Genomic DNA, 106,608 nt, shown 5'->3' on the forward strand with positions numbered 1-106,608 from the left:
GAGCACCGTCATGTTCTCGACCAGCATGAAATGCTGGTGCACCATGCCTATACCCAGGTTGATGGCTTCCTGGCTGTTGCGGATATGCTGTTCTGCGCCATTGATGAGCAGCTTGCCGCTGTCGGCGCGGTAATAGCCATACAGTATGCTCATCAGCGTGGACTTGCCTGCGCCGTTTTCACCAATCACGCCATGGATGGAACCCGGCGCAATGGAAAAGCTCACATCACGGTTGGCCTGTACCGCGCCAAAACGTTTGGAGATCTGCTGAAATTCGACTGCTGGCTGCATACTTGAGTGTTTCTTTAAATGGCGGTGTGCAAGGGCTTAAACATCAATCAGGGCGCATCGTATCCATGTCAGACACTTGCGCCCTGGATAAAAAAAATCCAAAACAAATCTGGTCAATGACTACCCGGCATCAGACCGGGCACTTGTTGCCTTCGCGGAAATCAACAACCTTGACCTTGCCGCTGATGATGTCTTGCTTGGCTGCGTTGACGCGTTTTTCCATGTCAGCGCTGACGACAGCGCGGTTATCCTTGTCCAGTGCCCAATCGACGCCGCCTTCTTTCAGGCCCTTGTATTGGGTGCCGCCTTTCCAGTTGCCATTTTTTAACTGCATGAAGCTGTCATAAATGGCCTGGTCTACGCGCTTGACCATGGAAGTCAGCATGCTGCCTGGGTGCATATAGTTCTGGTTGGAATCAACACCTATGCCCAGCTTGCCTTTTTCCTTGACGGCTTGCAAAGTGCCCATCCCGCTACCACCGGCTGCTGCAAAAATCACATCAACGCCGCGTTCAAACTGGGCGCGTGCCAGCTCGCCACCTTTGGCTGGGTCATTCCAGGCCGCAGTGGTGGTGCCGACCATGTTTTGTACGACATCAATCTTGGCTTCGGTGGCTTTGGCACCTTGCGTATAACCGCAGGCAAAGTTGCGTATCAGCGGGATATCCATGCCGCCTACAAAACCGACTTTTTTGGATTTGCTGGCAATCGCTGCTGCCACGCCCACCAGGTAAGAACCTTCCTGTTCCTTGAACAGGACAGAGCTGACGTTGTCGCCAGTAGCAATACCGTCGATCAGGACGAACTTGGTTTTTGGGAATTCCTTGGCAATATTCTGTACTGCCTGCGCCTGGGCAAAGCCTATGGCGGCGATCAGGTCTACATTCTTGCGGGCCAGATTACGCAAGACTTGCTCAGTCTGGGTGTCGCTGGCGACCTGCACTTCGATGTAGTTGAGTTTGGTTTCTTTCTTGAAACGCTCTGCGCCTTCGGATGCTGACTGGTTGAAGGACTTGTCAAACTTGCCGCCTGCGTCATAGATTACTGCAAATTTAAGGTCTGCAGCATAAGCACTGGCCGCGCCGCCGACAGCCATCAGGGTCGCCAGGGACAGGCAGATTTGCTTGAGTTTCATGAAATTTCCTTCATCAGATGTCGTTGTGCTGTTGTGCTCACAAAGAGCATGCAGCGCCCAAATAAAAAACCATGTTTCTTTTGCTGCCACAGCCTGACCCGGATACAAATCAAAGCCAGACTTGAAAGCCTGTGCAAGCCTAACATGGTGCAGACATTTCGTTTCAGCCACGCGGGCGAAATTTTATCAAAAACAGTGTTCGTGCTGGTGGCCGGGCATGATTTGCTGCCTGCGCCCAATTTTGGTGCCATTTTTGACGGCACCTGGTCGTAATTCGTATTTTTTTAGCCTCTTAGCTTATCAAGCGGCCTTCCTGACCGCCATGAAGTCCAGCACTTGCTGGCGCTGCGGTATGGATGTCTGTGCACCCAGTTTGGTGACAGTCAGCGCTGCCGTGTATTGCGCTTCACGGCTGGCATCGATCACGCTCAGGCCATTTGCCAGACCAACCGCAAAAGCGCCTACAAAGGTGTCGCCTGCAGCGGTGGTGTCTACCACATCAACCTTGACTGCCGGGATGAACTGGCTGCCAGTGCTCTCAGTGATCAGGGCACCATGCTCACCCATGGTCAGCAAGACTGTGCCTGTGCCGCGTTGCAAGATTTGTTCCGATGCGGTTTTGGCACTGGCCTGGTCTGTCACAGTGATGCCACTCAGTTGTGAAGCTTCAGTTTCATTCAAAATAAGGTAATCGACCTGGGCCAGCAAGGCATCTGTCAGGTCTTGTGCCGGGGCCGGGTTCAAAATCACTTTGACACCCTGGGCGCGGGCGATTTCTATTGCGCGGGTGACCGTGGCCAGTGGGGTTTCAAGCTGGCAAACCAGCAATTGTGCGCCAGCGATGACGGCGGTAGCAGCTTCGACCTGCGCTGCCGTCAGTGTGGCATTGGCACCTGCTGCCAGGACGATGCTATTGTCGCCGCCATCTTCTACCAGAATGCCAGCCACGCCTGTAGCAACGCCAGCTACGCGTGCCAGGTGGGTCAGGTCCATGCCCTCGGCAGCCAGGCAATCATGCGAAAAACTGCCAAAACCATCATCGCCCACCGCACCGATAAAGCTGACCTGCGCACCCTGGCGGGCAGCGGCGACGGCCTGATTGGCCCCTTTGCCACCGGGAATCTGACAAAATTCATGACCATGCAGGGTCTCACCCACAGCCGGCATGCGCGGCGTGCGAAAAACCAGATCCATATTGACGCTGCCGACTACAGTAATGCGTGGCTTCATGATGCTTATTCTCGGTAAAAAGTTGTCGCGCAATCGTTTGCGCAATCGATTTCGTATTTAACTATGGAGCCTGTTTAACGTCAAGCGCAATCTGATTTTTTGGTCAAAATTTGTGCAAAATCGCGGCGGGCAGGCAACCATAGTATGAATATTGTTTTAAGTCTGTTTTATTGGCATCTTCAGAGTGAGAATTTGCTGCATTGCACCAGATTGACCAATCATTAAAAATTGTCATGCTGGCTATAAATGGCACGCAAACGGGACACAAATAAGGCGCAAATATGCTAAAGCGCGCTGATTGTGGGGCTGTCCCTTGGGCTTGTCAAATGAAGCATGAGATTCAGGGATGCCTGAATTGCTGGAGTACTATCCAAAGCCAGGGGTTTTGCTCACTGGATACCCAGGCACCCATACTGAATGCGAGCTCAAGGGTAGTCGGGCATGATGTCCGTATCCGTCCTATATTGAGCCGGAAACAGCAGTGTTTGCCACATCCACCAATGATTAAATACCGACTTCACTATAAATGAAGGAGGTAAAATATGTCCCAGGTGCTGTTGGTGATCGATGTGCAGGAATCATTTCGTCATACCCTCAACTGGTCAGAGGATGAGCTGCCCTTTTATCTGCAGGCGCAAAATCGCCTGATTGCGGGGGCGCGCCTCGCTGGTGTGCCGGTCATACGCATTTTTCATGTGGAAGGTGATGCCCATTTTTCACTGGCCTCTGGCCTGGTGCGCTGCATGGAGGGGAGTGATCCTTATGCAGACCTGACGATAGAGAAGCATGTCAACAGCGCGCTGATGGAACCAGCATTGCGCGAATGGCTGGCAGAGCAGGGTATCCGTCGCCTGATCATCTCAGGCATGCGCATGGAACGCTGCTGTGAAACCACGGCCCGGCATGGTTGCGATCTGGGTTTTGAAATTGATTTCGTCACCGAGGCCAGCTATACCACGGCACACCGGCATACTGGTGGCAGGCTGTATTCCGCCAGTGAAATCAGGGAAAGGACTGAGCTGGTACTACATCAGCGCTTTGCCCGCATACGCACAGTTGATGAAGTGCTGGCAGGTTTTGAAGCGGCGCAGCTTGCATCAAGCTGATGAGATGATAGTCAATTGGCATGGAACATACATAAACCTTAAAGATGTCTGCCGCATGAACAAAACAGCTACTACCTCCATCCCCGTCTACTTCCTGCTTTTGCCCGGCTTTGTACTGATGGAATTTGCCGGGCCAGCCGAAGCCTTGCGGCTGGCGAATCGCTTCCGTCTCAGTTTTGATCTGCACTTCGTCGGCCCTGAATCCGCGCCCTGCAATTCCCTGGGCATGTCCACGCCTGGCCTGGCTGCATTGCCCGCTGAATTGCCAGACGGTGCATGGCTTGTGATACCAGGCTTGTCTGATGCGGACAGGAACCTGCAAACCCCGGCAGCCGTTGCCGCCATGCGCTGGTTGCGCGAGGTGCTGCATCCCGGAGTCATGCTGGTGACTATCTGCTCAGCCGCCTTGCTGGCCGGGCGTGCCGGTTTGTTTGATGGCCGGACATGCACAACGCATCACAGCCTGGTAGCGGGTCTGTGCTCAGTTGCACCTGCAGCCATCGTCGCAGAGAACCGGGTTTTCGTCATTGATGGCAATGTCGCCAGTTCTGCCGGTGTCACCACGGGTGTAGACCTGGTGCTGGAATTGGTCAGCCAGAGTGCCGGCCCCAGGCTGGCGCTGGATGTAGCGCGTGAAATGGTGGTATGGATGCGCCGTGACGCCGCCTCGCCTCAATTGTCACCTTATCTGTCGCACCGCAATCATTTGCATCCTGCCATACACCGCGTGCAGGACGCCATTGCTGCAGACCCGGCGCAAGCCTGGCCCATGCAGGAACTGGCGCGCATTGCCTGCCTCAGCGAACGTCATCTGGCCCGCTTGTTTAAAAACCATGTCGGCATCAGCCCGCTGGATTACAGGCAGCAAATGCAATTGTCACAGGTCGAACCACTGCTGGCGCAAGCTAATCGCTCCATGGAACAGATCGCCGACATCGCCGGTTTTGGTTCCGCCCGCGACATGCGCCGCGTCTGGCTAAAGCACAAGGGAACGGCTTTGCGGGCATGAAAGAAAGCATCTGTCCAGGCTTGCAAAAACCTGGTTCCGGCACTATGTGATTCATGATCAACACAGGAGACATCAGCATGAGCTTGCACATAGGAATAGTCGGTTGCTCCGCCGCCGGGGCGGCGCTTTGTTACCGTACCATCTGTGAAGAAGGGGCTGCCTTGATGGGGCCGCACGCCCATCCAGAAGTCAGCATGCATACGCCCTCGCTGGCTTTGTATGTGGATTGTCTTGAACGTGGCAACAGGCAAGGTGTGGCCGAGCTCATGCTGGCTTCAGCACGCAAACTGGCGGGGGCGGGGGCAGATTTTTTGATATGTCCTGACAACACCATTCACCTGGCCTTTGATCTGGTGCAGGCTGCTTCACCTTTGCCCTGGTTACACATCGCCGAAGAAGTCGCGGCCACAGCGGTGCACCGTGGTTATCGCCGTGTGGGTATCACAGGCACAAACTGGCTCATGGGCAGTGAGGTTTATCCAGCCGTTTTGCGTGACAAGGGCCTGGATTTTGCATTGCCAAATGCAAAAGACCGGGTGCGTTTGAACAGCATCATCATGGATGAACTGGTGTGCGGCATCATCAAGCCAGAGAGTGTGCGCGAATTTCTCGCCATCATAGACAGGCTCAAAGACGATGGCTGCGATGCAGTGATACTAGGTTGCACAGAGCTACCCTTGATCGTCAATGACGACAATTCCAGTCTGCCGACACTGGACTCTACCCGCTTGCTGGCGCGGGCAGCGTTGCGAAAGGCAATTGCCAGATAGCGGGAAGCAAGACGGCGCTTGCCCAGCAAGCACGCAAGCTCTCAACTGCCGTTTGCCTGGCACTGTTAGAATCGCAGTCCCACGACTTGCATCAACAAATTCATGAGCAACGATACAGGTAATAAATTTCTATCTTTATGCCGGGCAGCCTATAAGCGCCAAGGCATGCGCATACTCTGCGCCGCTGCCATGATCGCGGCGGCTGCCTCTTACCGCAGCAAGCAGTTTGATGTGGATATCATGTTCAAATTGCTGGCGGTCACTGTGGGCTTTTTTCTGGTGGCAGTAGCGATTGAATGGCAGCGCGCTCGTGTCGCAGAAAAAAAAGAATAAGCAGAGCAGGGCGATTGATGAATTCTACCAGCGTAACTGTGGCATATGTATGCCAGGCAAGATACCAAATGCAGACAGTACAATCACGATCAGCAAGACGATGAACAACACGCGCACTACTTGTGCCACCGGAGCAGGCAAGGGCAGAAAACCTACCAGCCACCACACCAGGCCGAACACGACAAGGTAGATAATAAGATTGATGAGCTGAACCATGATTTACCTTTAAAAAAGACGATGAGGTGGCAAACATGTGTTCATCAATGCCATAGCAAAGACGAGCACATGCTTGCCTGCGGATTTACTTCTGTGGCAAGACGACGATAGTGTCGCCTGGTTTGCCGGGTTCGCCCGTTTTACCTTTTTGGCCGTCATAGCCTGGCGCACCTTTTTCACCCGTTGCGCCTTGCATGCCATCAGCACCTGCGGGGCCAGTGGCACCTACAGAAGCAGGCGTGCCTGTTGCGCCAGTGGCACCAGTAGCGCCAGTGGCACCGGGTGCACCAGCAGGGCCAGGGACAGCGACCGGTACTGGAACTGCAACCGGCACAGCAACTTGCGCAGGTTGACGGTCACAGGCACTTGTTGCCATTACGCCAGCGAGTGTCAAAATGAGTATGGAAAATTTCATGGGGTGCCTTAGGTGATTAAAAAAAATGATTAACATTCGGAAATTACAATAGCTTCAGGAGCGATGCTGACACCCACCTACATGCAGGCAGCGCCAGCACAGATATCGCAATGCAGACACAGCATGCGCGCAATAAAGCGGTGCATCCGTACGCTGACGAACATACGGAGCAGTTTATTTGACCTATATTGGCGATACCGGTAATACAAAGTGAAGTACAAATCTCAGAATGCCTGCACTGTCAAAGCAAGCTGGTGTGGCTGGCGGGGTTGAAATAGATCAAAGCGAAATAGATCAAGAAAGAAAAAACCGCAGACCTTTAAAGTCTGCGGTTTTTTTGTTGGTAACTACTGTTGGCTTAATCAGCTTGCCTGGTTTTTACTTGGTTTTGGTCTTCAACAAAGTTTTTGGCAAAGGATTCAGATCAGGCCAGATATGACTAACGGTGACAGTATTGCTCTTGTGGCAGCTAAAGCAATTGGTACCGCCTGCCCAGTTGATGTTGGAGCCCTGATGCACGGTTTCCATAGTGGTATTGGCCAGCCTGCTGGTGCCCACCTGGTTGATTGCCGTGGCTGGTGGTTTGTCTGAATCCGGGGCGCGCCCACCGGTGGTCCAGGTTGAGCCTATCATCAGGTAATTCTTGCGTACATCACCAGCTGCCAGTTGTGAAATGACGCTACTGTTGATGGATAACAGGTCAGTGTTGGATTCAGGCGGGGTGATAACCGGGCCAGCGTGCGTAGGGTCAGCTTGGCGCGGGTTCTGGTCAGCGGCAGCTCCCCAGGGTTTCCAGCGTATGGTGTCATTGGGTTTGACAACGCAAGGTTTCACGCTTGTGTCGTTGCAGGTGATGGTATTGCCGGATGCCTTGTACAGGGCCTGGTTGAAAGGACCGCTTGCGCCGTCCTGGCTGAATAGCCATTTGCCCTTGGTGTTTTGCGGCACCAGTTTTTCTGCGCCATTGACATCGATGTATTTGTATTCGGCATTGGGCGTATTGTCCATGTGCTCAAAGCTCGCCCAGATCAACTCTGGATTACCCTTTGCGCTACCGACCACATGTACGCCAACCAGCGCCAGTTTGGTTTTTTTGTTTTTGACTGTTCCCTGTTTCAGCGACGCTGGCTGGTTGATGCTGATGTCAGGTACTTCCGCATCAATGATGATGAATTTCTTTTTGGTCGCTTCGTCAAAACCCGTGGTTTCTATCCATGCCAGCTTGACTTCAACTGCCAGTGCTTCTGGTGCAGCCAGGTCGCGCAGGCCCATTTTCTTCGCATAGGCAACCACGTCGGCCAATTCTTGTGCGGTAGTCGGATACTTCAGGTCTGCTGGTGCATTTGGTTTTCTTTGCGTCAGGAAGTAGGCAAACAAATCATTGGCTGCAATCGAGTAATACACCAGCGAGCCGTTTTGTGCGACCAGCACATTGCTGCCACCCGCCTGGCCTATGGTCATGTCGACCTGGTTACCAGCTGCGTCCAGGAAAATCAGGCCGCCCTTGGCACCGTTCTTGAAGCTTTGCACGATATTGCCGTCTGTACTTGCCGCAGTCAGCAGGGCAGTTTGCTTTTTTGGCAGGCGTGCCCGCAGGTTTGCTACCAGATCAGTCTCAATCTGCTTGCCAGCCTTGGTCAGCAGATTGACCTTGCCAGCCGCACCAACCTCAACATGATCTACTTCTACTGTTTTGCCAGCCTTGTTGAGCGTGGTGGCCTTGCCATTGGGGGCCAGTTTGGGTGGCAGGACTTCAAACAGTTTGCCTGATTTATCAAATGCCACAGGCAAATTATTCGGCCCCAATTGCTGCAACAAAGGGCTGAAATTCATCGCCTGTTTAGTCAGTTGCGGTATGAAGCTTCGCGTTTTGCCGACCAATGGCGATACACCGTAGAAAGCCGAAGAAGAGAAGATATAGTCGCCACCGGAAAGCCCCTTGGGTGTGGGTGAGGTCAGCCATAAAAACATCTGTTCCGACCATTGGTAAAAGCTGCACGCCGATGCATCAGGGAAATTCACACTATCAGCAGCCTTGACCAGACCATTAAGCTGCACGCCGGCTGGTTCAAACCATTGCGCGAATGGTGTCGGCGCTGGTCCTCCGGGGCTGGCGGGGGTAGCGGTAGTACAGGTTGGTTTGGCATCAGACGGCAGGATTTGCGCCTGTGCCAGCGGGCCAAGGCAAGCCGTAGCTAGCAAAGAAATGCAGGTAGTCAGTTTCACTGCGTGGGCAGGCTTGCGCTGCTTGCGATCATACGTGTTCATGGTTTCCCTCTCGTTGGATTTTGTTTTGATGTGCGAGTGCTAAAAGCTGATGATTTATTTCAATAATGCATTGCGGGGTTTGCAGAGGTACTCGCACAGCAACAAGTATCTGCATCTGCGAGGTTATCATTTTTTTATCTAAAATTATAAAAAGATTATATTTAATGTTAATTATTGTTATTTTATTGATACTTTCCAGCCCAGGTGATCTCAGACGGATGCAAACAGTTGTTGACTTGAAATGTACAATTGTTTATTGTTGAGAACAATTGTTTGTAATCTTTTTGATTTGCATTTCACCTTTATGTCTATTGCACTGAGTAAAAAAGAGCAGCTCTACCAGCTCATCGCAGCCCAGCCTTTTATCTCCCAGCAAGAACTGGCTGACCAGTTGGGTCTGTCACGTTCTGCCGTGGCCGGGCATATTGCGGCCCTGATACGCGAAAAACGTCTGCTGGGCCGTGCCTATGTCTTGCCTGACCAGCGTCCTGTTGTATGCATAGGCGGGGCGAATATAGACCGCAAATTGCGTACCCTGGGGCCGGTGCAGATGGGTACCTCGAATCCCGTCAGCCAGCATGAGGCCTTTGGTGGTGTTGCCCGCAATATTGCCGAGAATCTGGCACGCCTGGGCATGCCAACACGCCTGTTGTGCGCAGTCGGTGACGACGCTGCCGGGCGCAGCATGCTCGACCATGCGCAATCCGTCGGCATTGATGTCAAAGCCAGCCTGCAGGCAACGGGCATGCACAGCGGCAGCTATACTGCCTTGCTCAATGATGAGGGGGATATGGTGCTGGCATTGGCGCATATGGAATGCTGTGATGCCCTGACGCCAGATTACCTGCACAGCCGCCAGACCCAGCGCGGCCATGCTGCGTTTACCATCATCGACTTGAATTTACCGACAGATAGCATAGGCTTATTATTGCAAGAAGCGCATCAACAGGCGATGCCCCTGATGGCGGTGGCCGTGTCTGAACCCAAGATGGCGCGCCTGCCGCAGGATTTGCATGGCTTGCGCCTGCTGTTATTGAACCAGGGCGAACTCGCAGCCGCAGTTGGACGCAGCATACAAAACCAGGCAGAACTGGACGCTGCTTGCAAACAACTACAGCAGCGTGGCGTGCAGGACATTATCGTCACCAAGGGAATGGCAGGCGTGACTTTTACCACCAGCGCTGCGGAACATGGCATGCAGCATATGCCCGCGCCAGCAACCAGCGTGCGCGATGCCACAGGTGCAGGTGATGCCTTTGCCGCTGGTGTAGCATGGTCTTTATGCCGCCAGCCAGATGATCTGGGCCTGGCCTGTGAATATGGCTTGAAGCTGGCCAAACTGACGCTGGAAAGCGATGCGACAGTGGCAGCAACGATCAGCCCGACTATTTTTGAAGAAGCTTAGTACGTGACAAATATGGACTCATTCCATATTCAAAAAAAAGGAAACATCATGCAATCTTACCTGGTCTTATCCGATGAAGTCCGCGCTGCCCGCCTGGCGGCCAAGCCCGTGGTGGCGCTGGAATCCACCATCATCTCACACGGCATGCCTTATCCGCAAAACGTGCAGACTGCGCGTGAGCTCGAACAAATCATCCGTGATGGTGGTGCTGTGCCTGCCACCATCGCCATCATGAATGGCAAAATCCATATAGGCCTGAATGACGAAGAACTGGAACTGCTGGGCAACTCGCCCGACGCCATGAAAGTCAGCCGTCGTGACCTGGCCTTTGCACTGACCAATAACAAACTCGGTGCAACCACTGTTGCCGCCACCATGATCTGCGCTGCACTGGCAGGCATAGAAGTGTTTGTCACCGGCGGCATAGGTGGTGTGCACCGTGGTGCTGAAACCAGCTTCGACATTTCTGCCGACTTGCAAGAGCTGGCACGCACCTCGGTTGCCGTGGTCTGTGCCGGTGCCAAATCCATACTCGACATCGGCCTGACGCTGGAATATCTTGAGACCCATGGCGTACCCGTCGTCAGCGTAGGCCAGCCATCCTTCCCGGCTTTCTTTACCGCTGACAGCGGCTACAAGGCAGATTTCCAGCTCGACACGGCAGAACAACAGGCCGAGTTTATCCATGCCAAATGGAACCTGGGATTAAACGGCGGCATCGTCATTGCCAACCCGGTGCCGGTTGAATCTGCCATGCCCAAAGAAGAAATCGAAAGCATCACCCGGCAGGCGCTGAAGCTGGCTGATGAGATGGACATTACAGGCAAAGCCATCACGCCTTTCTTGCTGAACCGTATCAAGCAAATGACAGAAGGCCGCAGCCTGGAAACCAATATCGCGCTGGTCAAGAACAATGCGGTCGTCGGCACACAACTGGCACTGGCCCTGCATCATTTGCGCAAGCGTACGGTGTAAGATTTATCCCTGCCACTGCAAATGGGGCAGGGATATTTAAGCATCATCAAATTGCGGATAGCTGGCACCTTCCAGCATGTCTGGCACTGAGCAATTCACACCCGGTAAATTTTCCCAGCTTGGATCAGCCTCCGTGGTTTGCATCATGTTGGCCCAATGCAGGGTCGGGTTGCCAGATGATGTTGTCATCTGCATCTGGAATACCCATTGCCCTTCGAGTTTGCTCATATGACCAAAACCGGTAACGGTTTCCTGCAAGCGGTTATTGCCGATAAAACTGATTTGCACCTGTCCATTCGCGGTTACTGTACCCACCAGGCTGCGCTGTTGCGGTGCCCCCGTCCTGCCGCTTGATTCCGGGTCAAACATCAGGGCCGACGATACACCCCAAAAATAACCGTTCTTGTAGCCTGAGATATGCCAGACGGTCTGGTCACCCGTCCAGCTCAATACATTGTCGTCCGCTGAGAACTGCAAAGCTGGCAGATCAGGGTAAGTCACATACCAATATGTATCAGCCAGAAAATCCCAGGTAGTGCGATTGCTTGCAGACATGTGTGACTCCTTTGCGAGTGTGAAGAAGCATCATCTGTTTATTCAAATTATTCAAACAATCAATCAATTTACTCCTGCGGCAATTCGTGGATCACCAGCCCCGCATGCGGTGGCAACGGTTTTTGCCATGACTTGTGGCGCAATGCGCGTTTGCAATCGTGGATGCCGGCGGCCCAGCGGGCTTCCACGGTGGCCATGCTGAAATCTACATCCTTGAAATAATTGTCGTCAGGCAGCGCCTTCATGATGAGGTGGACGACATTGATGGTGTGATCACACCCCATGGCCATCAGCGGTTTCAATTCTTCTTTTTTACGCTCTGCTGCAGGCAGGTGTTCGGTCAGTGTGCGTATGGCACGCTGCAGGTCTTGTATGCGCTGGTAGATCAATAACTGTTCTGCCGAGCGGCTAGCATACTGTATGCTTTTATAGCGCGTCATGGCCGCAGAGATTGACTCTGGCCGGGTCTCTGACGGGTCCCACAGATCAATCATGAAGCACAGGGCATCTTCTTTTCTCTCTTCATCCAGGAAGACATCGAGCGGTGTATTGGAATACACGCCACCGTCCCAATAGGCACGCTCGCCTATCTTTACCGGTGCAAAACCGGGTGGCAGGGCACCGCTGGCCATGATGTGTTCTGGCCCCAGACGCCCGCGCTTGCTGTCAAACACCACGCCCTGGCCGCTGTCGATATCGACGGCGCAAATGCTGACGCGTATCGGGCCATCGTTGAGGTAATCAAAGTCCACATATTTTTCCAGCGTGGCCTTGAGGGGAGATGTGTCGTAAAAACCGGCTTCTTCTATCGGTACCCTGGCATTGATATCCCAGGCGGCACCAAAACGTGGTTTGAAAAAACCATTCACGCCCTGGGTAATGGCATTGAGGGTATTAAGGTTATTGGTGAGATTCATCCATGGCGAGAAGGTCGGCCAGAAACTGCCACGGCTGACAGCATCGGGTGCCAGGCTATCCCAGAAGGCACGCAATTGGGCGATGCGCGTCTCCGGTGGATTGCCCGCAATCAGTGCGCTGTTGATGGCACCGATGGATGTGCCTATGATCCAGTCCAGTGGCGTTTGTGCTTCATGCAATTGCTGGTACACACCCGCCTGATAGGCACCCAGGGCGCCGCCGCCCTGCAAAATCAATACGGTATCCTGATGGCTCATGCGCGGCTTCAGATGAATCCGCCGAGTTGTACCAGTTTGTGCTCTTCCCCGTCATGGGTGACAGAGATCAGGTCGACTTGATATGCGGCATTCAGTTCATGGCGCAAATGCGCACCCTGGCTGACTGCGGCCATAAAATCATCACCTGCTTCGGTGGATTTGACGATTTCTTTTTGTTCATTGCGGCTGATCAGACGATAGTGCATAAGTTCCTCGTGGAAAGAGTATTGTGTGGTGTTTTGATATCTTTTAACTCATTCTAGCATGTGCATTTTGTATGCATATTACATAGTGTAAAAAGCGAAAAATCATCTTTGTAGCTAAACGTAAGTATGTATTGCCTGCAATATAAACGATGTCATAATGCTTCGCTTTATGATGCCGGAAATGCTGAACCAGGTTTACGATTCCGGCTGGCGACATTTTCCGGAGCATGGCTATGCAGGGCATGATTAAATTGGTGAAGCTGGTGCGCATGCAGCCCACAGAGCGGCATTGCGAAATCGAGTTGTCTGAGGCGCCTCAGAGTGAAGGGTCAGTCCCTTTATACCTGGTTAATGTGCGTGAAGGCCATCCCGATGCCGAATGGCAGGAAAGCACCAGGACACCTTTCCCTGTCACCCTGGGGCAGGCAGAAACTCTGTATGCACAGGTGCTGGCCAGCAAACTGGAACAGGGCTTTGCAGATATGTCTGCACCACCAGCTATTCCAATTACATCAGCCACTCCAGCAACGCCAGCAACGCAGGATGAAGCCAAAGGCGATGCCATGCAATGGGGCCATTCTTCGCAAACCCTGGTGCAAAAAATCAGCAAGCCAGCGTCGGTATCTGGACAAGAAAAAATCCTGCTTGATCGTTTGCAAGCACGTGCCTGGTCTGGCATGTCGCGGGCAGAGCGCACGCGTACCGTCTGGCGCATAGCCGAGCGTCGCCTGCCTGCTGCCGTGCCACGCCTGGTCGAATTATTGGGCAGTGCCGATGCCATGCTCGATTACTGCATCGCCTATGCCATAGGCCGTTGCGGTGATGCCGGTGCCAAACAGGCCATGCTTGAGCTGAGCCAGCGCTCCAAAGATGCGCATGTCAAGCACATGGCGCGGCAAGCCTGGCTGGCATTGGCAACAACAGAAGAAGCGCAGCAATATGCGCAGGGTTTGCTCGTGCAGTGGCCAACTGATTTGCAAACTGCCTGGCAAAAAGCGCAGCAGGCGGCAGACTTGCAAAAAGGCATGGATGAAGTCTTGCTGGCCTTGCTGTCAGCCAAAGCCTGGAAGGACTGGCGTCATGATGACTGGCTGGAGCAACTGGACATGATAGGCCAGGCCAGTATCTCGCCATTGGCGCGGCCTTTGCTGTTGCAACAGTTGCGCAACCTGCCTGTGAATTTGCTGGTATTCCGCGCCTTCCGCCATCTGTACAAGACTGCAGAATTCAGGGCTGACGCTGAGATGTTTGGCATTCTGCACCAGCGCTTTGAAAAAGCCTGGCCGCTGTTTTTGCTCAGTTCCAATACCAGCTATGTGTATCTGGAAAGGCGTTACGTCAGCTATGCCGATGAAGTCAAAAAACCGAATACCAGGGTCGCCTATTCCAGCCTGACCCGCGATTACCTGCGCCGTCGTACCTGGCGCACACTGCGCCGTCTGGGTGAGCTGGAAAGTGCCGATTTCACCAGCATGGCAACCGGTGTATTGCTCGCCTGCGATGATACGCATGCAGAAAAGGCGCACATGCAAAGATTGGTTAACTGGAATTACCAGAGCCGTTCTTACACGACAGAACTGCGTTACCTCTCTCCCTATGCCAGCTGGATGGTATTCAACCAGCTTGTGCACCAGCATGATAGCGAAGTCAAGACCAGCCGCACTGCACTCAAGTGGTGGATACCAGCGACGACAGATAATCTCGATTACCCGCCTCGCACAAAACGGCAGGAAGCCTTCCCTGAACTATGGGATGCCGCACCAGAAAAATTGCTCTACCTGATGCAGCACAGCCAGTGCCACGGCGTGCATGTGTTTGCCGCACGCGCGCTGGTGGATAACCAGGCGTACTGCCAGCAGCTAAGCCTGGAACAATTGCAAGGCTTGCTGCAAAGCGCTTACCTGCCGACCAGGGAATTTGCTTTCAGCGTCGTCAAACAACGCTTTGCCGAACAAGTGCCAAGCCTTGACTGGTTGATGATCTTGCTGGCAACAGACTATGCGCCTGCTGCTGAATTTGCGCTTGGCTTTATCAGTAAAACCCCAGACCTGTATGCGCAAGAAGCAGGCTTGATCGTGGCGATGATCACCAGTCCGTCACAACGCGTGCGTGAAACCTGCCGCTTGCTGGCACATGGTACGACTGCTGCTACACGCCAGGTCGTCCTGAGTCGTTTGTCCATCTGGGCCAGACAGACTACCATGGCCGCAAGCCAGGTCGATGCCCTGCGCGATGACTTGCAATGGCTGATCCAGAATGTGCTGGCCGGGCAGGTCGCACAATTGCCGGACCAGGATATTGCTGTCTGGTGTGATTTGCTGCAGGCGACCAACTTCTGGCAGCAGGCACTCGCGACAGATATCTTGTTGGCCCATCCGGCAGGCATCGCCCATGTCTCACCGCTGACACTAAGGGATTTATTGCAGGATGCAGACCCCGGCAGGCAAAGCCTGGGCAGCCGTTTGTTTGCTGCCTTGCCCGCCGATGTATTGCGCCAGCAACCTGATCTCGTCGCCACGCTGGCAACAGCATTGGATGCGCGTGTGCGGGCAGCCATGACGCCGGTGATTACGCAACTCGCTAATGACACCGTCTTTGCCGAAAAGCTGTTGGCACACTTTATCGACGTCATTTTCCGTAGTGATAATGCCGATGGTGAAGAGAGTGTGCATGCTGACATCATCAACTGGTGCAGTGGCCCTTTGCAGGCGGCGACACTGGCCCAGCCTGTGGATATGCAATGGCGTCTGTTGCAGGCACGCAGCAAGGGGGCGCAGGAACTGGGTGCCATGTTGCTGATACAGGTGAATGGTGCATTGGCTACCAGTCTGTCAGTTTTGCAATGGGCTCTGCTGGGCAGGCACACCATCTTGCAAGTGCGGCTGCGTGCCCAACATTACTTCAGCCAGCATGTGCCTGAGGTGCGTGCAAACCTCAATGATGCACTGCGCATACTTGATACCCGCTGGCCAGAAACCCGTTCTTTTGCGGCAGATTATTTTGCCCGCCATATCAGTGCTGAGGAATGGTCGCTGAGTCAGTTGCTGGCCTTGTGCGACCATCAGCAAGCTGCGATACAAAGACTGGGCAGGCAATTGATCACCCGTCACTTCCGCGTGGAAGATGCCGCCGAATATGTATTGAGCCTCGCCCAGCATCCATCAGCCAACATGCAGTTATTTGTCAGCCAGTGGCTGGAACAAGGTGTGCAGACATATGCTGATATACAGGCAGCACTTCAGCATCTTCAACAACTGCGTCCTTACTTCCTCAGTGTGCTGTCGCATGTGAACAAGGCGCGCACGGTCAAGAACCGCGTGATCCGCTTCTTGCAGGACCAGGGTTTGCTGTCCGCAGACCATGCGCAATTTGTTGCCCAGATTTTCACGCGTCAGGTATTGACCGTGGCGATACAGGACAAGGCGCAATACATCCTGGGTTTGACGCAATTGCAGGCTGCATATCCGGCACTGGCTGAATCAAATGACTGGCCCATGCAACTTGTTGCCCCACGCTTGCACAAGGATGCAGCCACTATTTCTGCGGAGTCTGTATGAAGTTTGAATACCGCTATTTTGGCAATAGCCAGGTGAATGACAGCGCTACTGCCACCAATATGCAGTTTGCGCCGGATACTTTGCGTACACCCACGTATTTTGCGGCCACCCTGCAACCCACGCTGGCGCTGGCTTACCGCGAAGCCATCAGTGCCATGCATGATGTGGTGGTGTCTGACCTGCGCACCCAGCCCAAGGACAGGACAGCCTACTTCGCCTGGCTGGCAGAAAATGAAGCCAGCTTGCTGGCAGATTTCATGGCGCAAGAAAAAGAACTGCGTGAAAAAATCACGCCCTTGCGTGCAGAACTCACCAAGGTGCAGAATCAAAAGTATAGTCTCATGCAGCCTTTCTACAAGGCGCAGCGAGAATACTTTGATTACCTGTACAAAGAAAACCGCGACATGTGGATAGTGCTTGACCCTGTCATCACCGTGCATCCCGATAAGGTTTTCTTTGAATGCTTCAGCCGTGATGAATCGACTTATGCCAGCCTGAGTTGCCGCCACAATGTCTTCAAGCATCTGGGTGAATTTGCCTGCGGTACTACGAATATCGATTATTCGTCAGCCCTGTATGATGAATTCCAGAAGATACGCGCCTATAAAGAAACCCGCTTTGAAATCCAGTCAGATGGTTTCAAAGTGCAGACCGGCCATGATGAGCAATACCATGAAGCCAAGATAGATTTGCCTGACAGCTGGATGCGCGGCTTCTTGCAAGTCAGCACTGCCATGTCCATGCCTGCCCACAAGCTGGAGCTGCACCCCATGGATGTGCACAGCATCTGCCACATCCTGCGCCGCAAGACTGAGCGGGTAGGGCCACGCTCGATACGTTTCATCCTTGAGCCAGGCCAGCCCATCACCATGCTGTTTGAGCCCTGGGGCATCAAGCTAGTGTGCCAGCGTTCTGTCTTCACCGGCAAAGAAGCAGCCGAGGTCAGGATATGGGGGCGTCGCCGCTTGCTGACGCTGGAACGCCTGATTGCTGTTGCCGACAAGTTCAGCGTCATGCTCATGGGCACAGGTTTGCCCAGCTTCTGGATCGCCCATCTGCCTGACATGGATTACACACTCGGATTATCCGGCTGGACAGCCAATGACTGGTCACGTGCCGGGCAATTTGATTTGCTGGCACCGCGTCTTGATGTTGATGACACGACGGCACAAGCCGTGGCACATGCCTTGTCGTCTCAATGGTCAGCCAGCACCGCCAGCCTGGCACAGCAATTACAGCTCGACAGCAAGCTCGTGGCATCTGCCCTGACCGGCCTCATGCAGGCAGGCCGCGTGGTGTATGACGCCGTTGATCAGGTAGCCCGCTGGCGCGATCTGGTGCGCGAACCCATCAATGTCGCCAGCCTGCGCTTCGCCAGCGAACGTGAAGCTCTGGCCGCGCAGCTCGTACACAAAAACCTCTTGCTCGATTTGCAGTCTGCCCGTGTAGCCGGTGGTGGCATCGAATGGAAAGCCAGCGTCAGCGCCAGTATCACGAACACCAAGAAACTCAGCAAGACCATGATCAGGCTGGACAATGATGACAGACTGGTGGACGGCAATTGCAGTTGCGATTACTACGTGCGCAACCGCATGTTCCGCGGGCCTTGTGAGCATATGCTGGCGATCAGGCAAGTGGCCAATAGCAAGTGAGTTGTTGATTACAAGTTTTTACATCGTAGTTATTTACAGGAGGTGAGCAGGACATTAGAATAAGTGCAGGCAGGAAGGCTCTTGCAATCCGGATGGTGTATCGCCATCCATGTTTTTTGCTTAGCTATGCATCACTGAGTTTCTCTTCACTGTGCCGGAAACGACTACCGGCGTGATGACGATGTGGATTCCGTGAACCCCATCACGCCGGTAGTCGTTTCCGGCGTCGAGTGGAGCCTCTCAGTCTGAAGGCTCTTCGATGAGCTTCCTGCCGCTTTCCCTTCTTTTGTCTGGCTCACCGTTTTTGGTTTATTTGGAAAACGTGAATTCTTTTTGTACTTGCTGATATTTTGTTGATATCAGCGGGCAAAAAGAAAACAGAGACCAGCGTCATGACACAACAACAGCAACCGTCTGCACAGAGCGCATCTGACAAACCCTTGTCACAGATGACGCGCGATGAATTGTATGCCCACCTGCGCACGACCACCAAAGATGCCGTGGTCTTGCAAGAGATGCGCCGTCTTGGCTTCTGGCCTGCCGACAGTGGCAAGCCATCTGTGACCGACGAACTCATCACGCGTGAAGCAGAGCTCAGTAAAGAGTTGAATGACTTGACGGCCCAGTTACGCCGTGTCCAGGACCCCAAGGCTGCCCTGCGCGACATGCGCAAGCAACGCATGGCGGCAGCCAAAGAAAAACGCGAACTGACCAAACAAAAGCATGCACAATTGCGGCACGCCAGGGCACTGGCCTGGCAAGAAAAACGCAAGAACGATATTGGCTATCTGGGTGAAGGCGTTTCCACGGGCTTGAACTACACCAGCACGAACACGGACAAGCTGGCCCGTTATCAATTACCTGCACTGCAAAAGTCCCTGGACCTGGCAACCGCGATCGGCATACCGCTGGCGGAATTACGCTTCATGAGTTTCCAGCGCAAGGTCAGCCAGGTCAGCCACTATCAACGCTTCGCGATTCCCAAAAAGACCGGCGGCCAGCGTTTTATCTCTGCCCCCATGCCGCGCCTCAAGCGTTGCCAGTATTGGGTGCTGGATCATATCCTTGCCAAGGTGCCTTGCCATCCTGCTGCACATGGTTTCTTGCCGCAACATTCCATCCTCAGCAATGCCTTGCCGCATGTGGGGCAAGCCGTGGTCATCAATCTGGATTTGAAAGATTTTTTTCCCAGCATAGAATATCCACGCGTCAAAGGCGTGTTCAAATCCCTGGGTTATGGCGACCAGATTGCGACCCTGCTGGGTTTGCTGTGTACTGAACAGGCGACAGAAGAAGTACGGGTAGACAAGCAAAAATATTTTGTCGCGGGTAAAAAACGCAGCCTGCCACAAGGCGCGCCATCCAGCCCCATGATCACGAATATCTTGTGCCACACCCTCGATAAACGCCTGCATGCCGCAGCGACCAAGCTGGGTTTTGTGTACACCCGTTATGCCGATGACCTGACGTTTTCCAGCAAGCAAAAAGAACGCCCACCTGTTGGCAAACTCCTGTGGCGCGTCAAGCAAATCATCGCTGATGAAGGTTTCACCCTGCATCCCGACAAGCAGCACATCATGCGGCACAGTCAAAAGCAGGAGGTCACCGGCATCGTCGTCAATCATAGCCCGACTATCGATGCCAAGACCCTGCACCGCTTCCGCGCCACCTTGCACCAGGTAGAAAAGAATGGCCCGGCTGGTTACCACTGGAACGGCAATACCGATGTGCTGGGTGCGCTGGAAGGTTATGCCCGCTATGTCTGCATGGTCAACCCGATAAAAGGCAAGCCATGGCTGCAACGCATCAAGACATTGCGTGCGCAACACGCAGCACAAGCATCTTCACCTGCACGCACCGCAAGACCAACGCTACGCCAGCAAGTTGCCAGCGGCAAGACGCCGCAAAGAGCAAACGGCCTCGACTGGTGGCAGGTGCAGGAAGCCGCCGCACCTGTTCTGGAGCAAACGGCACAGCAAGTGGCGGAAGAGAAGAAGGCTGTCAAGCAAGCCGCGAAAGAAGAAAAGAAAGCTGCTGCATCTGGCGCTAAAGAGGCCAGAGAGCAAAAAGCCGCCAGCAATGAAGACGCAAACAACTACACCATCGCAGAGCAAAGTAAAGTCAACGGTCGCCGTTACGGCAAAATATTCAGCGCAGCCTTCCAGCTCTTTTTATGCGCCATATTCTCAGCCAATCTGCACAGTGTTTATCCACTGGCCTTTGGCGTTGCACTGATCGCACTCAGCCTCATCACAGGCCGCAGCAGGCTGGTGTGGGTCATGCTGATGCTGGCTGTCAGTGTAATTTTATTGAGGTGAGTAGTCTGGCAGGTTGCGCCGTGCGAGCGGTTTTTGATAAACAGCAATCGTATTTTTAAAAATGGTGCGCACGGCGTACCTGACACCCATCATTTGCGACCAGCAAAAGCGCTGTTGAGGCGCTTGACCAGGTCGCGGTTCATGGCTTTGGTATCGCTGTTCCAGTGTCTCATGTTTTGCTGGATTTCTGCGTATTGCGCATCGGCGATACCTTGCTCACCTGCCTGCAAGGCCCAGACTGCATATTCAACACGGGTGTCCATGCTGCCAAAGCGGGCTACGGCGTCGGCAAAGGTAGCGCCAGCTTCTTGCTGGCGGCTGGCGCTGGCATAGGCTTTGCCCAGCAACAGCGCTTGCTGTTCTGGCCTGTGATTGGGCTGGTCTTTGCGTACTGCCTCGAGCAAAGTGATGGCCTCATCAGCTTGTCCATGCAGGATCTTTGCTTCTGCGGCATTCATACGGATGACGGCGTCACTGGCAAAAGGCCCTTGCAGGCAGATGTCATATTGTTGCACTGCCTTGGCAGTATCACCGGCATCCAGATAGGCATTTGCCAGACGCATCTGGTTTTGTGCTGTCGGCACCAGATCAAAGGCTTGCTGCGCTTCACGCAGTTCGCGGCCAGGATTCAAGCTTTTAGCGGCAGCGATCACGGTCTTGCGCATGCCGCGCTCCAGACGTGACTCCGGCAGATAGATCGCAAAGAAATACACTACGCTGCCCAGCAAGGGGAACATGAATAAAATCATCAGCCAGTACATCTCGCGTCTGTTACGCATTGCGTGTACTGCAAAAAACAGGGCGATGAGAAAATGAAAACCTGCTCCGATATATGGCATAAAAATAAATGGTAAAAAAATTGAGGGTAAATATGTCCCGTAAATCTGGACTGGATATACGCAGTCAAAGCGCGTGCAGATCAGGATGGAACAGAGAGGTAAAAGAACACAAACAATCGGGCCGTGGCTTGGCCGGGCCATATTTTACCATCACACAGCGAAGGGGATTTGATTGCTGCGACTGGTCGCGCCGCAAAATATCACGACCAGTCTGGCAGCAGGAAGCTTGGTAATACAAACACGACGCAAATGCAAAACAGAACAAAAGCAGAACATCGGCAAGATAAAAACGGTGCTGCTGTCTTTTATTTATAGATGCCGCAGGCAAAATAAATCTCGTCTACCCGTTCTACATAGGTACTTTTTTGTTCCAGCGCCTTGGTCACAGGATTTGGCCATTTGTAGTCAACCCAGCCTTTGCCTTCTTTGCTACCCGCCACTTCATTGATTTTCTTGACGAAGAAAACGCCATCGCCATCACGCAATTCACCCAGGGGTTTGCCCAGCAATTTAGAGTTGCCGCCATGGGCCAGGGTCACGCCGCCGGGTTTGACCGTGCCGGCAAACACATACAAATCCTTGTAGATGAATTGCCCTTTTGGGTCGTTGACTGCGGCATAGGTTTTTTCAGGGCCATTGGCTTTATAGTAGGCGATGACTTTTTTGATCATGTCAGTCGCTTCTTGTGCTGTGGCATGTTCAGCAGCGAACGCTGCGCCCTGAGCTAGCAGGGACAAGGATAAAGCCAGGAAGATGCTTTTGAAAAAGTGTCTCATGATGTCTCCGGTAGGTGTTTTTATGCGTGACCAGGCGTTTTGATCAAATTTTTGACCAAGTGTTTGATCAAATTTTTGACATTAGGCAACAACGAATCCAGAGTAGGCTTTGCAGGCAGGTTTTGCAATGCAAAGACCACACTTTTTCCATCAGCACTCAGCCACGAGGAAAACAATACCAGATTTCCGTGCGGAAATGTTGATGATTTTTTCAGCAGCTTTGTGAATCAATGTGACAGCTGTCAGGCAGGTTTTTGTTCTGCACTAAACAGCTTGATATCGCTCAATAATCCCGCCACGGCAGTATCGATGATCTGCTGCCCCAGCTCTATCGTCGCCAGACTGGAGTCGGCACCAATGCGGCCATCCGGGAAACGGGCGCGGTAATCGAGGGCATCAAGGATAGGGCCAGTCGGCGGGATTTTTGGTGTCAGCTCTACCTGGCGTACCTGATCCGGGTAAGCCGCATAGGTGACGGCAATTTCTGATGGCGTCGCATGCGAGCCATGGCCCACCGGGAACATCTGGTTGCACAGCGTGATGACGCCGGGCAAGTCCCACCAGTTTTTCAGTTTCAGTGTCAGTGGGCAGGTTTTGTTGTTGTACGAGTAGTGCGAATAAATTTGCGAGAAAGCCGCTTCGATGGTGGCGATATTGCCGCCGTGGCCGTTCAAAAAATAAATGTGGTCGAAACCATGGCGCGCCAGCGACAAGACCCAGTCCTCAATCGCTGCCATGAAGGTCGAAGGCCGCAGCGAAATCGTACCGGCAAACCCCAGGTGATGCTGCGCCATGCCGATGTTGAAGGTCGGTGCCAGCATCATGGCCTGGCCGTTTTGCCGGGCGACTTTTTCGGCAGCGGTGGCGATGATCTCAGGACACATCCAGTCTGTACCAAGCAAGCCCATGGGGCCGTGCTGCTCATTCGAGCCTATGGGAATGATGACGGTCTTGGAGTCAGCCAGAAATGCCGTGATTTCGGGCCAGGTGGAGTAGGCGAGACGCATGGGGTTTCTTTCAAATCGGGGTGGGCTGTGTGGTGTTGATTCGCCCGCGGTGGGTTTGGTACAGACGACAAAATTCGCAAGGCATCATCTTGCCGCAAATTTTGAAAATCGCCAAATTTTTTTATCTCACGCATCATCGCATGGGTTGCGACGGGATAGAGGGTTAAGGGAATCAGGAATCAAGTTAAGGGAATCAGGAATCAGGTTAAGGGAATCAGGAATCAGGTTAAGGGAATCAGCCGGGCCAGTTCTATGCCAGGTCAGTGCTGGTACAGTATTGGCACCAGTTTTGCACCAGACTGATCTGATGCTTGAACGGGATTAACAGGATATTTGCGCAGGGCAAGTCCGGTAAAAAATGCAGATCGTCTGATGTCAAAAAAACTTAACATCGGTCGAAAACTTTGGACTAGAATTCAGCCACAGCGACAAATGCCGCTGCGCATTTTGTAGCTGTGGATAGCCCAGGAATCCATCAGCTCCATACTCTCAACAACCCTCGCCAGACCAGGAGTTTTGCCATGAAATACATCGATGGATTTGTACTCGCTGTCCCCAATGCCAACCGTGAAGCCTACCGTCTGTATTCGGAAAAAACTTCACCGGTTTTCAAGGAATACGGCGTGCTCAGCATCGTCGAATGCTGGGGCGACGATGTGCCACCCGGCAAGCTGACTTCTTTCCCACTGGCCGTGCAATGCAAGGAAGATGAAACCGTAGTCTTTTCCTGGATGACCTGGCCATCGAAAGAAGCGCGCAATACCGGATGGGAAAAAGCCATGGCGGACCCACGCCTAAGCCAGGAAGCCAACCCCATGCCCTGCGACGGCAAGCGCATGATTTATGGCGGCTTTGAGGTGATGGTGGAGTTGTGATTTGTTGAGTTGATGCCGGGTTCAGAATATGTTCGGTATAGGGCATGTAGGTTGAACGCGTAGGTTGAGCCGCGCTTGGTAGGTTGGGCTACGGGTTATCAGCCCAACACTCGGCCTCAACCAACGTATACGTCTTTTAAATGCACAGTGTTGGGCTGATGAAACGTATCCCAACTTGCGGTGCTGAATCCTGCTTTTAAATACCTGTAAGCAGTATTTAGGATTGCAGGCCGGTGGTAGACCAGCGGCTACTTCCTTTTCTTGGCGAGACAAGAAAAGTGAGTAGCTGTCGGGCTACCCCCGACCTATAATCTCAAATGCTGTTTGCAGGCAATTCAGAACAGATCCCAAAAATCATCTTTTCACTTTTAAGAATATGCGAATTGAAGGTCTGAAATCTGCATTATCGTTATGCTTGCAAAACCCCAAACTTCTCCTCATACAAACCCACCAACCAGTCCACAAACACCCGCACACGTGGCGATAACTGGCGGCGGTAGGGATAGAGCGCAGTAATTGGCATGGGCGGGCTGTGCCAGTCGGCCAGCACTTCTACCAGACGGCCATCGTGCATGGCGTCGGCGATATGGAAGCGGGGTAGTTGTATCAGGCCGCAGCCGCTTTCAGCGCAGGTGACATAGTTCTCGGCATCGTTGACTGTCATCCAGCCGCTGACATCAAATTCTTTTACCTGACCATCGATATTCAGCACGATGGGATAGTCTATCGCAGTCGTGCTGGAAAAGAACCTGACGGCCTGGTGCAGCATTAAATCATCCGGATGATGCGGTGTGCCAAACTTGGCCAGGTAAGCCGGGCTGGCGCAAATCACTTGCGGCATCATCGCCAGACGGCGCGCTACCAAAGTTGAATCACGTGGGTTGCCGCCGCGTATCACACAATCCACACCTTCGCGCACCAGATCGACGAGGCGGTCACCACTGCTGACGACCAGCTCTATGCCGGGATAACGGTCGCGAAACTCATGTATCCGTGGCAGCACCACTTGTGTCGCATGGGTGCCGTGCATATCCATTCGCAAGACCCCACGCGGATTGGCGGCCACATGCCGCATCGATGCTTCGGCATCATCAAGTTCACTGATGATATGCACGCAGCGCTCATAAAAAGCCTGACCGTCGAGGGTAGTGCGCACCTGGCGCGTGGTGCGTTCCAGCAGGCGCGTGCCCAGGCGGGTTTCCAGTTGCTTGATGGCATGAGTGGCACTGGCCCGTGGCACGTCCAGCATATCCGCCGCCCGGCTGAAACTGCCGGTTTCAACGATACGGGTGAATAGCTGCAGGGTGTCCAGTTTGTCCATGATTGTTGAGCTGGGTTGAATTATGTTCTGAGTGTATCAGTATTTATCTTGTTGGGTTGAATGGTTAAAGTGTGTTCCAGACAGGCGAGCTAGCCTGGACTAACTGGATCAAGGAGAGAATCATGAACAAAGAAATAAATAAGGAAGCAACCAAGGGAGCAACCAAGACAGCCATCGTCACCGGTGGTTCACGCGGCATAGGCCAGGCCATATCCCTGCGTCTGGCAGCGGATGGTTTTGCTATCGTCGTCAATTACGCTGGCAATGCTGCCAAGGCGCAAGAAACCGTCAGCGCCATACAGGCAGCCGGGGGCAAGGCGATAGCGGTGCAGGGCGATATCAGCCAGCCCGAAGACGTGACGCAATTGTTTGCCAGGGCGAAAGAAGTATTTGGGCGCGTAGACGTGGTCGTCAACAGTGCTGGCAGTATGACCATGACTACCATCAATGGCAGCAACCTGGATGCGTTTGACAAAGTCATCGCCACTAATTTGCGCGGCGCGTTTTTAGTGCTGGCGCAGGCGGCACAGCACGTAGAAAAAGGCGGCCGTATCATCGCTTTGTCCACCAGCGTGATTGCCAAATCCTTTCCTGCCTATGGCCCGTATATCGCCAGCAAGGCAGGTGTCGAAGGTCTGGTACATGTACTGGCCAATGAATTGCGCGGGCGTGACATTACCGTTAACGCAGTGGCTCCTGGCCCGGTCGGCACGGAATTGTTCTTCAATGGCAAGACCGAAGAGCAGGTCAGCAACATCGCCAAGATGGCACCGATGGAACGCATAGGCACCCCAGCCGAAATTGCCTCTGCCATCGCCTTTCTGGCCGGGCCCGATGGTGCCTGGGTAAATTCACAAGTATTGCGTGTTAACGGCGGCTTCGCTTAAACAATAGTCACTTATTTTTAAAGGAAAAAATCATGCCATTTGCTAATTTTAAATTCCCTGAAGGCATCATCGATGCCAGCCGCAAAGAAGAAATCATCCACCGCACCACCGCCATGTTTGTCGAGTATTTCGGCGAAGGGGTACGGCCTTACTCCATGGTGTTGGTGGAAGAGGTGACCGATGGTGGCTGGGGCCGGGCCGACGAGACTTTGACACTGGAAAAGATGGGGATGAAGGGGAAGTGAAGGGGGAACTGTAGGTTGGGCTACGCTTCATCAGCCCAACACTCGGCCTCAACCAAGGTATACATCATTTAAGCGCCCAGTGCTGGGCTGGTAAAGCGTAGCACAGCCTACAACGCATAGCCTAAGGAGGCCCGGCCCAACCTGCGAAATTTCTCTCATCCCGACGCATCAATATGACACAGCGCATTTTGAATTTACTAAATTCAAGACTATATTGTTTATTGGACTTACACTAACTTGTCCATACAGGTGTCCACAGCGCAAGTATCAGGTGGCGCTAAAATGGGAGCTGCACCAGCAGGAACAATGTAAGCAAGGTCATATTGAGGAGCCAGCATGAAAACCGCCCTGATCATCCACCATGTCGCTTTTGAAGATGCAGGCAGTTTTCTTGCCCTGCTGAAAGAGCAGGATTTTGCCATCCAGGAAGTCAATGCCTGCACCCAGGGCTGGGCTGCGCTGGATCCGCTGGCGGCCGATGTTTGCATCGTGTTGGGCGGCCCCATCGGAGCCTATGAAGATGACAATTACCCTTTCTTGCTGCAAGAGGTGTATTTCTTGCAGCAACGCCTGCATGCAGACTTGCCCACGCTGGGTATTTGTCTGGGGGCGCAAATCATGGCGCGTGCGCTCGGTGCCAGTGTCTATCCTGCGGCTGACAAAGAGATAGGCTGGTTGCCGCTCAAGATGACGAACGAGGGCAAGGACACACCAGTGCGGCATTTTGATGCAAGGCATTGCAATATGTTCCACTGGCATGGCGATACCTTTGATTTGCCGCAGGGCGCGCAATTGCTGGCATCGAGTGAGGCTTGCCAGAACCAGGCATATAGTTGGGGCAAGCATGGGCTGGCATTTCAATGCCACCCTGAAGTCACGGCATCAGGGCTGGAGGCCTGGTATGTTGGTCATGCCTATGAAATGGCACATGAGAATTTATCGGTAACACAGATGCGCCAGCAGGCCGCTGCCCATGCGCTGGACCTGGCACATCAGGCACGCTTGTTTTTTACCGAATGGCTGAGGGTGTGCGGGGTGTGATGCTGATTTAAGAAACGTCATAGCGCAAGTCTTTGTCGTTCAGTTACTCACCACGGTTGGCTGGAAAATTCCTCCACCAAAAAATCCAGCAAGGCACGCACAGCAGGCGACAAGTGGCGGCGTGATGGGAAGAGGGCGTAGATGGTCATGGGCGGTGCCGTCCATTCCGGTAAGATGATTTGCAAATCACCCTTGTCCAGATGATCACCCATGAGATAAGTCGGCAACAGGGTAATGCCTGAGCCGGCCAGCACAGCCTGCAATAACACGGTTGCGTCGTTAGCACTGAAGTGGCTGGCGATATCGATTTGCACTCTCTCATCCCCACGCTCATTCCCACGCACAAAGCGCCAGGTATTGCGGCCATAATTGGCATGGCTTAAACAGCGGTGCGTGGGCAAGTCTTGTGGATGCTGCGGCAAACCCGCCTGCCGCACATAGGCAGGCGCCGCCACCAATACCGAATCGCAGATAGCCAGTGGCCGCGCGATCAAGAGCGGGTCAGGTTCGCTGCTGATGCGTATCGCCAGGTCTATGCGCGCTTCGACCAGGTTGACGGTGCCATCACCGACATGCAAATCTATCTTCAGCAATGGGTGCAATGCCAGGAACTTGCTGATGACACGCGCCAGGTGACCAAAGGCAAACGAGGTACTGCAAGTCAGGCGTAATTGCCCGCGCAATTCTGCGTCATCGCTGCGGGTTTCTTCTTCAATATTCTCCATCAGCGCCAGCATTTGTTGGCTGCGGCGCAGGCATTGTTCACCCGCATCAGTCAGCGTCACGCTGCGTGTGGTTCTTTGTAGCAGGCGGGCACTGAGCCAGCTTTCCAGCTCACTGACATAGCGCGTCACCATGGCACGCGACATGTCCAGCTTGTCTGCCGTGGCACTAAAGCTGCCACTGGTCGCCACCTCGCAAAACACTCGCATTGCTGTCAGTCTGTCCATGATTTATATGCCATTTGCCCGAATATTGAAACAGTTATGTGCATTTTAGCTGGTTTATCTGACTAAAAAATGAAATTACACTGCAAGCACTGAATCAATACAGATTCAAAACCCCTTAAAATCTGGAGCCCACCATGCTGCGCACTACCATCCTGGCCACTACCCTCGCTGTCACTTTCGCCTCTGCCGAGGCAGCAACGCCCTTGCAAGTCAAAGTCTATAACGCTGACGGCAACAGCTTTAACGTTAATTCCACCCTGGTTTACGGCGAAAAAGAAGCCATGGTCATCGATGCCGGTTTCACCCGCGCCGATGCCTTGCGTATTGCCGCCAATGTGCTCGATAGCGGCAAGCAACTCAAAACCATACTCGTCAGCCAGGCTGACCCTGATTATTACTTCGGTGTAGAAACCCTCAAAGAAATCTTCCCGCAAGCCGATGTTGTCGCCACTCCAGCCGTGCTGGAAAAACTGACAGCCAAAGTCGCAGGCAAAGTCGCCTTCTGGGGCCCAAAAATGGGTGCGAATGCACCACGCACACCGGTCTTGCCGAAGGCTCTGAGCGGCAATAGCTTGACCGTTGATGGTCAAGTGGTCGAATTACGCGGCAACCAGGGCCTGCTGGCACACCGCCCTTATTTCTGGATACCCTCCATCAAAGCCATCGTCGGTAACATAGGCGTATTTGGTAACCTGCATGTGTGGACAGCAGACACCCAAACCGCAGCAGAACGCAGCGCCTGGGTAGCGCAACTCGATGAGATGGCGGCCCTGCAACCTAAAATCGTCGTGCCTGGTCATATGAAGTCTGGTACTGCGGTTGATATCAGCGCAATCACTTATACCAAGGCTTATCTGCTGTCGTTTGAGAAAAATGCAGCGGCCACCAAGACAGGTGCAGAGCTGATTGATGCCATGAAAAAAGCCTATCCTGATGCGCCACCTGGCTTGTCCCTGGATATCGGTGCCAAGGTAAATAAGGGCGAGATGAAGTGGTGAGTTTGTTTATTTAATTCACTAGACAGTCTCTAAGCATGGCGAACGATGGTTCGCCATGTTGCTACCTGCGAAGCGTAAAAAAATATGAGTAACCTCGATATCATCAAAAGCACATACGAAGGCAAGAGCTCGGAAGAAAACGGCAAGAACCTCCAGCACTATCTGGCTGCGGACGCCCGTTGGACAGAAGCAAAAGGCTTCCCCTATGCGGGAACTTACACAGGCTTTGCCGACATAGAAAAAAATGTCTTCTACCGTCTCGCCTCAGAATGGCTAGACTACAAATTCACAGTAGAAGATTATGTCGCCAGCGGTGACAAGGTCGTGGCCTATGGTACGTACAGCGGCATGCACAAGGCGAGCCAGAAATCCTTCACAGCCAGAGTCGCCCATCTATGGCAATTAAAGGATGACAAGATCATCCGCTTTGAGCAGTTTGTTGATAGTCTCACCGTTGTCGCGGCAATGACTTCGCAGCAATGACTTAGCACGCACTACACTCCACGCTTTGCGCTCAATGCCTGCATAATCTCATTCGCCAGACACTCCGCCGCAGGCGAATTATTTTTTCGCCCCTTGATGAGTACAATATCCAGCGGCGCTATGGGTTTCAGACCTTCCGCCTTGCCCAGTCGCACCAGATGCGCGGGCACGCTGCATTCAGCCAGGGCCGCAATCGCCAGGCCTGCTTCCACCATCGCCAGTATGCCCAGCAGGCTGGGACTGCTATAGGTTGAGTAATAGGGGCGGGTGCTTTTTTCCAGCGCGGCCAGGGTATGTTCGCGGGCGACGCAACCTTTTTCATATAAGGCTACCGGTAGCGGATTTTTCTTCCATGCGGCATGTTTTTCTGCAGCCACCCAGACCATGGATTCACGGCGTATGAAGGCCCCATCCAGATCTTCATCGCGGGTGACAAAAGCCAGGTCGATCACACCTTTCTTCAACAAGGGTTTCAGCAAGACACTCTGCAGGCACACCAGTTCTATTTCAACACCGGTGAACCTTTTTGAAAACCTCTCCAGCACGGCTGGCAGTAACGAGGACACATAATCATCAGGGGAACCCAGCACCACCTTGCCCACTACTTCTTGCGTGCGCAAGGCGCTTAGTGCGGCCTGTTCTGTCTGCAATAGCTGGCGCGCATAGGGCAGCAGGGTTTCACCTGCCAGCGTCAGGACTATGCGCCGGGTATGCCGTTCAAACAGGGGCTGGCCCAGGCTGGCTTCAAGTTTGCTGATCTGCATGCTGACTGCCGCCTGTGATCTGTGCACAGCTTCTGCCGCGCTGACAAAGCTCAGGCGTTCTGCCGCCAGCACAAAGGTGCGCAATTGGCTAAGGTTTAATTCAGGGAAGCTCATGATTCATATTTTCGAAAGTATGACTTCAATTTAATCAGCTTGTCTGATGTATGGATAAAATCCATGATAGCGCAATAATCAACCAGAGAGCAAAACATGCTTGCATCACCAGTCACCGTTCCATATAGCCGCAGCGCCACACTGGCTTATATTGCCGCCATGCTGATGCTGGCGACGCTGGGTATTTTTATTCATGAAGCCGGTCTGGATGCGGTGACCACGGTGTTCTTCCGTTGCCTGTTTGCCGCCGTCGCGCTGGCACTGTATTGCGCTTATAAAGGCATGTTTGTCGCTGCCAATTTCTCGCGCAAGAATCTGGCGCTGGCAGTGCTTGGTGGCTTGCTCATGGTCTTGAACTGGGTCACTTTTTTTGCGGCGATACAGCGCATAGGCATTTCTGTTACCACCATCGTTTTTCATGTACAGCCGTTTATCGTTTTGTTGTTGGGGGCAGTGTTGTTCCGTGAAAAAATCGTTGCCAATAAACTGGCCTGGATATGCCTGGGCTTTGCGGGGTTGGTGCTGGCCTGCGGTTTGCAAGTGAGCGGAGTGAATATGAGTGGGCAATACCTGACAGGTTTGCTGCTGACACTGACAGGCGCATGCGCGTATGCAGGCGTCACCCTGACCACCCGCGCCATGCTCAGTATGCCGCCACATCTGATCGCATTCATCCATTGCCTGGTCGGTTTGCTCTTGCTGGCGGCCTTCATCACCTTGCCTGCCAATGGCATACAGATGCAGCAGTGGGCCTGGCTGGCCGGTTTGGGTTTGCTGCCCACGGCGCTGGCCTATGTATTGATCTACGGCGCACTACCAAAAATGCCAACCAGCGCCATTGCCGTACTGACCTTTATCTATCCGGCAACGGCGGTAGGTGTGGATTACCTGGTCTATGGGCAGCGTATCAGCCCGGTACAAATGGCTGGGCTGATGCTGATCGTGCTGGCCAGCCTGGGTGTTAATTTGAACTGGTCGTGGCGTTCTGCCAGGCACAGAGCAACACAAATATGAAACCTTCAGGAGTGACGATGTCAGAATCTAAACCAATACCAATACCTATACCCGCAACCATACCCACACCTATGCACATCTACGCGTCCAGGAGAGCCAGGCTGGCAGAACACATGCGGACACAAGGTGGCGGTATCGCCATCATTGCCAATGCACCAGAAGTCATGCGCAACCGTGATGTTGAATATCCTTATCGTCACGACAGTTATTTTTATTACCTGTCTGGTTTTTGTGAGCCGGATGCCGTGATCGTTATTGTCGCTGGCGCTGGCGAGCAGACCGAAGCCATCCTGTTTTGCCGCGACAAAGACCCTGAACATGCCATCTGGCATGGCTTTCGTCACGGTCCAGAAGGGGCACGTGAACATCTGGGATTTGATGCTGCTTTTTCTTTGCAGACACTCGATCAGCAGATGCCCAGACTGCTGGCAAATGCGCCAGTTCTGTATCATGCCCAAGGTAGTAATGCCACGCTTGATGTGCGACTGCAAACATGGATGCAGTCGCTACGTCAGCACGCACGCAATGGTGTTTGCACACCTGCTGTCACCCATGATGTGCATGCCATATTGAATGAGATGCGTGTCATCAAGGACGACATTGAAATTGCGCTCATGCGCAAGGCAGTCAGCATATCAGCGGATGCGCACTGCCGTGCCATGCAATTTACGCGGCCCGGCCAGACTGAATACCAGTTGGAGGCAGAGTTGCTGCATGAATTTCGTCGCCAGGGTGCAGCCGCACCAGCTTATCCGGCCATCGTCGCTACCGGCGCGAATGCTTGCGTGCTGCATCACAATCCTGATCATGCAGTCATTAAATGTGGTGAATTGGTGCTCATCGACGCAGGCTGTGAATATCAGGGCTATGCTTCTGATATTACCCGTACTTATCCGGCAAGCGGCAAGTTCAGTGCTGCACAAAGGACGCTCTATGAAATAGTACTGGCGGCGCAACTGGCTGCCATTGCCACCGTGCGACCAGGGGCGAGATTCATGGACCCACATCAGGCAGCAGTCAGGGTATTGGCGCAAGGCATGCTCGACACTGGCCTGCTCAAGCGCTCGCTATGTGGCAGCGTAGATGAGGTTATTGCCAATGGTGATTACCTGCAGTTCTTTATGTGTAAAACCAGTCACTGGCTGGGCATGGATGTGCACGACGTAGGTGATTATCATGAAGCAGAAAATCCTGGCGCTAATCCATGGCGCATCCTGCAGCCAGGCATGTGCCTGACCATAGAACCCGGCATTTATATACTCCCCGCGCCCGGTGTGCCAGAGCAATACTGGAACATAGGCATACGCATAGAAGACGATGTACTTGTCACCGGGGAGGGCTATGAAGTGTTAAGCCATGCTGTACCCAAGACAATATCGGAGATAGAAAGCTTGATAGCGAATGAAAATCACTGAAGGTATCAACAATGAGCTCAATTTGCCATATTCATTCTGCAAAATACATACGCATGAACCAGAAGCTGAGCAATAAATTGAATAAAAGTATTGTAACAACTCCCGGAACGAATAACTTGACTTCAACTGCCAAATCTTTGGACGTAATATAAGCAATGTAACCAGAAATTAACGGAACAATAGTGTTCAAGATATTTGCTGCGGGAAGACTTGCACTGGCACCCATAAAACATCCAATAGTGGAGCCAAAAGATGCACCCATCAAAAACAATGCGATTCTGCGAGCAATACCTATTTTCTTTTTTGTGTTTGTCACTGGATCCAGATAGGCTTCTGTGCCATAGGCACAAGAAAAAATAATTGAAGTCGAAAAAATGACGATAATTATAGGCAGTAAAAGACTAAGCGCTGCACCAATCGACTGCCATGCTTTCGCGTCCATATATCTTCCTTACGCAGGTTGTAATTCTTTTCGGTGCCGCCTCTCTTTTTCTTTCTGTGCTTCATTTGTTACCCAGGCAGTCAATTCTTTATATTTGGCTAAATACGTAAAATATTCATCCATCAACTCGCCATTTACTCCGGCAGCTTCCAGGGCGGCTACTATGCTTTGATGCCTGACTATGTAGTCGTCTTTTGTGATGAGTCGTTGCGCGAGCATCTGCTCTAAAGAAGAATCGATTCTTTTTACGGCAAGAACATAACGATTGATTTTTTTGTTATAACCCTCTAGCACGCCACTACGATATGCCTCAAGATCACCACGACATCTTTCAAGATTTGAAAGTCGATTTGTATCAGGAATCAAGCATGTTGGTAATGCAGTTTTAAGGTCATCAGTCTTTGGTGGAATTGGAAGCGGACTTAGAGAATCAAGACTCATTCCGAGAGAGATTAAAGGAAAGCACAAAAAACTCAAGACAAGTAATGTTGGAATTAAAGTGTTTGGATTCATTTTCTTTAATATGAAATTAACTTGCATGCTGGTAATTTAGTCGCTAATTAAAACATTTATTCTTAATTTACTCGCTTGACTCATTTTCCTTCTTTTCAAACATACAGTCCGATTGCCAAACTTATTTAATAACTCATTTGAAAGATACATTCATGTGAGCTTTTTATCTAGCAATTTCGCAAAGTATAAGCAATTTGTGCAATTTTTCCCGTCGGGAAATTTTTTTGTTTTTTCACTTCAAAAATCTAAGGACAAGTGATTTACCAGGTGGGGGTCATTGCTCACTTCATACTGTTTCAAATATTGTTTCTGGTATTGATTAGTATCGTGTAGAAGACGACTTGTGCCGTGTTGTCAGGTCTCAGATAGAGTGTGAAATTATCCCTTGATTTGTGGCTCGCTTGCGTTCAATGAGATCACTATCTGTAGTATTTTCTCTCTATTACTTCAAGATTCAGCGCCGGTGCAATGTCGCCCAAGGCACTTCATGATCATGTTTGCCAGCGACAACGACATTGCCCTCGATATCCGTCACCCCGCATAAACCCACGCCATGGGCTGTGAAGCCCAGGCGTTCCTGGTGCTTGCTGTAATCAATGCGGTCGTGATGATGGCCGTGAAAAGTGCGGCCCACGCGCATGCTGCGTGCCAGTTCATCAATGGCGATGAAGCCATGCGGATGGGCACTGGGGGCCTCATGCGTGACCAGGATATCGGCACGCTGGCTGGCGAGATAATTATAGTCAGTCGGGAAGATGGAGCTGTAATGTTTGCGCGGCAAACCTTCGCGCCAGCGGTTCTCTTTGCCAGCCTTGAGCGTGTATTCCCTTTGTGTCTGAAACTTCCTGGCACCCGGTGGCATCCAGATATGGCCACGGAACACGCCACCCAGACCGGCGACTCGGTAACCGGCAATCTCTGCTACCCGCCCATGCAGATTGCGGCTGGCCAGGGCTGAGCCAAACAGATGGTCATAATCGGCATCAGTATCGGTGTCATGGTTGCCGTGGATGTACCACACTTCAGTCAGGTCAACGATGGCGGCCAGTTCCACTTCCAGCGGCTTGCGGGCTTGCAAATCACCCAAAAAAACAATGGCGGCAGGGCGCTTTTCCAGCACGGCGTCAATGACATGCTGGAAATTGCCGTGGGTGTCACCGCAAAAATAAATGGCTTGCATCATGGTGCATTAAAAATAGGCGCGCATGGAAGATGACGCCGCGTGAGTTCAGATGCAAAGAATATACCTGAGAAACAAATTCAAATAAGATGTAAGCCTTAAATATTTTTTGAAATATTCAACTTATAGAAAAAGGCATTTATGTTTTCATGGAAATGGCTGTTCGCAGCAATCATCCTGATCTTTGCTGTTCAACACTGGCGCAACCGGCCTTTGCCGGTGCCGCCGGGCAGTATTGCGCCCAATGATCCAGTTCAGACCACGTCCGGCTCAGGCAAGACTTACGATCAAAACAATTACCAGCTGACCGCGCTGGCAGACTTTACGGTAGAAGCGCGGGTATTGTCCAAACAGACGTATTCATCCGACCGCGAAGCTGAACTTGCCCCCGTTGACCTGGCCCTGGGCTGGGGTTCCATGTCAGATACGGCCGTGCTGAATCAGTTATCGATAGGGCAGAGCAACCGTTTCTATTTCTACCGCTGGGAAAAAGAACCGCCACGGCCACCGGCAGAAATTGCTACCCACAGTGCCAACATGCATCTGATTCCCACTACACCGGCGCTGGAAAAAATCATGAAAGACGTGCGCGTCGGCCAGGTCGTCAGGATACGCGGCCAGTTGGTTGAGGCCAAGGCCGCCGACGGCTGGCGCTGGCGCTCATCCCTGACCCGCGAAGATACCGGGGCAGGTGCCTGTGAATTGATCCGGGTAGAGGCAATCGAGGTAAAGTGAGGTGGTTATGTGTTGATAATGAGTAATAAATTGGCAAATTAGTACTGTCATGTAGCGCCTTGAGGATGATATTTCAGTACTTTGTCCAAAAATATGGCACCAATCACCAAAAGTGACGACACTTTGAAATACTGTTTTGCTTGCCCGTCCCTTCCTTGTTCAGTATCAAGGTTATATGGGATGGCAAGCATAGCCTGATGGGCAGGGGGTAACTTTATTCCTGCCCAGCAGAATAATAATTCAAGGAAATGCTCATTATGCCTGCTGCTTCTACGCTCGTTTTTACTTTTACTCCCACAAGATATATCGCTGCGCTGGCAATCATGCTGGCATCAGTAACCACGTTTTCTGGTCAGGCGCACGCCCAGACTCAGACAAATGCGCCAGCCAGCTCATCTGCAAATTCATCAGCAAGCTCACCTGCAAGTGCGTCCGCCAGCGCATCGGCAAGTGCTGCCGAAGAGCTGCAAAGTGTAGAAGTCAAAGCCATCCGGGACCCCGCCATCATGCCGTATAAAGTGGCGTATGAACTGATGTCCAAAGTGCGTACAGCAAGCAAGGACAAGGTACAGATATTGATACGCATCACCTCGGCCAAAACCCATGCACCGGTACCCAACCTGAATATCTACCTTGACGGCAAAAACACCCATCAGCAACTGGAAATATCCGCAACCGGTTTCGTCAACGTACCACTGGATCAGGCCGCCTATGCCGATGGCGCAGAGTTCGTCACCAATCAGAAAAAAGGCTCGATGGAAGTCAATATCCTGCTCTTGCCCAAGCTGCCGCAAGATGTCTTTAAATATGCCGACATCAGCGAGAGCATCGAAGCCGCGCAAATGGCCATCAAAGAACTCGTGCCCTGGTACTTGCGCCTGTTCATGCCATCGGTGAATGGCATAGGGATTTGTTATGCAGAGCAAAACCAGACTGTACTGGTGAAAGGCAATGAAGAACAACAACTGCCAGCAAATAGCGACGCTACTGATCCTCTTAAAAACAAAGTCCATTGCGCCAGATTTGCTGCCAAGGATGCCGCCAAAGAAAAAGGTAACCTGATCATGCCGGCGACTGGCTGGCAGGCGATTTATATGTAAAGTCTGGCAGTGCTGGAGTTACATGCTTTTTAGATAATTGCATGATGATTCGTGTAATATACCGCTGGTCATTCATTTAGCCTTTCGGGATTACAGATGAAAATATCCTCAGCCTTGCTCGCAGTTTGTGGCCTCCTCGTGCTGGGGCCAGTAGTTGCCGCAGAAGATGTCACTTCATCAGTACAAAAGACCGCCAGCGCCCGCGTCAGCAGTGGTGCTATTCCTGGCCTGGTGGTGGCAACCATCAACGGACAATCGCAAAAAGTGCAGGGCTTTGGCCTGGTCTCGAATGGTAAATCGCCAGCGCATCTGCCAGATGCCAATACCGTCTTTGAAATTGGTTCAATCAGCAAAACCTTTACCGCGTTACTGCTGGCAGACATGCAAGTGCGTGGCCAGGTCAAGCTTGATGATGCTGTGGCAACGCTGCTGCCGACATACACAATTCCGCAATACCAGGGCCATGCCATTAGCTTGCTGGACCTGGCCAGCCAGACCTCAGCCTTGCCGCGTCTGCCCGCCAATTTCGCCCCCAGGCAAGCTGATAATCCCTATGCCGATTACACAGAAAACAATCTGCGCGACTTCTTGCGCAGCTATCAACTGACACGCGCACCTGGCGCAAAATATGAGTATTCAAACCTGGGGTATGGCTTGCTCGGCCAGGCCTTGTCCATACGTGCAGGCAAGTCTTATGCAGAACTGGTACAGGAGCGCATCGCCAAACCGCTAGGTATGGCCGACACCAGCATCGCCCTGACTGCCACCATGCAAAGCAATCTGGCGGCAGGTCACGATGCGCAAGGAAAACCAGCCTCCAACTGGGACATGCCCACCCTGGCCGGTGCAGGTGCACTGCGTTCCAGCACACAGGACATGCTGCGCTATCTGCAGGCACACATGCGTAGTGCAGACGTGAAAACGCCCGCAGGTTTGCAACTGGTACAACAGCCACAACGTCCCACTGGCATGCCGGGTTTGCAGATAGGCCTGGCCTGGCATGTACAAAGCGTGCGCGGCCAAACCGTGGTCTGGCATAACGGCATGACGGGCGGTTATGCATCCTTCATCGGCTTTACTGCTGATGGCCAGCGTGGTGTCGTGGTACTGGCAAATGCCAGTGTCAGCGTTGACGACATAGGCATGACAGCTTTGCTGCCAGCCGCATCAGCCACATCAGAGAGCGACACCAGCAAAGCCAAAGACATGCGCCTGACCAGCAAGGAAATGGCAGAATACACAGGCCGTTATCAACTCGCACCCGGTGCCATCCTCAGCATCAGCGCAGGGCCAGATGGTTTGCTGGCACAATTGACAGGGCAGTCACAGGCCGCAATTTTCTCGCGCAAGAAAGATGAATTCTTTTACAAAGTAGTCGATGCCAGCCTGCAATTTGAACGCGACGCCAATGGCAAGATCAAGTCATTGACACTGCATCAAAACGGCCACGCCTCACCCGCCCCACGCATAAGCGACACCGCACCCGAGGCCGCCAAACGTACAGAAATACAAATCCCGGCTGAACAACTCAAACAATATGCAGGCAGCTACACTCTGGCACCCGGCTTCAAACTCATCATCAGCGAACAGGCTGGACAACTGTATGCCCAGGCCACAGGCCAGGGCAGCAACCCTGTCTTTGCCGAGGCAAAAGATAAATTCTTTTTAAAAGTCGTCGATGCCCAACTGAGTTTCCAGCGCCAGGCAGATGGCAAGATCTGCGGCCTGGTTCTGCATCAAAATGGCCGCGACATGCCGGGGCCGCGTGATGCAGATTGATTCTGATTTACCTCATGCCTATTTTTGAATTGACATTTTTTGGAAATTTGAAGTGTGAGCAATCCTCAGGAACTGGCACTTCACACCCAGCGCATACACACTTCACATTGCAAGGCTAAGCTGGTGCATCTTCACTAGCTGCCATTTGGCCACGTTCACCGATGTCTTCTTTGCTGGCCCATGTTGCCGCTGGCCTGACGCTGTATTTTTGCCGCAAGGGTCAGCCGTCACGGCTGCATGTCAGCATGGCTTTGCCAGTCTTGCTGGCGATTGCACCTGACTTTGATTATTTTGGTATCTGGTTTTTTCATTTGCGCTATGAACAGCGTTTCACGCATTCGCTGCTGTTTTGCCTGATGACAAGCGGTATGGCTTATTACCTTGTACGTCGCATGGGGTGGCAATCCTCTGCTGTGCCAGGTTTCTGGATATTGCTGCTGGCTGCATGCTCGCATCTCTTGCTTGATATGCTGGTGGGGCGGTCTTTGCCTTTGTTGTGGCCCTTCATGCCTGTCGAACTTTCTCTACGTCTGGTGTTGTTGCCAGGGGCATCGCACACCGGGCTGATCAGTTACGCGTTCTGGCGCAACCTGATCGTGGAAGCATGCCTGCTCTTGCCCATGCTGGCGGCCATGGTGATGCTGGTGCGACGCCTGCCTGTACGGGCGCATATGCCAGAAATTATGCTGGTGCTGGCTATGTGGTCCGGGCTGGCTTTTGCTGGTGGCAAGCTGATCTGCAATTGATCGGCATCAGTTTCTTTAATGATTGATGAAGCTACGAATATGCCATTGATGTTTTTAAAACGTTGCACTTTCATATTGATCGCTTTGTTTTTGATCATGGGTCTTGTATGGCGCTACATCTGTATTCCGGACGAGTGCGGTCAGACCGATATCATGCGCGATGGTGTGGCGACCGGCCTGTTGAGAGCTGACGGTTCTCGCTTGCCTGGTGATGTCTTGCATAAAACTGGCTCGTCGCGCGAGAGTTACCGTATCTATAACCATACCCAGTTCCTTGATTGCAAGGGCGAGACTGATCTTAGCCTTGTCAGACGATACCTGTATATTGAATATAGAGACCCACGCCTGAGTAATGACCTGGGCAGCGCAAGTCGCCATGACAGTGCTAATGTGCGGGCGTATGAAGCTGCGGGATTTCGCTTTGATCCTGTCACCAGCGGTTTTCAATGTGGCCAGGTACACCATGCCAGATGTTCAGGCTGGTATTTTTTCTATGGCTGGAAACCTGAGGATGTGCTGATCAATGCACCTGCATGGCTGCCCAGGCCAGCACTGAATGCGGCATCATTTGCAGGGTTTTATGGCGAGGGGACGCTATTCAGGGGTAGTGAGCCTGATCAGTTTTATTGGGTGAGTTTTTAAAACCTGTGTTTTCTACAGTCAGTATGCTGCGAATCTGCTGTGTCGGATAGACCCCTTTAATGCGATGGCTGCCACACCAGTCATTTACTCATCAAGGCTAAAAGTTTTTGATCAAAACCCTGCTGTCAGTAATAGTACCACTTTGGTCAATTGTAATAATTGGTATTGTTATGGTATTTAAATTTTGATGCCTGTTTTATCATCACGCCCCTCAGTTTTTCCTTTCCAAAGCTCAACTTTCGCAATTGGACTCTTCTTTTGTAACAATATTTTCTTTCCAAAAAAACCACTTGACCGCCTGATATTTAAGCAACATCTTTGTCGAAGGTTTCTACTCAGAATGAAGCCTAAATCACGAAAATGACCCCGAACAATTGGGGCATTCGTTTATTCACACCTCAGGGGGAATAGGATGAGACAAAGAACTGGAAATCGCGTTAACCATCTAATGCTAGGTCTGGTCGGCAGTATGCTGGCGGCTTGCGGCGGTGGAAGTAGTACCAGCAATCTGACAGACACACCCAAGACTGGCGCGCACATGGCAATGCCGCCGGCACAGATGGCTGATAGCAGTTGTGCTGCATGGAGTAACACGCAAGTTTATACACAAGGTAATTGCGTCACCTATCAGGGCACAACATACAAGGCCAAGTGGTGGACACAGGGGAATGTGCCAGGGGCAGAACAGTGGGGCCCTTGGGAAGTGAGCGCGGTCACGCCAACTCCAACACCTACACCAACTCCGACACCAACCCCCACACCAACGCCGACTCCTACCCCAACACCAACGCCCACTCCTACGCCAGCTTGCGCTCCTTATGTTGCCGGTACCAGCTATCTGGCAGGCAGTGTCGTCAGTAATGCGGGTGGCGTTTATCGTTGCGATGTAGCGGGCTGGTGTTCGACAGGCGCATCTGCCTATGAACCTGGTGTAGGTTGGGCTTGGAGCACAGCATGGACTGCGGTAACGTCCAGTTCCTGCACAACGCCAACGCCGACACCAACGCCGACACCAACGCCGACACCAACGCCGACACCAACGCCGACACCAACGCCGACACCAACACCAACGCCAACGCCTACTCCGACACCAACACCAACACCAACACCAACACCAACACCAACACCAACGCCTGTCGGTGGCCGCGAAGTTGGTTCGTATTTTGCACAGTGGGGCGTTTACGGTCGTGGCTATGAAGTAGCAGATATCCACACTACGCAGACGCCGGTGAATGGCGTGCAGACCAGCATCGCTGATCAACTGACCTTCATTAACTATGCCTTTGGCAATGTGTATGCCAAAAACGGCGGCTATGAGTGCGATATGGTCACCAAGGCAGAGACAGGCAATAACAACCCACCTCCAGCCGATGCCGGTACCGGTGGTGATGCCTTTGCCGATTACCAGCGTCAGCCCGCCCGCACCGTGGATGGAAAAACCATACCATGGGACGCCAAGCTCACCGGTAATTTTGCGCAACTGAAATTGCTCAAGGCGGCACATCCTAACCTGAAAGTCTTCATTTCACTTGGTGGCTGGACATGGTCCAGGTATTTCTCTGCGGCGGCGAAAACCGATGCCCTGCGCAAGCAACTGGCGAGGTCTTGCGTCAAGCAATTTATCGCGGGTGATTTGCCGGTGCAGGATGGACGTGGTGGGCCAGGAGCAGCCAAAGGCGTGTTTGATGGCATCGACATCGACTGGGAATATCCAGGTGGTGGCGGGCAGTTATACAATACCTTTGATACTGTCAATGACAAGCATAACTTCACCTTGCTGATGGCAGAGTTCCGCGCACAACTTGATGCACAAGGGGCTTTGGATAACAAGCGTTATGCCTTGACTGCGGCAATTGGTGCGGGTACTGAAAAGATCGCTCAGACTGAGCCTTCTCTGTATAGCCAGTACATGGATTGGGTGAATGTCATGACTTATGACTTCCATGGCGGTTGGGAAAACACCACCAACTTCCATTCACCGCTGTACCATGACAGTGCAGACCCATCCACGGGTGTGCTTGCCAAGTACAATAGTGATGACGCCATCCAGGCACTGGTCACAGCCGGTATGCCACGCAACAAGATCTTGCTGGGTATCCCGTTCTATGGGCGTGGCTGGAAGAGCGTCAGTGCCGGGCCAAATGGAAACGGCTTGTATCAGGCAACGGGTGGGCCAGCACCGGCCACTTATGAAGCAGGGATAGAAGACTACAAGGTCTTGAAGAACAAGACCGGTACGCGCACCCTGCATCCTGTGACCAAGCAGTTGATGTTGATGACCAATAATGGCGAATGGTGGAGTTATGACGATCCGGCTGTCATTGCCATTAAAATGAAGTATGTGCGTGACCAGAACTTGCGTGGCGCATTTACCTGGGAGCTTGATGGCGATGCCAGCGGTGCCCTGGGTAGCGAAGTCTGGAAAGGGCGATAAGCCTGATTAGTGAAATGGTATAGTTCACTAATAGTGTAGGGCTGCGGATGTGATGAGTACACGAAATCACATCCGCAGTTTTTTCAGCGAGAGGAAAGCAAATGAATGCACAACTTGGTTTGCATGCACAAGTAAAGCAAGCAACTCAGTCCATGAGCGATGACTGGCGTCGCTGGATCGCAGAAAATCTGCTACTCGGCGCACATCCGGCAACCCTGGAAAATGTATTGCAAAAAAATTCCTTCAGCCTGCATACAGCCAGGCTGGAAATCAGTGCAGCTTTATCCAGCCCCTATTTTCAAGGGGTGCAAAGACTCAAGAACCGGCTCGACAAGCGTGACTGGGTATTGGCCATCACTGCCAAACTCGATCAGATAGAACCGCTTGCACTGGAACGTCAACATCAATTATCCGGCGAACAGTTTTTGCATGACTATTACCAGCAAAACCGTCCCGTCATCATTACCGGCGTGCTGGATGATTGCCCGGCGCGCAGCCGCTGGAATCTGGCCTGGTTCCGTGAGCATTTTTCTGAACGTCAGGTAGAAGTGCAATTTGGCCGCAATAGCGACGCCAATTATGAAATGAACAGCATCGCCCACAAGCGCCAGATGCGCTTTGGTGACTATGTCGATCTGGTGGAAAAAAGCGGCCATAGCAATGACATGTACATGACTGCCAATAATGATTCCAGCAACCGCAAAGCACTCAATGAATTGTGGGAAGATGTGCCTTCATTGCCCGAGTACCTGAAGACAGATCAGGGCAAGCAAGGCTTTTTCTGGTTTGGTCCGGCGGGGACGATTACGCCTTTCCACCATGACCTGACCAATAATTTCATGATGCAGATCATGGGGCGCAAGCGCGTCAAGCTCATCGCGCCATGCCACCTCGCCAAGCTGCAAAATGAGCGTCATTGCTTTACGCCGGTAGATGGGCGTAACATCGACCTGACACGCTTCCCTCTGATGCGGGATGTGCCTGTGCTGGAATGTATATTGGAGCCGGGTGAGATATTGTTCCTGCCTGTGGGCTGGTGGCATTTTGTAGAATCACTGGATATTTCTGTCACCATCGCTGCGACAAATTTCCGTTGGGATAATGACTTCTTCAGCAATTACCCGGCTAATCACGACTTCTGATCAACAGTCTTTCATAAAAAGAAAACTGCGCTTCCAGCGTATGCCGGAGCGCAGTTTTTTTGTATCAGCTATCCATGCGTTGCCTGTCATCTGACAGACAACGCATTTCAACATTAAGGCAAGGTTTTCAAGACAGCCTTGGTCGGTGCCGAGAAGTTATAACCATCATGTTTATCCCAGTTGATAGACCAGGTCATGACTCCTCTGAAGCCAGGGTAAGCCTGTTTGGGGACGATGGTGCCGCAGTTCAGCAGCTTGGTCAAACAGTTCAGCGCATTGCTGACATCTGCCGAAGTGGTAAAGCCTGAATTGGCTGAACTGCGCCCGGATGGCACACCAAAAGCAACCTGGTCAGGACGCAAACCGGCAAAAGTGTTACCTCCATACGTAAAGCCCTCAATCAGCATTTTTGCCGTACCCACCAGCTGGTCTGCCGACCCAGCCCTGAGTGGTGCAGACTGATAAGGTGTATAGATATCACCATTGTTGTAATACTGTGGATGCAGGATAGTCAGCTCATCACGCAGCGCGTTGATGATAGGAATATACGCACCCCAGATCGAGCCGTATGAGGTAAAGCCACCTTCCACATAGACCCATTCCGGTGCCATCGACAGGTAGAAACTGGAACCGACTTTGGTCTTCAGTTTTTTGACGGCAATAGGCAGATAAGTCTGGATAGATGCGCCCTGTGCCACACCGTTTTCAAGATCAAGGTCGATGCCGTCAAAACCGTATTTGCTGATGATGCCGTACAGGCTGTTGGCAAAGTTGGTCGCCTCTGCATCAGAGCCCACCGAGACTGAACCATTCTGGCCACCTAGTGACAACACCACTTTTTTGCCCTGTGCCTGCTTGGCTTTGATATCTGCAATGAATTGCGCCTCGCTACCTGCACCTGGGTCCAGCGTAAAACTCACGTTGCCCCCACCAGCATTATCGCCAAACGAGACGACGATGACATCCCAGTCATTGCTGACCTGCGCGATAGGATAAGTATTACCGCTAGGGTTGGTAAAGTTATGCCAGTAACCGACCAGCGCATGCTTGGCCAGGCCAGGGACTGGCGTAGGAGTCGGCGTTGGCGTAGGAGTCGGGGTTGGTGTTGGTGTTGGTGTTGGAGTAGGTGTGGGGGTAGGCGTCGGCGTTGGTGTCGGAGTGGGCGTTGGGGTAGGTGTCGGCGTTGGGCAGGCACTTGATGTGACTGATGTCCACGCACTTGTCCAGGCCCAGCCTACACCAGGTTCATAAGCCGATGCACCGGTTGAGCACCAGCCCGCCACATCGCAACGATAAAAGCCACCCGCATTGCTGACTACTCTTCCAGCGGCATATTGAGTGCCGGCGACATAGGCAGAGCAGCTAGGTGTTGGCGTCGGAGTCGGTGTAGGTGTGGGTGTTGGGGTAGGTGTTGGCGTCGGAGTAGGCGTCGGCGTTGGTGTGGGCGTTGGAGTAGGAGTGGGCGTTGGCGTGGCATCACAAGCTCCTTTGCCTGTCCAGGGTTTGCCACTTCCAGATGCGCCGCTATTGGTCGCAGGGTTTTCATTTTGCGTCCACCAGTTCGCCACATAGTTATTGCCCCCTGTACTGACCAAGGCACCGCCGTTGTAGGCTGTTGCTGCATCCCATGCCGCATAGCAGGCTGTAGAAGCCACTGCTGGCGGGGCTTGTGGTGGTGTGTTTGCCTGGCCTGTGCTCGCGCTGCTACCACCGCCGCATGCCACCAGCAAACTGCCACTGGTCGCACACACCAGCATGTTTTGAATCAGATTTCTTAAAGTTGTATTTTCCACTGCTGTCTCCCCCATGATTTTGTGAATTCAGAAAATGTGTTTATTCCCCCAGATACATTCTTGATACGCTTGCCCTTGCTGCAAACAAGCGCTCAGGAATCAAGCATGTAGGCCTTGAATTTGGACGTCAACTGGTTTTGTTTTTATCTTGCCACTTAAATACCACTTAATTGACAGGCAACAAGATGCAATGGAAATAAGAATCAGGTAAACAGCACATCCCCTGCTTTTGCCGGGCAATGATCAGACCAGCCATGGCGATTTGCGACAGTGGTATTAGGGTTTTTGTAATGCGCAGGAATGATGGTGGGTCAGATGATGGCGCATGCGGGTGCAGACCTGCGCGCGATGGGGAGCAGAGTTAGCCAGCTTATTCAGGCTGGCCCAGACATAGCCTCACTCCTGGTACTTTTCAAATAATTTTGCCAGCGTACCCTGGCGCTCAAGCAAGACGATTGCAGCTCTCAGTTTCTTTGCATCTTCAACTGCCAGGGTTTTTGACAGCACCATGTAAAGCTCATCTTTAAGCATTACCTTGGGCAGCAGTTTGATCTGGCCTTCCAGCCCTGCCTGCCGTATTTCTGCAGCGATGCCAGGCGAGCGGTGACAATAAAAGCGGCCCCTGCGCGCAAGCAGTTTGTTCAGATTGGATTTGGACGACACCGCACTGGCATCTACCAGCAAGCCGCCCTGGTCCCTCAAGCGATCATTGATGGCATAGTTGTGCATGGACAAGATGATGCCGTCCTTGCCCAGCTTGCGTATGTCATCCCAGCTTGTCACCTGTACATCGTCGTCAGCGCGCACTGCCAGCAGATAATTGACCGAGAAGATGGGGGTATCGATATAGTCATAGAGCAGGGCGCGCTCTTTGGTATGCAGCACGCCACAAATGGCATCCATGGGGCCAGAAGTGATACGGACCAGTGGCAGCCAGTTTTGATCGCCAACAAACTTGATGCCGGGCTCCACCGCTTCTATGGCCCGCATGATGTCAATACATATACCGCCAACAGCAGGTTTGCCATCTTGTACTATAGCGATGAATTTTGGGGCAGACGCTTCTTGCGCCGCTGTCCTGATCAGGCTCTGTGCACTGGCTGTCCCGGCAAAAAATAACAAGGAGGCCGCGAGCAGAAGAAGGTATCTTGCGCTTTTGATATTCAATACGAAACAAGTCACGTATTGCCCCCGTTTTTATATTTTTTAGCGCAACATCCTGGTTCGATTTTAGCCAGAGACAAGCTTGCGAGCGCTTTTCATGATTGTACGCCAGCGTATACGCGTTGTCTCTGCCATTCAAGAGAACAGAAGCCCAGTACAAGCTACCTACGACGGAACTTGCTGGCAATTGTCCATCTGCTTGCGAGCATATGCTGCGAATTCAGGGCGAACCTTTATCAAGAGTATGATAGCTGGTTTCAGTTGCAATTTACTGGCAATATTGGAATGCTGATACCTGGCAGATTTTTACAAATGACTGTCAAGTTTTACGCAAATACTCAACACCTGAAAAATCCTTACGGAAAATAACATGATATTGAACGACTCTGTGCCGCCCCCAGGAATGAGCAACAAAATTTCGTCTCCGCGCTCAGATGTGCAGGCAGATAACGCAGCGGATATGGTTTTTGAGATATTGAATGAGTACTCTGTAAACCTGAATACGCAAAGTTATCCAGCCAGCCTGTATGCAGAATCGTTGCTGTACATGATTTATTGGTTCCATCGCCTGCGTGATCCCGTTCGAAAGAATAGCATTGAGGATTGTGTAGCCAGATACTTGGACGTAACCAGCCAATCAGCAGTAGTGAAAGCCTTATTGTCGGATCAGACGCTGAAAGCACAGGCAAAGCAGCGCATTGACCAGGGTGTCATGGTTCGCAAGACGGTTGATGTGCTTGTGATGCGCGATGGGCAGAATGGTAGGGAATTTCTGGCTCTGGACAGAACAGTATTTCCTGAGGGCATCGCTCTGCCGGGTGGCTTGCTGCAAGATGAAGATGAACAAAACGAAATTGGAATTCCAGCCAATATTTTTGCTGCACTCCGGGTAACCGGTAGCAAAGTGTTCGGATCTGCAGCGCCAGAATATGGGATTGCAGAAGCAGGCGGACGCAAATACTATTTTGTGCGGAGCAAGGCAGAAAGCAAAGCCAAAAACGAAGCCCGCATCTACATGGACAGAACCGTTACTCACGGATACCGCGACCATCTCAAAGAAATTGCCGTCCCATCAGACCCGCGTCACATCGTCGATACGATAGGATTTCTCGTAGAAATTTCCGACACCGAAGACGTTCATGGCAGGTGGCTGCCTGAGAGCGTGATGATGACACCGTATGCGAAAGAAGGCTCTTTTGCTTTTGGTCATCACAAACAAATTGCCGCTGCGCTGCTTGCGAAAAATTTTACAAAAACACAGGGTATTTCCCATCACGAATGGATACGGGAATGGGTCAGGAACCCGGTGGACTTATATCGTGAATTGCGCTCGCGATTTGAGTTCAATGACAATAATCTGGATACCGCAGTGCTGGAATTGCTGCCAGTGGTCGAGTATTTCCGCAGCCAGATGATGCTCCCGGCGATGGACGATAAGTGCCGCGATAATGCAGCACTTTCCTTTATGCGTGATCAACTGCTGCATAAATTTCATCATGTCACCATACAGAACGGTGCGATGTGCCCGTATGCGCCAACCTTGCGTATTCTGTTTGAGGCTGTCGGCTTCTTTGATGTGGCATGCCGTACCGACAAAAACCTGAGTACCCATTTTCAAAAGAAATATTGGTACCGTTATGAAGAGCTGATGCGCCGGATTCCTGAAGTCATCATCATCCCGACTTTCGATAATATTTCTGCGACTGACCTCATGAAGATAAGGGGCACGCCAGTCTATTTTATCGGGGTATCAACAGAGCCTGTGTATGTGGATGAATTCTGGCAGTCTCCACTCGAATTTCTCATTCACGACCTGAACCATGCCTGGAAGATGATGGACATGGACGACCGGTTTTTCCAGCACAGGCCAGAGATCAGCAGGGATGAACTGATCGACAAATCCAATACCTTCATCCGCGATTACTTCCCGACTATCGCGATTCAAAAGACGGATACGGAAGAACAGAAGGAAATGAAGAAGCTCAAGAAGATACTCTTGTTTGAAGTTGGTCACGAAGACGCGAGGCCCCTGCTGCCAAACATCGTCAGCGAAGCACTTCTGGAAGATGAGGGATATGAATTCCCGGATATTGTCGTGCGTTATGATGAGGAGGGAAAACAAGCCTATCTGGAACAGCGCACCATTCCTGGTATCACCGCTCTTTCTTATGTCAGGCACAAACTGCAGCATGGCTTCTTTGATCAGACCGATTCGCAAAACATCCAGATCGTTTCGCCAAAGTATCGCTCTGTAGAATGGATAGTCAGGGCCACTGAAGAATTATTGAGCGAAATGCAGGCGACTATTCCACCCGCTGTGTTAGCCGAAGGTTTGACGGAATACCTGACCCGGCAGGCATGTTCCAGAGGCCCTTCGATACTGCATGCGCCGGAAAATCTGGACCCTGCAGTAGAAGAATACGGAGATGGAACGGTGTCAAAAAAATAGATGTCCTGTCCACCATGAGTGCCAGTGCTCAGGCTGGCACTCATGGTGTCCCTCAAAAATCAATGACTGACAAAGCCGATTTTATTGCCCCTTGATCACAATGAGCGCCGCTTCCCAGCCTGGATAACCTGCACCACTACCACCGACCGTACCAGAAATTCCAAATGTGCCAGTGGCGGCTGGGTGCTGCTCATAAATACGCGAAGTGATGTAGGTACCCGCCGCCGGGCTGACAAGTTGCCAGGTTCCGTCCGGGCTGAATGGAATGGCATTGCCTATACCCAGATCAACCAGTGCAAGCACGAGATCATTCGCTCTCGTGCTCGTCTGCGTTTGTGAAGACAGAGCCGTAGATGCAAAGCGTGGGCCTGAGCTGGTTGTTAAAGGAGCGTCCAGCAAATTCACCGCGTCTGCATTCTGGATTTCCACGATGTGTATGCTGCCCTGGTTGGGAATGCCTACGGTCAATGCGTATGTACCAGATGTCGTGGCCTTTGCCGCATACAGATCAGTACCCATTCCGTCTACATAGATGCGTCCCAGAGAGGTGAAAGAACTGATATCGGCATGCCCCTGATTGTCAGATAATGTGCCTGACACGCCAAGCGCATTATTGTTCACGCCTACGGTCACCAGTATCCAGTTGCCTGCCGATACAGCGCTGGACAATTGATGCCTGCTCGTTCCCGCTGTAATGACACCAGAGTATTGCTGGCGCACACTGGGCGGGGTGGATGGGTCAGGATTGCTAGCGAGGTTCGCGCTGCAGCTTGCCGTTGTTCCGCCATTGCTGCCAGCACAGCTCCATGCCCAAGTGTTGCCGGTAAATGACACCAATGACGCAATACCGGATGAGCAAAGCTGGCTGCTCGGTGCTGTGCTGAACGACTGACCGCTGGCACTGCCACACATGCCATTGACAGGTGTGGGAATGGGCACGGTGGCACCGCTTAACTCAAAAGCGCCGATGTCCTTGCTTGTGCCTTGTGGGCGCGAGACGTTGACCATGTCGTCATTGACACTAAAAAGCCCTGGCTGGGTAGCCGCATCAACCGCCGGGCTGGTCGCCAGCAAAGTGTAATCTCCCGTTGATGCATTCCTGAACTGAGGGCTACCTGAGATTGCCAGGTTGTCGCCCAGCGTCCCTGGCGATGGTGCAGTTTGACCATTGCTGAAGTACAGGTTCTGTTTGAAGTCGTAGCTGGTGGTCGTTGATGGTGTACTGTAATCAATCAACCATGTGGTGCCAGATTGTGTGTCAGGGCCAAACGCAAAAATATTATTGTAGAACTTGTTGCGTATGCCTGCACCACTGCCAAAGCCTTCATCCATGATGTAGGCTTTATTTCCGGCTGGCCCGGTCATGGCGTTATACACGGTATTGTAGGCAAACCACATGTTTTGTGTGGTGGCGGTTGAGTTGATGCGTATCGGGTACAGCTTGGTGCCGGTGATGACATTGTTCCAGCTCTGGGCTTCATAAGTGCCCTTGTGCGTGCTGCCCTGGTCATTGAAATTGATGCCGTATTTCGCGGCGTTTTCCAGCCAGTTGTGATGTATGCGTATGCCGGTAAACCCCTGCCAGATGCCACCGTGAGGCAGCGTCACCGAGCCTGCACCGCCTTCATTATCATTGAACTGCACGGCTGAACCGCCAGTGATATTGTGTATCCAGTTATACGCTACTTCCCAGTTCTGTGCCGTGGTGTCTGCGTAGATGCCATGGTTTTGCAGTTCAGACGTGCCAGCAATATCATGGATGTTATTGCCCAGAACTTTGTTGCCGTTACCGTGACCAGAAATCCCTGCTGCATTGAGCGTGGCAGAGTTGCCTGCAATCCAGGGGCCAAGCTCATTGTTGACCACGCGCCATGGGCCTGCAGTGTATTGGAAATTGATAGGCGCAGCATCCCGGTTGGCACCACCCGCGATATCCATCCTTAAATTGGAAACCGAGATGAACTCGCCTGAAGAACCGGCAATGGCAGACCAGGGCCCGGCGATACCGCCTGATGCACCGGCTGGCGTCGTGTAGTGAACATCTTCTATGGCGTTGCCGTTGATGGGGCCAGGGTAGGCAGTGATATGTATCCACGCAGAAGGGCTGCCGTTTCTGGCATAGGTGCCGCTGCCGAAACGCATCCATGTTTTATCCTGGCCGTTGGTGTCGTGCCAGGCACCGCCACGTATCACGATCTGGTCCCCTGCCTGCATGGCAAAGTAGGCACCTTTCAAGGTGCTCATGTTTTGCAGCGAGCGCCAGGGCTTGGCAATATTGTTTGCCACCGCGCTGGTATCGGAGCCGGACAGTGAAACGAAAAGGATGCGCCCTGAACTTGGCGTGAAGCTATTGTCCGTATTCGACGATGCGCCGTTGGAGACGATTTTGATGGGTAGCGCTCCACCTGCAGGCGCGCCGGCAAGTGAACCTACCTGCACTGTTATTTGCTGCAAGCCTGTCCTGGCGCTTGATTTTGCGTTTCCCAGATAGCGGTAATTGGCAACTTCGTTGTCGCCTATGTAGACCTTGGTATTTGTTCCCAGGTCACTGGCGGCACCAAAATTTCTCCCAAAAATGGAAAGATAGGCACCCTGGTTGTTCTCGCCGCCTGTGGTCGGCCCGCTGAGTGTATCGGTGTACAAGACTTGCGGTGCCGGGCTGGTGCTGGTTACCGTTGCTTTTGCCGGGGCCGGAGCTGGCGGGCTTGATGTGAGTACCTGCGGAGCATTTGAACCAGCCCTGTCGTTTGCACCACCGCATGCAGATAGCAGCGTGACAATGCTGGCTTGCAGCAGCAAGGAAATCCATCCGGACTTGCGAATTTTATACATCACTTTGCCTTTTGTAAGAGTGTTTTCCGGAGGAATGCGCAGGGCGTTTTCATGTTGGAAAAATGCAAAGCAAATGCTGGCAGATTTAGCATTTATTCACAATCGTAATGAATTTTTGTTACCAAAATCTACAATTGGTAACCACGATTTTTATGGAATCCAGGATACTCAGAATCAGGAAATCGCAGAATGAAATCGCAATACCGATTTTCGGTTTGCTTGCGCTGGCTGAGGGCTCACTCGCTTATTGTCATTGATGAGATAGATATTAAAAATCCTTCAATATCAAGCCGCAATAATTAACAAAAAAAAGGATGAATCCGCCATATATTGAAAGAGACATCAATCAGAAATACTCTAAAATAAATGCAACGTATAAAGCTGTCAGGGATAGAAAAATGAAAAAAAATAAAAGACAGCTTGACCGCTTAGAGCGAATAATTGAAACACAATCACTTCTCGCCCAGGCAGATCTGGATCTTGTGGCGTTCATGCAACTTGTTGTAAATACACTGCAAGAACTCACAGAGGCCAAAGGTGCGGTAGTCGAACTGGTCGACGGCGACTACATGGTTTACCGCTCCGCCAGCGGTGCGATATCCCAGCATGTCGGTCTGCGCCTGCTGAGAGCGAATAGCTTGTCAGGCTTATGTGTCAGTAGCGCAAAAATTCTTCAATGTGATGATGCAGAAACCGATCCACGCGTTGATGCAAATGCCTGCCAAAAAGTGGGCGTTCGTTCAATGATTTGCACGCCACTTTTTGAACGTGGTCTGCCAGTTGGTGTCCTTAAAGTCATGTCGGAACAGGCGTATGGATTTGACGAAGAAGATTTGCAAACACTGGAATTGATGGGGTCAGCACTGGGGGCCGCTCTTGGAAAGCAGGTAGCTTTTGACGAAATGTTTCGTGTGCAGGCACAGCTACGTGCGAGTGAAGAAAGAATACGCACAATCCTGGAGCATGCTAACGACGCGGTGATATCAATCGACAATGCTGGTATTGTGACGCAATGGAACCGCTCTTCTGAATCCCTGTTCGGCTGGAGTTGTAGCGAGGCCATGGGCCGCAATATTGTGGACCTGATCGTGCCACCCGCTTTCAGAAGTTCTTTTGTCAATATCCTGACGCATTTAGATAAGCTTGGAAAAAAATCTACGACCGCAAGGCGCGAGCTTCTCGCTGTTGACCGGGACGGTAAAGAGCTTTCGGTCGAAGTAAGTTTGAACGTCAATCATATTGCGGGCCAATTCGAATTCACGGCTTTTTTGCACGACATTTCCGAGCGCAAAAAATGGGAATCCACACTGAATGAAATGGCCTTGTCAGATGGCCTGACCGGTCTCCCGAACCGCAGGCACTTTATGCAAGTACTGCATCAGGCGATAGTCCGGCAACTGCGGCAAAACAATGGCCTGGCTTTATTGTTCATGGATCTGAACGGGTTTAAAAAAATCAATGATACCAACGGCCATGACACGGGTGATGAAGTACTGAAAGAATTTGCAAAAAGAGTTTCTGGCTGCTTGCGTGGGAATGACATCATGGCCCGCCTTGGTGGGGATGAATTTGTGGTGCTTGCCGAAGGTGTACGGGTTTTGGAACATGCCCAGGTTCTTGCCCGGAAAATTGTCTCTGCACTGGAACTGCCCTTGCCCGGTTCAGCGATCATGATGTCAACCAGCATCGGCATCAGTATCTATGATTCCACGACGAACGCCGAGCAGTTCCTCAAAGAAGCCGACATCGCCATGTACAAAGCAAAACAGAGCGCATCCAGTCGCAGCGCCATTGCCGCATTTGTAGAGTAAAGCGCAGTTAGATCTTGTTGATGTGCAGACTGAAACAGCTTCATCCGGATCTGATCGGGCCAAGATTTGAAAAGCCGTATGACCTGGTGACAGCCGGATCAAACTGGCAGAGTCAAGGCAGCAAGAAAGTGAACAAGAAAAAGTGAACAAGAAAAAAAGAGAGGTCAAACTCGCCTCAAGCTGACCTTCAAAACATATGCAAACCATGGTGTCAGAATTTGATGCAAGCATCTGCTTATCATCCAGAGCAAACTAACAAAAACCAGTAATCTCCTCAATTGAAAATACTTGATTTGCTCACCAACTGATTAGCAATAGCTATCAGCCTGCCGAATTAATTTTCAGTGCTGTCAATGGCTGCAAGCATTGCGCGTGCCGATGAACTTCCGGTGCATTCAGTGGTCCGCCGTGTCCCATGTAAAAACGCTTACTGCCTGAAACCAGCATTTTTTTTAATTCAACAGATACAGTTTCTGGATTATCTTCGAATGGCGGGCGCATTGCATGAGCCGTCCTGATCAGCCCGCCAAGCAATACACCAGATGCAAGTAAATCTCCAACCATTGCATCCCCGGTATCTAGCTGGACTGAAACTGAACCTGCAGTGTGTCCAGGAGTGTGCCTGGCGGTGCCAGCTGCTCCAAAGCAGCTTAAGTCCTGTACTTCACCAGCTTGCAATAGAATGTCAGGCGTAAAGGGAAGGTAAGGCTGCAAAATTAAGCCTGTCTTTAGAAATATCCGGCCAAACCATCCAGTCGCGCAAAAAGTCATCTTCTTCTTTTGCTGGTAATAATCAAGATCCCCCTCATGCGCAAGAATCGGAGCACCTGACAATTCGCGCATCCGTGCAGCACTTCCCGCATGATCTACATGAGCATGGGTGATGACGATGAGTTTAATGTCGCCAAATGAAAGGCCACGTTTTTTTAGTGCACGCTCTATTTTTGATTCTGATCCTGGCAGACCAGCATCCACCAGAATGCAGCCAGTTTCACCAATAATGAGGTGACAATTAATCATCCCGAAGGGGGCAATGGCAATCCGAATAATTTGAGGCGAAATCATGGCGATACTTTCCTTGAAGATGAATGGTGTTCTGCCAGCTCCTGCTTTGCAGATAAACTTATTGTCTATCTTCTCCACCTTCACGTACCATGCGGATATCAGCTGTTTTATGGTCAATTTCGTCAAAATTACAGAATGCTCGTCATGACAGATTCAACATCCTTGCGGATAGCTATATTGGTGTACGAAGCCTGCATGGGGTCTCAGGTGTTTGGCATCACCGATGTCCTGAGGATAGGAATGGATCTTGGTCTGGGTATCAAGGCGCGCAAGAGGCCAGCGTTCGATATAGAGCTGATTGGTCTTGCGGGGAAAAGCATCAATATTGCTGGTGGAATTTCTATTGGAATTAAGCGACCTGCGGGTAAATACGATTTACTCGTTGTGCCGGGGCTTGAAATAAACCGCCATGTTGACTGGGACAGAAAACTGGCTTCTTTGTCACGCGAGCTTGCTTTCATCAAAAAGACTTTTGCTGCGGGAACTGCAGTTGCTTCCGCATGTGTCGGAGCATTCCTGCTGGGCGAAGCTGGTCTTTTAAATGGCCGCAAATCTACAACTGCCTGGCTGTTTGCCCCAGAGCTTGCCCGGCGGTATCCGGCGACCAGGCTACAGGCTGATGCTGTTTTTTTGGAGGACGGCGCAGTCATGACCACCGGCGCAGTCAGTTCATCGTTTGATCTTGCCATTCAGCTTATCAAGCGCACGCTGGGTGCTGACGTGGCAACTGCCACCGCACGGGTTGCCTTATTGCCCAACCAGCGTGCCAGCCAATCGCCATTTATCGATAGCGCTTTGATGCAGAGAGGTCTGCCCGCTTTTTCGCAACAATTGCAGCACTGGTTCAGTGATCGATTGACCGACGAGTGTGACCTTAATCGCCTGGCGCTCACTTTTCATATAAGTTCAAGTACTTTGCTGAGGCGGATCAAAGTCGAAACAGGGCAATCACCCCTAAGTATGCTGCAACTCGCACGGGTTGAAAAAGCAAAGCAGTTGTTGAACAGCACAAGCTGGAGCATCGCTCGTATTACTACAGAGGTTGGTTATTCTGATGTCAGCAGTTTCTCCCGCTTATTTACACGTCTTGTGGGCGAAACCCCCGCCAGGTACCGGCGGCGTTAGAATTTATGGGGTATTCGAGTCAATTATTGAATTGGCTGAAGGGCTATACCACTTTTTTCGGGGAGATAGTGGCTATACCAGCTCTGATCTTAAGATTGCAATTCCTTGATTAAAAAATTCCCCTGCCATTGCTTTTCCTATCGCAAGTTGAAAATATGAAGCATGCATGTCCCATCAACAGTCGGATTGACTTTATGGTTTCAAATTACTAATCACGTCTATTTGCATTCGACCGCAGTCAGACGTGCCATGTAGCACGGGTGGGACATATCGGTGCCTCGTATCGTCAATTTCTCAGTTTTTCATCCTGCCTTGCAGGATTATGTCTGTTTCCGCACAGAACGATATCGCGTCAGATCCCATACTGAAGAAAAGCCTATATCCACAGAATCTGATCATGACTATCTTAAGCGACACGCGCCCCAACGAGGAAACTGATGGTGTGCCCCCACCACCCAAGAGGCGTCGTACTGCCTTTCTCTCACTTTCTGCGTGGCGGCAATTCATTGATGTCGCCAAACCTTACTGGCTGGGCGAAGAATGGAAGAGAGCCTGGGTCCTCCTGGTGTTGCTGATCGTGTTAATGCTGTTTGAAACCAAGTTTGCAGTCATGCTGAACGATCAGGCCGGAGAAATGACGTCGGCACTTGCCGCTAAGGAAGGAGAGCGCTTTTGGGCATCCGTGCGAACCTGCCTGATGGTGCTAGCCTTTGCCGTGCCGACTTATGCGTTTTACTATTACATGCGTGACCTGTTCGCCAACCAGTGGCGACGCTGGCTCAGCGGGCGCTTTCTCGACGGCTATCTTAAAGACCGTAAATACTACGCACTCGGTGCCAATAGCGAACTCGACAATCCTGACCAGCGCATCAGCGAAGACATTAATACCTTTACAGGCAGGTCCATCAACTTCCTGCTCATTTTCCTGGGATCTGCCATGCAGTTGGTGGCGTTCAGCGCCGTGCTGTGGTCAATCTCCCACTTGCTGGTCGGCGTATTGGTGGTGTACGCCCTTATCGGTACTGGTGCAGCGCTGTATGCATTTGGCAACCCATTGATACACCTGAATTTTTGGCAACTACGGCGTGAGGCGGACTTCCGCTACAGCCTGATGCGTGTACGCGAAAATGCTGAATCGATTGCCTTCTACCGCGGCGAAGCGCAGGAGCGCGCGCATATAGACAGCAAGCTTCACCGCGTCATCCAGAACTACGACAAGCTGATCAAGAAACAGCGTTCTCTTAATCTGTACCAGCGCACGTTCAGTCAGCTGACTTTGGTGTTGCCAGTGGCGATACTTGCCCAGCAAGTCCTGTCAGGTGAGCTGGAGGTAGGGCGGGCTACGCAGGCGGTCGGTGCATTTGCTGCCGTACTCGGCGCAGTGGGCGTGATCGTTGAAAACTTCGAGAGCCTGAGCCGTTTTGTGGCGGGCGTAGGCCGGCTGCAGACATTGTCCGACCTGGTTTTACCGAAGACGAAATCCGAACCGACTGCAGAGGTCGAGCCCGTACGCATCCAGTTACGCCCAGGCACCCGGCTCGCACTGGAATCAGTCACACTGCATCCACCGCAATCACAACGCGTACTGATCAAGGAACTGAGCCTTGCATTGCAACCAGGTGAGGCACTGCTCATTACCGGCGACAGCGGCTGCGGCAAAAGCTCGCTATTACGGGCGATTGCCGGATTGTGGCACACCGGTAGCGGCCTCATCCATCATCCGCCGCTGGAAGATTTCTTTTTCCTGCCGCAGCAACCTTATTTGCAGATGGGTTCGCTGCGTAGCCAACTGATCTACCCTAGCGCTGACTCAGAACTAAGCGACGAACAGTTACTGGAGATTCTCGATCAAGTGTATCTGCCACAACTGGCTGAGCGTGTAGGCGGCCTGTCTGCGGTGCAGGACTGGGAAAAGCTACTGTCCGTCGGCGAGCAGCAACGCATGGCATTCGCCCGCATCCTGGTCCATGCACCTGGCATTGTCATTCTCGACGAAGCAACCAGCGCACTCGACAGTGCCAACGAATCAGCCCTGTACGCACGCCTGCGTGAGAGCGGCGTCACCTTGATCAGTATCGCCCACCGCCCCGCCGTGCTGAAGCACCACACTCATGTTCTGCACTTGCTAGGTGACGGCGCATGGAAGCTGCATGAGGCGAGTACTTACCAGTTTGATGCAGCAGTAGTCAATATGGTCAGTGTGAGCGATGAGACAGCACAGCCTTTGCCTTTGTTACAGGTTGCAGCAGCATAATTAGCGGGTGCAAGGTGCAAGGTGCAAGAGCGCAAGTGAGAGGTGCCGTCAGTTGAACGCGAGCGTGGAAACTGACAGTAACTTTATTCTTTTAATCAGATTTATCTATCGGCTGTCAAAATCGACTGCCGAGAAATTTTGCCAAATGAATAATAATTGGATGATTGCCAATACTTCGCTGTAAAATCCCCCGTTCAGCAATCAATGCAAAAAGTCGCTTGCATAAATCACTGTTTTTTTATACAGTACTGCAAATCGCAGGAAATTAAGCCTGTATTCCTTTTTCCACCCGCCGCTTATTGAATGAAAGAATGTATGGACGATAAGAAACCAGAAAATGCCTCAGAAAAAGCAAAGGCACTTGCAGCAGCGCTGGCACAGATAGAAAAGCAGTTTGGTAAAGGTTCGGTCATGCGTATGGCCGACGGTGAAGTGGTGGAAGAGGTGCAGGTTGTCTCTACTGGCTCTCTGGGGCTGGATATTGCGCTGGGCGTCGGTGGCTTGCCACGTGGCCGTGTTGTTGAGATTTATGGCCCTGAATCTTCTGGTAAAACCACATTGACGCTGCAGGCGATTGCTGAAATGCAAAAGCTGGGTGGTACTTGTGCGTTTATCGATGCTGAGCATGCGCTGGACGTTGGTTACGCTCAAAAACTGGGTGTGAATCTGTCTGATTTGCTGATTTCACAGCCTGATACAGGTGAGCAGGCACTGGAAATTACCGATGCGCTGGTGCGTTCAGGCAGTGTTGACCTGGTGGTTATTGACTCGGTCGCAGCTTTGACGCCACGTGCCGAGATTGAGGGCGACATGGGTGATTCCCTGCCTGGTCTGCAAGCACGTCTGATGTCTCAGGCTTTGCGTAAGCTGACAGGCAGTATCAAACGTACCAATACCCTGGTGATTTTTATTAACCAGATCCGTATGAAGATTGGCGTCATGTTTGGTAGCCCTGAGACGACGACAGGCGGTAATGCACTGAAGTTTTATGCTTCCGTACGTCTGGATATCCGCCGCACCGGTTCTATCAAGTCTGGTGATGAAGTGGTGGGTAATGAAACCAAGGTCAAGGTTGTCAAGAACAAGGTGGCACCGCCATTTAAAGAAGCGCACTTTGACATCATGTATGGCGAAGGCACTTCACGCGAAGGTGAGATTCTGGATCTGGCAGCCGACGCCAAGATCATAGAAAAAGCAGGCGCATGGTATAGCTATAACGGTGAGCGTATTGGCCAGGGTAAGGACAATGCACGTACTTATCTGAAAGAGCGTCCTGAACTGTCATTTGAAATTGAAAACAAAGTGCGTGAACATCTGGGCGTACCTTTGCTGATGCCATCAGCGGCGACGGCTGAGTAAGTTGAAACACTGAGTTGAAACACTGAGTTGAGGCACTAAGTTGTAGCACCAAGCTGCGACACTGTCAGCACCATAGTTTTGTATCATGCCGGTTGGTAGCTGCCAACCGGCATTTTTTGCTTTTAAAGTATGAAAAAACCTGCCATTAGTCTGAAAGCCCGTGCCCTGCGTTACTTATCCATGCGTGAGCATAGCCGCATGGAGCTGGAACGCAAGCTGGCACGCTATGTAGAAGAAGGCGACGACGTGGCTGCCGTGCTGGATTTTCTGGAGGCGGCCAAGTATTTGTCTGGCGAACGATTTTCTGAGTCGCTGGTGAACCGGCGGCAAGCTAGGTTTGGTAATAACCGTATTTTGGCGGAGCTGCAAAGCCATGGTCTGGATGCGCAGGATATAGAAAACGTCAAGGAAGACTTGAAAGAGTCTGAAGTAGAGAGAGCGGTTCAGGTCTTGCACAGGAAATTCCGGCATGCGCCGCAAGACCATCAGGAAAAAATGAAGCAGGCAGCGTTTTTGCAGCAGAGGGGGTTTTCAAGCCGGGCAACGCAGGCGGCGATGCGGGTGCCGCGGGATGAGGATGATGAATAATGTTTAAAATTCCAACATCCTCATCATTTCAATCATGTTGCCCCAGCGCAGGCTGGCCTCCGCGGCGTTGTTTAATTTTGTCTGTTCTTGACCCATGTTTGTTTTTGATCTGGTTGCGTGGACTTAAAAATCTTCAATAAGATCGCGGCAGATTTTGCTCTAAAAGTGTTAACACGATGGATTCCTGCCTGAGCAGGAATGACGGAGTGAGGGGATATCCTTGCTATTGAAGCTTAGATGTCGGGTTGGTAAGTTGTTGTCTGATGAGTCCAGACCTGACCTGCAAAGCGAAAACTTCGACCCGAACTTTGAAACAGGTGCCAGTTTGCGATTTGAATGAGCGCGGCTTTCAAGTACATATCGATATTGTAAGGAAAGGCATTTGCCTGATAATCGCCCCGTTTTCTTCTGCCAAACAACAAAAAACTTAATTTTCTGCTTAGATTTCTGCATAAGCATACTCAGAAAACTGCTTAAATTGTAGTCAAATGATGAGTTCGCGGCTGGTCTGTGCTAAACTCTGCTGGTTTTTTTGCAGGGCCGCAGGAGCGGCTGTTATCGTAGAAGCTGCGGTAACGACACGCAATTGTGGCTATTTATTGAGTATTTTGGTTTAGCCGCCAGCAGGCATGATGCCCTTATCTTCGTCAATCAACCGACGCGCCCTGAAGCATACGCGTACTATCCAGATCGAAGCGTTCGCGCGCGATGATGGATTGTGGGATCTTGACGCCCGTATCACTGACTATAAGCCCCGCGATATCACCCTCGCATCTGGCGTGCGCCCCAATGGCAGCGCGCTGCATGACCTCAGCCTGCGCATTACCATCGATTTGCAATTGACCATCGTTGATGTAGAAGCGTCTTCTGATGCAGTCCCTTATCCAGGTTACTGCGAAGTTATCACCCCTGATTACAAGAAACTCATCGGCCTGAATTTACTCAGGCAATTTCGCCAGGGCGTGAAAGAACGCATGTCTGGTGTGCATGGTTGCACCCATTTGACCGAAATGGCGCAAATCCTGCCGACGGCGGCAGTCCAGGCTTTTGCCGGGGATGTGATTGATACTCGCGACGGCGCGACTGACCGTGGCCAGCAGGCTCAACAACCTTTTCAACTTGATCGCTGTCACGCCCTTCGTACTGATGGGCCGGCGGTTGTTCAATATTACCCGCGTTGGGCAAAAGCATCGCCTGACGTGAAATCACCCAGCTAGTTTGTTTGTTTAATTATTTATACCTCAGTGTCTGAAGGGAAGTCGTATGAAAATTCATGAGTATCAGGGTAAAGAAATCCTCCGCAAATTCGGAGTGACAGTACCACGCGGTATTCCATGCCTGTCTGTTGACGAAGCTGTCAAAGCGGCTGAAACGCTGGGCGGACCAGTCTGGGTTGTCAAAGCACAGATACACGCCGGTGGCCGTGGCAAGGGTGGTGGCGTGAAAGTCGCTAAATCCCTGGAACAAGTGCGTGAATACGCTGACGCGATTCTGGGCATGCAACTGGTCACGCATCAGACCAGTACTGAAGGTCAAAAGGTTCGTCGCCTGTTGATCGAAGAAGGCGCGGACATCAAAAAAGAACTGTATGTCAGTATGGTCACTGACCGTATCAGCCAGCGCGTGGTCTTGATGGCCTCCAGCGAAGGCGGTATGGATATTGAAGAAGTAGCAGAAAAACATCCAGAACTGATTCACAACCTGGCAATCGATCCGACTGCTGGCTTGCAAGATGCTGAAGCGGATGACATTTCCCGCAAAATCGGTGTGCCAGAAGGCTCTATCGCTGACGCGCGTGTACAGTTGCAAGGTTTGTACAAAGCCTTCATGGAAACTGACTGCTCCCTGGCTGAGATCAATCCTTTGATCCTGACTGGCTCCGGCAAGGTTATTGCACTGGATGCGAAATTCAACTTCGACGCGAATGCATTGTTCCGTCAACCAGAAATCGTGGCTTACCGCGATCTGGATGAGGAAGATCCGGCTGAAATCGAAGCGTCCAAATTTGACCTGGCTTACATCTCCCTCGACGGCAATATCGGTTGCCTGGTCAACGGTGCTGGTCTGGCGATGGCAACGATGGATACCATCAAACTGTTCGGCGGCGAACCAGCCAACTTCCTCGACGTAGGTGGTGGCGCGACGGCAGAAAAAGTGACAGAAGCCTTCAAGATCATGTTGAAAAACCCAGGCCTGAAAGCCATCCTGGTCAACATTTTCGGCGGCATCATGCGTTGTGACGTGATCGCTGAAGGCGTGATCACTGCATCCAAGGCAGTTTCCCTGCAAGTACCACTGGTTGTGCGTATGAAGGGTACTAACGAAGACATCGGCAAGAAGATGCTGGCTGACTCTGGCCTGCCTATCATCGCGGCTGACACGATGGAAGAAGCAGCACAGAAGGTTGTTGCAGCTGCTGCAGCTCAAGCTTAATAATCGCAAGGAACAGATATGTCCATCCTGATCAATAAAGACACTAAAGTCATCACCCAAGGTATCACTGGCAAAACTGGCCAGTTCCATACTCGCATGTGCCGCGATTACGCAAACGGTAAAAACTGTTTCGTCGCTGGCGTGAACCCGAAAAAAGCTGGCGAAGATTTCGAAGGCATCCCGATTTTTGCTAACGTGACAGAAGCTAAAGCTGCTACTGGCGCGACAGTTTCCGTTATCTATGTTCCACCAGCAGGCGCAGCCGCTGCCATCTGGGAAGCCGTAGAAGCTGACCTGGACCTGGCAATTTGCATCACTGAAGGCATCCCTGTCCGTGACATGATGATGTTGAAAGACCGCATGGCTAAAGCCGGCAGCAAAACAAAATTGCTCGGCCCTAACTGCCCAGGTCTGATTACACCAGACGAAATCAAGATCGGTATCATGCCAGGCCATATCCACCGTAAAGGTCGTATCGGCGTGGTGTCCCGTTCCGGTACTCTGACTTATGAAGCAGTGGGTCAACTGACTGCGCTGGGTCTGGGTCAGTCTTCTGCTGTTGGTATTGGTGGCGACCCTATCAATGGTCTGAAACACATCGACATCATGAAGATGTTCAATGATGATCCAGATACTGATGCTGTCATCATGATCGGTGAAATCGGTGGCCCTGATGAAGCGAATGCTTCTTACTGGGTACGCGACAACATGAAGAAGCCGGTTGTTGGCTTCATCGCCGGTGTGACTGCGCCTCCGGGCAAGCGCATGGGCCATGCAGGCGCGCTGATCTCTGGTGGTGCTGATACGGCACAAGCCAAGCTCGACATCATGGAAGAATGCGGCATCAAGGCCACTAAAAACCCGTCAGAAATGGCGCGTTTGTTGAAAGCCATGCTGTAAGTTAAGCGCTGTAAAGCTGCTTAGCAAGAAAAAGAGTCGCAAATTTTGCGACTCTTTTTTATTTATGCCTGGGTTTCTTGTGGATATCCGTGCAAATAGATTTCCTTAATGTTAAGCTTAAACATACGTAGCCATTGGCTATTAAATTGTGTATGTTTGGCTTAACTGATTATTTAGCTTATTGTGTAAATAATTTGTGAAGGGCCAGGTCAGAGAACAAATTTAAAAAATATAGGTAGAGACAGAAGAAGAGGATTTACGCAAAATTATCAGGCAACTCCCAAGCGGCAGTATTTTTAAAATACGGTCGCGCAGTCGCATAGTCGCACCAAAGGCGGGTTTGCAAAGTAAGACTGGTTGTTTTGCTTAAGCTCTCATTAAGATAATCCGAATATAAGATAACTTCAAAATCTTATCTAATTAATATAAATTTATTCACTCCAGGATTTATCCCAGCGTTTATTGATGCCATACCAGCGCGTATTAACATTTGCTGCCCTATCTGATACGGGCTTAGTCAGGTCGCACAACGAAGATGCCATCATCGTTTGTGCCGACTATGGCTGTGCGGTCCTGGCTGATGGCATGGGGGGATATAACGCGGGCGAAGTCGCCAGCGCCATGACCGCCCAAATCATCGCTGAATATTTATGTAGCAAGATGGATGCCATCTGGTTTCCATCCATGGGGCCAAGGCCATTGGCGATGGCGCGCTGGATCACCGAGTCGGTCGAGCTGGCTAATCGCAACGTCTTGTATACGGCGCAAACCAATCCAGAATGCGCAGGCATGGGTACCACGGTGGTGGTGGCATGTTGTTTGCAAGATAAGCTCCTGCTGGCGCACGTCGGGGATTCCCGTGCTTATCGCTATCGCTCAGGCGTATTGACACGCCTGACGCAGGATCATTCCGTGCTGCAGGAGCAAATTAATGCCGGACTGGTTACTGAAGAAGAAGCACGTTATTCTTCTATTAAGAATCTGATTACCAGGGCGGTCGGTACACTGGCTGAGGTGCACACGGAGTTGCATACGCACCATACTGAAGAAGAAGATTTGTATCTGATGTGCTCAGATGGATTGACCGATATGCTTGGGCATGATGAAATCCAATCCTTGATCAGACAGTACGAGTCTGACCTTGACCGTTGTGCCGAAGCGCTGATCGATGGTGCCAAGGACAGGGGGGGGCTGGATAATATTTCAGTTGTCCTGTTCCGCCTGGTCAACGAAGAAAACAAGTCCTGGCTGCAAAGAACATTTACCCGGTAGGTCGGGGGTTATGAATTGATGAGAGATTTATGGCGAAAATTATCGTCACCTTTAATGGTTTGGTTCAGCAAGAAATCACTATCAGTAAATCACGCCTCACGGTAGGTCGGCGCCCTAGTAATGATATTGTCATCGATCACCTGACGGTCAGCGGTCAGCATGCCGCGATAGATACCTCTTCCAATGGTTCTTTTGTACTTGATCTTGGTAGCACTAACGGCACCATGGTGAATGCACAGCCTGTCAAAAAACACCTGTTGCAGCATGATGATGTCATCGACATCGGTAAATACAAACTGCGGTTTCAGGTAGAAGAGTCAGGCAAGCAGACTTTTGTACCTGAGCCAGGCCAGGTGCAACCGGCTTCTGTCGATAAGCCCAGGGCCAAGATCAAGGTCATGACCGGCCCTAATTCAGGTAAGGAACTCAACCTGATCAAGGCTGTTACAACAATAGGCAGCCCTGGCACCCAGGTTATTGCTATTACCCAGCAGGGCAAGGACTATGTCATCGCCCAGGTAGAAGGCAGTGCATCGGCCACAGTCAATACCCAGTCCATCAAGGACAAACCACACACCCTCAAGCATGCAGACATGATAGAGCTGGCAGGGACAAAAATGGCCGTGATTTTCTATTAATCAGATGCTATATCCCTGATCCCTGCCAGCGTTTATGCGGCAGGGATAGCTCAAGTCTCACGACCTGATTTTCCGCGCTACTATTTTCTGAGCAGTAATTATTGTCAGCCCTGTCCAAGTGCATTTGCGTGCACACGTGTGCAACGTAGTTCTGGCGCCAAGAAATATTCTTTTCAAATTTGTATCAAGTCTTGAAACAATTTTTTACATGACTGACAGACTTGTCAGTCGTCTTTGTGATCTGACACAAACATTGACAAATATTAGCATGGATAAAATGTCAACTATTGACGCATTTCGTCACTTCTTGTCCGATGATTCATGAAACTTACGATTTCCGCATAAGAAAATGCGTAGTTGCCCAGTAAACAAAAACTGGCACGGTGATTGCTACATGTGAAGCGTAGTTCCTGATTTCAACTTTTTCCTGGAGTTCATAATGAAAGCTATCCCTAAACAGCTGCAACGCGGCTTTACACTGATCGAATTGATGATTGTTGTTGCAATTATCGGTATCTTGGCTGCGATCGCAATCCCTCAGTATTCTGATTACACATCCCGTACTCGTGCTGCTGGCGCGATTGCAGAGTTGGACAGCTTGAAATCTGCCATGTCTATCTGCTTCCAAAACGAAGGTGCATGGACTAACTGTACAACAATGGGCTCTAATGCTATCCCTACTGTAGTTACTTCCAAGTTCCTGACAACAGCTGCTCCTGCTATCACTGCTGGTACTGGCGTTATCACTCAAGCTGCAACTGGCGCTACAACCAGTGCTGGCGTAGCCCTGGGTGCAGTATTGACACCATCTACATTGTCTGGTCAGGCAAATATGCTGTGGACAACATCCAGCACAATCTGCGATCCAGTTCGTGGTCTGAAAAGCGGTCAAGGCGGTTGCCCATAATCACATCAGTGATTTCAAAAAAGCCCGGTTTGCCGGGCTTTTTTGTTTATGAATGGATGTGAAATTATATTTAAATGGTCGTGCTGCTTACATCGATCGAATTGAGACGACCACTAGCTTGTAACGCTAAGGCCTCTTTTCAGTATGCCAACGATATAGCCGTTCATTAAGGTAATGCCTTCAATGTCTGGTGGAATTTTCTATCCAGCCATTTCCCATAGGGTAATAAAATTGAGAGATGGCAGTAGTTTTCTCTGCGAGCAGGGAAAGTGATGTGTCAGGCGCTCAAAGTTGGTTGAATTTTGTAGGTCAACAAGATGCCGATTGCATCAAAAAAATGATGCTCTTGATTGGCAGTATCGCCGACTGTTGACCACTTCTGAAATAAAGAATGCCGTTCAGCAGTTATTTTTGTTTTTGTTAAATCACTACTGGCATAGATCTTGCATTTTTTTTGCTTTAGGATCCCATGTTATTTTTTTATAGGAGTTGTTCATGAAAGCTATGCCCCAAAAGTTGCAACGCGGCTTCACATTGATCGAATTGATGATTGTTGTTGCAATTATCGGTATCTTGGCTGCGATCGCTATTCCCCAGTATTCTGATTACACATCCCGTACGCGTGCGGCTGGTGCGATTGCAGAGCTGGACAGCCTGAAATCTGCAATGGCTATTTGCTTCCAAACCACAGGTACATGGACTGGCTGCACAACAATGGGCTCTAATGCTATCCCTACTGTAGTTACTTCCAAATTCCTGACAACAGCTGCTCCTGTTATCACTGCTGGTACTGGCGTTATCACTCAAGCTGCAACGGGTGCTACAACCAGTGCTGGCGTAGCCCTGGGTGCCATACTGACACCATCTACATTGTCCGGTCAGGCAAATATGCTGTGGACAACATCCAGCACAATTTGCGATCCAGTTCGCGGTCTGAAAAGTGGTCAAGGCGGTTGCCCATAATCACATCAGTGATTTTTAAAAAAGCCCGGAGCGAAGTGACCTCCGGGCTTTTTTTATGAATGGATGTGAAATTATATTTAAATAGTCGCACTGCTTACACTGATCGAATTGAGACGACCATTAGCTTGTAACGCTAAGGTCTCTTTTCAGTATGCCAACGATATTGGCGTTAATTAAGTAATGCCTTCAATGCCTGGTAGAATTTTTTACCAGGCCATTTTTCATAGCGCAACGAGTTTGAGTTACTGCGAAGTCACCGTAGCAACGATGGCAGTTTTCCTCTGTGAGCAAGGGACAAGTGCTGCGCCCAGCGTTCTAAGCTGGTTGATTCTTGCATTTCAATAAAAAAGTGATTAGCATTATCAAACAGATGTCGCTAATTAGCAGCATCGCCAGCTGTTTACCAATCCTGAACTGAAGAAACCATTCAGCAATTTTATTTTTGCTGTTATTTCAAGTCATTGCTGGCATAAATTCTGCATATTTTTTCGTTGTAGTACCTCATGTTAATTTTTTTTTAGGAGTTTCTCATGAAAACTATACCTCAAAAGTTGCAACGCGGCTTTACACTGATCGAATTGATGATTGTTGTTGCAATTATCGGTATCTTGGCTGCGATCGCTATTCCTCAGTATTCTGATTACACATCCCGTACGCGTGCAGCTGGCGCGATTGCAGAGCTGGACAGCCTGAAATCTGCCATGTCTATCTGCTTCCAAAACGAAGGTGCATGGACTAACTGTACAACAATGGGCTCTAATGCTATCCCTACTGTAGTTACTTCCAAGTTCCTGACAACAGCTGCTCCTGCTATCACTGCTGGTACTGGCGTTATCACTCAAGCTGCAACGGGTGCTACAACCAGTGCTGGTGTAGCTCTGGGTGCCGTACTGACACCATCTACATTGTCTGGTCAGGCAAATATGCTGTGGACAACATCAGGCACAATCTGCGATCCAGTTCGCGGCTTGAAAAGCGGTCAAGGCGGTTGCCCATAATCACATCAGTGATTCTTAAAAAAGCCCGGGTTCAGTTCAAACTGACCCGGGCTTTTTTTAATATAATTTTGCTTCTTTTGCATTGAGAATTCAAGTTGCCCACTAGATATGTTGTCAGGGTATGATAAGCAAATGATCAAAGACAAAGAAGCAATATGAGATCCCAATTGAAAAAACTGGAAAAAGGATTCACCCTCATCGAGTTGATGATCGTTGTGGCTATTATTGGTATTCTGGCCTCGATTGCCTTGCCTCAGTACAGCGACTATACATCCCGTACCAGGGCAGCAGGCGCGATTGCCGAATTGCATAGCTTGAAGACAGCAATGTCACTCTGTTTTCAAACTGACGGGACGTGGACAGGTTGTACAAGCATGGGGAGCAATGGAATACCCACTGTTGTTACATCCAAATTTCTGACAGGGGCAGCTCCGGCTATCGCGGGTACGGGCGCTATTACTCAAGCGACTACGGGTGCGACAACCAGTGCAGGCACCGCTTTGTCTGTAACACTGACGCCGTCGACTTTGTCTGGTCAGGCGAATATGTTGTGGACTGCTTCTGGCACTATCTGTGATCCCGTCCGTGGCTTGAAAGCAGGCCAGGGCGGATGCTGATCAGTCTCTCATTTCACGGATAAGAGTGAACGCAAGAGTTCTGTGCTGAACCGTTTGCTATATGCGTTTATGGATACAGCGAAGAATTTGGCTCGAGGTTTTCGACACATCCGTATTGATTGAGGCAGGAAAATTCTGGTTTTAGTATCGCGATGAAGTTTTTGGTGTAGTCGTTCAGCAAAATAGCCTTAAATGGTCTTGTGCCAGGAAAATCCATGAGCTGCTTATCACACAATTATTCTTGTTTGACAGCTGCCTTGAACTACCTCAGTGTTCGTAAATGAAAAAACTCCAAAAGCTATTCATTAACCTTTGGAGTTCAATTTGTTTTTTTAATTTCAGGTAGTCTCGGCAGTGACCATGCATGAACTAATTACTGAAGAATTGGCCTGATACTGGCAAATTTCTGAATTAAAAAACAGAGCTAATCATATACATGCAAGCATGGTTTGCAATTACTCAAGAGATTTGAGAGTCTATTTCTCAAGGTCAGTATTTGTCTTTTTTAGTTTTGGTAGGCGTGACTGACTGCTGACAAGTAAGGTAAGTGACTTTTCAACCCATCACACTCAATGTGTTGAGCCAGTATGCCGAATAGTAGAACTCATTTCATAAATAGGATGAGTGCGAACAAGACGATTTGGGATGCAGTGCAAGGCATGAGGTGTGTACCCTGTGAAGCTAAGGCTGGTGCCTTGGCGAGGGAGGGGGTGACACACTACGCGCTGCAATGCGCCCAAATCGTCAGTTCACTAAGGGTTTGCCTCATAACGCGTACTGGTCTGCAGGTTTTGATAATTCGACTCGTGATCAATAGCACCGCTATTGACTGCCTCGTCCCCTTGCAGGGCGCATGTGCGCTTGCAAGCGCACATCGTACGCAGGCGTGCAGCATGCCGCACGAAACCCCTGCTTTACCTTTGCCAGCACATGTTATGAGGCAAACGCATCTCACCCTATTTATGAAATGAGTTCTAATGACAATAATCAGCAAGCACCTTGACCAGGCTTCATGCCACGGACAGGATCGCAAATGGTACCTGTATTGGCCCAGATCAGATTAGCTTGATTCGGCAATGTTGACGGTGTCAAAATAACACTCAAAGGTACGCCTGCGCTGGTTGTCGCACCTGTCGCAGCCTGAGTAATCACGCCAGTAGCCGAAATAGCGGGAGGTGCACCAGGCAAAAACTTGGATGTAACTACGGTCGGGATGGAATTACTACCCATGGCTGTGCAATTGGTCCAGGCACTCTCATTCTGGAAGCAAATGGACATTTCTTTTTTCAGACTATTGAGTTCTGATATGGCACCTGCAGCTCTTGTGCGTGATACATAGTCTGAATATTGAGGTATGGCAATCGCAGCCAGAATACCTATGATAGCAACGACGATCATTAACTCTATGAGCGTGAAGCCGCGCTGCAGTTTGACAAAATTGTGTTGCATTTTTCTCTCCTTTACAACCAGGAACAGTGTGGTTAAGGGTATTCAGCAAATTCTGTGCCAAACCACACGAGTTTTATTATTGCTATGCTAGGAGTAGTGAAGGGCAGGCGCAACTTTTTGACGCTTTTTTGCAGATAGGATTTACAATTCTTCACCTTGTTGCACCCAAGGAAAAACAATGTTAAGGGTAAGTAATGCTGAATTGGTTAAAGAAGCAATTTTCATCAACGAGTAATACGGCTCCTGCGAAAGATGCCTCTGGAAAGCTTGCCAACGCCAGTGATGTGCATGAGGACGCAGTTCCCAGTCTTTCTGATTTGGCTGAGCGTAGCTACCGTGATGGAAAGCTTAGTGATGCCGCTCGCTATTACCAGCAGGTCCTGGAAGAACAGCCAGATGATGCAAACTTGAATAACAAGCTGGGTGATGTTTTCTATGATCAGCAAGACTATGGCAAAGCTGAAATTCACTATCGACGCGCCTTGCAGATACAAACAGATTTCCCTGAGGCAGAGCTCAATCTTGGCCTGACGCTAGATGTAATCGGGCAGTTTGACGGGGCGCTGGTATGCTATGAACATGTAATAAAGTTGCAGCCAGCAAACCATCTTGCCTATTTCAATCTAGCCGTTACGCTGACCTCATTGGGCAAGCCTGACGAGGCACGTTCTGCTTATCAAAAAGTGCTTGAGCTCAAGCCGGGTTTCAGTCATGCGCATTTCAATCTGGGGACATTGCTGCAACAACATGATTTGTGGGAGGAGGCAATAGAGCAATATCAGCTCACCATTGCAGCCAACCCACAGCATTTCGCTGCGTATTGTAATCTGGGCGTGATTTATCAGGCAAAAGGGCAATTCGCCCAGGCAAAGGAGCAATACCAGCAGGCCCTGCGCATCCACCCTCAACATGCAGAAACGCACCATAATCTTGGACTGGTGGCTCGTCATCTTTTGCAAACTGATCTGGCAATTACCCATTTTCGTCAAGCCCTGAACTTACGTCCGGATTTTGCTGACGCAATGATCAGTCTGGGGGATGCTTATAAGCTACAAAACCGGCTGGGTGAAGCTGAAGCAAGCTATCGTCAAGCCATTGCCACGCAGCCGCAATTGCCTGGAGCGTATTGCAATCTGGGTATCATTTTGCACGAGCGCAAGCAGTATCTGGAAGCCATTGCCATCTATCAGCAAGGCATCGCCAATGATGCGCATTCTGTCTTGTTGTACAACAATCTTGGCAACACCTATAGCATGATCAATCGTTTCTCTGATGCAGAGGCATGCTATGACAAAGCCTTGCAGATAGGCAGTGACGTAACAGAAACCTATACCAATCTGGCCGGTTTGTTCGCCGGACAAGGCAAACTGGAAGAGGCCGAGAACAGTTACCGGCAGGCAGTCAAGCTTGACCCCGGCTATGCCCAGGCGTATAGCAATCTGCTGTTCATGCTTAATTATGATCCTGACCGTAGCGCAGAAGCAATTTTTGCTGCTTACCAAGATTATGAAAAACTCTATGCAAATCGTTATCGAAGTGAGTGGTTGCTCTTCGGCAATGACAAAAATCGTCAGCGACGACTAAAAATTGGCTATGTATCGCCAGATTTTAGCCGCCATCCGGTTCAATATTTCCTTGAACCATTAATGTGTCATCATGACAAGACTTTGTTTGAAGTGTATGCCTACGCCCAGCTCAGTGTGGCTGATGGTGTCACCGAGCGCTATAAAAGCTATGCTGACCATTGGATAGAAACCGGTGGCCTGACAGATGCTGCACTTGCCGGGCGCATACGTAATGACGGGATTGATATCCTGGTCGACCTGGCTGGTCATACTGCCAATAACCGCCTGTCGGTATTTGCACGGCGACCCGCCCCGGTGCAGGTTTCCTGGCTCGGTTACGGCTATACCACCGGCTTGACAGCAATTGATTACATGCTGACCGATGATGTCAGTGCCCCTGCCGGCAGCGAAACCCTGTTTGCCGAACAACCCTGGCGATTGCGGGCACCTTCCTACGCTTACAGGCCAGCACCAGGCATGGGTGAGGTAAGTCTTTTGCCGGCACTGAGGAATGGTCATATCAGGATAGGCACATTGACCAGGTCCATACGCATCAATCACCGGACCATCAGGGTCTGGTCAGAAATACTGAAGCGCTTAAAAAATGCAGTGCTGGTGGTCGACAGCGCAAATTATCAGGATGTGAATTTGCGGCAGTCCTTGCTGGACAAATTTGCTGCCCAGGGTATAGACGAATCCCGTCTTGATATCGGCTTTCATTCTCCACCCTGGGACACGCTCAGGGCACTTGATATAGGGCTGGATTGCTTCCCCCATAATTCTGGCACCACCTTGTTTGAAACACTGCACATGGGTGTGCCCTTTGTGACGCTGGCAGGTCGGCCAAGCCTGGGACGCCTGGGTAGTTGCATACTTGAAGGTTTAGGGCGCCCGGAATGGATAGCGCATACAGAAGATGAATATGTAGAGAAAGTCGTTGCGCTGGCAGAGAATGTAGAGCAACTGGCAAGTATCAGGGCAGGATTGCGCCAGGAAATGCAAAACAGCGCCTTGATGGATGAGCCAGGATTTACCCGCAAGGTTGAGGAAGCTTACCGAGCAATGTGGCTGAAGTGGTGCGACGCGACGTGAGATGGTATGCGGTGGTGAAGTTTGCGATGCTGTTTGATACATCAGCCTGAACAGGTAAATCCTGTCCTGGCTGGCTGAAAAACTTTAAAACCCAAGTGCAGCACCATCCGGGTTGCGCGGGTCAGAATATCCGGCAAAACCCTGTGGCACAATTTGTATGGTCTGGGTTTTGCCCAGAGTGGCAGCAGGGCGCAGTACCTGACCTTTTTGTTCCAGCAGACGCAGGGTGTCGATGCTGATGCCTTTTTCAAAGCGCAACTGGTCTGGCATCCATTGCTGGTGTATGCGCGGCGAGATGGTGGCTTCTGCCACGTTCATGTCATGGTCTATGACGTTCAGTATGGTTTGCAGCGTCGTGGTGATAATCCGGCTGCCACCGGGGCTGCCAGTCACCAGAAAGGGCTTGCCATCCTTGAGCACTATCGTGGGCGACATCGAGCTTAGAGGCCGCTTCCAGCCTTGTACAGCGTTGGCGTCGCCACCCAGCAAGCCAAAGGCATTTGGTACGCCTGCCTTGACCGAGAAATCATCCATTTCATTATTCAGGACGATGCCTGTGCCAGTGGCGACGATGCCGCTGCCAAAGTTCAGGTTCAGGGTGTAAGTGGTGGCGACGATATTGCCGAATTTGTCGGCCACACTGTAATGCGTGGTCTGGTCGCTTTCATAGGGCAGGGGTTTGCCAGGCTTGATCTCGCTTGAAGGTGTGGCACGGTCTGGCTGTATTTTCTTGACCAGTTCACCAGCATAGGCGCGTGAAGTCAGGGCCTTGGTCGGCACTTTGTAATAATCAGGGTCACCCAGGAATTCAGAACGGTCAGCATAAGCCAGTTTCATGACCTCGCTGAGTTGATGCAGAGTCTGGGCGCTATTCGCTCCCTGTTCCTTCAGAGGGTAATGTTCCAGCATGTTCAGCATCTGGATGATATGCACGCCACCAGAACTGGGTGGCGGCATCGAGACCACTTCATAGCCGCGATAATTACCGCGTACCGGGACGCGTTCCACTGCCTTGTAATTTTTCAGGTCGCTGGTAGAAATCAAACCTTCATGCTGCTGCATTTCAGCGACGATTTTTTTTGCGATTGCGCCTTCATAAAACGCTGACGGGCCTTGCTCGGCAATCAGGCGCAGTGATTGCGCCAGGTCTTTTTGCAGCAAGCGCTCACCGGCCAGCATGGGTTTGCCATCCTTGAAAAAAATTGCCCGGCTGGCGTGCCATTTGCCCAACTGATTCTTGCTGGAATCGATCAGCTCTGCCAGATGCTGGCTGATCTCAAAGCCCTGATCGGCCAGACGTATGGCGGGGGCGATGACATCCTTCCATTTCATGCTGCCGTATTTGCGCAGAGCCAGGTCCATGCCTGACACCGTGCCAGGCACGCCGACTGCCAGATGGCTGTATAGGGATTTGCCAGAGATGACATTGCCCTTCGCATCCAGATACATGTCACGGCTGGCTTTTTCTGGTGCCAGTTCACGGAAATCCAGCGCGATGTCCTTACCTGATTTGCTGTCATGAATAATCATGAAACCGCCGCCACCTATATTGCCAGCGTTCGGCAAGACTACAGCGAGTGCAAAACCAACTGCCACCGCAGCATCTACCGCATTGCCGCCTCGTTTGAGTATGTCGAGGCCAACCTGGGTCGCCAGCGCCTGCTCAGTCGCCACCATGCCTTGTTTGGCATAGACCGGGCTGATGATGGGGTAGCTGGTATCGTATTTGATGCCAGCCGCCAGTTGCGCCTGGCTGGCAGGGCTGATTATGGTGAAACACAGGGGAATGAGCAGACTCAGGCATAGCTTGCGGCAGGAGGGGGAGGGCATGCGAATAACTCCGGAAATCAGTGATAGTAGAAATAGTAATATCTATTCTCGCATGATGCATATGCAAAGTTTCCTGCATTTAAAAAATAAATCAGGCTTCTGAGGGGATTGTTAAGGTGTTTAGTACGGCTAGGAGCTACAACGCAGCTGGGGCGGTTTTTCGTAAGTCCTAATAAAAAAGCCGCCCGAAGGCGGCTTTCATTTAATTCGCATGAATGCAAATTATTTTGCTTCAGCTTCTGCAGAAGTTGCGCCAGCTGGCACAACAGCGATAGCAACAGTAGCGTCACCACCGTGTACAACAGCTGTCACGCCTTTTGGCAGTGTCAGTTGGGATACGTGGATGGATTGACCGGCTTCCAGTTTGGACAGGTCAACTTCAACGAATTCTGGCAAGTCTGCTGGCAAGCAGGAAACGTCCAGTTCAACAGCAACGTGGCTGATCACTGCGGAAGACAGTTTTACAGCTGGGGATACGTCGGCGTTGATGAAGTGCAGAGGCACTTTAACGTGGATTTTTTGGTTAGGATCTACGCGTTGGAAATCAGCGTGCAAAACCAGTTGTTTGTATGCGTGGACCTGGAAGTCGCGCAACAATACTTTTTCTGCTTTGCCATCAACTTCCAGGTCCAGAATGGAAGAGTGGAATGCTTCTTTTTTCAATGCATGGTACAGCGCATTGTGATCCAGAGTGATGGCGACTGGTGCTTCTGTACCGCCGTAGATGATGCCAGGTGTTTGGCCAGCATTGCGCAGGCGGCGGCTCGCTCCGGTCCCCTGTACATTGCGTGCAAATGCGATTACTTTCATGGTGTTACTCCAAAAAATGCAAACCGTTTTTCGGTTTTGCGGTGTTGAACCCCCGCGACCAGGGGCCCAGAAAATAGCCCTGCCATCAAGGAGATGGCAGGGCCGGAAAAAGATTTAGTCCGTGAACAAGGAGATGACAGACTCGCCCTTGGTGATGCGGCGGAAAGTCTCTGCCAGCAGGCTATCGCAAGACAATTGACGTATCTTGGAGCAGGCACGGGCAGCTTCTGTCAGCGGGATCGTGTCTGTCACGACCAGTTCATCCAGCGGCGATTGCGAAATACGCTGTATCGCAGGGCCAGACAAAACAGGGTGAGTACAGTAAGCCAATACCTTCTTGGCACCACGCTCTTTCAATACTTCAGCAGCTTTGGTCAGTGTGCCGGCAGTGTCAACCATGTCATCCATGATGACGCAGTTACGGCCTTCAACTTCACCAATGATGTTCATGACTTCAGAGACATTTGCTTTTGGACGGCGTTTGTCGATGATGGCCAGGTCACAACCCAGGCGTTTTGCCAGGGCACGGGCACGTACCACACCACCCACGTCAGGGGACACTACCAGCAAATCTTCGTAATTCTTGGCGACCAGGTCACCCAGCAAAATTGGCGAAGCATAAATATTGTCGACAGGGATATCAAAGAAGCCCTGGATTTGATCAGCATGCAAGTCCATGATCAACACGCGGTCTACACCGGCTTCTTCCAGCATGTTGGCAACGACCTTGGCAGAAATCGCCACACGCGCAGAACGCGGACGACGGTCTTGACGGGCATAACCAAAATAAGGGATAGCAGCAGTGATACGACCGGCAGAAGCACGTTTCAGTGCATCGACCATCAACATGATTTCCATCAGGTTGTCGTTGGTGGGTGCGCAAGTGGATTGCAAAACGAACACATCTTTACCACGGACGTTTTCGTTGATCTCGACCATCACTTCACCGTCAGAGAATTTGGAAACGTCTGCCTTGCCGAGGGGGATGCCGAGTTGTTTGGCAACACCGGCAGCCAGTGCAGGATTGGCGTTGCCAGTGAAAACCATCATGTTGTCATTTGCGCGCGCATTTGCCATGGCTGGGACCTATCGGCTGAGATTTTGTGGGTCTGGCTTATTTTGCATGGGTTTTACACAAAAATAGCCGCTGATAAAACTGAAAAAGCCGCCGCACAATCTATGCGGCGGCTTTAATTTAATGGCAGGGGAAGAAGGATTCGAACCTTCGCATGCCGGAATCAAAATCCGGTGCCTTAACCAGCTTGGCGACTCCCCTACACAACCGTTTGCCTGTTTCCAAGTTCGCCGCTATTTTAGCGTTAAACCGGCTTCAAGCCAAATATTTTTCGATCCCAATTTCTGCGCCATCGGGTGGCTACTCAGCGCTTTTGCTTTCCATGATGTCCAGCGATCCGGTACTTGCTTTAACACTATGTCTGCTGCCGTTTCGTCGGCAAAGGCACAAAAAACACAAGCTCCTGATCCCGTCATCTTTGCATCGCCGTATTGTGAGAGCCACTTAATGGCTGCATCAACTTGCGGAAACAATGCGCAAGCAACTGTTTGCAGATCGTTTTTCCAATTATGTTTTGCATCACTGGAAAAGTCCGCTATTCTGACCGGATTTGTGTCCCTTGTCAACTCCTTTGCCGAAAAAATTGCAGGCGTGGGGACTTGTACGCCTGGCTCCAGCACCACAAACCAGACGTCTGGCGTGACCAGGGCCTGCAATTCTTCTCCCACCCCTTCTGCAAAGGCATTTGTTCCGAATAGAAAGAATGGCACGTCTGCCCCCAGTTGCAGGGCCAGTTTCATCAACTCATCGCGCTGGACGCCGGTTTGCCATAAATGATTTAGCGCCAGCAGGGTAGTGGCCGCGTCAGATGAACCGCCACCCAGGCCGCCACCCATGGGCAGGTTTTTGCGCAAAGTCAGGTTCGCACCCAAAGTGCAGCCGGTATGGGTTTGCAATAATCTTGCTGCACGGACGATCAAATCGCTGTCCGCAGGCACGCCCTCTATTTCATTGCAGCGGTGTATCTGGCCATCGGCACGCACTTCCACATCCAGATAATCGCAACGGTCTATCAACTGGAAGGCGGTTTGCAGCAAATGATAACCATCTGCCCGGCGGCCTGTCACATGTAAAAACAGGTTGAGTTTGGCGGGGGCAGGGCAATTGTCCAGTCTGCTCATTTCCATTCATTCACCACGATGCGGATGGAGATATCGCCAGCCTGTTCAGTATATCTTTGCAAGTCTATGCGTTTCGGAAAGCTGGGTTGTTCATGCCAGCTGACATAGCGCAGCTTCCAGCCCTGGGTAGTCACGGTCTGGTCTTCTGCTTTCACGGCAGTCAGTTGTTTGCCGTCGATGGCGACAAAGCCTTGCAGCCAGTCGCGCAAACCTGCTACCGGCAAAGACCAGCCCAGGGTATCTTGCAATAACTGGTCAAGGTCGCTGGCTGAGCGTGGGGTTTTGCCATCCTGTTCCAGTATGGCACCTTGTGCAGTCTGCGTAATGCGTGCCATGGTCTGGCCCAGGGGTGACAAGAGATTGATGCGTATGCCTTTGGCATCCTGTTCCCATTCAAAGCCGCCTGGCAGGCTCTGGGGCTTGTCAGCCTGCTGGTACTGGATGGATATCTTGCCGCTGATTTGTATCTGTTGCTGATATTGCCGGGCGCTGGCAGTTGTGGCTATGGTGGCAGTATTGGCCCCTGCAGTCGCAGGGGCTTGTGTCTGGCTGTTCAGGCTGGCGCAGCCTGTGCTGAGCAAGGTGCAAAAGAAAGCTGAAGCGAGCAGACTAAATCGGGTGTTTGATGACATGTTTGCTGTGTTGGTTGTGCGTATGTTTGCGTATAAATGACAAGGCGGACATTGTCTGTCCGCCACTGTACTTCTATATCAAAACCCTGATGTATATATCATGAACAAGATTGGTATCAGGGCTTGACTTTCAATCTTTCCAGAGTGGACTTCAGCGTTTGATTTTCCGGATCTTTTTTCTGGGCATCGCGCCAGATTTTTTTCGCATCATCTTTCTGTCCCATGGTCCACAAGACTTCACCCAGATGCACGGCTATCTCGGCATCAGGACGCATCTGATAGGCGCGGCGCAGGGCTTGTTCAGCTTCGTCATATTTGGACAGCCTGAACTTGACCCAGCCCAGGCTATCAAGAATGAAGGGATCATCCGGTGCCAGCTGGTTGGCTTTTTCTATCAGGGTATTTGCTTCATCGAGTTGTACATTGCGGTCAGCAAATGAATAACCGAGGGCGTTATAAGCGTGCTGGCTGGTTGGTGCCAGCTCTATGACCTTGCGCAGTGATGCTTCCATGCTGCTGATGTCTTTTTGCGACTCGGCCAGCATGGCAAAGTCATACAGCAAGTCGGGGTTATTTGGTGCCTGCTTGATGCCTTGTTCCAGCACGGCTTTGGCTTGATCCGGCATACCTGCATCACGCAATAACTGCGCTTCTGACTGTATCAGCTGGATCTGCTCGGTTTCATTGCTGGCCTTGATTTGCTGTATGAAGGCGCGTGCTTCCAGCAGCCTGCCTTCCTTGGCCAGCAAGAAGGTGCGGCGTATCTGCACATTGAACCAGGCAGGATTGCGGCCATCATAAGATTCCACCTGCGCCAGCCAGTCTTGTGCTGCCTTGTAGTCCTTGCGGTCTGCAGCGATGCGCGAGAGATTCACCAGGGCGGTAGTCGGGTCGCGTTCTTCGCCGCTTTTGCCTTCCAGTGCCTGCAGATATTGCAGGAAATAGGTTTCGGCTTTTTGCGACTGATTGCGTTCCATCGCCAGCACACCCAGGGTGTAGATGGCGCTGATGTCATCAGGTCTGTCGCGCGCGATGGTTTCAAATTCGTGGTTTGCCTGGTCCAGTTGTTTCAGGTCTATCAGTATGCTGGCATAGGCCAGGCGCACATCGCGGGCGCTGGGGTTCTTTACCAAAAAAGCAGACAATGACCTGGCCGCATCTGCCTGCGAAGATGCCTGGGCGACCGTCAGTATCGCCAGTTGTGAATCAGGCCTGGCTTTCAAGACTGCCTGTGCTTCGCTGACGGCAAGCTTGTTGTCACCTTTGGCATATGCGCCCTGGGCCAACGCCATATGCGCATCGGGACTGTTTTTATACGGTTCCAGCAGGGTTTCAAGAGTGCTGAATGCGGTATTCTTATCACGTGCGCGTGACAATAAGCGCTGTGCCTGCAACATCATCACTCCCAGTTGCTTGGGCTCGGATGATTTCAGCTTTTGAGTATAAACAGACTGAATTTCAGCCAGATTATTATTCATCAGCATGAAGCCAAGATAATACTGGGTGGCTTCATTTGAATTTGGTGCCAGCTCGCGCCACAGGCGCACGGCCTGCAAGGCCTCGCCCGATTGTTTGGCCGCCAGGGCGATTTCAGCAGCCCGTCTGGCAATACGCGGGTCACGGGTTTGTTCGGCAACTGAGTACAGGGTCACGTAGGCACCTTGCCAGCTGCCACGCTGATTGGCGATTTCTGCGGTAATGATTTTGTAGAATATTTCTTCAGTCAGTTTTACTTCAGGCAAAGGGTCTTCATGGACCGGTGCGCTGCTGACGCCGTTCAGGGTTTTTTCAGCAGACAGGGCAGCCTGTGCCGCATCGCTGACATGATGGGTATCTTCAACAGCTTCGCCGCTTTGCTTACCTACGCTTGCACATCCGCTGATCAGGGCGGCGCTTAATACCAGCGCCGCAGGTCGCCACATTGAAGCGGCAGACATGGATGATATTGCGGATACAATAGGGTTAAATAATATAGTAGGCAGTGTTTTCAAAACGAATCCGGATTTGACGTTGATGACTGATTTTACGCTGAAGCAGCAGAACTGTGGGTTTCACTGCGTATATACACTGTGTCAGATTGTAATAGTAAAAGTTCCCGCCCATGCCAGAATTACCTGAAGTAGAAGTTACTCGCCGTGGTGTAGAGCCACACTTGACTGGCAAACAGGTCACCGACGTGATCATGCGCCGGGCTGGCTTGCGCTGGCCTTTCCCTACCAATTTACCTGTCCTGCTGACAGGGAGGCAGATATTGGCGACTGGCCGCAGGGGCAAGTATCTGTTATTGCATTTTGAGAACGGTATTTTGCTCATACATCTTGGTATGTCCGGCCATTTGCGTGTGCTGGATAAAAATGTGCCACCGGCAAAGCATGATCATATTGATATTGTCGTCGGTGAATTTGCCCTGCGCATGACAGACCCACGCCGGTTTGGTGCGGTACTCTGGCACGATGCTGTCGACGGCGACCTGGAAGAGCATTTGCTGATACGCCAGCTGGGTGTGGAACCGCTGGAAGCCGGATTTAATCCAGAATTGTTATATAAATTAACAAGAAAACGTAGTGCCCCCATCAAGCAAGTCTTGCTGGCCGGGGACATCGTGGTTGGTGTTGGTAATATTTATGCATCAGAAAGCCTGTTCAGGGCGGGCATCAATCCTAAAACTCAGGCTGGACGCATCAGTCTGGCGCGCTATACTTTACTGGAAGCGGCCATACGTGCAACGCTGGCCGCAGCGATAGAACAGGGTGGCAGCACCCTCAAGGATTTCATGGGTGTGGATGGGCAAAGCGGCTATTTTCAGCAGTCTTATTTCGTGTATGACCGCACTGGCGAGCCTTGCCGGGTCTGCGGTGAAGCCATAAGACAGATAAAACAAGGGCAGCGCAGCAGCTTTTATTGTGCAAAATGTCAGAAATAAACCCACAAATCCAGCCGAATTGGGGGCAAAATTCGATTTACGCGTATTTTTTCAACGCTTCCATATATACTTGGAATATCAAAAAAGTTAACTGAGGGGAACATGAGCAATCTGGTTCAGAAATTCCAGGAGTACAGCGACTGGCGCAAAGGAGTGGTCAAAGCGCTGGAGCAGTACCGGTCATGGATACATGGATCGGATATGGCCGATGCCGCCAGTGATCAACGCATTGCGCGTTTGATGGAACGTCTGGTTGACGACAAGTTGTCCATCGCCTTTGTTGCTGAATTTTCACGCGGCAAGTCCGAACTCATCAACGCCATATTCTTTGCAGACTATGGCCAACGCATTTTACCGTCATCTGCCGGCCGCACTACCATGTGCCCGACCGAGCTTTTGTATGACGATACCATCCCGCCTTGCATACGCCTGTTGCCGATAGAAACCCGCGCTGAAGCGCAGTCGACCAGTGAATACAAGGGCCAAAGCCATGTCTGGACCGTGCTGCCCTTGAACATCAGTTCTGGTGACGGCATGCTGGAAGCCTTCAAGCAAGTCAGCCTGACCAAAAAAGTCAGCATAGACGTGGCCAAGCAATATGGCCTGTTTGATGAAAACGACCCCGATGCACCGCTGGAAGTCGATGAAGATGGCCTGGTAGAGATTTCTCAATGGCGTCATGCCATTATCAATTTTCCCCATCCTTTGCTCAAGGAAGGTCTGATCATTGTCGATACCCCGGGCCTGAATGCGATAGGTACCGAGCCTGAACTGACACTGAACCTGATCCCGAATGCACATGCCGTATTGTTTATCCTGGCCGCAGACACTGGCGTGACCAAGAGCGATATTGATGTCTGGCGCAATAATATCGGCAATGGCCCTGGCCGCATGGTCGTCCTGAACAAGATAGACAGCATGTGGGATGAATTGCGCACGCCTGAAGAGGTGGAAGCGCAAATCGTCCGCCAGGTCAGTACCGTTGCCCATACCCTGGGTCTGGAAGAAAAGCAGATTTTCCCTATTTCTGCGCAAAAAGGCCTGGTTGCCAAGATTAATAAAGATGCGCCTTTGCTGGCACGCAGCCGCCTTCCTACCCTGGAATATGCGCTGTCCAAGGAATTGATACCGGCCAAGCAAAACATCATCCGTGCACAGATGTCTTCAGAAATCAATGAAATCATCCACGCGCAACAGGCAGTTATCTCTGCCCGCAGCCGTAGCATGGTTGAGCAGATGATGGAGTTGAAGAGCCTGCGCGGCAAGAACATGAACGTCATCGAACACATGATGAAGCGCATCGATGCCGAGAAAAAAGAATTCGACGCTAGCCTCTTGCGCATGCAGGGTACACGTTCGGTCTTCACACGTTTGTCTACCGAGGTGTATACCAGCCTGGGCATGGACATCCTGCGTGAAGAAATCCGCAAATCGCGTGAATCGATGGAGAAGAGCAAGTTCTCGGTTGGCCTGCGTGATTCGGTCAAACAGTTCTTTTCTCAGGTTAAACTGAACCTGCAGACATCGAATAAAAAGACGGATGAGATTTCGGAAATGATGACGGTCATGTACCGCAAATTTTCGACTGAGCATGGTCTGGCACTGTCGGCACCGATGTCTTTCTCGCTCGACAAATACATCAAGGAAGTCGAAGCTATTGAAGCTGTCTACCAAAAGCAGTTCAGTACCGCGACCCTGCTGACCACACCACAAGTGGTGTTGATGCACAAGTTCTTTGATTCTGTTGCTGCCCGCGTCAAGCAAAGCTTTTTGCAAGCGAACCGCGATGTCGAAGCCTGGCAAAAAGTCGTCATGGCCCCGCTGGAAGCGCAAATACGCGAGCACAAAGGCCAGTTGAAAAACCGCATGCAATCGATACAGCGTATTCATGTGGCGACCGACAGCCTGGAAGACAAGATCACATCGTTCGAGAGCTTGCAGGCAGATATCGATGCGCAGAAAAAAGCGCTGACTGATCTGGAAGATACCCTGCGAACAGCATTGACTGCAGAACTGACTGCACTCAGGGTGGCTGCCTGAAATAATGAAGTCCACAGCATCACGCAGCAAGGCTGACCCGGCGGGTCAGCCTCGGGTTCAGCCTGAATCTCAATCTGCTTTATCACCAAACTTTGCCCCAAACCTCGCCCCGTACTTCGATCCGAGTTTTTCTGCCGCGCTCATTACCTGGCAAAAACAGCATGGCCGCCACGGCTTGCCCTGGCAGCAAAGCCACGAGGCCTATCGCGTATGGCTGTCTGAAATCATGCTGCAGCAGACCCAGGTCACGGCAGTTATTCCGTATTACAAACGCTTCCTGGAAACTTTTCCTACCGTGTTTGGCCTGGCTGCCGCGCCGGTTGAGCAAGTCATGGAACACTGGAGTGGTCTGGGCTATTACACCCGTGCACGCAATTTGCACCAATGTGCCAAACAGGTGGTGGATAAATACCAGGGCAAGTTTCCGGCTGACCCAACCTTGCTGCAAGACTTGCCAGGCATAGGCCGTTCTACCGCAGCGGCGATCACGGCATTTTCTTATGGCACGGTAGCGGCAATCCTCGATGGCAACGTCAAGCGCGTATTCGCCCGTGTGTTTGGCATAGATGGCTATCCTGGTACCAAACCCGTTGAAGACAATATGTGGTTGCGGGCGCAGGCTTTATTGCCAGTGCAAGATATAGGTGCTTACACTCAGGGCCTGATGGACCTGGGTGCTACGGTATGCACACGTAGCAGCCCCAAATGTACTCTATGCCCCTTTCAGCAACGTTGCGTGGCTTATGCTCAGGGCAGGACGGCAGAGCTGCCAGTACGCAAACCAAAAAAGGCGCAAAAAGAAAAACAGGCCATCATGCTGCTGATGCAGGATGGCGCAGAAGTCTTGCTGGAACGCAGGCCACCCACCGGCATCTGGGGTGGTTTGCTATCACTGCCCGAGCTGGCAGGCATGCAAGAATATAGCGGCGAGGATGATGCCTTCTCTGTCGATGCGCAAATGACCACAGTGCGAACACGTGCCAGCCATTTCGGCGACATCGCCAGTATCCAGGTCTTGCCAGTCTTTGCCCATGTATTCACCCACTTCAAACTGCACATCTTGCCGGTGCACGTGCAACTCAAAAAACGTCGTCTGGAAGTTGCAGAGGGTGAGCATGGCTGGCATCCGCTCAGTGAAGCAATGCAACTGGGTTTGCCTGCGCCTATCAAGACTTTGCTGACCAATATTGGCACGCAATCACAACTGCCATTTACTGATTGAGTAATTGCGCTTAGACTCCTGAACTTGCTATTCAAGTAAGCAAGTAATCAAGTAAAGCAGTTTCAGGAGACCACTTTGAACAAAAGATTCATGCTCAGGCTCATGTCCGGGCTGGCGCTATGCAGCGCGGTGACAGCGCACGCAAATGCCGCCGCCTCCACCACTGCCACCAAGGCTTGCCGTCTTCCAGACTTCCCACAAGAAGTACAATGCGGCCAGATACAAAGACCTTTGAACCCGGCGCAACCACAAGGCAAGCAGATAGACATCCATTATGTGGTTGTCCCTTCGCAGGACAGGAATAAATTGCCGGATGCGGTCTTTTTGCTGGCCGGTGGCCCAGGGCAAAGTGCCATCAGTGTCGCCAGTTGGGGTACAGGCCTGATGGCGCGCCTGAACCGCCGTCGCGACCTGGTGTTTGTCGACCAGCGCGGCACTGGCCGCAGTGCGCCTCTGGAATGCCCGGAACTCGAAAAAGCTGAAGAAGTTTTATCACCGGAACAAAGAGTTAAAGTTACTGATGATTGCATGCGCCATTTGCAGACCCTGCCTTATGGCGAGCTGCAATACTTTGGCACCAGTATCGCCATGCAAGATCTGGAAGCCGTGCGCCTGCAGCAAGGCTATGGCCGCATCAATGTCGTCGGTGCTTCATATGGCACGCGTGCCGGGCTGGAATATCTGCGTCAGTTCCCGCAATCAGTGCGCCGCATCGTACTCGATGGCGTGGTGCCGCCTAGCATGCGCCTGGCCAGTGCCGATGCACAAAAAGCGCTCGATGCCCTGTTCAGGGATTGTAAAAAAGAAGTCGCCTGCAATACCAGTTACCCGGACCTGGAGAATCGCTGGAAAAAACTGCTGGCCAGCCAGCCACAGAAAATCAGCTTCACGCACCCACGCATGGGCACGACTATGAAGACTGAGATGACGCGCGACAGTTTGCTGGGGCTGGTTCACAAGTCCTTGTACAGCCCCAATTCGCTGGCCGCTTTGCCGTATGCTTTGACTCAGGCAGAGCAGGGCAATTATGCACCGCTGGTTACCATGACAGGCGCTACCAATCTGCCGGGGCCTGGTGGCATTTCTTACGGCATGCATTTCTCGGTCTGGTGTGGCGAAGCTTTTGCCCAGTCTGCGACTTTGCCCGCTAATGATGACTTTGAAAAACTCATGGCGGAGCAATATACACAGACCTGCAAAAAATGGCCGCGTAGCGAAATACCGGCAGACTTCTTCAAAGTGCCAGTCTCCGCTTCCTCTGCCTTATTGCTCAGTGGCGGTCTTGATCCTGTCACCCCGACCAGATACGGTGATGAAGTCGCCAAGGCACTGGGCCCGAATGCCCGCCATGTCGTGATAGAAAACACTGGCCACGGTTTGCTGGGGCAAGGTTGCATACGCGACGTGGTACACCGTTTCTTGAATGCCAAGGAAGACAGTGAAGCCGTCAAGGTTGATACTGCCTGCGTGCGCCAGATCCCACGCGCCCTGGCCTGGCAGGCACCCGTGCCACCCGCTGCCAACAAAGCTGGTAAGGAGGCCAAGCCATGATCATCGTCAATGACTTGCACAAAGAATTTGTGCGCCTCGGCAAATCGTCGGGCAATACTTTTGTCAATGCCGCCCGCAGCCTGGGCTTGATGAAAAAAACCAGTGAGGTAGTGAAGGCCGTTGATGGGGTCAGTTTCAGCGCCAATGATGCATGCATCACAGGTTTGCTGGGCGCGAATGGCGCAGGTAAAACCACCACGCTGCGCATGATCGCCGCACTCTTGCAATCCGATGAAGGCCAGATCACGGTTGATGGCACGGCTGTCAAAGCGGGCACTTCATCGACCCAATCACATATGGGTGTGTTGTCTGATGCACGAGGTCTGTACCCACGCCTGACTGCAAGGGAAAATATTCATTACTATGGTGTGCTGCATGGTATGGATACTGAGCATGCGGAACAACGTACCCAGCAGTTATCGCACTGGCTGGATATGGACAAATTGCTGGACCGCCGCACTGATGGCTTCAGTCAGGGTGAGCGCATGAAAACTGCGCTGGCAAGAGCGCTGGTGCATGATCCAAAAAACATCATCCTTGATGAACCTACCAATGGCCTGGATGTGGTGGCTACCCGCGCACTGAGAGAATTCTTGCGCTTCTTGCGCTCGCCAGAAGGTGGCGGCAAGTGCATCATTTTCTCTACCCACATCATGCAAGAGGTAGAGCGTCTGTGCGATCAGGTTGTCATCGTTGCCCAGGGCAAGGATGTGGCGCATGGCACGGTAGAAGAATTGCTGGCGCAATCCGGTGAAAATAATTTTGAAGATGCCTTCGTCAAACTGGCATTCCTGCATCCACAAAAATCCCCGACAGGAGTGAATTGATGAAAGCTACTTTAGCTATCCTGCGCAAGGAATTGCGCGATGCCTTGCGTGACCGCCGCACCCTGATGGTAGCCCTGATCAGCTCTTTGCTGGGCGTGCCATTGATGCTGCTGATTTTTTCTGTAGTGCTGACCCAGGTTGAATCTCAGGAAGAAAAACGCACTGTCATGGTCAAAGGTATAGAACATGCCCGTGGTCTGGAAAATTTCATCCTGCGTCAGGGTTATCAAATCAAAACAGCGCCTGACGATTATGCCGCCAAATCACAAAGCAAGGAACTTGACCAGCCCGTCTTGCTGATCCCGGATGATTTTGATGAAAAACTGGCCTCAGGTGCCAAGGGTACATTGGAAATAGCCTTCGACACCTCGAACCGCCAGGCAGAATTTGGTGTGCGCCCCTTGCGTCGTTTGCTGGATGGCTATTCGCAGGAGCTTGCTACATTGGGGCTTGCCATGCGTGGTGTATCGCTGGAATTATTGCAGCGCATAGACATACGTGAGCGCCATATCAAAAAACCGGAAGAACGCAAGGCCACCATCACCACCATGCTGCCCATGATGGTCTTGATGGCCATCGTCCTGGGTGGCATGTACGCCGCAATTGATACCACGGCAGGCGAACGCGAACGTGGCTCACTGGAGCCACTGATGATGAACCCCGTCAACGGCTGGCAACTGACTATCGGTAAGTGGGGCGCAGTCGCCATCGTCGGCATGGGTGTGGTGGTGCTGACCATCTTCAGCTTTTTCCCCTCGCAATGGCTGATCCATAATGAAACCTTGCGTGCTGAATTTCAATTCAACTTCAAGGATGCCATGGGCTTTTTGCTGGTCTTGCTGCCATTGGCAGCCAGTGTTGCCGCCATACAGATTGCGATTTCACTGGACTGTAAAAGCTATAAGGAGGCCCAGGTACGCAACCAGATGGTGACCATGTTCATCCCCTTTGTATCGCTGGTGCCTATCATCTTCCCGGGGCGCGAGCCTGCGTGGTTCCAATGGGTGCCGGTTTTGTCGCAAAACCAGATGATGAACCAGGTACTGAAAGGCGAAACCCTGAGTGTGGTGGCCGTTGGCATCGCCTTTCTGATGTGTGCTTTGATGAGCCTGGTCAGCCTGGCTTATATCTCACAAAAAATGCGCAGGGTGGTGATGCATTGAGGCCGTCAAAGTAAGCAAAGGTCCGGAGTTTTCTTTCATTCTCAGGACAACAAAAAGCCCGCAAATCTTGCGGGCTTTTTGTTGTTTGCGTAGTTCACTTAGTCAGCACACTGAGCCAACTCACTTTGTCAGCTTACCTGGCCTGCATATTCGCCGACTTGAGCAGTTTGATATTACGCCATGGCTGCATGCTCTTGTCGCGCAGTGGTATGCCCTGTGATGGCGGCGGCGCTGGACTGAAACTGGCCGCAGGGCAAGAACCTGTGCTGGCATAAGTCAATGCTGCAGACAGACGATTTTCACTTTGATTGCCGAGCTCATGATTCAAATCATCCGATGCTTTGCACAAGGGTGTGAAGCCATTGGTAAAGTCACCCTGACCCAGGGCATTGACGCCAGCAAACTGGATCGCAAAATACGCTGTCTTGCAATTATTGGTTTGTATGAAACCATATGGCTTGCCACAGGTGGTGTCACCAACCAGAATGACTTGCATGAATGGTTTAAGGCCATTGATGATGGATTCACTGGCTGAACATGTACCGTTGCCAGTCAGGATGAACACCCGTGGCAGGTTCAATTGTGGCAGGAAGCGATCATTAGTGTCGGTGTCATAGAAGTAGGAGATATTATCTGCCGTCAGGTCAGTGTGCTTGTCATTGAACTGCAGTTGTTCAAAGACCTTGTTGACGACCTTGGTGCCGGCAATCATGGCTGACAATTCATTGGCGATATACAGATAACCACCACCGTTGTAACGCAAATCCAGCACCAGATCATCAATGCGCGCTGTCTGGAACTTGCGCATGGTTGTCACCAGCGGCGATTCTGCCGTGCGTATATGGTCAGTGAAGACCATGTAACCTATCTTCTTGCCATTCACATTCAGTATCTGGTCTTGCAAGACAGGTGCAGTTGTCACTGTCGTGGATGTCATGCTGACGATGCGGCTGGTGCTGGCACTGGTGTCCTGCACCCTGAAGCTATGTGTCTCCGTTTTTGACGGGAACAGGGCATCGTACTGGACATCGCTCAGAGAACCACCCAGATCAGTATTATCTACACTCACCAGTGTGGTGCCACGTTTCAATTGCGCAATATCGGCAGGCGAGCCAGGTTGTACGTAGCGCACGCGTATCTTGCTGCCTTCACGCACCAGGCTATAGCCATAGCTGACATCTTCACCAGACTGGAAGTAATCATCTATGCTGCCTTGCGCATCAGTGAAGCTGAACCTGTCCTTGGACCTGACGATCAGGGCGTCGAAATAACTGGTCGGTGTGCTGTAGTTTGTTGCCGGTACATTGACGATATCGCGGTACCACAAGTACACATCGTCAAGGTGGGCACGCACCCAGCTTTTTTCACCACTTGGAGTACAGATATTGGCCAGACTGTCTGGTGAGCCATAGCTGCCAGTCGTGCCTGTGCCGGTTGTAGGCTGGTTGATGGCATTGCCACTTACGCCTATCAAATCACGGGCGGCTGTGGTTGAGGTGCTGGTGACGGCTGCTGCTATCGCCATGGTCTTGGTGATATTGTCGTCCAGCGTCAGATAGCTCAGACCTTGTTGGACGGCGAAATAATTGGCCACATCAAGCTTGTTGTTCAACAGTTTGGTGACCCAGCCCCAGGTTGCATCATTGGCATATTCACGTGCCGATACCAGAATGGCCCTGACCATGCTGCCCTTGGGCGTGCCATTCTTCAACTGGCTGGACCAGTAATCGATTTCTGCCGCGTTCGGTGCGGTGCTGCCGGTGCGGCCCAGTACATTTTTATAAATGATGCGGATAAAATCATCATTGCTCATACCGCTGGAATAACCAGTCAGGGCAGGTGATTGCAGGGCAACGAGATAAAAGCTCTCGGCAATTTGCGCTTCATTCATGCCTGCCTGTACCTGGTCTATCCAGTAAGACAGACCATCGGCATCTGGCACACGGTTGAAGAAGGCCACATACAGATCAATCAGATTGTTCAGGCTGGTGGCAGAAAGCGCCGTAGCCTTGTCACCAATGCGCAGATTGACACGAAAATCACTGAATTGCAGGATATTGGTTGTCAGAGGGGCACTGATCGGTGCAGCGCCACCCACCATATCGACAATTACATAAGTGGACCCCAGCCGTGAGATCATATAATTCTGACGTTTGCCAGTGAAGCTCATGACATCGGCGGCAGTTGCTGCCTGTATTGCAGGTGCTGGCGCTGGTGGAGTGGCTGCCTGTTTAGCATCCTGGTTACTGCTGCCACCACAGGCAGCGAGGATCAGGCTCACTGCAGATAAGGCGAACAGGTTTTTACTGCTTTGCTTAAAACGCAACATGGTGGTTCCACTATCTGATGACGAACGGCGATTCTAGAAGAAATGAGTAGAATGTCAATTCGGATTGAAAAATTTTGTTAAAAATTCGGTTTTCCCCACATGATATATTACTCCAGATGGTTTTTTACGTATGAAGACACGCTGTAATTGGGCCAATCCCTCTAACCCCCTGTACCTGCATTACCACGACCATGAATGGGGCGTGCCCTGCCATGATGAAGTGCGCCTGTTTGAAATGCTCAATCTCGAGGGTGCGCAGGCCGGCCTGAGTTGGGAAACCATACTCAATAAGCGAGAAAATTATCGGCTGGCATTTGATGATTGGGATGCAAAAAAAATCGCCGCGTATGATGATGAAAAAGTCGCTTCCTTGTTGGCCAATGCTGGCATCGTCAGGAACCGCTTGAAGGTTGCCGCTGCCATCACCAATGCCAAAGCCTACTTGCGTCTGTGTGAAGAGCAAGGCAGCCTGGATGCCTATCTGTGGGCCTATGTAAACGGCAAGCCCATCGTCAATAGTGGTGAGCGCATTATCACGACAGAATTGTCTGACCGCATTTCCAAAGACTTGCTCAAACGCGGCTTCAAGTTTGTTGGTTCGACCATTATCTATGCCTATATGCAAGCCATAGGTATGGTGAATGATCACTCTGCAGATTGTGCCTGGCGAAAAACCAAGGCCAGGAAGTGAGGCGCTGAACAGCGCTGGCCGAGTTTGCAATTGCCAGTGAAACCTGTGACATTTGTGTCAGGACACAAGCTCTGATATTGTTTGCCATCGATTGGACATGTTAAAAAAATGAAGCAAATTATTCTTAAACCAGTCTTGTTCGCAACTTGCCTGAGCCTGGTATTCGCTGTGTCCGCTCATGCCGAGATCTATAAATGGGTCGATGCAAATGGCAAAACCCATTATTCCGAGAAAAAGGATGATGCTGGCAGAGCCAAAGTGGAAGAAGTAAAAGTCACCGCAGGGGAAGGAAAACCCTCTGCCGCACCGAGCTGGCAAGAGCAGGAAATCGAATTCCGCAAACGCCAGATGGAAAAACAGGCAAAGCAAGCCAAGGAGCCTGTAGCGAAACCCAAAGGGCCCTCTCCCTTTGTTCCCGGCAACCAGCCTGAAACCAATGAATCACGTTGCGCCATGGCCAAAGGCATACTGAACGGTGACCTGGTGCACGGCAACCGGGCCAAGACTGATGCGAATGACAAGGCGATTGCTCAGCGGGATGTGAGTACCTATTGCCGCTAGTATTCATTCGAATAAAAATACAAAAAGACCCTGCAACTGAGCCTTCAGTTTCTGGCATAAATAATATTGATTGAAGGGAGTATATGGCATCATCATGGGACGGGCCCGGGCCAAAACGCAAGCTTGAAGACATGCATCGGTATAGTTGCTACCTGTATGGCTTGGTGACACTTTTTTTCGCGCTTGGCATATTCGTAACTGGCGGTCAGTCAATTCCACATATTGCGCTATTTGTTCTTACTGCGACTTTATCTTTTGCACATTTCAAATTGAGCGCTGCGGTTGAGCAAGACAAGACATGGAGTCGCAGTGCATCCATGGCTTTGGCCTGCCCATTACTTTTGGGTTTTCCCATCGGCACTTACATGGGTGTCACTATCCTTATCAACGCCGTCAGGTATGAACCTTAGGATGTGCTAAGCCGGAGTTGCATCAGCTTTAACGCGACAAGCTTGCCTGTAAATAATACTCAAGCCTGCCTGGTATTATTCGGCTGTTGCGCCAAAGACTGCAAAGGTGATGGCGTAGTTGTGTTTATGTCCCGCAATTCTGGTGGTACGGCTACACGCACAGGTTTGCTGTGCATGTTGGTGGCTGACAGGACATTGCCCTGTATCTCAGGGCTGGCGTTCCAGACTGGATCAGCGATGCTTTCAAAGACAGACTTCAATTGCAGACCCCAGGTATTGCGTATCATCTGGAAGTACTGATTTTTCTCATCGATAGTGACAAAGTGGGTGACTGCCAGCTCATTGTTTTCATACACCAGCAAATCCAGCGGCAGACCCACTGACACATTTGAGCGCAAGGTAGAATCCATTGATATCAGCGCGCACTTGGCTGCCTCATCAAGTGGCGTGGTTGGCGTCACGACGCGGTCTATGATGGGTTTGCCATACTTGGCTTCACCAATCTGGAAATAAGTATTTTCATTATGCGACTCAATGAAATTACCGGCAGAATAAATCTGGAACAGACGGCAACGTTCGCCCTTGATCTGGCCCCCAAAAATCAGGCTGACATTAAAGTCTATGCCAAACTCTGACAGCGATTTGGCATCGCGGTGATACACGGTGCGTACGGCTTCACCAAGTATGCGTGCGGCCTCATACATGTTTGGTGCAGTCCAGATGCTCTTGCCATTGGCATCAACATGATCAGATACTAACTGGCGTATTGATTGTGAAATTGATAAATTACCCGCAGTCATCAAGACCATGGTGCGGTCACCAGGATTTTCAAACACCGACATCTTACGGAAGGTGCCCACCTGATCCACGCCCGCATTGGTGCGTGAGTCGGAGAGAAACACCAGCCCGGCGTCAAGGCGCATGCCAACACAGTAAGTCATAGTACCGATTCTTGATCTGTCGAAACTTGAATTCTACCCCAAAGCAGGGCGTTGAAATACGCGTGTCACATTTGTATGCAAAGCTGGACTCAGTTCATCCGTGCCTGCGCGCGCCCTTATGATGAAAAGTCATTGAACAGGGCGATGTTTCATTGTCAAGCAGAGCGATATTTGCATTTGTTCCTCACATTGTTCTTTCGTTAAAAAATGCGTCTGTTTGAAAAAACACATGTATTTACAAGGTACAATATATTGCTGTATTTGAATTATTTTTTTATAACTGCGATGAGGGATTAGATCATGCAAAAGAACTTTGCTCCCGGCACTGACGGCAAGTTTGCCAGGCTCGCCAAGACTGCGCGATATGGCATATTGGCTTGCCTGAGCGTATTAATGCTGTCAGCTTGTGGTGGTGGCGATACCCGCAGCAGTGCAAGTAATGCGAACCTGGCAGCTCCTCCGGTCGCTACCCTGGCTGCCAGTGTCAGTGCCAGTGTTTTACCCGCGAGCACCACGCCACTCTATGGTGGCAAAGCAGCTGGAACCTGGTTGTGGGATACCACCAGTATACTCAGCACTGGCAACAAGCTCACCGCGGCAGATAAAACGCATGTCGATGCCCTGATACGGTTCTGCAAAGACAAACAAGTCACGGAAGTGTACTTGCAGATCAATCGCGACATCCCTGTCAGCAAATACCAATATCTGGTCAGCACGCTCAAGGCGGCACTGGTCACCATAGGCAATATCAGTACACCTATCTCTGTACAAGCCCTGGATGGCGCTTCAAACTGGGTAGTCGCTGCTGGAGCAGCGCGCAAGAATGCTTTCCTGGATTGGGTCTTTGCCTATCAACAGTCAGCAACAGTGGCACAGCGTTTCAGTGCCATTCATTTTGATGTGGAGCCCTATACTGCAGAACCTTGGAAAAGTGATCTGGCAGCAGGCATTCTGGCATATCAAAATTTTGTGACCGATGTGAAAAACCGTATTGATGCCAAAAGTGCCAGTCTTGGATGGAATCTTGTCATGGTGGTAGATATTCCTTTCTGGTATGACGAACGCCTGTATAGCAATAGCTATGGCAGCGGCAATCTGGCTGAATGGGTTTACCAAAATGTGCCCATTGTTGCCATCATGTCTTACCGCGATACCAGCGGTCCCATGTTTGATTTCATCAAGAATGAACTTGCTTATGGTGTGACCTACAACAGGCGCACCATCGTCGGTGCAGAAACCTCTCAACAAGAACCTGCTTATGTCAGTTTTTATGAAGAAGGCGAGGCCATCATGCGTACTGAGCTCAATCGTGTGGTAACTGCCATCAGCCTCAATGGCAGCACTGCCGGAGCCCAGTATTCGTTCGGCATACATGATTACACGAACTGGAAGAGCATGCCTTTGTCACCGCGTTAAAGGCTAAAGGTATGCCGGATAAAGCATGAAACTCATTTGGGTGTGACTTGCACCGTCACACTCAAGGTTTCCAACCCGCCACCACGGCGCACACCGCGCACAGGCGCAGCAGAATCATAATCACGACCGATAGCCAAACGGCAATAAGCATCCGTCATCAGGGCGGCATGGGTGGCATCAACACTGACCCAGCCGCTATAGTCGTTGTCTTCTACCCAGACATCCACCCAGGCGTGGCTGTCGGCATGACCGGTTGATTCAGGATCGATATAGCCAGAAACATAACGTGCAGGTATGCCGCGTGCATGACAGCAAGCCAGCATGATATGGGCATGGTCCTGGCAGACGCCACGGCCCAGTTGCAGGGCATCGCTGGCACTGGTCGTGACGATGGTTGCACCAGACTGATACTCCACTGCACCACGGATGTGCGTTGCCAGATTTAATAGTGCAGCCGTAGTGGTTTTGCCGCTGTCAGGTAAATGACTGAGGGCAAAGTCCATGATCGCCGGTACTGGTTCGGTCAGCCTCGTCGGTACGGTAAATACCAGTGGTGAAAATGTATCAGGGTCAGTGATGCGCCCTTGATAAGGATTCGTCAATTCAACCACGCCCTCGGCAATGATGGCAACCTCATGATGCTGACCAGTGATGGTCAGCGTATGCGAGGGATTGCCATAGGCATCGATATACGCATGGCGCTGTCCTGCAGTCTTTATCTGCCAGGAGATGGCATGCTGGTGCTGCTCGGCGCGTGGCGTCAGGCGCAACTGCTGTATGGTGTAAGTCAGCGGCGCTGAATACTTGTAAATAGTCTGGTGACGTATAAAAAGTTGCATGATATTTTATTTTCTCAGGCCGCCAGCGGCACCAGGAAGTCGCGGCTGACACGGTTACCCAGGTCAAAAATGTTTTCCAGGAAGCGCGTCAGGTTGTCATGCAAACCTTCTGCCAATATCTCTTCGATACGGGCAAATTGCAATTCTGCATGCAGCTTACCAGCAAAACGCTCAGTATCGGCTGAGACATCATTGCGCACTTCTTTCAGATTGGCGACCACTTCATCCATGCAGGCCAACAATGAGCGTGGCATATCACCGCGCAGCATCAGCAATTCTGCTACCCGTTCTGGCGTGATGACATCACGGTAGACCTTGCGGTAAATCTCAAAGCCAGATACCGAGCGCAGCAACGCCGCCCAATAATAGAAATCCCTCTGCAAATTATCATTGCCACGCCCGCTTTCCTTGGCACCGTGAAACTTCACATCCAGTATCCGTGCGGTATTATCTGCGCGCTCTATGAAGGTACCCAGGCGGATAAAGTGTACCGCTTCATCCTTGAGCATGGTACCCAGCGTCACTCCACGCGATAAATGTGAGCGGTATTTCACCCATTCAAAAAACTGGCTGGGGTCGTTTTCCAGTATCGTGTCAGACAACCTGTCCTGCATGTCCAGCCAGGTGGCGTTCTGGGTTTCCCACACCTCGGTCGTCAGCGTACCACGTACTGCCCGCGCATTTTCCCGCGCCTCCTTCAGGCATGATGCAATCGAGGATGGATTCATCGGGTCACGGACCATGAAGTCCAGCACATCCTTCTTCGTCAGCAAACCATATTGATGGTCAAAGGCAGACTGCAATTCAGATATACCCAGCATGGCACGCCAGCCACGTTCAGCATCTTCGGCAGACTGTGGCAGCATTGAGGTCTGGATATTCACGTCCAGCATACGGGCAGTATTTTCTGCGCGCTCGGTATAGCGCGCCATCCAGAACAAATGATCAGCGGTACGGCTCAGCATGTATATTCTCCTGACTTAATTTTCAAGGATCCAGGTATCTTTCGTTCCGCCACCCTGTGAAGAATTCACCACCAGCGAACCCTCTTCCAAGGCCACCCGCGTCAAGCCGCCTGGTACCATGGAGATGGTTTTGCCAGACAAGACAAAGGGCCGCAAATCAATATGGCGCGGGGCGATGCCGCTTTCCACAAAGGTAGGGCAGGCCGACAATGCAAGCGTAGGCTGGGCAATATAACCATCGGGCTTGGCCAGCAAGCGCTGACGAAAATCTTCTATCTGCGCCTTGGTCGAAGCCGGGCCCACCAGCATGCCGTAACCGCCAGCACCATGCACTTCCTTGACCACCAGTTCACCCAGATTCGCCAGGGTATAAGACAGGTCTTCGGGTTTGCGGCACTGGTAGGTCGGCACGTTATTCAAGATCGGTTCTTCCGTCAGATAAAACTTGATCATGTCCGGCACGAAGGGGTAGATCGATTTATCATCAGCCACCCCCGTGCCTATCGCATTCGCCAGTGTCACGCGCCCAGCGCGATACACCGACAACAAGCCAGGCACACCCAGAGAAGAGTCGGGCCGGAAAGCCAGAGGATCAAGAAAATCATCATCAATACGGCGGTAAATCACATCCACCCGTTTAGGGCCACGTGTAGTACGCATGAAGACCGCATTGTCATTCACAAACAAATCCTGGCCCTCGACCAGTTCCACACCCATTTGCTGGGCCAGGAAGGCATGCTCAAAATAGGCCGAGTTATACATGCCCGGCGTCATGACCACCACGGTCGGGTTGTCCACCCCCATAGGGGCAACTGAGCGCAGGTTATCCAGCAACATGTCCGGATAATGATCAACCGGCGCAATCTTGTTACGTGCAAACAGCTCAGGAAAAAGCCGCATCATCATCTTGCGGTCTTCCAACATGTAAGACACGCCGGATGGCACGCGCAAGTTATCTTCCAGTACGTAGAACTCGCCCTCGCCAGCCCGCACAATATCCACACCCGCAATATGGGCATAAATGTCAGAAGCGACTGAAATACCCTGCATTTCAGGGCGATATTGGGCATTTTTATAGATCTGCTCAGCCGGGATGATGCCCGCCTTGATGATATTCTGCGCGTGATAAATATCATGGATGAACATGTTCAGCGCCTGTACCCGCTGCGCCAGGCCCTGTTGCAACTGCGCCCATTCACCCGCATGAATGATGCGCGGGATGATGTCAAACGGAATCAGTCTCTCCGTACCCGCATCGTCACCATACACGGCAAAGGTAATACCCACCCGGCGAAAACTCAGGTCAGCCTCTGCCCGCTTGCGTTTCAATCGTTCAGCCGGTTGCTGAGCCAGCCAGTTGCAAAACTCGCGATAATGTTCCCGCGTCAATTCTCCGCCCGCGCCACCCGATACAGCGGCATCATAGGCGTGCATTTCATTGAAAAACTTGGCCATGTTCTAGTCTCTTGGTTACGGTTCCAATACAGCATATCAAGAAACGTGCCAGATAACATTGTGGCTAACCGAAGCGTGGTTTTTTTGTCGTTGTCAGTCGATCAGGCAAACAAGAGTGGCTGAACCGACGATAGTACAATGTTCATTTTTTATCAAAGCTCAGGTCGTATGCCCAAAAAAATGCGAACACTACTATGTCTGTTGATGTTGTCAGCAGCTTGCCGCCTGGCCGTTTCTGAAGACAGCAATCAACAGGCATTGACGGGTTTGCCTCATATCGCACAAGCAGCGGATTCAGCCAAAAACAGACTAGGCCAGCAGATTTTTTTTGATAAAAACCTGAGCCGCGACGGCACTATAAGTTGCGCCACTTGCCATCGGCCAGAGTTGGCTTTTAGCGATGGCAAAAAACTGGCAGAAGGCATCAAGGGACAAATCGGCACACGCAACACCCCCAGCCTCATCAATGCTGCGTTTAATCAAAGCCAGTTTTGGGATGGCCGCCGCAGCACGCTTGAATCCCAGGCCATCGATCCATTCTTAAATCCGCGTGAACATGGCCTGCAAGACCAGCAAGCCATCCTCACAGGTTTAAGCAAAGATCCAGCTTACCGAGCATTGTTACAGCAAGCCTATAACATCAAACCTGCGGCAATAAACCTCGAACAAGTTGCCAGCGCGCTGGCAAGTTTCGAACGCACTTTGGTAGCTGGCGACAGCCCGTTTGACCGCTATTATTTTCAGCAAGACAAATCCAGCATCAGCCCCGCAGCGCAACGCGGCCTGCAACTTTTCATGGGCAGTGCTCTATGTATCAACTGCCACAAGATAGATAAGACGCATGCCCTGTTTACCGATAATCAGTTCCATGGCCTGGGCGTGGGCTTTAAAAAGATAGAAGCCCGCCTGCCAGAACTGACGCAACGCCTGGCACGCGCACAAGAACAAAAAATCAGCCTGGACCAGGAAGTACTCAGCGATGAAGACATCGCAGAACTGGGCCGTTTTGCAGTCACCCTCAAGCCAGCAGACATCGCCAAATTCCGCACACCCAGCCTGCGCAACGTAGCACTGACCGCACCCTATATGCACGACGGCAGCGTCGCCACGCTGGAAGCCGCAGTCGAAATGGAGATTTATTACCGCAGCGCCGAATCACAAAAGCCGCTGATACTCACCCCTCTGGAAAAAACAGATCTGGTTGAATTTTTAAAATCCCTGACCAGTCCACCACTGCCCAAACACCTGTCATCTGCCCCAATATCCCAATAATATCTCGCTGTGTAAGCGCCAAAAAGACACGTAAATTACTGCCATATTTTTCATCAAAAATCTTAATGTTTAAGAAAATAAAAGTGAAAAATAAATAAGTGGGCTTACTCTCTTTGCATTATAGTTGTGCGGAATGCATGACTTTAATATAAATTAACTATTGCTCGTCCGTATTTTTACGGATTTCAGCCCTGATGCTGGCAGTAGGATGAAACGCAAAGGGATGAACAATGCAGCACCGGTTTTGCCTGAAACATGGCCTTGTACACTTGTTGGCAATTGTGTTGGCGGCATGGAGCATGGTCATCCAGCTTTTTGCAATGCGGCCTCAGCGGGCTTTGTGGCTGCTGGCATTTTGCCTGGGAAGTCATCTTGCATCGCCTGCACGGGCGGCTGATGTGCAATATGTGTATGACAATGTAGGACGGTTGGTTGGTACAGTCGCACCGGATGGCAGCAGTGTGCAATATAACTACGATGCGGTCGGTAACATTATTGGCATACAAAAAAATACAGCCACCACATTAGCGATTACCGAATTTGCCCCATCTGGCGGCGCAAGTGGCATCACAATTCAACTTTTTGGTAGCGGTTTTGATACTGTTGCCGCAAATAATAGTGTCAAGTTTAATGGCGTGTCTGCGACCGTTAATAGCGCGACTGCAAATTTGTTGATTGTGACAGTACCAGTTGGCGTTGTTACAGGAAAAATATCGGTCAGCAATGCCAACGGCAATGTGCTTAGTAATAAGGATTTTGTTGTCGGCGCATTAGCACCCCCAACCATTGCCAGTTTTACTCCCGTGTTGGGAGGTGTTGGTACTCCTGTAACGATATCCGGTAGCAATTTCCAAATAATCAAAGAATCGAATAAAACCAGTTTTGGTAATTTTGCTTCGACAGTAACTTCATCGACTGCTTCTAGCCTGGTTGCAAATGCACCGGGTTCGTCGTTGTCAGGCAAGATCACTGTTTCCACTCCGTACGGGAGTGCAGTAAGTGCAAATGATTTCTATGGCCTGCCTGCTGGGTGGCTAGCAGGCGATATTGGCTTTACCGGTCGTATTGCGGTGAATGGGCCTGCAATGCCGCTCACCACCACAGTGACAGGAAAAAAAGCAATTGTCTTGTTTGATGGCGTAGCTCAACAGAGAGTGAGCCTGATGTCTGCCGCAGGGACATTCGCAAGCAGTATTCCGACCACAATTTACAATCCGGATGGCAGTATCCTGATGACGGCCACGGTGTACAACAAAGATTCTCTGGACTTGGTCACTCTACCTGCTAATGGCACTTACACTGTAGCAATGGCGCCAAATTCTAGTGACAAAGGCACCGTTAATTTATCTCTAGTCTCAGAAGCAGTTGGCAGCATTACCGCTGATACTCCTTTCCCTGTCAATCTTCTCGCGGGTCAAAACGGGCGTTACTTTTTTTACGCCGAAGCGGGCAAGACATACGGCTTGGCACTGACCGATCTTGTATTCACCGGCAGTGGAAGCAACCCACGCAATGTCACAATAACCTGGGAAAAAACAGATGGTACCAAGTTGTACACATGTGAAGTCACAGCCAGTAGCAGTTGTGATTTTTCAGATGCTGCCAGGCTTGGTGTGACTGGCAACTACGTAATTCGCTTTAATCCAAGTTCTACTCACGCAGTCAGTTTTAACGCGATTTTGTCAAGAGATATAGAGGCCGGTGATTTGATTGCAGGTGCCACACCAGTAACTATAACAACAGTACTGCCGGGCCAGAACGGGCGCTACACTTTTGATGGCATTGCAGGTCAAAACTTTAATCTGGCTATCACCGGCAATACCATGGACGATGGCAATGCAGGCACCAGTAACTCTACCTATATTTATATTTATCAGCCCGGTAATAGCACATCGGAATGGAAATGGGATTATCTGGTGACAGGAAGGGTAAATGGTGTCATCGCTCTCAATAATTTACCGCAGACTGGCAAGTATACAATTGTAGTGAATCCGACCGTGCTGGATAAGGGGAGCATGAGCCTGCAATTACTTTCTGCCGCTACAGGCGTGTTAACAGTAGATAGTGCAACAGCAATGAACTTGCCTATGGGGCAAACTGCACGCTATACCTTCACTGCTGAAGCAGGAAAAACTTATGGCTTTGCTGCGGCGGATTTGGTATTTACCGGTAGCGGATCGAGCGATAAAAAACTCTATGTTTATCTTGAAAAATCAGATGGCACAGCGCTGAGCAATTGTTCATTCTCATCAAGCAATAGTTGCGATTTTTATGATCCAAAATTGTTTGCGGTTGGTGGCACTTATGTGATGCGCTTTGTCCTGGGATCTACCTATGCAGCAAGTTTTAACGCAACGTTATCTAAAGATATCGAAGCAGGTAGTTTGTCTGCAGGTGCATCACCGACTAATTTAACAACTTTGCGTCCTGGTCAGAATGGCCGATTTACTTTCAATGCAACGGCAGGACAAAGTTTTAATCTGGCATTAAGTGGCAATAGCATTGATGATGGTAGTCCGTCCAGTATCAATCCTATAAACGCGTATATCTTTAAGCCCAGTAACACGGCCTCTGCGTGGACCTATGACACTATTTATACCGGGACTTCAAATGGTGTAATGTCGCTCTCAAATCTTCCTGAGACCGGAACTTATACTGTCTGGATAAATCCGACTGTGCTAGATAAAGGAAGTATTAATCTTCAATTGCTGTCTGATGCAACAGGTGTCCTCACGATGGACGCTGCCACTGCCATCAGTTTGCCGATGGGTCAAAACGGTCGTTACACATTTACTGCTGAAGCAGGCAAGACTTATGGATTCACGCTGACAGATTTGGCATTTACTGGCACTGGTGGTACGAAGAGCGTGGCAGCTTACTTGCAGAAAACCGACGGTACAGCCCTGACCAATTGCACTTTCACAGCTACTGAGAGCTGCAATTTCTATAACCCGGGCTGGTTTGCAACAACAGGTACATATGTAGTGCGCTTCTTCACGAACTCTACCTATGGTGTGAGTTTTAACGCCGTGCTATCAAAGGATATTGAGGCTGGTACCTTGACAGTGGGTGCCGCCCCTATAGCTCTCACGACTTTGCGCCCAGGCCAGAATGGGCGCTTTACCTTCACTGCAACCGCAGGTCAGACCCTGAGTTTGGCGGTGACTGGTAATACGATGGACGACAGCAATCCTGCAACCAGCAATAGAAATTACATCTACATTTACAAGCCTTCAAATATTGTCAGCTATTGGAAAACTGATTCTCTCGCGGCTGGTGCAGCGACGCTGACCATGTCTTTAGGGAGTGCACCCGAAACAGGAACTTATACAGTCCTGATCGACCCTCAGGGCGCTGACAAAGGTACGGTCAATTTACAACTCAAATAAATTGACGTGAATATCTTCGAGAAAATGTATGCAAAAAGAAAGTAGCAAAGTGCCTACCCCAAAATTTAATGTCTATATGTTGAACCGATTTATGAAAAACCTTGCACTTGGCAAGCAAGTCAAGAACACATTTGCAATGGCTTTGGCTTCAGCCTTGCTGGTGGCCGTGCTACCTTCCGGCGCCTTAACGATCGCGGCGGATGCTGGCACTGGCAGCGCCGACAATTTCATTCAGCAATTATCACCGCTTCCCACCAGATATCCTGGGCAAAGTGCCACGCAATTGGCCGATGGACGCTGGTTACTGGTAGGTGGGCAGACTGGTTCTGGCCTGCTGGATCCCAAGACAAATCAACTCAAGCCGTTGACCAGTCAGTTACAGCATGCGCGCAGTCATCACAGTGCGACCTTGTTGCCAAGCGGTCAGGTCTTGATACTGGGTGGTGTTGATGTCAATGGTGAAGTGCTGGATGTCGCTGAACAATTTGACCCGGCCAGTGAACAGTTTCGTGTTATGGGTAATCTGGGGCTGATCCCGCGCAGCGGGCATACCGCAACAGTACTGGCAGATGGCAAGTTGCTCATTGCAGGTGGGGTGGATAGTCGTCAGCGCTTGCTCTATGAAGCTGAACTATACAACCCACAAAATCACAATCTCGAACACTTTAATGTCAAGCTTGACAGCGCCAGGGCTAACCATGTCGCAGCCATGCTGCCCAATGCGCAAGTCATGTTATGGGGTGGACAGGGCAATGCCCAACAGGCATTGTCAAATGGTGAACTATACGATGCGCGCAGCCAGGCGTTTACTTTGTTCGACAAAAAAGTCGCGGCACAATTAGCTGCCAGCCTGCAAGTCACAGGCGCACCTGCCGTTCAAGATAGCCAACCTGCGCCCGAAGCGCGCGCAGTACCCGTAAACCAGAACTTGATCATACGTTTTAACAGCCGTATGAATGTTGCAGACCTCAATGCTGACACTGTTACCTTAATCGGGCCGCATGGTTCCACGCCAGTTAATGTGGTGCCAGTCGAATTCGGCTTGCTCTTGTTTATCACGCCACAGCAAGACTTGCTGCCGGGCAGCCGTTATACACTTTTCATTAAAGACGCAAAAGCGAACAATAATCTGGCACTGCCATTTACCGCCATCGGTTTTGATACTGCGCAACTGAGCAGCACTGGTGCCGCCAGCTATCCAAATACAAATCAGTTTGGTCAAGGTCAAGCTAACCAAAGCAACGGATCGTTTGGTAGCGTCAGTGCGGGTGAAATACCACGCACGGTAAAAAACTCCGCTAACACAGGTGTTTCCGCTGCAATAGCATCTGATAGCAGCGCGCTCATAGCTGCCAGCCCAGTTGCTCCTTCCAGCGAAGTGAATGTCGTAAAACAATTGTCTTCAAAAGAAAAATTGGCAGTGAGCGCGGCGGACAGCACGCTCGTGGCAGAAGCATGGCATCCTGATGCCAGTCATTTCAAGGGTGACTGGAGAGCGCGCCGTGGTGCCAGCCCCTTGCAACAACTCCCGCCTTTGCAATCATCCAATGGCGACACTGCATTGTCAGGTCAGGTACTCAGCCTCAATGGCCGTGGCCTCGCCCACGTGACACTCAGTATTGGCGATCACACTACCCAGACTGACATTACAGGACGTTTCCTGTTGCCGCATCTTGATGCTGGCAACCAGATACTTGCGATAGATGGCCAGACTGCGCAAAAAACCGATACTCGCTACGGCTATTACCAAACACAGGTCAATCTTGAACAAGGTAAAACAACCGCACTGAACTACACCATCTGGGCCACTGCTCTCGATGCTGCAGGTGACATTGCAATCAATTCGCCCACGCAAAAAGAAACTGTCGTCACCTCACCACGTATTCCTGGACTGGAATTGCGCATCCCCGCAGGAACTGTCATCCGCGACCGCAACGGCAAGATCGTCACCAATATCAACATGACGGCGATACCGGTTGACCGCCCACCTTTCCCATTGCCCGCCCTTGGCGTACCGGTATATTTCACCATTCAACCAGGTGGCGCGATATTGAGCAGCATCAATGGCCAAAGCCAGCCAGGTGCGAGACTGATTTATCCGAATTTCAGCCAGGCCGCGCCAGGTACACGTATGGAGTTCTGGAACTACGATGCCCGTGGTAAAGGCTGGTATGTCTATGGCCTGGGCAGCGTAAGCAAAGATGGCAAGCAAATTGAACCCGACCCAGGTGTAGCGATCTATGAATTTACTGGCGCAATGATCGCCAAGCCAACAGCCGCACCTGATACCGGCCCGGTAGTCGGTGGTTGTCAGTGTGGAGATCCTGTCGATATCTATACTGGCTTATTCCTCAATAAAAGTACCGATCTTTTCGTCAACGATATTATTCCTCTCGACGTCAGCCGCAGCTATCGCCAGAATGACCCAGCCTCACGTGCTTTTGGCATAGGCACCAATCTGGGATATGACATCTTTCTGGTAGGTGATTCTTCACCCTGGACTTATCAAGATCTGATTTTGCCCGATGGCAGCCGCATTCACTACGCCCGGACTGCACCCGGTACCAATTATTCAAATGCAGCGTATCAAAGCACCAGTAGCCAGGGGCAGTATTTTGGATCGACATTGCGCTGGGATGGCATAGGCTGGACAATTGAGCTCAAAGACGGCAGTGTATTAAAGTTCCCTGAAGCCACGCGTCAGGGCGCACGCCGTGCTGCAATCGTCGGCTTACGCGACCGTTATGGCAATTCACTAACCTTCAGCCGGGACAATGCGGGTAACCTGACCCGTATTACCAGCCTGACCGGTCGTTTCATTCAATTCACCTACGATGCAAACAGTCGCATTACGCAAGCGATAGACAATCTGAATCGCCTTGTCAAATACGAATACGATACGGCTGGTCATCTCGTCAAGGTCACGGACCCCAATAACCAGTTCGAGGTATTTACTTACGATACCAATCACAACATGCTCACCGTGCAAGACAAACGCGGCAAGATCATGGTCACTAACATCTATGACGCAAATAATCGCGTCACCAAACAAACCTATGCTGACAACAGCACCAACTTGTTTGCCTATACAGTAGGTGGCAACGGCAAGGTTACACAAACCGACCATACAGACGGTAACGGTATCGTTACCCGCTATGTTTTTGATGCCAATGGTTACCCCAGCAGCGTCATCAGCGCCTATGGCTTGCCCGAGCAGCAAAGCACCACTATCGCGCGCGATCCTGCCACCAGCCTGGTGCAGTCGGTGACTGATGCCCTCAATCGCAAAACGACCTACACTTACGACAGCATGGGCAACCAGCTCAGCCAGACCTTCCTGGCTGGCACGCCCAATGCCATTACCACAAGTGCCACCTACAGCAGCGACTACAACCAGATCACCAGCATCACTGACGCGTTGAACCGCACCACGACCATCAGTTATGACGGTAAAGGCAGCCTGCAACAAATCAAAGACCCCACCAACAAAATGCATGGGTTTGCCAACAATGTAGCTGGTCAATTGACGCAATACACTGACCCCCGCAACAAACAGACAAAGTTTGCTTATGACGGCTATGACCTCAGCAGTGTAACTGACCCATTGAACCGCATTACAAATCTGCATACAGATGGTGCCGGTCGCCCGCTCAGCAGCGTTGACCCGCTCAACAACCTCACGCTGACCAATATCGATCCGCTTGACCGCGTCACCAGCGTCATCGACCCCAACAACAAAAGCACCGGCTTTGGCTACGACAACAACGACAACCTCACCAGCGTCACCGATGCCAACAACCACAGCACCCAGTTC

The 106,608-nt window shown here is 51.3% G+C and carries 87 protein-coding genes and 1 tRNA gene (1 of these 88 only partly in view); 53 read left to right on the forward strand and 35 right to left on the reverse strand.

Going from position 1 to position 106,608, the window contains the following annotated elements:
- Together AC3WQT_RS17360 and AC3WQT_RS17365 are read right to left on the reverse strand one after the other, a co-directional pair.
- On the reverse strand, nucleotides 1–291 hold the 5' end (the start) of the coding sequence (locus AC3WQT_RS17360) for an ABC transporter ATP-binding protein (protein ID WP_492705484.1). The gene continues 1,239 nt to the left of window position 1, outside the view; the window shows 291 of its 1,530 coding nt (coding positions 1–291); it begins with the start codon at nucleotides 289–291; its stop codon lies beyond the left edge, outside the window.
- A 130-nt stretch (nucleotides 292–421) separates the two neighbouring features.
- Entirely contained in the window at nucleotides 422–1,426 is a 1,005-nt protein-coding gene (locus AC3WQT_RS17365) for a BMP family lipoprotein (protein WP_492705485.1), read from the reverse strand.
- Nucleotides 1,427–1,570: 144 nt separating this feature from the next.
- On the opposite strand from AC3WQT_RS17365, the gene AC3WQT_RS17370 reads away from it, so the two are divergent.
- Complete coding sequence (locus AC3WQT_RS17370) at nucleotides 1,571–1,699, forward strand: hypothetical protein (RefSeq protein WP_492705487.1); 129 nt, start codon at nucleotides 1,571–1,573, stop codon at nucleotides 1,697–1,699.
- A gap of 27 nt (nucleotides 1,700–1,726) precedes the next feature.
- Here AC3WQT_RS17370 and rbsK read toward each other — a convergent pair whose 3' ends face one another.
- Entirely contained in the window at nucleotides 1,727–2,656 is a 930-nt protein-coding gene (rbsK, locus tag AC3WQT_RS17375; protein ID WP_492705489.1) for a ribokinase, read from the reverse strand.
- Between the two features lie 542 nt (nucleotides 2,657–3,198).
- On the opposite strand from rbsK, the gene AC3WQT_RS17380 reads away from it, so the two are divergent.
- The 4 genes from AC3WQT_RS17380 (at nucleotide 3,199) to AC3WQT_RS17395 (ending at nucleotide 5,874) form a co-directional block, all read left to right on the forward strand.
- Nucleotides 3,199–3,762, forward strand: coding sequence for a cysteine hydrolase family protein (locus AC3WQT_RS17380; protein ID WP_492705491.1), 564 nt, complete (start codon nucleotides 3,199–3,201; stop codon nucleotides 3,760–3,762).
- A gap of 55 nt (nucleotides 3,763–3,817) precedes the next feature.
- A complete protein-coding gene (locus AC3WQT_RS17385; RefSeq protein ID WP_492705492.1) occupies nucleotides 3,818–4,771 on the forward strand; it encodes a GlxA family transcriptional regulator in 954 nt (317 codons plus the stop codon).
- 77 nt (nucleotides 4,772–4,848) lie between these two features.
- Nucleotides 4,849–5,541, forward strand: coding sequence for an aspartate/glutamate racemase family protein (locus AC3WQT_RS17390; RefSeq protein ID WP_492705494.1), 693 nt, complete (start codon nucleotides 4,849–4,851; stop codon nucleotides 5,539–5,541).
- A 102-nt stretch (nucleotides 5,542–5,643) separates the two neighbouring features.
- Nucleotides 5,644–5,874: a hypothetical protein gene (locus AC3WQT_RS17395; protein ID WP_492705496.1), complete on the forward strand. Its 231-nt coding sequence runs from the start codon at nucleotides 5,644–5,646 to the stop codon at nucleotides 5,872–5,874.
- 24 nt (nucleotides 5,875–5,898) lie between these two features.
- Here AC3WQT_RS17395 and AC3WQT_RS17400 read toward each other — a convergent pair whose 3' ends face one another.
- The 3 genes from AC3WQT_RS17400 to AC3WQT_RS17410 form a co-directional block, all read right to left on the reverse strand.
- Entirely contained in the window at nucleotides 5,899–6,090 is a 192-nt protein-coding gene (locus tag AC3WQT_RS17400; RefSeq protein WP_492705498.1) for a Thivi_2564 family membrane protein, read from the reverse strand.
- 85 nt (nucleotides 6,091–6,175) lie between these two features.
- Nucleotides 6,176–6,505, reverse strand: a complete 330-nt coding sequence (locus AC3WQT_RS17405; protein ID WP_492705500.1) for a collagen-like protein — start codon at nucleotides 6,503–6,505, stop codon at nucleotides 6,176–6,178.
- A 378-nt stretch (nucleotides 6,506–6,883) separates the two neighbouring features.
- Nucleotides 6,884–8,773, reverse strand: a complete 1,890-nt coding sequence (locus tag AC3WQT_RS17410; RefSeq protein WP_492705502.1) for a hypothetical protein — start codon at nucleotides 8,771–8,773, stop codon at nucleotides 6,884–6,886.
- Between the two features lie 304 nt (nucleotides 8,774–9,077).
- On the opposite strand from AC3WQT_RS17410, the gene AC3WQT_RS17415 reads away from it, so the two are divergent.
- Nucleotides 9,078–10,178 (forward strand): PfkB family carbohydrate kinase, encoded by a 1,101-nt coding sequence (locus tag AC3WQT_RS17415; protein ID WP_492705504.1) that lies wholly within the window; start codon nucleotides 9,078–9,080, stop codon nucleotides 10,176–10,178.
- A gap of 48 nt (nucleotides 10,179–10,226) precedes the next feature.
- On the forward strand, nucleotides 10,227–11,153 hold the full coding sequence (locus tag AC3WQT_RS17420; protein WP_492705505.1) for a pseudouridine-5'-phosphate glycosidase: 927 nt from the start codon (nucleotides 10,227–10,229) through the stop codon (nucleotides 11,151–11,153).
- A gap of 36 nt (nucleotides 11,154–11,189) precedes the next feature.
- On the opposite strand, the gene AC3WQT_RS17425 is transcribed toward AC3WQT_RS17420, so the two are convergent.
- The 3 genes from AC3WQT_RS17425 to AC3WQT_RS17435 form a co-directional block, all read right to left on the reverse strand.
- Complete coding sequence (locus AC3WQT_RS17425) at nucleotides 11,190–11,708, reverse strand: hypothetical protein (RefSeq protein ID WP_492705506.1); 519 nt, start codon at nucleotides 11,706–11,708, stop codon at nucleotides 11,190–11,192.
- Nucleotides 11,709–11,776: 68 nt separating this feature from the next.
- The gene (locus AC3WQT_RS17430) at nucleotides 11,777–12,883 is read right to left on the reverse strand and encodes a patatin-like phospholipase family protein (protein WP_492705508.1); all 1,107 of its coding nucleotides are present in this window, start codon (nucleotides 12,881–12,883) and stop codon (nucleotides 11,777–11,779) included.
- An 8-nt stretch (nucleotides 12,884–12,891) separates the two neighbouring features.
- Nucleotides 12,892–13,089, reverse strand: coding sequence for a hypothetical protein (locus tag AC3WQT_RS17435; RefSeq protein ID WP_492705509.1), 198 nt, complete (start codon nucleotides 13,087–13,089; stop codon nucleotides 12,892–12,894).
- A gap of 242 nt (nucleotides 13,090–13,331) precedes the next feature.
- On the opposite strand from AC3WQT_RS17435, the gene AC3WQT_RS17440 reads away from it, so the two are divergent.
- The 3 genes from AC3WQT_RS17440 to AC3WQT_RS17450 all read left to right on the forward strand — a co-directional run bounded on the left by AC3WQT_RS17440 (nucleotide 13,332) and on the right by AC3WQT_RS17450 (nucleotide 20,616).
- The gene (locus tag AC3WQT_RS17440; RefSeq protein WP_492705511.1) at nucleotides 13,332–16,646 is read left to right on the forward strand and encodes a hypothetical protein; all 3,315 of its coding nucleotides are present in this window, start codon (nucleotides 13,332–13,334) and stop codon (nucleotides 16,644–16,646) included.
- A complete protein-coding gene (locus AC3WQT_RS17445) occupies nucleotides 16,643–18,298 on the forward strand; it encodes an SWIM zinc finger family protein (protein WP_492705513.1) in 1,656 nt (551 codons plus the stop codon). Before AC3WQT_RS17440 ends, AC3WQT_RS17445 begins: the two co-directional genes overlap by 4 nt.
- A 392-nt stretch (nucleotides 18,299–18,690) precedes the next feature.
- Entirely contained in the window at nucleotides 18,691–20,616 is a 1,926-nt protein-coding gene (locus AC3WQT_RS17450; RefSeq protein WP_492705515.1) for a reverse transcriptase family protein, read from the forward strand.
- Nucleotides 20,617–20,705: 89 nt separating this feature from the next.
- On the opposite strand, the gene AC3WQT_RS17455 is transcribed toward AC3WQT_RS17450, so the two are convergent.
- The 3 genes from AC3WQT_RS17455 to AC3WQT_RS17465 all read right to left on the reverse strand — a co-directional run bounded on the left by AC3WQT_RS17455 (nucleotide 20,706) and on the right by AC3WQT_RS17465 (nucleotide 23,238).
- Nucleotides 20,706–21,395: a tetratricopeptide repeat protein gene (locus AC3WQT_RS17455; protein ID WP_492705517.1), complete on the reverse strand. Its 690-nt coding sequence runs from the start codon at nucleotides 21,393–21,395 to the stop codon at nucleotides 20,706–20,708.
- Between the two features lie 365 nt (nucleotides 21,396–21,760).
- The gene (locus tag AC3WQT_RS17460; protein ID WP_492705518.1) at nucleotides 21,761–22,231 is read right to left on the reverse strand and encodes a cache domain-containing protein; all 471 of its coding nucleotides are present in this window, start codon (nucleotides 22,229–22,231) and stop codon (nucleotides 21,761–21,763) included.
- A 242-nt stretch (nucleotides 22,232–22,473) separates the two neighbouring features.
- On the reverse strand, nucleotides 22,474–23,238 hold the full coding sequence (locus tag AC3WQT_RS17465) for a creatininase family protein (protein WP_492705519.1): 765 nt from the start codon (nucleotides 23,236–23,238) through the stop codon (nucleotides 22,474–22,476).
- A gap of 521 nt (nucleotides 23,239–23,759) precedes the next feature.
- On the opposite strand from AC3WQT_RS17465, the gene AC3WQT_RS17470 reads away from it, so the two are divergent.
- Nucleotides 23,760–24,113, forward strand: coding sequence for a DUF1428 domain-containing protein (locus tag AC3WQT_RS17470; protein ID WP_492705521.1), 354 nt, complete (start codon nucleotides 23,760–23,762; stop codon nucleotides 24,111–24,113).
- A gap of 409 nt (nucleotides 24,114–24,522) precedes the next feature.
- On the opposite strand, the gene AC3WQT_RS17475 is transcribed toward AC3WQT_RS17470, so the two are convergent.
- Nucleotides 24,523–25,434: a LysR family transcriptional regulator gene (locus AC3WQT_RS17475; protein ID WP_492705523.1), complete on the reverse strand. Its 912-nt coding sequence runs from the start codon at nucleotides 25,432–25,434 to the stop codon at nucleotides 24,523–24,525.
- Between the two features lie 122 nt (nucleotides 25,435–25,556).
- On the opposite strand from AC3WQT_RS17475, the gene AC3WQT_RS17480 reads away from it, so the two are divergent.
- The 3 genes from AC3WQT_RS17480 (at nucleotide 25,557) to AC3WQT_RS17490 (ending at nucleotide 27,607) form a co-directional block, all read left to right on the forward strand.
- Nucleotides 25,557–26,321, forward strand: a complete 765-nt coding sequence (locus AC3WQT_RS17480; protein WP_492705525.1) for an SDR family oxidoreductase — start codon at nucleotides 25,557–25,559, stop codon at nucleotides 26,319–26,321.
- Between the two features lie 32 nt (nucleotides 26,322–26,353).
- Entirely contained in the window at nucleotides 26,354–26,566 is a 213-nt protein-coding gene (locus AC3WQT_RS17485) for a tautomerase family protein (RefSeq protein ID WP_492705527.1), read from the forward strand.
- A 336-nt stretch (nucleotides 26,567–26,902) separates the two neighbouring features.
- Nucleotides 26,903–27,607, forward strand: a complete 705-nt coding sequence (locus AC3WQT_RS17490) for a glutamine amidotransferase (RefSeq protein ID WP_492705529.1) — start codon at nucleotides 26,903–26,905, stop codon at nucleotides 27,605–27,607.
- Nucleotides 27,608–27,654: 47 nt separating this feature from the next.
- On the opposite strand, the gene AC3WQT_RS17495 is transcribed toward AC3WQT_RS17490, so the two are convergent.
- Entirely contained in the window at nucleotides 27,655–28,557 is a 903-nt protein-coding gene (locus tag AC3WQT_RS17495; protein WP_492705530.1) for a LysR family transcriptional regulator, read from the reverse strand.
- A gap of 134 nt (nucleotides 28,558–28,691) precedes the next feature.
- Between AC3WQT_RS17495 and AC3WQT_RS17500 the strand changes: the two genes are divergently transcribed.
- Together AC3WQT_RS17500 and AC3WQT_RS17505 are read left to right on the forward strand one after the other, a co-directional pair.
- Nucleotides 28,692–29,555 (forward strand): MBL fold metallo-hydrolase, encoded by an 864-nt coding sequence (locus AC3WQT_RS17500; RefSeq protein WP_492705532.1) that lies wholly within the window; start codon nucleotides 28,692–28,694, stop codon nucleotides 29,553–29,555.
- Nucleotides 29,556–29,639: 84 nt separating this feature from the next.
- Nucleotides 29,640–30,038 carry a nuclear transport factor 2 family protein gene (locus tag AC3WQT_RS17505; RefSeq protein ID WP_492705533.1) on the forward strand — a complete coding sequence of 133 codons (399 nt, stop codon included), beginning with the start codon at nucleotides 29,640–29,642 and terminating at the stop codon, nucleotides 30,036–30,038.
- Nucleotides 30,039–30,049: 11 nt separating this feature from the next.
- Here the strand turns inward: AC3WQT_RS17505 and AC3WQT_RS17510 are convergent, their stop codons facing one another.
- Complete coding sequence (locus tag AC3WQT_RS17510; RefSeq protein WP_492705535.1) at nucleotides 30,050–30,916, reverse strand: LysR family transcriptional regulator; 867 nt, start codon at nucleotides 30,914–30,916, stop codon at nucleotides 30,050–30,052.
- A 96-nt stretch (nucleotides 30,917–31,012) separates the two neighbouring features.
- Here AC3WQT_RS17510 and AC3WQT_RS17515 point away from each other — a divergent pair, with 96 nt between their 5' ends.
- Together AC3WQT_RS17515 and AC3WQT_RS17520 are read left to right on the forward strand one after the other, a co-directional pair.
- Nucleotides 31,013–31,930 carry a DMT family transporter gene (locus AC3WQT_RS17515; RefSeq protein ID WP_492705537.1) on the forward strand — a complete coding sequence of 306 codons (918 nt, stop codon included), beginning with the start codon at nucleotides 31,013–31,015 and terminating at the stop codon, nucleotides 31,928–31,930.
- A 71-nt stretch (nucleotides 31,931–32,001) separates the two neighbouring features.
- Nucleotides 32,002–33,345: an aminopeptidase P N-terminal domain-containing protein gene (locus AC3WQT_RS17520; RefSeq protein WP_492705648.1), complete on the forward strand. Its 1,344-nt coding sequence runs from the start codon at nucleotides 32,002–32,004 to the stop codon at nucleotides 33,343–33,345.
- A 31-nt stretch (nucleotides 33,346–33,376) separates the two neighbouring features.
- On the opposite strand, the gene AC3WQT_RS17525 is transcribed toward AC3WQT_RS17520, so the two are convergent.
- From AC3WQT_RS17525 to AC3WQT_RS17535, 3 genes are all read right to left on the reverse strand, one after another.
- Nucleotides 33,377–33,787, reverse strand: a complete 411-nt coding sequence (locus AC3WQT_RS17525; protein ID WP_492705539.1) for a hypothetical protein — start codon at nucleotides 33,785–33,787, stop codon at nucleotides 33,377–33,379.
- A 9-nt stretch (nucleotides 33,788–33,796) separates the two neighbouring features.
- Nucleotides 33,797–34,300, reverse strand: coding sequence for a hypothetical protein (locus AC3WQT_RS17530; protein WP_492705541.1), 504 nt, complete (start codon nucleotides 34,298–34,300; stop codon nucleotides 33,797–33,799).
- Nucleotides 34,301–34,754: 454 nt separating this feature from the next.
- On the reverse strand, nucleotides 34,755–35,483 hold the full coding sequence (locus AC3WQT_RS17535) for a metallophosphoesterase family protein (protein ID WP_492705543.1): 729 nt from the start codon (nucleotides 35,481–35,483) through the stop codon (nucleotides 34,755–34,757).
- A 138-nt stretch (nucleotides 35,484–35,621) separates the two neighbouring features.
- Here AC3WQT_RS17535 and AC3WQT_RS17540 point away from each other — a divergent pair, with 138 nt between their 5' ends.
- The 7 genes from AC3WQT_RS17540 (at nucleotide 35,622) to AC3WQT_RS17570 (ending at nucleotide 44,058) form a co-directional block, all read left to right on the forward strand.
- Nucleotides 35,622–36,215, forward strand: a complete 594-nt coding sequence (locus AC3WQT_RS17540) for a hypothetical protein (RefSeq protein ID WP_492705545.1) — start codon at nucleotides 35,622–35,624, stop codon at nucleotides 36,213–36,215.
- Nucleotides 36,216–36,472: 257 nt separating this feature from the next.
- Entirely contained in the window at nucleotides 36,473–37,315 is an 843-nt protein-coding gene (locus tag AC3WQT_RS17545) for a hypothetical protein (protein WP_492705547.1), read from the forward strand.
- 96 nt (nucleotides 37,316–37,411) lie between these two features.
- Nucleotides 37,412–39,094, forward strand: coding sequence for a serine hydrolase (locus AC3WQT_RS17550; protein WP_492705549.1), 1,683 nt, complete (start codon nucleotides 37,412–37,414; stop codon nucleotides 39,092–39,094).
- Between the two features lie 161 nt (nucleotides 39,095–39,255).
- A complete protein-coding gene (locus AC3WQT_RS17555; RefSeq protein WP_492705551.1) occupies nucleotides 39,256–39,840 on the forward strand; it encodes a metal-dependent hydrolase in 585 nt (194 codons plus the stop codon).
- 96 nt (nucleotides 39,841–39,936) lie between these two features.
- A complete protein-coding gene (locus AC3WQT_RS17560) occupies nucleotides 39,937–40,482 on the forward strand; it encodes a hypothetical protein (RefSeq protein WP_492705553.1) in 546 nt (181 codons plus the stop codon).
- Nucleotides 40,483–40,894: 412 nt separating this feature from the next.
- The gene (locus AC3WQT_RS17565) at nucleotides 40,895–42,916 is read left to right on the forward strand and encodes a glycosyl hydrolase family 18 protein (protein WP_492705555.1); all 2,022 of its coding nucleotides are present in this window, start codon (nucleotides 40,895–40,897) and stop codon (nucleotides 42,914–42,916) included.
- A 101-nt stretch (nucleotides 42,917–43,017) separates the two neighbouring features.
- Nucleotides 43,018–44,058: a cupin-like domain-containing protein gene (locus AC3WQT_RS17570; RefSeq protein ID WP_492705557.1), complete on the forward strand. Its 1,041-nt coding sequence runs from the start codon at nucleotides 43,018–43,020 to the stop codon at nucleotides 44,056–44,058.
- 113 nt (nucleotides 44,059–44,171) lie between these two features.
- On the opposite strand, the gene AC3WQT_RS17575 is transcribed toward AC3WQT_RS17570, so the two are convergent.
- Nucleotides 44,172–45,851: a chitinase gene (locus tag AC3WQT_RS17575; protein ID WP_492705559.1), complete on the reverse strand. Its 1,680-nt coding sequence runs from the start codon at nucleotides 45,849–45,851 to the stop codon at nucleotides 44,172–44,174.
- 396 nt (nucleotides 45,852–46,247) lie between these two features.
- On the reverse strand, nucleotides 46,248–46,973 hold the full coding sequence (locus AC3WQT_RS17580) for a substrate-binding periplasmic protein (RefSeq protein ID WP_492705561.1): 726 nt from the start codon (nucleotides 46,971–46,973) through the stop codon (nucleotides 46,248–46,250).
- A 688-nt stretch (nucleotides 46,974–47,661) separates the two neighbouring features.
- On the opposite strand from AC3WQT_RS17580, the gene AC3WQT_RS17585 reads away from it, so the two are divergent.
- A complete protein-coding gene (locus tag AC3WQT_RS17585; protein WP_492705563.1) occupies nucleotides 47,662–49,464 on the forward strand; it encodes a hypothetical protein in 1,803 nt (600 codons plus the stop codon).
- Nucleotides 49,465–49,545: 81 nt separating this feature from the next.
- Here the strand turns inward: AC3WQT_RS17585 and AC3WQT_RS17590 are convergent, their stop codons facing one another.
- Nucleotides 49,546–52,296, reverse strand: coding sequence for a choice-of-anchor Q domain-containing protein (locus tag AC3WQT_RS17590; RefSeq protein WP_492705565.1), 2,751 nt, complete (start codon nucleotides 52,294–52,296; stop codon nucleotides 49,546–49,548).
- A 398-nt stretch (nucleotides 52,297–52,694) separates the two neighbouring features.
- Here AC3WQT_RS17590 and AC3WQT_RS17595 point away from each other — a divergent pair, with 398 nt between their 5' ends.
- The gene (locus AC3WQT_RS17595) at nucleotides 52,695–54,107 is read left to right on the forward strand and encodes a diguanylate cyclase domain-containing protein (RefSeq protein WP_492705567.1); all 1,413 of its coding nucleotides are present in this window, start codon (nucleotides 52,695–52,697) and stop codon (nucleotides 54,105–54,107) included.
- Nucleotides 54,108–54,428: 321 nt separating this feature from the next.
- Here AC3WQT_RS17595 and AC3WQT_RS17600 read toward each other — a convergent pair whose 3' ends face one another.
- Nucleotides 54,429–55,298, reverse strand: a complete 870-nt coding sequence (locus AC3WQT_RS17600; RefSeq protein WP_492705569.1) for an MBL fold metallo-hydrolase — start codon at nucleotides 55,296–55,298, stop codon at nucleotides 54,429–54,431.
- An 18-nt stretch (nucleotides 55,299–55,316) separates the two neighbouring features.
- Here AC3WQT_RS17600 and AC3WQT_RS17605 point away from each other — a divergent pair, with 18 nt between their 5' ends.
- The 13 genes from AC3WQT_RS17605 to AC3WQT_RS17665 all read left to right on the forward strand — a co-directional run bounded on the left by AC3WQT_RS17605 (nucleotide 55,317) and on the right by AC3WQT_RS17665 (nucleotide 69,226).
- Nucleotides 55,317–56,297, forward strand: coding sequence for a GlxA family transcriptional regulator (locus AC3WQT_RS17605; protein ID WP_492705571.1), 981 nt, complete (start codon nucleotides 55,317–55,319; stop codon nucleotides 56,295–56,297).
- Between the two features lie 397 nt (nucleotides 56,298–56,694).
- On the forward strand, nucleotides 56,695–58,551 hold the full coding sequence (locus AC3WQT_RS17610; RefSeq protein ID WP_492705573.1) for an ABC transporter ATP-binding protein/permease: 1,857 nt from the start codon (nucleotides 56,695–56,697) through the stop codon (nucleotides 58,549–58,551).
- A 315-nt stretch (nucleotides 58,552–58,866) separates the two neighbouring features.
- On the forward strand, nucleotides 58,867–59,910 hold the full coding sequence (gene recA / locus AC3WQT_RS17615) for a recombinase RecA (protein ID WP_492705575.1): 1,044 nt from the start codon (nucleotides 58,867–58,869) through the stop codon (nucleotides 59,908–59,910).
- A gap of 129 nt (nucleotides 59,911–60,039) precedes the next feature.
- Nucleotides 60,040–60,498 carry a recombination regulator RecX gene (gene recX / locus AC3WQT_RS17620; RefSeq protein WP_492705577.1) on the forward strand — a complete coding sequence of 153 codons (459 nt, stop codon included), beginning with the start codon at nucleotides 60,040–60,042 and terminating at the stop codon, nucleotides 60,496–60,498.
- A 632-nt stretch (nucleotides 60,499–61,130) separates the two neighbouring features.
- Nucleotides 61,131–61,715: a DUF2889 domain-containing protein gene (locus tag AC3WQT_RS17625; protein WP_492705650.1), complete on the forward strand. Its 585-nt coding sequence runs from the start codon at nucleotides 61,131–61,133 to the stop codon at nucleotides 61,713–61,715.
- Between the two features lie 31 nt (nucleotides 61,716–61,746).
- Nucleotides 61,747–62,931, forward strand: coding sequence for an ADP-forming succinate--CoA ligase subunit beta (gene sucC / locus AC3WQT_RS17630; protein WP_492705652.1), 1,185 nt, complete (start codon nucleotides 61,747–61,749; stop codon nucleotides 62,929–62,931).
- 18 nt (nucleotides 62,932–62,949) lie between these two features.
- Complete coding sequence (sucD, locus tag AC3WQT_RS17635) at nucleotides 62,950–63,831, forward strand: succinate--CoA ligase subunit alpha (protein ID WP_492705579.1); 882 nt, start codon at nucleotides 62,950–62,952, stop codon at nucleotides 63,829–63,831.
- 465 nt (nucleotides 63,832–64,296) lie between these two features.
- Nucleotides 64,297–65,103: a Stp1/IreP family PP2C-type Ser/Thr phosphatase gene (locus tag AC3WQT_RS17640; RefSeq protein WP_492705581.1), complete on the forward strand. Its 807-nt coding sequence runs from the start codon at nucleotides 64,297–64,299 to the stop codon at nucleotides 65,101–65,103.
- Nucleotides 65,104–65,132: 29 nt separating this feature from the next.
- Nucleotides 65,133–65,741: an FHA domain-containing protein gene (locus AC3WQT_RS17645; protein WP_492705583.1), complete on the forward strand. Its 609-nt coding sequence runs from the start codon at nucleotides 65,133–65,135 to the stop codon at nucleotides 65,739–65,741.
- A 439-nt stretch (nucleotides 65,742–66,180) separates the two neighbouring features.
- The gene (locus AC3WQT_RS17650; protein WP_492705585.1) at nucleotides 66,181–66,648 is read left to right on the forward strand and encodes a pilin; all 468 of its coding nucleotides are present in this window, start codon (nucleotides 66,181–66,183) and stop codon (nucleotides 66,646–66,648) included.
- Between the two features lie 495 nt (nucleotides 66,649–67,143).
- A complete protein-coding gene (locus AC3WQT_RS17655) occupies nucleotides 67,144–67,611 on the forward strand; it encodes a pilin (RefSeq protein ID WP_492705587.1) in 468 nt (155 codons plus the stop codon).
- A gap of 530 nt (nucleotides 67,612–68,141) precedes the next feature.
- A complete protein-coding gene (locus AC3WQT_RS17660; RefSeq protein WP_492705589.1) occupies nucleotides 68,142–68,609 on the forward strand; it encodes a pilin in 468 nt (155 codons plus the stop codon).
- Nucleotides 68,610–68,764: 155 nt separating this feature from the next.
- Nucleotides 68,765–69,226 (forward strand): pilin, encoded by a 462-nt coding sequence (locus tag AC3WQT_RS17665; protein ID WP_492705591.1) that lies wholly within the window; start codon nucleotides 68,765–68,767, stop codon nucleotides 69,224–69,226.
- 987 nt (nucleotides 69,227–70,213) lie between these two features.
- Here the strand turns inward: AC3WQT_RS17665 and AC3WQT_RS17670 are convergent.
- Nucleotides 70,214–70,675 carry a pilin gene (locus AC3WQT_RS17670; protein ID WP_492705593.1) on the reverse strand — a complete coding sequence of 154 codons (462 nt, stop codon included), beginning with the start codon at nucleotides 70,673–70,675 and terminating at the stop codon, nucleotides 70,214–70,216.
- Nucleotides 70,676–70,869: 194 nt separating this feature from the next.
- Between AC3WQT_RS17670 and AC3WQT_RS17675 the strand changes: the two genes are divergently transcribed.
- Entirely contained in the window at nucleotides 70,870–73,332 is a 2,463-nt protein-coding gene (locus tag AC3WQT_RS17675) for a tetratricopeptide repeat protein (RefSeq protein ID WP_492705595.1), read from the forward strand.
- An 84-nt stretch (nucleotides 73,333–73,416) separates the two neighbouring features.
- Here the strand turns inward: AC3WQT_RS17675 and ggt are convergent, their stop codons facing one another.
- From ggt to AC3WQT_RS17710, 7 genes are all read right to left on the reverse strand, one after another.
- Nucleotides 73,417–75,162, reverse strand: a complete 1,746-nt coding sequence (gene ggt, locus AC3WQT_RS17680; RefSeq protein WP_492705597.1) for a gamma-glutamyltransferase — start codon at nucleotides 75,160–75,162, stop codon at nucleotides 73,417–73,419.
- 222 nt (nucleotides 75,163–75,384) lie between these two features.
- Entirely contained in the window at nucleotides 75,385–75,972 is a 588-nt protein-coding gene (locus AC3WQT_RS17685) for a 50S ribosomal protein L25/general stress protein Ctc (protein WP_492705598.1), read from the reverse strand.
- 114 nt (nucleotides 75,973–76,086) lie between these two features.
- Nucleotides 76,087–77,049, reverse strand: coding sequence for a ribose-phosphate pyrophosphokinase (locus tag AC3WQT_RS17690; RefSeq protein WP_162039708.1), 963 nt, complete (start codon nucleotides 77,047–77,049; stop codon nucleotides 76,087–76,089).
- Nucleotides 77,050–77,171: 122 nt separating this feature from the next.
- Nucleotides 77,172–77,248: transfer RNA gene (locus AC3WQT_RS17695), tRNA-Gln, on the reverse strand.
- A 32-nt stretch (nucleotides 77,249–77,280) separates the two neighbouring features.
- Nucleotides 77,281–78,168, reverse strand: coding sequence for a 4-(cytidine 5'-diphospho)-2-C-methyl-D-erythritol kinase (gene ispE / locus AC3WQT_RS17700; protein WP_492705600.1), 888 nt, complete (start codon nucleotides 78,166–78,168; stop codon nucleotides 77,281–77,283).
- Entirely contained in the window at nucleotides 78,165–78,800 is a 636-nt protein-coding gene (lolB, locus tag AC3WQT_RS17705; RefSeq protein WP_492705602.1) for a lipoprotein insertase outer membrane protein LolB, read from the reverse strand. The genes ispE and lolB overlap by 4 nt, the downstream gene beginning before the upstream one ends.
- A gap of 116 nt (nucleotides 78,801–78,916) precedes the next feature.
- On the reverse strand, nucleotides 78,917–80,737 hold the full coding sequence (locus tag AC3WQT_RS17710) for a tetratricopeptide repeat protein (RefSeq protein WP_492705603.1): 1,821 nt from the start codon (nucleotides 80,735–80,737) through the stop codon (nucleotides 78,917–78,919).
- A gap of 164 nt (nucleotides 80,738–80,901) precedes the next feature.
- On the opposite strand from AC3WQT_RS17710, the gene mutM reads away from it, so the two are divergent.
- The 6 genes from mutM (at nucleotide 80,902) to AC3WQT_RS17740 (ending at nucleotide 88,526) form a co-directional block, all read left to right on the forward strand.
- The gene (gene mutM / locus AC3WQT_RS17715; RefSeq protein WP_492705605.1) at nucleotides 80,902–81,723 is read left to right on the forward strand and encodes a bifunctional DNA-formamidopyrimidine glycosylase/DNA-(apurinic or apyrimidinic site) lyase; all 822 of its coding nucleotides are present in this window, start codon (nucleotides 80,902–80,904) and stop codon (nucleotides 81,721–81,723) included.
- A gap of 102 nt (nucleotides 81,724–81,825) precedes the next feature.
- Complete coding sequence (locus AC3WQT_RS17720) at nucleotides 81,826–83,763, forward strand: dynamin family protein (protein WP_492705607.1); 1,938 nt, start codon at nucleotides 81,826–81,828, stop codon at nucleotides 83,761–83,763.
- Between the two features lie 4 nt (nucleotides 83,764–83,767).
- Nucleotides 83,768–84,985 (forward strand): A/G-specific adenine glycosylase, encoded by a 1,218-nt coding sequence (gene mutY / locus AC3WQT_RS17725; RefSeq protein ID WP_492705609.1) that lies wholly within the window; start codon nucleotides 83,768–83,770, stop codon nucleotides 84,983–84,985.
- A gap of 75 nt (nucleotides 84,986–85,060) precedes the next feature.
- Nucleotides 85,061–86,536 carry an alpha/beta hydrolase gene (locus AC3WQT_RS17730; protein ID WP_492705611.1) on the forward strand — a complete coding sequence of 492 codons (1,476 nt, stop codon included), beginning with the start codon at nucleotides 85,061–85,063 and terminating at the stop codon, nucleotides 86,534–86,536.
- Nucleotides 86,533–87,363 carry an ABC transporter ATP-binding protein gene (locus AC3WQT_RS17735; protein WP_492705613.1) on the forward strand — a complete coding sequence of 277 codons (831 nt, stop codon included), beginning with the start codon at nucleotides 86,533–86,535 and terminating at the stop codon, nucleotides 87,361–87,363. The genes AC3WQT_RS17730 and AC3WQT_RS17735 overlap by 4 nt, the downstream gene beginning before the upstream one ends.
- A complete protein-coding gene (locus AC3WQT_RS17740; protein ID WP_492705615.1) occupies nucleotides 87,363–88,526 on the forward strand; it encodes an ABC transporter permease in 1,164 nt (387 codons plus the stop codon). The genes AC3WQT_RS17735 and AC3WQT_RS17740 overlap by 1 nt, the downstream gene beginning before the upstream one ends.
- A 133-nt stretch (nucleotides 88,527–88,659) precedes the next feature.
- On the opposite strand, the gene AC3WQT_RS17745 is transcribed toward AC3WQT_RS17740, so the two are convergent.
- Nucleotides 88,660–90,855, reverse strand: coding sequence for a DUF4214 domain-containing protein (locus AC3WQT_RS17745; RefSeq protein WP_492705617.1), 2,196 nt, complete (start codon nucleotides 90,853–90,855; stop codon nucleotides 88,660–88,662).
- A gap of 130 nt (nucleotides 90,856–90,985) precedes the next feature.
- Here AC3WQT_RS17745 and AC3WQT_RS17750 point away from each other — a divergent pair, with 130 nt between their 5' ends.
- Nucleotides 90,986–91,546, forward strand: a complete 561-nt coding sequence (locus AC3WQT_RS17750; RefSeq protein ID WP_492705619.1) for a DNA-3-methyladenine glycosylase I — start codon at nucleotides 90,986–90,988, stop codon at nucleotides 91,544–91,546.
- A 108-nt stretch (nucleotides 91,547–91,654) separates the two neighbouring features.
- Nucleotides 91,655–92,107 (forward strand): DUF4124 domain-containing protein, encoded by a 453-nt coding sequence (locus AC3WQT_RS17755; protein WP_492705620.1) that lies wholly within the window; start codon nucleotides 91,655–91,657, stop codon nucleotides 92,105–92,107.
- 469 nt (nucleotides 92,108–92,576) lie between these two features.
- On the opposite strand, the gene AC3WQT_RS17760 is transcribed toward AC3WQT_RS17755, so the two are convergent.
- Nucleotides 92,577–93,458: a proteasome-type protease gene (locus tag AC3WQT_RS17760; protein WP_492705622.1), complete on the reverse strand. Its 882-nt coding sequence runs from the start codon at nucleotides 93,456–93,458 to the stop codon at nucleotides 92,577–92,579.
- A gap of 300 nt (nucleotides 93,459–93,758) precedes the next feature.
- On the opposite strand from AC3WQT_RS17760, the gene AC3WQT_RS17765 reads away from it, so the two are divergent.
- Nucleotides 93,759–94,874 carry a hypothetical protein gene (locus AC3WQT_RS17765; RefSeq protein WP_492705624.1) on the forward strand — a complete coding sequence of 372 codons (1,116 nt, stop codon included), beginning with the start codon at nucleotides 93,759–93,761 and terminating at the stop codon, nucleotides 94,872–94,874.
- Between the two features lie 32 nt (nucleotides 94,875–94,906).
- Here AC3WQT_RS17765 and AC3WQT_RS17770 read toward each other — a convergent pair whose 3' ends face one another.
- The 3 genes from AC3WQT_RS17770 to AC3WQT_RS17780 are packed head-to-tail and all read right to left on the reverse strand — an operon-like array spanning nucleotide 94,907 to nucleotide 98,133.
- On the reverse strand, nucleotides 94,907–95,713 hold the full coding sequence (locus AC3WQT_RS17770) for a transglutaminase family protein (RefSeq protein ID WP_492705626.1): 807 nt from the start codon (nucleotides 95,711–95,713) through the stop codon (nucleotides 94,907–94,909).
- A gap of 14 nt (nucleotides 95,714–95,727) precedes the next feature.
- Nucleotides 95,728–96,678, reverse strand: coding sequence for an alpha-E domain-containing protein (locus AC3WQT_RS17775; RefSeq protein WP_492705628.1), 951 nt, complete (start codon nucleotides 96,676–96,678; stop codon nucleotides 95,728–95,730).
- A 15-nt stretch (nucleotides 96,679–96,693) separates the two neighbouring features.
- Nucleotides 96,694–98,133, reverse strand: a complete 1,440-nt coding sequence (locus tag AC3WQT_RS17780; protein WP_492705630.1) for a circularly permuted type 2 ATP-grasp protein — start codon at nucleotides 98,131–98,133, stop codon at nucleotides 96,694–96,696.
- 180 nt (nucleotides 98,134–98,313) lie between these two features.
- On the opposite strand from AC3WQT_RS17780, the gene AC3WQT_RS17785 reads away from it, so the two are divergent.
- The 3 genes from AC3WQT_RS17785 to AC3WQT_RS17795 all read left to right on the forward strand — a co-directional run.
- Entirely contained in the window at nucleotides 98,314–99,405 is a 1,092-nt protein-coding gene (locus AC3WQT_RS17785; protein WP_492705632.1) for a cytochrome-c peroxidase, read from the forward strand.
- A gap of 230 nt (nucleotides 99,406–99,635) precedes the next feature.
- Nucleotides 99,636–102,794 (forward strand): IPT/TIG domain-containing protein, encoded by a 3,159-nt coding sequence (locus AC3WQT_RS17790; RefSeq protein ID WP_492705634.1) that lies wholly within the window; start codon nucleotides 99,636–99,638, stop codon nucleotides 102,792–102,794.
- 91 nt (nucleotides 102,795–102,885) lie between these two features.
- The coding region (locus AC3WQT_RS17795) for a DUF6531 domain-containing protein (RefSeq protein ID WP_492705635.1) at nucleotides 102,886–106,608 on the forward strand (3,723 nt) is incomplete at its 3' end.

The organism is Undibacterium sp. FW305-107 (assembly GCF_058788535.1).

What these genes read in the sequence shown, in the direction of transcription:
- AC3WQT_RS17530 (WP_492705541.1), bottom strand. Translation starts at nt 34,300, where the DNA reads ATGAATCCAAACACTTTAATTCCAACATTACTTGTCTTGAGTTTTTTG.
- AC3WQT_RS17435 (WP_492705509.1), bottom strand. Translation starts at nt 13,089, where the DNA reads ATGCACTATCGTCTGATCAGCCGCAATGAACAAAAAGAAATCGTCAAA.
- AC3WQT_RS17415 (WP_492705504.1), top strand. Translation starts at nt 9,078, where the DNA reads ATGTCTATTGCACTGAGTAAAAAAGAGCAGCTCTACCAGCTCATCGCA.
- AC3WQT_RS17490 (WP_492705529.1), top strand. Translation starts at nt 26,903, where the DNA reads ATGAAAACCGCCCTGATCATCCACCATGTCGCTTTTGAAGATGCAGGC.
- AC3WQT_RS17445 (WP_492705513.1), top strand. Translation starts at nt 16,643, where the DNA reads ATGAAGTTTGAATACCGCTATTTTGGCAATAGCCAGGTGAATGACAGC.
- AC3WQT_RS17710 (WP_492705603.1), bottom strand. Translation starts at nt 80,737, where the DNA reads ATGTCTGCCGCTTCAATGTGGCGACCTGCGGCGCTGGTATTAAGCGCC.
- AC3WQT_RS17660 (WP_492705589.1), top strand. Translation starts at nt 68,142, where the DNA reads ATGAAAACTATACCTCAAAAGTTGCAACGCGGCTTTACACTGATCGAA.
- AC3WQT_RS17370 (WP_492705487.1), top strand. Translation starts at nt 1,571, where the DNA reads ATGGTGCAGACATTTCGTTTCAGCCACGCGGGCGAAATTTTATCAAAA.
- AC3WQT_RS17640 (WP_492705581.1), top strand. Translation starts at nt 64,297, where the DNA reads ATGCCATACCAGCGCGTATTAACATTTGCTGCCCTATCTGATACGGGC.
- sucD (WP_492705579.1), top strand. Translation starts at nt 62,950, where the DNA reads ATGTCCATCCTGATCAATAAAGACACTAAAGTCATCACCCAAGGTATC.
- AC3WQT_RS17790 (WP_492705634.1), top strand. Translation starts at nt 99,636, where the DNA reads ATGCAGCACCGGTTTTGCCTGAAACATGGCCTTGTACACTTGTTGGCA.
- AC3WQT_RS17750 (WP_492705619.1), top strand. Translation starts at nt 90,986, where the DNA reads ATGAAGACACGCTGTAATTGGGCCAATCCCTCTAACCCCCTGTACCTG.
- AC3WQT_RS17460 (WP_492705518.1), bottom strand. Translation starts at nt 22,231, where the DNA reads ATGAGACACTTTTTCAAAAGCATCTTCCTGGCTTTATCCTTGTCCCTG.
- AC3WQT_RS17565 (WP_492705555.1), top strand. Translation starts at nt 40,895, where the DNA reads ATGAGACAAAGAACTGGAAATCGCGTTAACCATCTAATGCTAGGTCTG.
- AC3WQT_RS17560 (WP_492705553.1), top strand. Translation starts at nt 39,937, where the DNA reads ATGGGTCTTGTATGGCGCTACATCTGTATTCCGGACGAGTGCGGTCAG.
- mutM (WP_492705605.1), top strand. Translation starts at nt 80,902, where the DNA reads ATGCCAGAATTACCTGAAGTAGAAGTTACTCGCCGTGGTGTAGAGCCA.
- AC3WQT_RS17770 (WP_492705626.1), bottom strand. Translation starts at nt 95,713, where the DNA reads ATGCAACTTTTTATACGTCACCAGACTATTTACAAGTATTCAGCGCCG.
- AC3WQT_RS17430 (WP_492705508.1), bottom strand. Translation starts at nt 12,883, where the DNA reads ATGAGCCATCAGGATACCGTATTGATTTTGCAGGGCGGCGGCGCCCTG.
- AC3WQT_RS17385 (WP_492705492.1), top strand. Translation starts at nt 3,818, where the DNA reads ATGAACAAAACAGCTACTACCTCCATCCCCGTCTACTTCCTGCTTTTG.
- AC3WQT_RS17745 (WP_492705617.1), bottom strand. Translation starts at nt 90,855, where the DNA reads ATGTTGCGTTTTAAGCAAAGCAGTAAAAACCTGTTCGCCTTATCTGCA.
- AC3WQT_RS17780 (WP_492705630.1), bottom strand. Translation starts at nt 98,133, where the DNA reads ATGGCCAAGTTTTTCAATGAAATGCACGCCTATGATGCCGCTGTATCG.
- AC3WQT_RS17555 (WP_492705551.1), top strand. Translation starts at nt 39,256, where the DNA reads ATGTCTTCTTTGCTGGCCCATGTTGCCGCTGGCCTGACGCTGTATTTT.
- AC3WQT_RS17525 (WP_492705539.1), bottom strand. Translation starts at nt 33,787, where the DNA reads ATGGACGCGAAAGCATGGCAGTCGATTGGTGCAGCGCTTAGTCTTTTA.
- AC3WQT_RS17425 (WP_492705506.1), bottom strand. Translation starts at nt 11,708, where the DNA reads ATGTCTGCAAGCAATCGCACTACCTGGGATTTTCTGGCTGATACATAT.
- AC3WQT_RS17590 (WP_492705565.1), bottom strand. Translation starts at nt 52,296, where the DNA reads ATGTATAAAATTCGCAAGTCCGGATGGATTTCCTTGCTGCTGCAAGCC.
- AC3WQT_RS17675 (WP_492705595.1), top strand. Translation starts at nt 70,870, where the DNA reads ATGCTGAATTGGTTAAAGAAGCAATTTTCATCAACGAGTAATACGGCT.
- AC3WQT_RS17595 (WP_492705567.1), top strand. Translation starts at nt 52,695, where the DNA reads ATGAAAAAAAATAAAAGACAGCTTGACCGCTTAGAGCGAATAATTGAA.
- AC3WQT_RS17740 (WP_492705615.1), top strand. Translation starts at nt 87,363, where the DNA reads ATGAAAGCTACTTTAGCTATCCTGCGCAAGGAATTGCGCGATGCCTTG.
- AC3WQT_RS17765 (WP_492705624.1), top strand. Translation starts at nt 93,759, where the DNA reads ATGCAAAAGAACTTTGCTCCCGGCACTGACGGCAAGTTTGCCAGGCTC.
- AC3WQT_RS17685 (WP_492705598.1), bottom strand. Translation starts at nt 75,972, where the DNA reads ATGAAAGTAATCGCATTTGCACGCAATGTACAGGGGACCGGAGCGAGC.
- AC3WQT_RS17540 (WP_492705545.1), top strand. Translation starts at nt 35,622, where the DNA reads ATGTTTTCATGGAAATGGCTGTTCGCAGCAATCATCCTGATCTTTGCT.
- AC3WQT_RS17720 (WP_492705607.1), top strand. Translation starts at nt 81,826, where the DNA reads ATGAGCAATCTGGTTCAGAAATTCCAGGAGTACAGCGACTGGCGCAAA.
- AC3WQT_RS17515 (WP_492705537.1), top strand. Translation starts at nt 31,013, where the DNA reads ATGCTTGCATCACCAGTCACCGTTCCATATAGCCGCAGCGCCACACTG.
- AC3WQT_RS17495 (WP_492705530.1), bottom strand. Translation starts at nt 28,557, where the DNA reads ATGGACAGACTGACAGCAATGCGAGTGTTTTGCGAGGTGGCGACCAGT.
- AC3WQT_RS17475 (WP_492705523.1), bottom strand. Translation starts at nt 25,434, where the DNA reads ATGGACAAACTGGACACCCTGCAGCTATTCACCCGTATCGTTGAAACC.
- AC3WQT_RS17650 (WP_492705585.1), top strand. Translation starts at nt 66,181, where the DNA reads ATGAAAGCTATCCCTAAACAGCTGCAACGCGGCTTTACACTGATCGAA.
- rbsK (WP_492705489.1), bottom strand. Translation starts at nt 2,656, where the DNA reads ATGAAGCCACGCATTACTGTAGTCGGCAGCGTCAATATGGATCTGGTT.
- AC3WQT_RS17500 (WP_492705532.1), top strand. Translation starts at nt 28,692, where the DNA reads ATGCTGCGCACTACCATCCTGGCCACTACCCTCGCTGTCACTTTCGCC.
- AC3WQT_RS17655 (WP_492705587.1), top strand. Translation starts at nt 67,144, where the DNA reads ATGAAAGCTATGCCCCAAAAGTTGCAACGCGGCTTCACATTGATCGAA.
- AC3WQT_RS17760 (WP_492705622.1), bottom strand. Translation starts at nt 93,458, where the DNA reads ATGACTTACTGTGTTGGCATGCGCCTTGACGCCGGGCTGGTGTTTCTC.
- recX (WP_492705577.1), top strand. Translation starts at nt 60,040, where the DNA reads ATGAAAAAACCTGCCATTAGTCTGAAAGCCCGTGCCCTGCGTTACTTA.
- AC3WQT_RS17405 (WP_492705500.1), bottom strand. Translation starts at nt 6,505, where the DNA reads ATGAAATTTTCCATACTCATTTTGACACTCGCTGGCGTAATGGCAACA.
- AC3WQT_RS17410 (WP_492705502.1), bottom strand. Translation starts at nt 8,773, where the DNA reads ATGAACACGTATGATCGCAAGCAGCGCAAGCCTGCCCACGCAGTGAAA.
- AC3WQT_RS17610 (WP_492705573.1), top strand. Translation starts at nt 56,695, where the DNA reads ATGACTATCTTAAGCGACACGCGCCCCAACGAGGAAACTGATGGTGTG.
- AC3WQT_RS17440 (WP_492705511.1), top strand. Translation starts at nt 13,332, where the DNA reads ATGATTAAATTGGTGAAGCTGGTGCGCATGCAGCCCACAGAGCGGCAT.
- AC3WQT_RS17395 (WP_492705496.1), top strand. Translation starts at nt 5,644, where the DNA reads ATGAGCAACGATACAGGTAATAAATTTCTATCTTTATGCCGGGCAGCC.
- AC3WQT_RS17390 (WP_492705494.1), top strand. Translation starts at nt 4,849, where the DNA reads ATGAGCTTGCACATAGGAATAGTCGGTTGCTCCGCCGCCGGGGCGGCG.
- AC3WQT_RS17480 (WP_492705525.1), top strand. Translation starts at nt 25,557, where the DNA reads ATGAACAAAGAAATAAATAAGGAAGCAACCAAGGGAGCAACCAAGACA.
- AC3WQT_RS17665 (WP_492705591.1), top strand. Translation starts at nt 68,765, where the DNA reads ATGAGATCCCAATTGAAAAAACTGGAAAAAGGATTCACCCTCATCGAG.
- AC3WQT_RS17420 (WP_492705505.1), top strand. Translation starts at nt 10,227, where the DNA reads ATGCAATCTTACCTGGTCTTATCCGATGAAGTCCGCGCTGCCCGCCTG.
- AC3WQT_RS17755 (WP_492705620.1), top strand. Translation starts at nt 91,655, where the DNA reads ATGAAGCAAATTATTCTTAAACCAGTCTTGTTCGCAACTTGCCTGAGC.
- AC3WQT_RS17400 (WP_492705498.1), bottom strand. Translation starts at nt 6,090, where the DNA reads ATGGTTCAGCTCATCAATCTTATTATCTACCTTGTCGTGTTCGGCCTG.
- AC3WQT_RS17380 (WP_492705491.1), top strand. Translation starts at nt 3,199, where the DNA reads ATGTCCCAGGTGCTGTTGGTGATCGATGTGCAGGAATCATTTCGTCAT.
- AC3WQT_RS17510 (WP_492705535.1), bottom strand. Translation starts at nt 30,916, where the DNA reads ATGAGCTTCCCTGAATTAAACCTTAGCCAATTGCGCACCTTTGTGCTG.
- lolB (WP_492705602.1), bottom strand. Translation starts at nt 78,800, where the DNA reads ATGTCATCAAACACCCGATTTAGTCTGCTCGCTTCAGCTTTCTTTTGC.
- AC3WQT_RS17455 (WP_492705517.1), bottom strand. Translation starts at nt 21,395, where the DNA reads ATGCGTAACAGACGCGAGATGTACTGGCTGATGATTTTATTCATGTTC.
- AC3WQT_RS17605 (WP_492705571.1), top strand. Translation starts at nt 55,317, where the DNA reads ATGACAGATTCAACATCCTTGCGGATAGCTATATTGGTGTACGAAGCC.
- AC3WQT_RS17545 (WP_492705547.1), top strand. Translation starts at nt 36,473, where the DNA reads ATGCCTGCTGCTTCTACGCTCGTTTTTACTTTTACTCCCACAAGATAT.
- AC3WQT_RS17505 (WP_492705533.1), top strand. Translation starts at nt 29,640, where the DNA reads ATGAGTAACCTCGATATCATCAAAAGCACATACGAAGGCAAGAGCTCG.
- AC3WQT_RS17775 (WP_492705628.1), bottom strand. Translation starts at nt 96,678, where the DNA reads ATGCTGAGCCGTACCGCTGATCATTTGTTCTGGATGGCGCGCTATACC.
- ispE (WP_492705600.1), bottom strand. Translation starts at nt 78,168, where the DNA reads ATGAGCAGACTGGACAATTGCCCTGCCCCCGCCAAACTCAACCTGTTT.
- AC3WQT_RS17550 (WP_492705549.1), top strand. Translation starts at nt 37,412, where the DNA reads ATGAAAATATCCTCAGCCTTGCTCGCAGTTTGTGGCCTCCTCGTGCTG.
- AC3WQT_RS17785 (WP_492705632.1), top strand. Translation starts at nt 98,314, where the DNA reads ATGCGAACACTACTATGTCTGTTGATGTTGTCAGCAGCTTGCCGCCTG.
- AC3WQT_RS17535 (WP_492705543.1), bottom strand. Translation starts at nt 35,483, where the DNA reads ATGATGCAAGCCATTTATTTTTGCGGTGACACCCACGGCAATTTCCAG.
- AC3WQT_RS17365 (WP_492705485.1), bottom strand. Translation starts at nt 1,426, where the DNA reads ATGAAACTCAAGCAAATCTGCCTGTCCCTGGCGACCCTGATGGCTGTC.
- AC3WQT_RS17570 (WP_492705557.1), top strand. Translation starts at nt 43,018, where the DNA reads ATGAATGCACAACTTGGTTTGCATGCACAAGTAAAGCAAGCAACTCAG.
- AC3WQT_RS17735 (WP_492705613.1), top strand. Translation starts at nt 86,533, where the DNA reads ATGATCATCGTCAATGACTTGCACAAAGAATTTGTGCGCCTCGGCAAA.
- AC3WQT_RS17470 (WP_492705521.1), top strand. Translation starts at nt 23,760, where the DNA reads ATGAAATACATCGATGGATTTGTACTCGCTGTCCCCAATGCCAACCGT.
- AC3WQT_RS17520 (WP_492705648.1), top strand. Translation starts at nt 32,002, where the DNA reads ATGCACATCTACGCGTCCAGGAGAGCCAGGCTGGCAGAACACATGCGG.
- AC3WQT_RS17625 (WP_492705650.1), top strand. Translation starts at nt 61,131, where the DNA reads ATGCCCTTATCTTCGTCAATCAACCGACGCGCCCTGAAGCATACGCGT.
- AC3WQT_RS17690 (WP_162039708.1), bottom strand. Translation starts at nt 77,049, where the DNA reads ATGGCAAATGCGCGCGCAAATGACAACATGATGGTTTTCACTGGCAAC.
- AC3WQT_RS17465 (WP_492705519.1), bottom strand. Translation starts at nt 23,238, where the DNA reads ATGCGTCTCGCCTACTCCACCTGGCCCGAAATCACGGCATTTCTGGCT.
- AC3WQT_RS17485 (WP_492705527.1), top strand. Translation starts at nt 26,354, where the DNA reads ATGCCATTTGCTAATTTTAAATTCCCTGAAGGCATCATCGATGCCAGC.
- AC3WQT_RS17670 (WP_492705593.1), bottom strand. Translation starts at nt 70,675, where the DNA reads ATGCAACACAATTTTGTCAAACTGCAGCGCGGCTTCACGCTCATAGAG.
- ggt (WP_492705597.1), bottom strand. Translation starts at nt 75,162, where the DNA reads ATGCCCTCCCCCTCCTGCCGCAAGCTATGCCTGAGTCTGCTCATTCCC.
- AC3WQT_RS17450 (WP_492705515.1), top strand. Translation starts at nt 18,691, where the DNA reads ATGACACAACAACAGCAACCGTCTGCACAGAGCGCATCTGACAAACCC.
- AC3WQT_RS17645 (WP_492705583.1), top strand. Translation starts at nt 65,133, where the DNA reads ATGGCGAAAATTATCGTCACCTTTAATGGTTTGGTTCAGCAAGAAATC.
- recA (WP_492705575.1), top strand. Translation starts at nt 58,867, where the DNA reads ATGGACGATAAGAAACCAGAAAATGCCTCAGAAAAAGCAAAGGCACTT.
- mutY (WP_492705609.1), top strand. Translation starts at nt 83,768, where the DNA reads ATGAAGTCCACAGCATCACGCAGCAAGGCTGACCCGGCGGGTCAGCCT.